Below are 115,343 nucleotides of genomic sequence, written 5' to 3'. Positions count from 1 at the left end.
CGGCTGATGGACAGGATGTCACGCTGGGAGAAGGGCGCCCCCTGCCCGGGAGCTTCATCAAATCCTGGGCGGTGGGCGGCGTAGGCACGGTGAAAGGGAACGGCGGGCTCGGCACCTACTCCGCTCCCGCCACGGTGGCCAAACCCGAAATAGCAAACGTGACGGCTACACTGAAAGACAGCAAGCGCCAGCTCATGGTAGTGAGCACCGTAACGGTGATTCCCGACGGCATTTCGTTCAGGGTTGACGGCGGTGCGTGGATAAACTTCCCCGCTCATTCGGGGTTTGACGATACGAATTTCGAAATATCGGGGATGGGCGAAGAAGGTTATTTCGGAATCTCCTGGAGTGGTGGCGCCGGCGGCTTTGCCTGGCAGCGTACAGGCAAGACAGTATTGGTTTTCGCAGATATGCGCACCGCGAGAAACTGCACCAGCATATGGTACGACAAAGTCCTCAAGCGATATACCCCTGCTGGCGGAGCTCTGAACGTGAGCGAATTTGGCGGGAAAGGTGAAATGGTGAGCGGCAGTTTTACCATGTCGGGGGGCGGCGTGTTCATCGACAACGATCAGGACCCTATCGGGAAGAGCTCCATCGAAGGTTATTTTTCGGTAAGGCATGATCTTTGATTTTATGTCCGCAACATTTCATCCACGACCCGCTCATCCATTATTCCCCAAAACTTATTCATCCAGCCCCGCACATCCTGTTGTTCCCCAAAATTATTTAGTCCATTGCGCCCCGGCATCCATTTGAGATCCTCAAAAAGATCATTCAGCCCCAATATTCAACGGTTCGTCCTGCTTAAACGTGCAGGGCGGCCGTTTTCAACCGAACCCCAGTAACATATCAGGGCCGGTGCCCGTTTAACGGTAGATTCATCCTGGCCCCATCCATATGGTAACCTCAAAAGCTATTCTTCATCCAGCTGACCCCGGAAATCCATGTAGCCCCAAACATCCATTAGGCCTAAGTTGGCCTGTCGCCCCAAGCTTCTGCGGTTCCGCCCTGCCTTCCGGCAGGGCGGCCGTTTTTACCGTTAATCCATTTGAAAGTGCCGTCCGGCGGGGCTTCGGCTTTTTTTCCTTATTTTAGCCACTAGCCAACTAGTTACAACATGAGCATATCTAAACGTACCCGAAACCTGATAATTGCAGTGAGTATGACGACAGGAACCGCCACCATGGCCCAGGCTCCCGCAGAACAGAATCCGTTCATGCAGGCCTACAACACCACCTTCAAAGTGCCGCCGTTCGCGGAAATCAAGCCCGCGCACTTCATGCCGGCCTTCGAAGCGGGCATGAAGGAACAGCAGCAGCGCATTGGTGCGATCACGATGCAGCGCAGCGTACCCACTTTCGAAAACACCATCGCCGCGCTGGAAAAAAGCGGTGAGTTGCTGCGCAACGTAGGCACCGTTTTCTTCAACCTGACATCGGCCAACACCAATCCGGAACTGGAGAATATCTCGCGCCAGATCGCGCCGAAAATGGCGCAGAACACGGACGACATCTATCTGAACCCCGCCCTTTTCTCCCGTGTGAAAACGGTATACGAAAAGCGCGCTTCCGCCAAACTGACGCCGGAACAGGACCGCCTGCTCGAAAAAACCTATAAAGCCTTCGTGCGCAGCGGCGCCAATCTCGATGCCGCCAAACAGGCACGTATGCGCGAAATCAATAAAGAATTATCGCTGCTGACCGTGAAATTCGGCCAGCACCTCCTCGCCGAAACCAACCAGTTCGAACTGATCGTGGACAACGAAGCCGATCTGGCCGGGTTGCCCGCTTCCCTCAAAACGGCGGCTGCCATCAGCGCCAAAGAAGCCGGGAAAGAAGGGAAATGGCGCTTCACCCTGCACAACGCCAGCGTGATGCCTTTCCTGCAGTATTCCGCCAACCGCCCGCTCCGCGAAAAAATGTACAAAGCGTATATCAACCGCTGCAACAATAACGACGAGCGCGACAACAAGGTTATCGTCGGTCAGCTGGCCAGCCTCCGTGCCGAAAAAGCCGGTATGCTCGGCTACACGTCGCACGCTGACTTCGTACTGGAAGAAAACATGGCCAAAACGCCCGCCCAGGCCAACGATCTGCTGAACCGCCTCTGGGAAGCCGCCCTGCCGGTGGCTAAAAACGAAGCCGTGGAAATGCAGAAAGTAATGGACCGCGAAGGCAAAGGCGAGCAGCTCGAAGCGTGGGATTGGTTCTATTATGCCGACAAGGTGCGGAAAGAAAAATACAACTACGACGCCGAAGAACTGCGCCCCTACTTCCAGCTGGAGAACGTGCGCGAAGGGATTTTCGCCGTGTCGAAAAAGCTGTATGGCATTACGTTCTCGCCGCTGAAAGATATCCCCGTTTACCAGGAAGATGTGGTGGCGTATGAAGTGAAGGAAGCCAACGGCGATCATATCGGCGTGATTTATATGGACTTCTTCCCGCGGACGTCCAAGCGCGGCGGCGCCTGGATGACATCTTATCGCAAACAGGCGATCGAAAAAGGGAAGCGTGTAGCCCCGGTGGTGTCTATCGTCTGCAACTTCACCAAACCCACTGGCGACGAGCCCGCGCTGCTCACGCCCGACGAGGTGGAAACATTCTTCCATGAATTCGGCCACGCCTTGCATGGCTTGCTGTCGAACGTGCGGTATGAAACGCTGAGCGGCACTTCCGTGCCCCGCGACTTCGTGGAGCTGCCCTCGCAAATCATGGAGCACTGGGCGTTTGAGCCCGAAGTGCTGCAGATGTACGCCAAACATTACAAAACCGGCGAACAACTGCCCGCATCCCTCGTGAAGAAAATGGACGATGCTTCTAAATTCAACCAGGGCTTCGTAACGGTGGAATACCTCGCCGCTTCCATCCTCGACATGCAGTACCACAACCTCGCGCCTGGCGCGAAAATCGATCCGCTGCAGTTTGAAAAACAACAGATGGACAAGCTCGGCCTCATCCCGCAGATCGCGCCGCGCTACCGCAGCACGTACTTCCAGCATATTTTCGCCGGTGGTTATTCCGCGGGATATTACAGCTACATCTGGTCCGAAGTGCTCGACAGCGATGCTTTCGCGGCGTTTAAGGAAACAGGTAACATCTTCGACCCCGCCACCGCACAATCGTTCCGCAAGAACGTACTGGAAAAAGGTGGCACCGCCGAACCGATGGACCTCTACAAAGCTTTCCGCACCCGCGCCCCGGAAGTGAAGTTCCTCCTGAAAAACAGGGGCCTCGAAAACTAATTGATAAATTAACGAAAGGCCGGAGATGATCTCCGGCCTTTTTTTACCTTATTACATGTTGCAACATCTAAGATAACCATATCCTGAAATGCTTGTTTTAGCCGGGTTTTTAGTACATTTGCAAACACTAAAAGACAAAAACCCGTCCTGACGATGAAGCAAAAATTAAGCTGCCTTTTGATTGATGATGACAGGGACGATCAGGAAATATTTAAACTCGCGTTACAGGATGTAAACGAAGAAGTGCATTTCCTTTCTGCCGACGATGGCGTGGAAGGATTGCAATTACTGAAGTCCGGCGAGCATGAAACACCCAACTTCATTTTCCTTGACCTGAATATGCCGCGTATGACCGGCAAGGATTGCCTCGCCGCGATCCGCAGCCAGCCGCACCTTTCGGGTATTCCGGTTGTAATTTATTCTACTTCTTCCGACCCGAAAGACATCCAGGATACCAAGGCCCTGGGCGCCACGGATTATGTGGTGAAGCAATACAGCATTACATCGCTGAAGGAAATTCTCCGCCGCTTTTTCAACTGATTTTCTTCCAGATCCGCAACCGCTGCGGCAATTGCCTGTACTTCGCCGCTATGGTGGAGTAGCGCAGGCTTTCTTTTGTGCCGAGAGCGAGGAAGCCCCCCGTTTCAAGGCTGTCGTCGAACAGCTGGAGCGCTTTGTTTTGCAGGTCTTTATCAAAATAGATGAGCACATTCCGGCACAAGATCAGCTGGAATTCGTTGAACGACCGGTCGGTAGCCAGGTTGTGGGGGGAAATAACCATCCTCCGGATAAGATCCTCGCCGAATTTCGCCAGGTCGTACTTCGCCGTATAATATTGGCTGAAATCCTGGGAACCGCCTGACTGGATATAGTTTTCCGAGTACTGCTTCATGAACCGCAAGGGAAAAATTCCTTTTCGTACTTTTTCCAGCACCGCCGGGTTGATATCTGTTGCGTATAGTAGTGACCGTTGGAGTAACCCGGCTTCTTTCAGCAGGATGGCCATGCTGAAAACTTCTTCGCCAGTGGAACATCCGGCGTGCCAGATGCGGATCAGCGGCGCGTGTGCGATGGCGGGCAGCACTTCCTTGCGCAGGAGTTGGTAAAAACCGGGATCGCGGAACATCTCCGTCACGTTTACCGTTACCTCTTCCACGAAATGCCGAAAATAGTTTTCGTCGCCCAGCACTTTGTCTTTGAACGCATCGAGGCTGCTGAAGCGGTCGAGCGCCACGAGCCTGTTGAGGCGCCGTTTCAGGGAGGGGCGCGCGTAATTGACGAAATTATACCCATGTGTTTCCAACACATCGCGGAGGAACCCATCCAGCCAATCGTCCTTCATTTCTACTTGCTGCATACTGCTACTTTACTTCCCCGCGTCGTACAACCATACGCGCAGCAGGGACAACAACTGATCGATATCCACCGGTTTGCTGATATAATCCGACGCGCCCGCGGCAATGCACTTCTCACGGTCGCCTTTCATCGCCTTGGCTGTTACAGCGATCACGGGAAGATGTTTGGTGGCGGGATTGGCTTTGATGCGGCGGGTGGATTCGTATCCATCCATCTCCGGCATCATCATATCCATTAGCACGATATCTACTTCTTTATGTTTCTCCAGCAATTGTAGCGCTTCGCTGCCGTCGGTCGCTGAAATCACTTTCATGCCGAAGCTTTCCAGCGCACGGGTGAGGGAGAAGATATTGCGCACATCGTCATCCGCCAGCAGGATATTTTTGCCGCGGAGCACTTCCGCCAGCCTGCCGAGCCCGTTGCCGGGGCGCTCCGTTTCTTTCTTCTCGCCTTCCACCAGGTGGAGAAAAAGCGAAACCTCGTCCATAATCCGCTGGTACGAATTGGCGACTTTCACCACCACCGAATCGGCGTAGCTACGGATTTTCGACTCCTCTTCCCGGCTGAGGTTTTTGCCGGTGAACACGATGATGGGGATGTTCTCCAGCCCGGGTTCCTGCTTCACCTGCTCCAGCGTGTCGTAGGATCGTGCGTGGGAAACGCCCATGTCGAGGATCACGCAGTTGACTTCCTGCTTGTGCAGCGATTCGAGGCTGCCGTTGATAGTGTCGCGGATTTCGGTATTGACTTTATAATTCTCGAGGAAGTACGCCAACGCTTTCGCGTGTTGCAGGTTTTCCTCCACGATGAGCACTTTACGGGGGTTCTGGTTGAGCATGAACTCAATCTTACTGAAGATGTCGTCCATTTTTTCGATGGTGAGGGGCTTGTCGATGAAGTCCACCGCGCCTTTCGACAGGCTTTTGAACCGCGCCTGGAAGGCGGACATGATGTGGACGGGGATATGCCGGGTGAGGGAATTTCCCTTGAGGTCTTCCATCACTTCCCACCCGTCTTTCACCGGCAGCTGGATATCGAGAAGGATACCGGCGGGAATGTATTGTTCGGCGAGGGATTGCGCCTCGTCGCCGCGGACCGTCACGATGCCCTTGTACCCCTTGCTGCGGGTGAATTCGAGCAGCGAACGGGCGAAGTTGAGATCGTCTTCCACGATAAGGATGCATTTATCTCCCGGCTGGATGGCGGCGCGATCGTCTTCCACCGTGCCCACGGGGATGGCGTCGCTCACGAAACGCTGGCGGTAAACGCTTTTTTCCTTCGCGGGCATCAGTTCGGAGGCGGACAATTTCTCAACCTTCCCAACGCCCGACGATACCGGCAGCAGCACGGTAAATTCGCTGCCTTTGTCCGGCTCGCTCACCAACCGGATCTCACCGCCCATTAGGCGCGCCAGTTCCCGGCTGATGGAAAGGCCCAGGCCCGTTCCGCCGAACCTCCGGCGCGTGGAGCCATCTTCCTGCTGGAAAGCCTCAAACACCACGTCCAGCTTATCCGGCGCGATGCCGATACCTGTATCCTTCACACTGAAAGCAATGGTGTTGGTATATTCCGACGGACGGTAAGCCCGCAGCGTCACCGTGCCTTCGTTCGTGAATTTGATGGCGTTGCTGAGCAGGTTGCGCAGCACCTGGTCGAGGCGCTGGCGGTCCGTCTCGAAAACGCCCTGTACATCGTCTGCGATTTCATATTCGAAGGCCACGCCCTTCTCCCGCGCTAGCGGTTCAAACAACGCACGCATATCTTTCACCACTTCTTCCACGCCTGCTTCGGTATATACGAGGTCCATCTTGCCCGCTTCGATCTTGGAAAGGTCCAGGATTTCGTCGATGAGCATGAGCAGCCCCTTGCCCGAATTCTGGATCACGCGGGCGTATTCGATCTGCTCCTGCGAAAGGTTGCGCTCGTTGTTCTCCACCATCAACCGGGATAGCAGCAGGATCGAGTTGAGCGGTGTCCGCAGCTCATGCGACATATTCGCCAGAAACTCCGATTTATACTTGGTGCTTTGCGCCAGTTCTTCGGCTTTGCGCTGAATTTCCTTGTTGGAATCCTTGACGAGGCGGTTGGTTTCTTCCAGCAGCCGCGCCCTTTCCTCCAGTTGGGAATTGGCGTCTACCAGTTCTTCCTGTTGGGTGCGCAGCTCTTCTTCGGATGCCTGCAGTTTTTCCGTTTGCGCTTCCAGTTCGCTGTTGGCGTTTTCGAGTTCGCCATGCTGGGCTTGCAGTTCCTCAGCCTGGCTCTGCGTTTCCTCCAACAGCTCCTGGAGGCGTTTCCGGTTTTCAAGGATATGGATGACCGTGCCGATATTCTGCACGGCGGATTCTAAGAATGCTTTTTCTTTATCGGTGAAACTCCGTAACGAAGCGAGTTCCAGCACGCCCATCACCTTACGCTCATGGTACAGCGGTACGGCGATAACGGACTTCGGCTGTATGGCGCCGCAGCTCACCTGCATGCGCATCAAACCTTCCGGCACTTCTTCCAATAAGATGGTCCTGCGGCTGAGGGCGCTTTGCCCCGCGAGCCCTTCGCCGAAGGCCAGCACTTCTTCCAGCCCCTCTTTTTCCGCCGCGTGCCTTCCGCAGAGGCGCAGGCGCATGCCTTCTTCCGCAATGTAAATGGCGCCGGTGCTGCCGTTGATATAGGGCACCACGTAATTCAGGACGCGGCGCGCCAGTTCCGTCAGCTCGTATTCACCGATCATGTCATCATTCAACGCGGCCACGCCCGATTGCAGCCATTCGCGGTCGGAGAGCTCGGTGAAAGATTTTTCGAGGGAAACAGCCATCCGGTTCAGCGATACCGTAAGCTGGCCAAGCCCGTCGTCTACTTCGTCGGTAATGCGGGCGGTATAATCGCCGCTGGATATTTTGGCCGCCACCTCTTGCGTCATGTGGATGCGGCGGGTGATGTCTTCGTCTTTCTTCTCCAAAATTCCCTGCAATGCCACGCGCTCCTTATAATCGCTGTTGACTTTCAGGAAAGAAATTATTGTGATGATGATGGCCACGAGTGATGCGATCAGCACAAAAACCGGCGTGGTGCTGGCGAAGGCGTTCATCCGGCTGGTCCGTTGCTGCAGCAGCCGTTGCTCCGACGTCTTCATTTCAGCCACGATCATCCTGGCCCGGTCCATATGTTCCTTTCCGCGCTCCATGTCTTCCGGGGTTATTTCGTGCCCGCGTTTCCTTTTATCGACGTTGTTGTTCAGCACGGCGAGCCGCTGGCGGATGGTCTGCGTCAGCTCTTCCGCGGATTTCTGCTGGCGGTCGTTATCCGCCGTCATCTCCTTGGTCATGCGGATATGCCGCATGATGCTGTCTTCCGCGCCGCGGTAAGGTAGCAGGAAATCGGTATCGCCAGTGATGAGAAAACCGCGCTGGCTCGTTTCGGCATCTTTAAGGTTGGATAATACGTCGTCGAGATGACGGATCACCTGGTTGGTGTGATCTACCCAACCGGCCGTGGAAATGAGGTTGCGGATACTGATGATGGAAGCCGCCGAACCGACGATCAATAATAAAAGCGAGAAACCGAAACCGATGATGAGGTTCCGCTGGAAGTTGGATTTCATGTATCGCTGTCTTGTATATGGTTTTCGAGTTGATGTTGATGTACGGGCAACACGATGGTAAAGGACGACCCTTCTCCTTCCCTGCTGGATGCAGTTACCAGTCCGCCGTGCGTATCTATGATTTTTTTGACGATCGCCAGGCCGATGCCGGTGCCTTCGAATTCGTTCCGCCCGTGCAGTCGCTGGAAGATGACAAATATTTTATCGAGGTATCGCTCGTCGAACCCTATGCCGTTATCCCTGACGGTAATGCGGCAATACGGCCCCTCGGGATGCAGTTCCCCGCTGGCGCAAACTTCGCCGGTCCGCTCGGCGGACACGGAGATTTCAGGAGAAATCCCTTTGCGCGAGAACTTCAGCGCGTTGCTGAGGATATTCTGGAACACCTGCCTTATCTGCGAAGGGATGGCGTGGAGCAACGGCATGTCTTCGATCCGGATCACCGCGCCTTTCTCCCTGACGAGCAATTCCATATCGTCGAGGATATCGCGGAGGATGGTATTGACGTCGGTGGGGCGGAACTGCCCGCCGATGGATATTTTGGAATATTCCAGCACGTCGGTGATGAGGCTGTTCATGCGCGCGGCGGAGGAAACGATCTTATTGAGGTAATGTTCGGCTTCGGGCACTTCCGGCCCGAATTTGCTGCTGATGAGGTTGCTGAACACCTGAATTTTGCGCAATGGCTCTTTCAGGTCGTGGGAGGCGACGTAAGCGAACTGCTGCAGTTCGTGGTTGCTGTATTCGAGGTCGCGGTTGGCCTGGCGGAGTTCCATGGTACGTTCTTCCACGCGGTTTTCGAGCAGCTGGTTGATCATTTTTTGCTCGTGGATGTCAGTGAAGATGCAGACCCACTTGCCGATGGCGCCTTCTTTCCATACGGGGGTAAGGCTGAGCAGGTGATAGCGGAAGTCGCCTTCGCCGAGGGGCTTGATGCGCACTTCGAACACTTCCTGTTGCGCGGCGCCGATCGCTTTGCGGATGCATTCCGCGACCGAGGGCTCCCCTTCCGGCGTGTCGGGCAACGCATCGGGCGACGCCGCGTAACGGTGCCAGTAACGGTTCACGAATTCGATATTCCCTTCCGGCCCCAGCGTGAAAGCGATCTGCTGGATGGATTCCAGGATGGAACGCAGCTCATCGAGGCTGTGCGACAGCGCTTCCTGCGCCAGTTTTCTTTCCATGACCTCCTGCCGCAGCGCTTCCTGCGCTTCGTGCAGCTCGCGCGTTTGCTGGTGCAGCCGGTAAAAGGTACTCACCTTCAGCAGCAGGATCTCCGGATCTACGGGCTTGGTGATATAATCGAGCCCGCCCGAGGAATATCCCCGGGTAATGAACCGCTTTTCCACGCTAACGGCGGAAAGAAAAATTATAGGTATGTCCTTCGACTTGCTGTAGCCTGTTATCGCTTCTGCCACTTCGAACCCGTCCATGTCCGGCATCTGCACATCGAGGATGATCAGGAAATAGGTATTGCGCAAAATCTTCCGCAATGCTTCCTCTCCCGATGCGGCCGTGTCCACTTTGAAATGATTCAGTTCCAGAAGTTGTTGCAGGGAATAAAGATTCTCAGGCCTGTCATCAACTATTAAAATCATAATTTTCTCATAATCGGCTGAAAATTATTCATTTTTAAAACAAAACGACTGTAGATTCTTCTCTACACTCAACAATATGATTATCAGTGTGATAAACAAAAAATTATGTGGCATGATTTTTAACGGCGCGCAATAAAAAAGGGAACAGCGCCTATCACCGCGCTGTTCCCGTCAACCTGGCCACTCTATGATTCGTACTTACTTTTTGATCGATACGGCTGATCCGTTCCTGATTTCGTCGTTCGCCTTTTCCACAAGCATATCTCCTTCGCGGAGGTTTCCGAATATTTCTGTTTTACCGTCCGCCTCCCGGCCTTTCTTCACGTCTACCCATTCCGATTTTTGTCCATTGATGCGGATCACGAACACTTTTTCGGTGGAGTTGACGACAGCGGAGGAAGGCACGACGAACACGCTGTCGGCGGTTTGCATCGGGATGTGCACTTCGGTGACCATGCCGGGGAGGAGGAGTTTATCGTTGTTGATGACGTCCATTTCCACGCGTTGCGCGCGGAGGCGGGAGTCGAGCGCGCCGGCGAGGCGGTTGATGACGGCGCTGAATTCGCGGTTGCCGAGCGACTTCACAACGAATTTCACTTCGCGTTTTTCTTTCAGGTAGGGCGTATATGCTTCGGGCACGGCGACCACGAGGCGCAGTTTTTTCTGTTCCTGCAGCGTGAAGAGCGGCATTTCGGAACCTTTTCCCGAGGGGCCAACGTAAGCGCCGGCACTCACGTTACGCGCGCTGATCACACCGGCGAAGGGCGCCCTGATCTCCAGGTAGTTGCGCTGGTCGGCGAATTCTCGGTACGCGGCTTTGGCGGCTTCTTTCTGCGCGAAATCGCTCTGCTGCTTGGCGAAAGCCAGGTCGAGATCGTTCTGTGAAACGGTACCCGGCGTGAGGCTGGTCTGGTATAAACGGTCGTAATTGGCTTTGCTGGCGAGATACACGGCTTCCTGCGAGCGGAGCCGCGATTCAGCGCCGGCCAGGGCGCTCCCCAGCTCGGGGGCCTCCATCGTGGCCAGCACCTGCCCGGCCTGTACGGTAGAACCCACGTCCACATTCAGGCGGCGGACGAAGCTGTTCACCTTCGCGTAGAGGTCTACCTGCTGGAAAGCCTGCAGCTCTCCCGGCGTTCTCAGGGATGCGGAGAAAATGTCTTTCCCGAGCGGAAATGCGGTGACTACCGTCGCCGATTCTGCTTTTGCATTGTCCGGTTTGCTCTGCGAAACACCGCAACCGGCGAGCCATACGGCCGCAACAAGGGCCAGGCCCGGTGTTTTATTGATGATGTTCATACAGGTTGGGTATATAGTGTTTACTTTCTTTGTTTTCAGGATCGAGCGATACACTTTGCGTGGATACTTTCTTCATCACCCAGGCGAATACCAGCGGCAGGATCACCAGCGCGGCCACGGTGGAAGCCACCAGCCCGCCGATCACCGCGCGGCCCAACGGGCTCACCTGGTCGCCGCCTTCGCCGTGCCCGATAGCCATGGGGATCATCCCCACCACCATCGCGAGGCTCGTCATCAGGATCGGGCGGAGCCGCAGCGCGGCGGCTTCCCTGGCGGATGCCAGCGCGTCGCCGTTGTGGCGCCGCAAATGCTCCGCATTCGTGATCAACAGCACTGCGTTGGAAATCGATACGCCGACAGACATAATAATGCCCATATACGATTGCAGGTTGAGCGTGCTGCCCGTAATGCGCAGCAGCAACAGCGCACCCAGGATTACAGCGGGGACGGTCGTTAGCACCACGAAAGACACGCGGAACGACTGGAAGTTGGCGGTCAGCATGAGGAAGATCACGATGATCGCCACCAGCAGGCCGCTTTGCAGGCTGCTCAGGGTTTCCGTCAGGGTGTTACTGAGGCCCACGGGCTCCATCGTGAGGCCGCGGGGCAGTTCGCCAAGCGAAGCGATCGCGGCTTCCACGTCTTTGCTGGCGGTGCCGAGATCGGTGTCGAAGAGGTTTGCCGTCACGGAGATCATGGGCATGGCGCCGAGGTTATCGTTTTCACCGTAAGTGGTGCCAGGCGTGATGGTAGCCACATCGCCGAGCACGGGGCGCGAAGCGTTTTTGAGCAGCGGGATCTCGGCGATCTCGTCGATGCTGTTCATTTTGTTCTCCGGGACCTGCACTTGCACGCTGTAACTGAGGCCTGCTTTCTCATCCACCCAAACATTCTTTTCCGTTAAACGGCTGGAAGAGGTGGAAGCGATGAGCGACCGGGTCACGTCCGTCATATCTCCCCCCAACTGCGCCAGCCGCGTGCGATCCACTTCAATGTTGATCGCCGGGTACTTTGTGGATTGTTGCAACTGGACGTCGCGCATGTAATGGATGGCTTTCAGCTTTTCAATGATTTTATTGGCGTATTCCTCGTTCTGCTTTTTATTTCTTCCAGAGATGCGCACTTCCACCGGCGTGGGCGAGCCCTGGCTCAGGATTTTATCGGTCAGCTCGATGGGCTCGAACGAAAACGTCATATCCGGCACTTTCTCTTTCAATCCCGCACGCAGCCTTTCCTTCAGCTCTTCCAGCTCGAAGTGTTTGTCTTTGTTCAGGCTCACCTGGATCACCGCTTCGTGCGGCCCCGCCATGAACAGGTAGATCGGGCTCACCGAAAACAACGCCGGGTGCTGGCCTACATATGACGATGTGATGCTAATATTTTCCTTACCAACGATTTCTTCGATAGTGCGAATGGCGCGCAGCGTTTTTTCTTCCGTTCTTTCCATTCTCGTCCCTTCTTCCGCACGCATCCGCAGTTGGAATTGGCCGCCATTGGTACGCGGCAATACATCTCTCCCGATCCCTGCCAGCAACCAGAAGGCGAGGCCGCTAATGACTACCAGGTATACGATCACTACGGGTTTGCGCGCCGGCATCAGCCTGTCGATCATCGCCATAAAGCGGTTACGGAATTTCTCGAAACGGCTGATCTTCCCATCGTTATTGAAATCCGCGCGTTCCACAAGTACTTTCTTCTGGTCCCAGGTATCGTTTTCATCAACGGGCACATGTCCTTTCTTATGTCCTTTCATGATCCAGTTGGCCATCACCGGCACAAAGGTCTGGGACAGGAAATAAGAAGTGATCATGGAGAAGCCGATCGCCAATGCCAGCGGGAGGAACAGTGACCCGGGGATGCCTTTCATCGTGAAAGCGGGTGCGAATACGGCGAGGATACAGAACAGGATCAGGAGCTTTGGGAAGGCGATTTCTTTACAGGCGTCCCATATGGCGAGGGCTTTTGGCTTGCCCATATCGAAGTGCTGGTGGATATTTTCGATCGTCACCGTGCTTTCATCGACGAGGATGCCGATCGCAAGCGCGAGGCCGCTCAGCGTCATGATATTGATCGTTTGGCCGAAGAGGCTCAGGAACAATACGCCTGAAATGATGGAAACCGGAATGGTGAGAATTACGATAAGCGCGCCGCGAAGGTCTCCCAAAAAGAGGACCACCATCAGCCCCGTGAGGATCGCGCCGATGATGCCTTCGGTGACGAGGCTCTTCACGGCGTTCATCACGTAGGTGCTCTGGTCGAATTCGTAACTGAGTGTTACATCTTCCGGCAACTGCGCCTGCAGGCGCGGGATGGCTTTCTTCAGGTTCTGCACCACTTCCCAGGTGGATGCGTCGGCCGATTTGGCCACGTTGAGGTAAACGGAGCGGCGGCCATTTACGAGGGCGTACCCCGCGGCGATATCCGCTCCGTCTTCCACCGTTGCCACATCGCGGAGGAAGAGCGTTTGCACACCGCCTTTAAACAGCGGCAGATTCTCGAAATCCTTGATGTTTTTAACGGTCGTATTCGTAGGTGTGATGTAGTTTTTGTCGCCGATGCGCACGTTGCCCGAAGGCGCCACCTGGTTGCCGAAGCGCAAAGCTTCCACCAGCTGGTCGGGCGTGAGCTGATGGATACGCAACAGCTCGGGGTCAGCCTTGATCACCACCGTGCGGATGTTGCCCCCGAACGGCGGCGGCGCCACGAGGCCGGGGATGGAAGTGAACGAAGCGCGGACGTACACGTTGGCCAGGTCCATCAGCTCATTGTTGGTACGCTTTTCGGAACTGAGCACCAGCTCGCCTACCGGCAACGTCGACGCGTCGAAGCGGATGATGAACGGCGGCTGCGACCCCGGCGGGAAGATCGCCTGCGCACGGTTCGAGAATGCGGACACTTCCGCCGCGGCCTGGCTCATGTTGGTGCCTTCGTAAAAGTTGAGCTTCATGAGTGTGAGGCCCTGGATATTCTTGGTTTCGATCGATTTCACACCGTTCACGAAAAGCAGGATGTTCACATATTGCTTGGCGAAGAAGGCTTCCATCTGGTTGGGCGTGTACCCGCCGAAAGGGTGGGCGATGTACAGCACCGGCATGTCAAGCTTCGGGAAGATATCTACTTTCACTTCCCGCACCGCTTTCACACCGAAGAAAAACAGTCCCGCCACCAGTACCATGATGGTGATCGGTTTGTTTAGTGCGCCTTTAATAAGTCCCATTATCCGGTAAGATTAAAATTCGTTGATAAATAATCCAAAATCCCCTGCCGCCGCGGCTTTCAGCAGCAGCGCCTGCCACACGTTGCTATACGCCACATCGCGGTCGGTTTCCGCGCGGTTGAGGGTATACAGCGCCTGGGTAACGTCTACCAGCGTGCTCAACCCGTTCTTGTACATCACGGTTTTCTGGAGATAGGCATCTGAAGCGGATTTGATCTGCACCAATGCTTCGCGGTAGGTGTCGATCGCATTTTTCATCTTCGTATCGGCGAGCGAAAGTTGTGCTTTCAGTTGCTGGTCGACGACTTCCATCTCATTTTGCAAAGCTTTGGAAGTGTATTCCTGCGCGCTCATCTGCTTGTTGACGCGCGTGATGCTCGTCAGGTTCCAGGTAACGCCCACGCCGAACAGGTAGTTGGTGCGGCTGGGTTTCACGCCGGTCCAGTAGTCGCGGGTGAACGCCGTGTGGTCGGTGATGTATTCCGCCTGGAAGCCGGAGCCCCTTGTCTGCAGCACGCTGAACAGGCTGAACGCGGGATATTGCAGGGTACGGATGTATTTCTCCTGTTCCTGGCTCAGCCGGATGCGGCTTTGGTAGAATTGCAGGACGGGGTGGACGTCAGTCCGCATCGCTACGGTATCCGTTACCACCAGGGGCAGGCGCGTGAGGATGAAAGAGTCGAGGATATAAGATTGCGGCACCGTTCCCATGAGCTGCGCCAGCTGGTTGCCCTGCTCCTGCTCCACGTCGCGCGAGCGCACGAGCGAGATCTTCGCATTGGCGACTTCCGCATTGGCCAGCGAGGAATCCACACCGGCGATGAGGCCGTTCAGCGCGCGGCGCGTCACCACCGACCGGAAGGTATCGGCTCTTTCCAGGTTGCGCTCCCAGGCTTTGGTGAGCCGCTGCGCCGCCAGCAGGTTCAGGTAAGTGGCCGCCACCTTTACTTCGTGACGGAACTGCTCCTGCTGCCAGTCGCGCTCATCGCGGCGGGCGAGCGTTTCGGCGGCTTTGATCTTCTCCTTCATCCTGCCGAAGGCAAAAAATTCCCAGTTAATGTTTGCGAGATAAAGCGCCCCGAACGCGGCATTCCAGTTTTGTTCCGGCATGGCCATCCCGGAGGAGGCTACGCCCAGGCCCCCGAATCCGTAAAGCGGACCGTTCTGGCCGTTGATGGTACCATAATCCTGTTGCGCAGACACGCTGAAGTTGGGCAGGTAATCCCGCCGAGCCTGTTCCGCAGCCGCTTTGGAAGCATTGACGTAATTGGCTTTCGCCTTGATGGAACCGTAATTGTTCAGTGCCGTTTGTACAGCATCTTTCAGGGTCAGCACCTGCGCGCGGGCGCCGATGGAACCGGTAAGAAGGATAACAGACAACAGCAGATGAACGGAATAGCGTGATGTCATCTGAATGAAAATGTGCGGTTTTTAAAGCATGGCAGCCTTACAGCTGAGTTTTCTCATGCAAATAGCGCGTATCATTCTGAAGCAATTTTGAAGAAGTGAAAGTGGAAGGAAAATCGATCGTAATTATGTGATGACCGGCTTGAAAGCGGTACTCAATGGTAAAGCCGTTCATATCACAGATCTGCTTCACGATAGACAGGCCGATGCCAACGGAGCTCTGGCACGCCGTACCCTTCCGGAAACGCAGGAACATCTCTTCCGGGGGCGCCTGCGGCTCGGGGCCGGTATTCGAAATCATAAGGTGCCGGCTGTTCAGCTCGATCGAAATATGCCCGCCCGCGTAGTTGTGACGGATGGCGTTGCCGATGAGGTTGTTGAGCAGGATATCCACCAAAGCCGTGTGCAGCTTCACTTCCACCCGCTCCTCGATGCGATAGTCCATCGTGAGGCCTTTGATGGTAATGAGGTCGCAGAAAGTGTTGACCGTTTCCCGGGCGTACCGCGATATATCCAGCAATTCCTCGCATTCGAACTCATTGTTTTCAAGGCGCGACAGCAGCACGAGGCTGCGGTTGATCCGCATGAGCCGGTCCACCGCGTTCTGCATATCGGAAATCAGCACCGCCTGTTCGCCTTCAATATTATATTCCGACATCAATTCCAGTTTGCTCCGGATGATGGCCAGCGGCGTCTGCAGCTCGTGGGAAGCATTTTCGGAGAATTCTTTCAGATGGATGTAATCGTCTACCGCCTTGTCCGTCATCTTCTCCACGAAACAATTCAATTCGTTGAATTCCTTCGTCCGCGAACGCTTGAATTTCAGTTTCGTGCGCGAGCGCAGGTTGAAGCGCTGCAGTTTCTTGAGCGTGCTGTAAAAAGGCGCCAGCACCAGCCGCGAAGCCAGGCGCGCCGTGAGTACGATCAAACCGATCAATATGACCAGCTTCCACATGATCGATTCCCGCAAACCCGCCAATATCTGCTCCGAACGCGTCACATAGTCGCCGGAAATAATTTTGTAGCTCACGCCGTTGATCATATGCCAAGACGCCACGGTGATCTTCCGGTCGTAATCCTCCATATCCGGATCGTGTTTAACGTCGCGGTCGGTGATGAGGAAGAAGTCCGCTGGCATGGTGGAATCCGAAGGCGCCGCTTTAATCCGGCACCCCTGCATGAATTCCCCGACAGCCTCGCCCCTCGCCAGCTGCTGCGCGGCCCGCTCGTTCACATGCTTCAGCCGGGTAATGGCCGCCTTGTCGATCTGCCCCTTGATGCTCTGGTAAGTAATCACGCTGTTGATCGGGATGATCAGCAGCGTAACGCCCAGGAACCACAACGTAAATCTGTCTACAATCTTCATGGCGTTGTTATTGACGGGATGTATTGAATTTATACCCCAGCCCGTACACCGTGCCGATGTAATCGGTGCCGTTGGCGGCGCTGATTTTCTTGCGGATGTTCTTCACATGCTGGTATACGAAGTCGAAATTGGAAAGGTTATCGGTGTAATCGCCCCAGAGATGCGCGGCGATCGACTGGCGCGACAGCACCCTGTTCTTGTTGACCATGAAATACATCAGCAGGTCGAATTCCTTGCGCGTCATGTCCAGCATCGTGCCGTTGACCCAGGCTTCGAAAGTGTCGATGTTGAGGGTGATTTCGTTGAAAGCGATAATATTGCTGCCATTGAGCTTCTTCCGCCGGTAAATGGCCCGGAGGCGGGCATTGAGTTCCGGCATGTGGAAGGGCTTCGTCAGGTAGTCGTCGGCCCCTTCTTCCAGCCCGATGATCTTGTCGTCCAGCGAATTTTTGGCGGAAAGGATGAGGACCGGGCTATGCACCTGGTCTTTGCGCATAAACCGGAGGATCTCCAGCCCGTTGCCATCTGGCAGCATGATGTCGAGCAGCACGCAGTCGTACTGGAAGGAAATCAGCTTGTCCAGCGCATCGCGCATATTGTAGCTTACTTCGCAGATATACCCCTCGCGGGCCAGAAACGCCGAGATGCTGCTGGCCAGCTCCACATTGTCTTCAATCAGCAAGACTTTCATAATCAGGCAAAATTACGCACAAATTTGAAGCAATTTTGAAGCGAACCCTTTGCCCTGGCCCGCTGTTATCCATAAAAAAGCTAACTTACTGAGCGCCAACAGCCATTTGAAACTGGCACGGCTTTCGCGTACTTTGGCCGTTTTTAAAACATTCCTTATGAAACCATATGTTTTATTATTCCCTGTCATGGCTTTGCTGACCGCCTGCGCGGGCGGCGGGGAAAAGAAAGCCGAAGCCGAGGCTGCGGAAGCTTCCCGGATTTCGGCGATCAGTACCTATGTATCCAGTATCGACGAAAAAACCGTCACCAACAAGATGATGGCTGCCCACAACTTCGTCAACGGCGATAATTCCGCCGGGCTTATTGGTTTATATTCCGGAAAAGACACGCCCATCCGTTTCTACATCTTCCCTGAAGGCCCTCCGGGCGATTCCAGCATCGAAACCTGGTTTTACCTTGATACGGTGACCGTACAGGTGAAAATGCTCCGCGAATTGATCACTACCCCGAAAGGCGTTACCGAAAACACGTTCTATTTCGACCAGGATACATTGCTGGGCGCCGAAAGCCGCTCCGCGGCCGACCTCCCCGCCCTGGAAGCCGCCGCCATCACGCCTTATAAGTCACCTTTCGGAAAAAACGACTATCGCTTCAGCGCCGCCGAAGTCAACCAGTTGGTCCAGCGGGCCGACGCCGCTTTGCGTATCGACCGGAAAGACCTCAGCCCCAAAGCCAATGAGATGCGCCGGCAAGGCGCCTCGCACTGGGCCGTAGGCAGTGAGCCCGGTTGGTGGCTGGCCGTGATCCCGCATAAAAAGATCATCTATACCGGCAATTATGGTGAAAATGTGATTGAATTCCCGGCGGCCGATGCGCAAAAGGGCGATAACGACGCTACCATTTTTACGACGAGATCCGGCTCTCACACCCTTACGGCGAAGTTCGACAATGTGGTTTGTACCGACGACGCGGACAAGAAACACCCCTTCACCGTAACCCTCACGGTCGACGGTAAAACCTTCCGCGGTTGCGGCGAACCGCTTTACTGACAACAGTTCGAAAATGTGACCATAAAAAAAGGACGCCCCCTTGCGGAGGCGTCCTTTTACATATTCCGGAGAACGGATTATTTGGTGGCGGTGGCGTTCACCTTCTTCCAGCCTTCCAGACCGGCTTTCAGCCAATCCGCATATTTCTGGATATCGGGTTCGTAAGCCACGGGCCAGGTCAGCAGCTGCTCGTCGGGCGTAATGAGCACGTACAGGGGCTGCGACTGGTTAATGAAGTTCACGCGCTGGAAAGTAGCCCAGTGGTCGCCAACGGTCACGATCTTTTTGGACCAGCCTTCGGCATGCGTGTATTTGAATTGTTCTTCCTCGGGGAGCTTCTTGCGGTCGTCAGTGTAGAGCGATACGAGCACGAAGTTATCCTGTATGAGGGAGTGCACCTCAGGATCGGTCCATACGTTTTCTTCCATATTGCGGCAGTTCACGCAGGCCCAACCGGTGAAGTCGATCATGACGGGCTTGTTTTTCTCTTTGGCGAGAGCCAGGGCCTTGAAATAATCGTTCATCACATCGGGTTCCACAGCGCCGTTTTCGTGGGCGTTGTTGCCGTACCAGCTGTAAGACATGGGCGGCGCGAAACCGCTCATCAGTTTGATACGGGAATACTTGGTATTGGTGATGCCCGGGATAAGGTACAAGGTAAACGCGGCGAACAGGATACCGAAGAAGATGCGGACTTTGCCGAGCTTCTTGATCGGGCTGTCGTGCGGGAATTTGATGACCCCGAAGAGATACAGCGTGGTGAGCAGGCCGATGATGATCCAGATGAGGAAGAATGTTTCGCGGTGTAGGATGCCCCAGTGCATCACGAGGTCTGCATTGGAGAGGAACTTCACGGCGAGGGCCAGTTCGATGAAACCGAGCACCACTTTAACGGAGGTGAGCCAACCGCCGGACTTGGGCAGCGAGTTGAGCCAGTTCGGGAACAGGGCGAACAGGGCGAAAGGCAGGCCGAGGGACACGCCGAAACCGGCGAGGCCGGCGGTCAGCATCCATGCGCCGTTGGTGCTTCCGGCGGAGCCGGCGCTGGCCAGCAGGGTGCCAAGGATCGGGCCGGTGCAGCTGAACGATACCACTACCAGGGTGAGCGCCATGAAGAAAATACCGATGATGCTGCTCTTGTCAGCTTTGGAATCGGTTTTGCTGGCGAGGCTGCTGGGCAGGGTGATTTCGAAGAGACCGAAGAACGACAATGCGAACACGACGAACACGGCGAAGAAGATCACGTTCAGCCACACGTTGGTGCTGATGTTATTGAAAATGGCGGGATCCGCGGAGCTGAGCAGGTGGAAGGGCAGGCTCACGGCGAGGTAAATGAGGAAAATGAAGAAACCGTAAGTTACTGCGCTGGTGATCCCTTTTTTCTTGTCCTGCGCCGATTTGGTGAAAAACGAAACCGTCAGCGGGATCATGGGGAACACGCAGGGGGTAACCAGTGCGAGCAAACCGCCGATGACGCCGAAAATGAAGATGAGCCAGGGGTTGGAATTGCCTTCCTTACCGATGTCTCCTACTTTCATGACGGGATTTTTGAGGTCCACGGCTTTGCGGTCGATCCTTTCTGCGATGGCGGCGTCGGCTTTGAGGCCGCCTTCTTCACCGGTGAGGTTGCCGGCGGCGTCCGCCACGAAAGTGAAGGGCGCTTCTTCCGGGAGGATTTCCTCGCCTTTGAGCACGAAGTAAGTAACGTTACCACGGAGATTCTTGATGGAATCGGAGTTGTATTTGATGGTGGCGGTTACTTCGGCTTCGTTTTCGAAGTATTTGATTTCCATGTTATCGAGCAGGGGCTCCTGGGCGCTGAGGGGCGCTTTCACGTCCGCGAGGGCCTGGATGGCGGCGCGGGAATCGCTGAGGCTGTCGAAAACGATGCGGGTATTGGGATCATCGTCGCCCATGGAGGCGGCCATGAGTTTCCAACCCTGGTCTATTTTAGCTTTGAATTTCAAGATAAATTCTCCCGGCGCCTTTTTCTCCGCGGAGAATTCCCATTTGGCGTGAACTGGAGTGGCTTCCGGCTCCTGGGCTACGGCGGCGGTGCCGAAAAGCAGCAGGAATGCGGACATCAACGATACGATATACTTCATATGTACGATAGACTTAACAGAATGTATTAATGCATAATGCAAAAACGAGTTCTTTCGGGTTGAAAGAACTCGTTCCTATGAAAATGTGTTGAAATCCGGATTATTTACCACCCACGTTCACGGCGAATTCCACTTCAGTCGGCGGAAGGCACTGATGGTCGTCGCAAACCATGAATTCCACGGAGCCTTTCACTTTGGTCACCGCTTTACCTTTTACGGTTACTTTCTGGATAAAGGAAACGGTGTTTTCGTAGTATTTCAGTTCGGAGTTGAAGTTCTTGTCGAAAGCTTTGTGCAGTTTACCGGATTCGGTCACTTTGCCTTTGGGCGTAACGAGGGGGTTCTTCGCGAACTTGAAGGAGGTGGGAACCGGACCTTCGCCGGCTTCCTGGGCATAGAGGTGCCAGCCGCCGTCGATCGTGGCTTTGGCGATCACTTCGTATTCGGTAGCGCTCACTTTTTTGGAAGTGAATTCCCATTTAACGGGGTCTTGCGCAAAGGCCAGGGCCGGCAGCGCGAAGAGCATGATGGCAACGAGCAATTTTTTCATAATTCTTTCTTTAATTGGTTGGTTTGATGGTTATTCGACCAGGCCTTGCGCCTAGTTATTGTTTATAAGGCTTTGGAAGATCAGCTGGCCGTCGCGGTTGCCCAGCACTTCGCTGGTAGCCCGCTCGGGGTGCGGCATCATTCCGAAAACATTTCTTTCTTTATTACAAATCCCCGCGATGTTGCGGATGGCGCCGTTCGGATTAGCAGAATCAACAATGTTGCCAAACTCATCGCAATAACGGAAAATCACCTGGTTATTTGCAAACAGCTCGTCCAGCGTAGCCTCATCCGCATAATAACGCCCCTCGCCATGCGCAACCGGGATCATCAGCGCGCGGCCGGTTACTTCCTTCGTGAGGGAAGCAGCGGTATTCTCGCTCTTGATAAACACGTTCTTGCAAACGAACTGCTGGTTCTCATTCTTCAGCAGGGCGCCCGGAAGCAAACCCGCCTCGCACAGAATCTGGAAGCCGTTACATACGCCGATCACACGGCCGCCTTTGTTCGCAAACTCCACCACGCTCTGCATCATGGGGCTGAACTTGGCAATCGCTCCGCAACGCAGATAGTCGCCATAGGAAAAACCACCAGGGATCAAAATGCAGTCTTCCGTAGTAAACATGCTCAAATCCCTGTCTTTGTGCCAAAGGCTGATCACTTCCTGGTTCAGATCCGTACGCAGCGCGTCGATCATATCTTGGTCGCAATTAGAACCGGGAAACGTAACAACTCCGAATTTCATTTATTTATTTGTTTGAATATTTCTCAAGGAAAGAACAAAATTACTGACCATTGGGGAATTTACAATCACCACTCATCAGATTTATGATTCCACTAACAACCTCCCCTTCTCCCCCTTAATGGCTAAAGTATTGCATAATAATAACATATGCGATCACCAGCATGTGTATTGCATTGGCAATCGTATTGTTGGTTACCGACCAGAAGACGTTCGCCGCGAATAACGACACCGGCATCACCGCCAACACCCAATACGTCGCCGAAAAGTGCCCGCTGAACAACGGCAGCAACATCGCCACCAATGCATAAATCACCACCGTAGCCCATATCTTCCGCCCCTGGATCAGCATCTTCTTGAACGTACGCTGCAACAACAACCATCCCACCACAAAAAACAACATCCCCCCGATCAGCGCCCCCCAGACCTTATAATCCGTGATAACCGGCAAATTCGCCCGGATATTGACCAGCTCCGATATCATATCCCACCGGTTCGTCAAAAACAACCAGGTCCCCAACAGGTAAAACGGACAAATAATCCCCAACAACCCAATGATCCACTCCGCCAGCCTGAACGCCCGCATAATCAGCAGGCTCAGGAACAACAAAGCCACAAACAAGACTGCGGGAAAGTAAAACAGCCCGCAAATACCCAGCGCAAACCCGATGTTGAACGACACGTCCCGCGCCGAATTACGCATATACAGGTCCGTTATGCTCGAAAATATCCACAGCATCACGGTATTCACGATCAAAGCCGGTGAAAACACGTTCCAGCTCTGCAAAAGCGACGTCAGTAACAGGAAACACATCGCCGGCAGGTAGTTGTCTTTCGCAAACAACCGGTGATTGTTCACAATGCGCGTCAGCAGCAGCGCCTGGAGAAAAAGCAGCATCAGCGCCAGGAACGTGAAAAAGAACGGGCTCGGCCCCACCATCCCTTCCAGCCAGTCCACCAATAGCTTATACATCAACCCTTCCGACCCGTCTGCCAGGTACGGCGACGGATGAAGCAGGTAGAAAAACTTGATGAACAACATGTACAGGAACAGCAGCAATACCGTCAGCGGGTTGCCCGATCTGAAAAACTTTATCACGATGCAAAGGTGGGGTTAAAAGTCAATTTTTGCAAAGCAAATATAATTCCTGTAAATACAGGGGATGAGCACCGTCCGGCCACTTATTTGTTTGCCATAACGGGGCATCCAGGTAAACCCCTTGTCGAGATTCCGCAGCGTGGGCTTGCGGCTCACCTTCCCATCCGGGCCAAGGGTATTCTCCGTCAGCACATACTGCCGGCGCTCCAGTTCGTTGAACAGGAACCGCAGCTCGCTGCCCACATTCACAAGCATATAACTCAGGTACAGATCCGCGCCGTCGTCGAACTGGCTTTTGTGCACGAAGTTGCTGAACGTCAGTTCCCCCTGCTCGTCGAACGCCAGCACCGCGATGTTATCGTAGTGGTACCGCGTTCCCTGACCGTCGTTCCAGCCGTAGGGATTGTAATAATACGGGCTGTAGGGCGAGTAGTAATAAGGATAATATCCACCATAACCGCCATACATGTAATTCCAGCGGTTCCAGGGCTGGCTGCGGGAAGTTGTATAATAAGATTCCGCCGTCAGCATAAAACCGCCGTTGGACGTATTCACGATCTTGCGGATGAAATAATCATTGAAAGCCGCATTGGTGGAAGCATCGCCTTTCGCCTTCTGCTTCAGCTCGGGCGTAAACACCACCTCCTTCTCGAACACTTTCCGGTTGCCCGCATAATCCAGCCGCATGAGGTACATCCCTTCCACGTTCCCGCGCTTCTGCTTGTAGAAGAAGGCGGTCACCAGGGCCTGTTTGTCCTGGTTATCGAGTTTGAGCTTCACTTCGTCCAGCAACAATTCCTTCTTTTCGAATGGATACGTCTCGAAAGCGTCTGTGGTCGCCCGTTTAATGATCACGCTGCCATTCACGATGTAATCCTCCCCGAGCCTCTTTCCAGTTTGGTGAAAAACAGGTCGCCGTCGTTGTTGAGATTGAAATTATTGAGAAACTGCTTCTTGCCCGCCATGGGTAGGCTGACGCGGCTGTTGTTGATGAGGTTGAAGGAACTGTCGTACAGGAAAGTATAGAAAACGTTGTTGTCTTCCTTATCCTGGTTGATTTTATAAATGAGGATGCGGTTTTTGTCTTCCGAAGTTTCTACGGAGTAGATTTTATTTTCTTTCGAATAGAAGCCGATGCGGGTGGAATCGATCATGAGCGGGGCTTCCATGAACTGCCCTTTCCCGTTGACGCGCCCCACGAAGCTGTACACCGCATCTTTCCGCTGGAACTGGTAGATCATGTACGAGAATTCGGGGTAAGACACGAAGTCGACACTGATCAGTTTTTTGGGAAGGAAGTCGAGCTTCACGCGGTCGAGCAGCTGCATCCCGTTGTCGTAAACCGAAATATTGTATTCGCCGCGGTCGGCTTTATACACGAGGATGTTTCCGGAAACCCTGCCTACGATTTCGAATTCGGTGGTTTTATAATCATCCCTTTCCGGCTCGGAGTAGGTGATTTTCTGGGCCATGGCGAGGGAAGCGCAGAGCATCAGCGCGATAAACGGGAGGATATGACGGAAGCGCATGGGCATAAGTTTAAGGTAATCTACAGGATAAACGCCTGATACGGCGGTTTTAGCATAGATCCGGTTCAAACCTACATGAAAAATATCTTATTGCCAAGTAGCAGGAACATGCCGGAATTTATTGTGTAAATTTACGGAGGAACAACTGGCTTTTCATCATGATGGACACGGTTTTGATAACAGGCGGCACCGGCCTGGTAGGCAGGGCGCTGACGGACTTCCTCCTCGAACGGGGTTATCGCGTTATCGTCTACACGCGGAAGATGCGATCTCCCCACCACCCTAACCTCCGATACGCCCTCTGGGACCCCTCCGCCCAAACGCTGGATGCAGCCGCGCTGCAGGAAGCCGACCAGATCATCCATCTGGCAGGGGCCAATGTGGCCGACAAGCGGTGGACCGCATCCCGCAAGCAGGAAATCCTCGACAGCCGCGTGCAATCTTCCCAACTCCTGTTCGACCAGCTTTCCCGCACCGAAAACAAGGTCAGGACTTTCGTAAGCGCCTCCGCAACGGGGTTCTACGGCGAATTCCAGGGCAGAAACTTCACCGAAACCGACCCTCCGGCCAACGATTACCTCGGAAACACCTGCGTGGCCTGGGAAAACAGCGTCCGCCAGATGGAATCCCTCGGCAAAAAAGTCATCATCTTCCGCACTGGTATCGTATTATCCAATAAAGGCGGCGCCCTGAAGGAATTTATCAAGCCCGTCCGCCTCGGCTTCGCCACCGTCATGGGCGGCGGCCAGCAATTCATTTCCTGGATCCACCTCCACGACCTCGTCCGCCTCTACCATAACGCTCTGGCCAACGACCAGCTGAGCGGTATCTACAACGCTGTGGCGCCCTTCCCTGTCACCAACCAGGAGCTCGTGACCCAGCTGGCGCGCACCGTTAAGGGGAAAAGCTTCGTCACGGTACACGTTCCCGCTTTCGCCCTCAAGCTGGCGATGGGCGAAATGAGCGTGGAAGTCCTCAAAAGCGTGAAAGCCTCGTCCGCGAAGATCCAGTCTACCGGTTTCCAGTTCTCCTACCCGCGCATCTCCGATGCGCTGGCGCAACTGGTCACTTCGGGCGAATAACCCGCTCAGATACCAAGGGCCTGGCGCAACGCACGGGCTTTCAGGAGACATTCTTCCCACTCTTTTTCCGGGTTGCTGTAAAAGGTAATGGCGGAGCCTGTCTGGAAGGATACGTAATGATTTTCAGCACTATACAGAATACTGCGGATCACCACATTGAAGTCGAAATCGCCTTCGGGCGTGATGTACCCCACTGCGCCGGAGAACAGTCCTCTCCGCGTTTTTTCGTATTGTTCGATCAGCTGCATGACTTTCACCTTGGGCGCGCCGGTCATGGAGCCCATGGGGAAGGCGTTGCGGATGGCGTCGGTGAAATGGAAGGCGGGGTCGAGTGTGGCCGAAACGGTGCTGATCATGTGATGCACCTGCGGGAAGCTGTAGATTCCGAAAAGCTCCGAAACTTCCACGCTGCCGCGCACGGCGGTGCGGGAGAGGTCGTTGCGGACGAGGTCTACCACCATAACGTTTTCCGATTGTTCTTTGGGGGAGTTGCGCAGCGCCTGCAGCAGGGCTGCGTCTTCCGCGGGGTCTGCGGCGCGGCGGATGGTGCCTTTGATGGGCTGGGATATGATCCGGTCCCCTTCTTTACGGAGGAAGCGCTCCGGGCTGGAACAGGCCAGGTAGCGGAGCCCACGGCGGTAATATGCCGCGAAGGGCGCGGGGCTCAGGCCGTTGAGGCGGAGGAACACGGAAGCGGGGTCCTGGAGGCGGGCGTGGGCGTATTGCTCGCGGCAAAAGTTAACCTCGTAGCAATCGCCTTTGCGGATATGCTCCTGTAGGGCATGGACGGCTTCCAGGTAGCCGGCGCGCTGGAGGCGCGACTGGGAAACGAGCGGCAGCGGCGGTGCGGTGGATATCGCCGGCTGGGACAGCAATTCGGCATGGATGGCCCTGGCTTCCTGCTCGCTGAGGCTTTCGCCTGAGATTTCGAGCGTGGAGGCGGAGAGGCGGAGGACGTAGCGGGGACGGAAGAATGACAGGTCGGGGAACCCGATACCGTCAGGGTGTTGGCTCCCAAGCTTTTCCGTTTCGTTTTTAAGATCGTAGGACAGATGGCCGAAGAGCCATCCGGGCTTGTCGTCGTGGAAGCGGCGCAGTTTATTGAAGGCGCTACCGGCGGGGGATTCCAGGATTTCGACAGCATCTGCGGCGAGGATGGCTTCAGCGCGGGAACCAGCCAGGCTATAATTGTTATTGTCCAAAAAACAACAAATGTTGAACCGGTTGCCCCAGCTCAACATTTGCAGTTTCGTTGCGCTTATATCTTTAACAGGAAAACTGTATGATAGCACGTTTACAAATTAGAAATCATCATCGTCGTCGTCGAAGCGATCGTTAAACAGATCCATGTCTTTGAATTCCTCATCCAGTCCAAGATCGTCGTCATCGTCGGAGCTTTTCTTGGAAGGACGGCCGCGCTTGTTTTTCGGCTTCGGCATATCGAATTCTTCGAAATCCGGATCATAATCCTCGTCTTCACCTTTTTCCCATGCATCGTCATCGGCATCGTCGTCGTCGGCATCATCGTCGTCATCATCATCGCTTTTCTTACGGGTGCCGGCTTTGGCGGGGCGACCTCTTTTCGGGGCATCGTCCTCGTCATCGTCGTCATCATCGTCATCGTCGTCGTCTTTCTTCGATTTTGCCGCAAGCTTATCTGATTTTTTAGATGCAGCAGACTTACGGGGAGATTCCTCCTCATCCTCATCTTCATCCTCGTCTACTTCCTTCTTAGGCCTGGCGCTGGCTTTCTTTTCAGAGGCTTTGTCAGTCTTAGGCGAAGTAGTCTTTTTAGTCTCTTTCTCTTTATCAGATTTTGATTTCATAATGGTACGTTACAATTAGATTCTAAGGGTAAAGTTTTAACAGTTTTTTTGTTTCGCCAAATTTTTTTTGACTGTTTTTTTCGTAGCTTTTTGCCTTTATTTTTCGAGAATCTGATCTCTACCCGGCCCGTTGGAAACGTACTGTACAGGCACTTTCAGGTAGTCTTCCACAAAAGATAAGAAATTTTTCATTTCCAAAGGTAATGCGTCGTATCGTTCACTTTTTGCAGTGGGTTCCGACCATCCGGGGAAGCTTTCCAGCACGGGCTCGATTTTGGCCCCGCATATATTGAATGGCATTTCGCGGGTGGTCTGACCGTCAATGTTATACGCGATGCAGGCGTGAACGGTATCGAAACCGTCGAGCACGTCCGATTTGGTCATTACCAGCTGGGTAACGCCGCTGAGCATGCAGGTATAGTCCAGGGCTACGAGGTCGATCCAGCCGCAACGGCGGGGGCGGCCCGTAGTGGCGCCAAATTCATGGCCTGCCTGGCGCAGCTGTTCGCCGGTCTCGTTTTCCAGCTCGGTCGGGAAGGGACCGCCGCCCACGCGGGTGCAGTACGCCTTGGTCACCCCGATCACCTCGGTGATCCATTTGGGAGCGATGCCCAGGCCGGTGCATACGCCGGCGGAGATGGTGTTGGAAGAGGTTACGAAGGGATAGGTACCGAAATCCACGTCGAGCATGCTGCCCTGTGCGCCTTCGGCCAATACTTTCTTGCCGGCTTTCAGATAGCCGTTCAGCCAGTATTCCCCATTCACGATATTCATTTTCGAGAGGAATTCCACCGCTTCCCAGAACTCATTTTCCCATTCGGCGATGTCTTCATCGAAATTATAATTGGCTAGTAACTGGAGATGTTTGGCCTTCAGTTTTTCATACTGCTGGCGGAAGTCGCTCCGGAGCACATCACCCACGCGGAGGCCGTTACGCCCCGTTTTATCCATGTAAGCCGGCCCGATCCCTTTCAGGGTAGAACCGATCTTTTCCTGGCCTTTCGACAACTCGGAAGCTTTGTCGAGCGCCCGGTGGGTTGGCACGATGATATGCGTTTTTTCCGCAATAAAAAGGTTTTTGGACAGATCGATGCCCAAATCCGCCACTTTCTGGCATTCTTTACGGAAAGTCACCGGGTCGAGCACCACCCCATTACCGATCAGGTTGAGGGTATTGCCGTGAAAAACGCCGGAGGGGATCGTATGCAGCACCACTTTCTGGCCGTTTACATACAAAGTATGGCCCGCGTTCGGGCCGCCCTGGAAGCGTGCGATGATATCATATTTACCGGCAAAGTAATCTACGATCTTGCCTTTGCCTTCATCGCCCCATTGCAGCCCCAGCAGAACATCTACCATTGTTGAAAAGTTAATTATGGTTTAAAGAAGTGGCAAAAATAAGGCGATTGTATGAAAATCGGGAGAAATAAAATTAATCTTCCAGCCGGTTGATGCTCTGGATACCATCCAGCCCCTTCAGGCGGTTCACCAGTTCCTCCAGTTCGTCCTTATCATGTACGAAAACCTTGATCAGCCCTTCAAACAACCCTTCCTTCGACTCGATCGTAAGCCCGGCGATATTGATCTTCAGCTCACCGGAGATGATATTGGTGATCTTGTGGATCACGCCCACATCGTCCATCCCCACGATCTTCAGCCCCGTCAGGAACGAGATCTCACGGTTTTTCACCCATTTCGTCTTCACCACCCGGTGGCCGTAGTTGGCCAGCAGCTGGGCGGCGTTGGGGCAGTTCGTCCGGTGGATCTTCAGCCCTTCGCTGGCCGTCACGAAGCCGAACACGTCGTCGCCCGGGATGGGGCGGCAGCAGTTGGCCAGTTTATACGCAATCTTGTCGGAGCTTTCCCCGAAAATGATCAGCTCGGCGTCTTTCTTGTTGGACTCCTTCACCTTATGGTGTTCCTCCACCGGGGCCGGTTCCGCAGGCTTCACGGGTTTGGGAGGCTCCAGTTTGTCGCCCAGCACGTTGAACTGCTTCAGTTCCCGCAGGTCAATGTTCTTCACCGCGATCTGGTAGTAGAGGTCCAGCGGCGAAGGTTGTTTATAGAACTGCACCAGTTCGTTGATATTATACTGGCTGGGGCTGGCCTTCATGTGATCCAGCTTGCGGTACAGCACTTCCTTCCCGTCCATGGCCACTTTCCGCTTTTCTTCCTTCAGCGCGTCCTTGATCTTGCTTTTGGCTTTGGCCGTGAGCACGATATTGAGCCAATCTTCCGAAGGCTTCTGCTTGTTGGACGTGATGATTTCCACCTGGTCGCCGCTGCGGAGCTTATGGCTGAGGGGCACCAGTTTATAGTTCACCTTCGCGCCGATGCACTTGTTGCCCACGGCGGAGTGGATGGAATACGCGAAATCGAGGGCCGTGGAACTGGCCGGTAGTATTTTGAGGTCCCCCTTGGGGGTGTAGACGTAAATTTCCTCCGTGAAGAGGTTGCTTTTAAAATCGGCCAGGAAGTCGAGGGTATTGGTATCCGGACTGTTCAGGATTTCCCGGATCTGGCTGAACCATTGTTCGAACTTGGATTCCTGGACGTTGGAGTTGCCTTCCTTATACCGCCAGTGGGCGGCCACGCCTTTTTCGGCGTAGTCGTTCATGCGCTTGGAGCGGATCTGCACTTCCACCCACTTCCCGTTGGGGCCCATTACCGTAACGTGCAGGGCTTCGTAGCCGTTGCCTTTCGGGTTGGAGAGCCAGTCGCGTGTGCGTTCGGGGCTGGGGTGGTAGAAGTCGGTGATGATGGAATAGACCTTCCAGCAGTCGGCTTTTTCCTTATCGGCAGCCGAATCCAGGATGATGCGGATGGCGAAGAGGTCGTATACTTCCTCGAACTGGACGCCTTTGGTTTTGATCTTGTTCCAGATGGAGTGAATCGATTTGGGGCGGCCGTAGATTTCGAAGTTGAAGCCTTCTTCCTGGAGTACTTCCTTGATGGGCTTGATGAATTCGTTGATATAGCGGGTGCGCTCGCGCTTGGTTTCTTTCAGGCGGCGGGCGATCTCGCGGTAGTTGTCCTGCTCGGTGTACTTCATGGCGAGGTCTTCGAGTTCGGACTTGATATTATACAAACCGAGGCGGTGGGCCAGGGGGGCGTAGATGAACACTGTTTCGGAGGCGATCTTGAGTTGTTTCTCGCGGGCCATGGAGTCGAGGGTGCGCATATTGTGCAGCCTGTCGGCCAGTTTGATGAGGATGACCCGCGGATCGTCGGCCAGGGTGAGGAGAATTTTTTTGAAATTCTCCGCCTGCATGGTGCTGGTGTTGGAATCGATGACGGTCGATATTTTGGTAAGGCCGTCCACGATATGGGCGATTTCGCTGCCGAATTCGCGTTCCACGTCTTCGAGGGTTACTTCGGTATCTTCCACGGTATCGTGCAGGAGGGCGCAGATGGCGGATCGTACGCCGAGGCCGATTTCTTCCACGGTGATTTGCGCAACGGCAAGGGGGTGGAGGATGTAGGGTTCACCGGATTTACGGCGCATATCCCGGTGCGCGTCGGCCGCCATTTCGAAGGCGGTGCGCACCAGTTCCCGGTCTCCTTTTTTGAGACGGGGCTTCAGGGCACGTAAAAGAGCGCGGTAATGGCGGACGATCTCCTTTTTCTCCTGTTCTTCGTCGAGATTGTATTTTTGAACGGTCACTGTATCCATGCTAAGTTCAAAAATACAAAAAGAGGACCATACAGGGGAATTCTGCCATTGCGGCAGGCTGCTACCCATTAGCGATACTTATCCACACAACAAACTGATTATCAATACAATAAATTCTCCTACCCAGTCCCCGATATCCATAATTTTTATAATTCCTAAAAAAGAATACCTTTGCATCCTTCGAAAAAGCGGATGTGGTGAAATTGGTAGACACGCCAGACTTAGGATCTGGTGCCGCGAGGCATGGGGGTTCGAGTCCCTTCATCCGCACTGGAAAAAAGGAATACCGCAAGGTGTTCCTTTTTGTTTTTATATCGTTGATGCGGCAGCAATTAGATTTGACACGCCAGACTTAGGATCTGGTGCCGCGAGGCATGGGGGTTCGAGTCCCTTCATCCGCACTGGAAAAAAGGAATACCGCAAGGTGTTCCTTTTTGTTTTTATATCGTTGATGCGGCAGCAATTAGATTTGACACGCCAGACTTAGGATCTGGTGCCGCGAGGCATGGGGGTTCGAGTCCCTTCATCCGCACTGGAAAAAAGGAATACCGCAAGGTGTTCCTTTTTGTTTTTATATCGTTGATGCGGCAGCAATTAGATTTGACACGCCAGACTTACGATCTGGTGCCGCGAGGCATGGGGGTTCGAGTCCCTTCATCCGCACTGGAAAAAAGGAATACCGCAAGGCGTTCCTTTTTGTTTTTATATCGTTGATGCGGCAGCAATTAGATTTGACACGCCAGACTTAGGATCTGGCGCCGCGAGGCATGGGGGTTCGAGTCCCTTCATCCGCACTGGAAAAAAGGAATACCGCAAGGTGTTCCTTTTTGTTTTTATATCGTTGATGCGGCAGCAATTAGATTTGACACGCCAGACTTAGGATCTGGTGCCGCGAGGCATGGGGGTTCGAGTCCCTTCATCCGCACTGGAAAAAAGGAATACCGCAAGGTGTTCCTTTTTGTTTTTATATCATTGATGCGGCAGCAATTAGATTTGACACGCCAGACTTAGGATCTGGTGCCGCGAGGCATGGGGGTTCGAGTCCCTTCATCCGCACTGGAAAAAAGGAATACCGCAAGGTGTTCCTTTTTGTTTTTATATCGTTGATGCGGCAGCAATTAGATTTGATACGCCAGACTTAGGATCTGGTGCCGCGAGGCATGGGGGTTCGAGTCCCTTCATCCGCACTGGAAAAAAGGAATACCGCAAGGTGTTCCTTTTTGTTTTTATATCGTTGATGCGGCAGCAATTAGATTTGACACGCCAGACTTAGGATCTGGTGCCGCGAGGCATGGGGGTTCGAGTCCCTTCATCCGCACTGATAAAAGGAATACCGCAAGCAAGGCAACATCGTATCCACCGACGCGCCGCGCCCTTCCTCCCCGGAACTGAAATCGATGCTGCAAAACGAACTCAAGAAATAATGTCGTGATAGCAAAAATCGGTAAAGCCGCCTTTTTACAGGCGGCTTTACAGTTAAAAACGAGCTTGACAAAGGGTTACAGGTAGGATGAGATACCCTTGAGATACCTTTGAGCCACGGTTGAGCCATCGTTGAGCCACCCTATATAAGGGGTATCTCAACCGTATCTCAAGTATGGTTCAGGGATGGCTCAAGTAAGTCACACGACACAAACATGTATGTGTATAATAAGAAGAAAGCCGCCTGTTACGGGCGGCTTTCAGCGCTTGAGGCGCGGAGGCGGGTGCCCTCCGGGGTTTATTTTACATGCTCGAATAGTGTCCAGTCGATGCAGAAAAGCTGGCCCTGTTGGCCGGGATTGCGGAAAACGAACCAGAGATCCAGGCGGGCTTTGCTTTCCTTGACGGGAGCCGTCAGTTCCACCCATTCGCCTTTGCCTGCGGGTACTTCCAGTTCGCAGACCCAGGGGCCGTCTTTCGAGCCCACCCGCAGCTCAAGGGTGCCACCCGCGCCCTGCAGCATCACGCGGAAACGGGCGCGATTTATTCCTTTGAGGTCGATGTTCCTGAACATGAAATAACTGCCGTCACGCGCTACGCCGTAGCTGAGCAGCTCGTTGATGTAATTGAGGAAACGGATATTCCCGTCTACATCCCGTTCTTCCGCTTCCAGTTTCGGATGGCGAAGCATAACGAATTGCTGGCCCGTGAGTGACTCGATGCCATTGGCGCCGCCATCAGTATAACGGGCATGGAGCAGATAGACGCCGGAGGCGGGTTTGCCGATGTGGTCCTTCAGCACCATCGTCCCTTGCGGTTGCAGGCTGGCTCCCGTATTCCTGAGCGACAAAATATAATCCACGATCATCTTCGCTTCTTCCACCGCCATCCCCGGATGCGCGCTCATCGGGCGGTTGCCCCACACGCCGCTTCCCCCGCGGATCACTTTATCAGCCAGCAAGGCCGTGTTCTTATCGTCATGCGCATACTTTCCGGCGATATCCATCAGGCTCGGCCCTACGGACGCGCTGTTTTCGGTATGGCAAGCCTTGCAATCCTGCGAATAGAACAGTTCCTTCCCTTTCGGCGCGGGCATCGCCCCACCCTGCGTCAGCACACCGGCCATATCGCGGCCGTACGGGATAAAGCTGAAACCCACCGTCACCTTTTCCGGCGCAACAGGACCATCTTCCGGATCGGTTACCGTCACTTTATACGGGAAAGTTGCGTTATCCCAATAAAACGAAGTATTCGCGTCGGACGTAATCTCCACCACGGGCGGCGTGTTGCCGGCTTTGATATAGAGTGAAGCGGTGTCGAAGGCTTTATGATCGTCCGTCACCGTCAGCATCACTTTATGCACGCCAGGGTTGTTGAAAGTGTGGGAGATCGCCGAATCGGAATAATCCTTTCCTTCGATGCTCCAGGTGTAATGCAGCGCGTCGTTCCGGTCGGGATCGGAAGAACCACCGGCAGATAGCCGCACCGTCATGGGCGCCGGCCCCGCCAGCTTGTCGGCCGCAATTGCGGCTACCGGCCGGCGGTTGCCAGCGGCGTAGGTGATGCGGACCAGGCGCGCGTCCATGTTCCGGGAAAACCAGTTGGTACCATATTCCAGCATGTAAATGGATCCGTCGTCCGCAAAACGCAGATCGATGGGGGCGGCAGGCTCCAGGTGGTCGAGGAAGGGCTCCATGCGGAGATAACGGTGGTCTTTGTCGAAGGTAACCGCCATGATCCAGCGGCGCACCCAGTCGTAAATGAGCAGCTTGCCGTCGTAGTAATCGGAGAGTTTGTATTCTGCATTGGCGAACTGGTCGGCGTAATACACCGGCCCCGCCATCACGCTCTGCCCGCCTTTGCCCACCAGGGGGAATTTGGCGGAAGGCCCGTCGCCAAACCAGATCATCGCGGGTTGCGCGGGCGGCAGCTCGCGGATGCCTTTGTTATTGGGAGAAGCGTTTACCGGTTTCGCCGGGTCCAGCTTCGGGCCTTCGGTTTTAGTGGCGAAATTCCATTTGGGCAGCCCTTCGTTCTCGCCCAGGAAGTACGGCCACCCGAAGAATCCGGGCTGGCGCGCCTGGTTGATTTCGTCGTAACTGATGGTGCCTTCGCTCCCGGGCACTTTGGTATCTGGCCCCACGTCGCCCCAGTACACATATTGGTTTTTACGGTCGACGCTGAAGCGGAAAGGATTGCGGCAACCCATCACGTAGATCTCCGGGCGGCCGGCGGAACCGTCCTTCGGGAACAGGTTGCCGTCGGGGATGGTATACGTGCCGTCGGGCATAATGCGGATGCGGAGGATCTTGCCGCGGAGGTCCGCTGAGGAGGCGGATGTGGCCTGGTCGTCGGCCAGTTCGTGGCCGGGGCGCTCGTCTACCGGGGTATATCCTTCCGTTTCTTCGGCATTGGTATTGTCGCCGGTGGAAAGATACAGCAGCCCGTCGGGCCCGAATTCCATGTAACCCGCCGAGTGGCAGCAGTATTTGCGTTGCGTGGGGATTTCGAGAATGGTCTTTTCCGTTTCCGGCAACAGCTTGCGGTCGCGCATTTCCATGCGGGTGAGGCGGCTGACGTGCAGGTCGCCGGCTACGCCGTAATAGAAATACACGAAATGGTTTTTGTCGAATGCGGGATCGAGGGCCACGCCGAGGAGGCCGTCTTCCAGCCCGCTATAAACGTTGAACTGCGCGAGGGTGACCACATCTTTTTCGCGGCTGCGGAAGAGGCGTACGGCTCCTTTGCGTTCTGCGAAGATGACGTCGTTTCCGGGGAGGACGGCCAGCTGGAGGGGTTCATCCAACCCTTGTGCGAGCATCGTGTAGGTGTAACGGTTATTCTCCGGAATGGCCAGGGTGATGCAGGCGGAATAGTCGAGCCCCCGGGCTTCGTCTCCGGCTTGCTGCAACACTTTTTCCAGTTCGGTGGGCGAAGCCATGAAGACGCGATTGTTATCTCCCAGCGAATCGAGCCAGGGCCATCCTTTCAGCGTAAACACGGAATCTTTCACCACGGCCCAGGTGCCGCCGGCTTCGAGGTAGCGCTGGAGGGCGTTGAGCTGTCGGTGGTCGAGTGAATCGGGGTACGACCATGCGGACACAACGGTGCGGTAATGCTGGAGGGAATCCGGGTGCAGGAAGGTTTTATTTCCTTCCACCAGTTCCCATCCGTTGGCTTCGGCCGTGGCTTTAACGACGGCGGCAATGGTTTCCGCGCTGCCCGTGGATGGCAGCAGCAATACTTTGTTTCCGGGCGATTTGCGCGAGCAGGCGGCCAAAATCAGCAGGCACGCGAACATCCAAAATTTTCTCATGAAGTGCATCTATAATGTACCGGGACGTGGTCCGGCTTCCTTTTACTTGTTCCAACATCGCTTCCAGGCTGCAACCTTTCTGACCATACATCTCCCTGCCGGTATTTCAACCGGTCATGGCTGGACGCCGGAACACAACCTTCGTTGCGGCCTGTTATTAAGTGAATGAAACCTCTGCACACAATGGTTGCAGACAAGTGCGGTGTTTGACGGATGATCGCAACTTCTCCTGCAGACGGCAGCCAGTAATAAACGTGGTATGCTGCCGTACCCGCTAAAAATAGAAAATAATTTCAAATCCCCCTAAACCCCGGGAATAATACTATGAAATACAGTAAAAATGAACATCGGAGATTGTTGCATTATCGGGATTTTGCGTCCGCTTTCTTTTGCCGTTCAGCTACAATATCCGCTAGCCGATTAAACAAACTTTTAACATTCCTGTCGGATTGCATACTCATTTCATACCATGCCCCTCCTCCTTCATAGTAAGCAACGGGAGCGTTACTGAGCATTCCGTTTTTCTCAAACTCATCGAGGTAATCGGTAAATTTCTTGCGAAACCCGTCGTCAGTGATAACCCTTTTATCAAATTCCATTTCGAGTGCCATGTTGTTAGTCTTGGCAAAACTAATGGCTCCCGTCAGGGCAGTGTGAGGAGTACTAAGTTTAAAAAAGTAATTAGGCTGTTGATATGCAATGTCAAATCCGAGATCTTTCCAACTCCCCGCTCCTTTGGCACCATAATAAGGAATCCAGAAAAATCGCTTCCCTTGCTTTTTTATTTTGGCGGAAACTGCAGGCAAAACTGTTTTGGCATCAATATCCCGTTCCGCCACCCAATAAAATCCCGCCAGCTCCAAATGCTTGAACCCGGCCTTATTCCACAAAGCCGTCGCTTTGTCAATATACCACTTGCAGGCTGCTATGCGATCTGCATTCGATGCGAAATTAATCTTCCGGCCGTTGATACGTCCCCAATTCTTGTTAGTCTTGATCGGCTCGGGTATTGTAAGTACAACTTTCCGCTTCCGTACTGGCTTTCTCCCAGCCAGTGAAAGGCTGTCGAGCAAGCTATTCAATGCATGAATAGCTTTCCCTTTTTCAAAATTTCGATTGAGCAGCCATAGCCATTCTTGTTGTCCAGCTGGTCGATGTCCATAACCCTCCGCATATTCAAAACCACGATTATCTTTAAATTCGATAAACAAAAAACCGTCAAATAGCCATTCGAAACCGGCGCCACTCTGACGAAATACATAGGGACTGAATTGATCTCGGGTCCAGTCCATACGATGGGTACCACCCTGATATATAAGTGCCAGATCAGAAACGTAATTAGCGGGTAGCTTTTTACTGGTAACTGTCGGGGATTGTTGTCCGAAAATCGGGGCATTCAAACTAACTAGCAGGAAAATCCCTATGCATGATGACATTCTCCTAAATGCACTTGCCATAATACAATGTATTTAACCTGAAGTTAAACAATGTATTGGAATTGCAGTTGAGTGATAAAAAAAGACAATGCATATAGTATTCTCTTCGTGAAATCAATTGGAGCGGCAAATGAAGATTTGCGCCCTGTATGCTATTTCACTTAACACGTATCTAATCAGCAATTGTTATGAACGGTCGTTGCCGATCTCGTGCATCGTGAAGTCTATCATCCAAGAATTTCGGTGCAGGGATCAGGATATGGGGCCAGTTCGATCAGGCGTTCCGGCAGCGGCCCCTGCTGCCAGGTGCTGTGCAGCGCCAGCGCGGCACCCAGTGCGGTAGCCTGTGGCACTTGCGCGGCAAACACTTCTATACCACGGAACTGCATGGCGAGCATTTGCATGAATACATCATTCTTCCCAAACCCTCCGTCCACGAATATCTTTCCAACCGGCGCGCCTGCCAGCACCAGCGAAGTGGAGCGGTGTTGCGCCGATACGAGATCGAAAATCAATTGATGGTAAGCCTCCGCATCCGACCGGAATTGCGAGAGGTCGCGCGTAGCGAAATCTCCGGCGGGGAACATCTTTCCCATCAGTGCTGCATCGAAAGGCACAGATTGGCAATGCGCCGACTGGCGGTTGAAATGCTCCGCAATCCTGGCTACCTCCCGCTCATGCACAAATCCCGAAAAGAGGCGCGAGGCTTTCACGGGGCGCCCGTCGAAGGAAAGGTAGCACAGGCAATCCTGCTCCAGCTCCTCCGCCGTGAGCGGTGTGGCGTTGAACGGATTGAGGGTGATACACCATGTGCCAGTCGAAATCAAGGCAAAAGGCTCGCGGAACTGCATCAGGTAAGGGATCAACGCGGCGGAAGAATCATGCAGTCCCGGCCCCACCGGAACTTCCTTCCCGCTTACCTTTCCCGCTACCACCGTTCCCGCATCGCGCAACGGCGCCATAACGCTTTCCAGCCCTTCGTCGCGCACCCAGGCGTGATAGGTATTTTTATCAAAATCCCATAGCGCTGTATGGCAGCCGATGCTGGTAATGTCGGCGCAGGCCTCGCCGGTGAGCAGAAAACTGATGTATTGCGGCAGGTGCAACGCATGTTTCACTTTGGCAAACAACTCCGGACGCCCGGCCTGCAGGCGGAAAAGCTGCAGGCCTGAGTTAAGGCTGTCCAAAGCGGGAGAAGCGGTTTGCCGGGAGAATCCTGATTTTCCGCCATATCGTGCGTACAGCCCATCCCGCAAATGGCCGGGGTACGATTTAAGATAATTGTAAAGCGGCGTCAGCGGTTTGCCGTCGGCATCGATATACACGAGGCTGGCGCCGTAGGCGGATACGTTCACGGCGCGCACGTCCACTCCAGGCATCGCCAAAGCTTCCTCCAGCGACGACTGCACGAAATCGCGCAGGCTGTGGATGCATTCGCAGGGGTCCCCGTCTTCGTCGGCGGTTTCCGGGAGGCGGGCATTCTTCTCATGCACCACGCGGTAACTTTCGTCGAAAAGGAACAACTTCTTATTGGTTTTGCCGATGTCGAGCACGGCGATAACGGGAATCTTCGTCATGGTTTATAAACCTGTAGCGATGGTAACAAGCCCCCTCCTGCGGATAAGCCCCGCCCGCACCTGCTCGCCGCGGTACACGGAAAGCGGCTCCAGGGCGCCGCCTGCGCGGAGGCGCGCTTCGGCTACCATCGGACGAACGTCCGTCCGGTACGCCTGTTGCAATATTTCCTGGGCCGCCACCACGTCATTGCGCTCCTGCGCGGCGGTGAGGGCTTTGCGATCCACCAGCAGCGCCTGGGCATAAGCAATCTGGATTGCTTCCACGGATTGCAGCAGGTCTTCCAGCGGATCTTTCACATTATGCGACGCGTCGATCATCCAGCCCAAATCGGTGGCATGTTTCATGCCGCGCGCATTCATACCGTCTACCAGTTCGCAGAAAATCAGGAACAGCTGGTACGGCTTGATGCTGCCTACGGTGAGGTCGTCGTCGCCGTATTTGGAATCGTTGAAATGGAATCCGCCCAGCTTGCCTTCCATCAGCAGCAGCGCCACGATCTGTTCGATGTTGGCATTAGGGAGATGATGGCCCAGATCCACCAGTGTATAAGCCTTAGGGCCGAGCTTGGAGGCGTAGAGCAGGGATTGCCCCCAGTCGCCCACCGTGGTGGAATAGAAGTTCGGTTCGAAGGCTTTGTATTCGACGAACATTTTCCAGTTGTCGGGCAGTTCGGCGTAGATCTCGCTTAAACCTTCCAGCGTATTTTCAAACGCTTTGCGGAAGCTGAGCTGGCCGGGGAAGCAGGAGCCGTCGGACAGCCAGACCGTAAGCGATTCCGATCCCAGGGCAATGCCGTGGCGGATCACTTCGATATTATGTTCGATGGCTTGCTGGCGGATATCGCGGCTCACGTTCTGAAGGGAACCGAATTTGTAGCTGTGCGCCTGGCCCGGCTGGTCCTGGAAGGTGTTGGAGTTCATGGCGTCGAACTTCAGCCCGTGCGCGGCGGCGACTGCGCGGATGTGCGCGGGATCTTCCGGGATATCCCAGGGGATGTGGAGCGAAATGGCGCCGCTGGCGCGGTTGAGGCGATGCAGCAGCCCGATGTCTTCGATTTTTTCTTCGAGGTTGCGGGGCTCGCCGCCTGCGGGGAACCTGCCGAACCGGGTGCCCCCGGTGCCGAGGGCCCAGCTGGGAATCGCGATCTGGAATTCGCCGAGCTGGGAAATGATTTCCGCCGCATGGGGGATCTCGCCCTGAAGAAATGCCAGCGCCCGCTCATGTTTGCGGAGCGACTGGCTATTGTAACCGTCTATTTTATTCTGGTCGATTTGCATGGTGTTCTATTTTTATCTGACGAAAGCCATGGCTACTCCGCCATCTACATTCAGCACGTTACCGGTGGCTTTCTGCAATAATCCTCCTACAAAAGCGAAGCAGGCATCCGCGATATCTTCCGGCAGGATCACCTGGTTGAGCAGCGTGCGTTTGGCATAGTAAGCCGGCAGCTCTTCCACTTTCACGCCGTAGGCTTTAGCCCTTCCTTCCGCCCAGGCGCCGGCCCATATGGTGCTGTCGGCGATCACTGCGTCGGGGTTCACCACGTTCACCCGGATGCGGTCTTTCCCCAGCTCCGCCGCATTGAGGCGGCTCAGGTGCAGCTGCGCGGCCTTGGCGGAACCGTACGCGGCGTTGTTGGGGCCGGATACGAGGGCGTTCTTGCTCACGATGTTCAGCACGTCGCCGCCGAGGTTTTGCTTACGCATCACGTCTACCCCCGACTGGGTAACGAGGAACTGGCCTTTCACGAGTACATCGTACAACAGATCCCAGTCTTTTTCGGTATGCTCTTCCAGCGGTTTGGAGATGGAGAGCCCGGCGCAGTTCACCACGATGTCCATTCCTCCGAATGCCAGCGCAGCGGTGCGGTAGGCGTTGGATACGTTGCCGGCGTCTTTCACGTCGAGCAATGCGGCGGCGCAGGTATCTTTTCCGAATTCCTTTTCGAAGGATGCTTTGGCTTCGGCGAGGCGGTCGGCGTTGTTATCGCTGAGCACCACCACAGCGCCTTCCTGGGCAAACTTCCGCGCAATTGCCTTCCCGATGCCGCCGGCGCTGCCCGTTACCAGGGCGATGCGGCCGGTGAGCGCCTTGGGTTTCGGCATGCGTTGCAGCTTCGCTTCCTCCAGCAGCCAGTATTCGATGTCGAAAGCTTCCTGGCGGGGCAGCGAAGTGTAAGATGATACCGCTTCAGCGCCGCGCATCACGTTGATGGCGTTGATATAGAATTCAGCGGCCACGCGCGCCGTTTGCTTGTCTTTTGCAAATGTGAACATACCAATTCCCGGGCACAATATCACTACCGGGTTCGGGTCGCGCATGGCGGGACTATTCGGATGTTTGCAGGCCTCGTAATATTCCGCGTACATTTTCCGGTATGCTTCAAACGCGGCTTCCAACCGGGTGCGGTCTGCCGCTGTTTCGGGATGCAGTACCAGCGGGCTGATTTTGGTGCGGAGGAAGTGGTCGGGGCAGGAGGTGCCGAGGGGCGCGAGGCGCTCCAGGTCGTTGGAATGCATAAACTGCAACACGCGCTCGTCGTCGGTGAAATGGCCGATCATCCGCTGGTGGGACGACGCGAGCCCTCTCAGTTCGGGCGCCATCTCTGCTGCTTTGGCGAGCCTTTCTTCTTTGGGGAGCGCCTGCATGCGGGGGCCGCCGAAAACGGGGCGCGCCTTGCCGAGGTGCTTCTCCAGGTATTCCGCGCACTGCTCGATCACTTCGAGCGTGTTGATGTAGGATTCGTAAGCCGTATCGCCCCAGGTGAAGAGCCCGTGCGAGCCGAGCATGATGCCGCGGATCCCGGGGTTTTCGTCGAGGCAGGCTTTCAGCTGCAGGCCGAGGTCGAAGCCCGGGCGCTGCCAGGCCACCCAGCCGATCTTGCCGCCGAACAGCTCCTTGGTGATCTGCTCCCCGTCTTTCGCCGCGGCGATGGCGATGGCCGCGTCCGGGTGCAGGTGGTCGATATGTTTGAACGGCAGGAAACCGTGCAGGGGCGTATCGATGGAAGGCGCTTTGGATTTGAGGTCGTAGATGCAATGATCGAAGAGCGTTACCATTTCATCTTCCATCTGCATGCCTTTGTAAATATTTTTCAGGCTGCGGAGGCGGTCCACATACAGCGCGGCGAGGCCGCTGCGCTGGAGCGTGCCGAGGTCGCCGCCGGAACCTTTCACCCACATTACTTCCACGGGTTTGCCGGTGAGGGGGTCCGGAGCGGTGGCCTTGCAGCTGGTGTTGCCGCCGCCGTAGTTGGTGAGCCGCAGATCGGCGCCCAGGAGGTTGGACCGGTAGATCAACAGGGCCACCTCATCGCCGGCCATCGCGGCGGCTTTGGCCTCATCCCATAAATAACTTACATGTTTGAATTGCTTCGTCATCGATCAATTAATTTTCAAGTGAAGTGCCGTATCCTACCAGCATGACAGACAAAATAATCGTGGCGATTCCCGCGAGTACTGTCCGGTAGGTTTTGGGGGACACGCCTTTCCATTCTTTCAGCGCAAACCCCCATAACGTGGAAATCAGAATGATAAAGGCCATATGGAGAATCCATGAGCCGGCGCCGTTGCCAAGCTTGCTTTCTCCCATACCGTAGAAGAAGAATTGCATGAACCAGGTGGTGCCGGCCAGGGCGGAAAAAAGTAATTCGCGGCCAGCGGCGTTTTCCTGTTCGTATAATCTTTAAAAGAACGGTTGCGTGCGTTGAGAATCATGCACCAGATAAAGTTGGTCGTTAACCCGCCGAGCATGATCACTACAAAAGTTACGTTGTTGGCGAACAGCGGATTGGCGCCGTTTGCGACTGCTTCCTTTCCCATGGATCCTCCCGCGGAAATCGCGAAACTCATGCAGGCGCTGAGAATACCGGAAATACTGGCTACCGTCAAACCTTTCTTCAGGTCGAACTCGCGGATATTCTCCTGCTTCTGGTCGTTTGTCAGTTCTTTCTCTTTCCGCATCCCCGCTTTGCCGCTGATCATGATCCCCAGCAGGCAAACCGCCACGCCGAGGAGTACGAACACGCCGCCGTGCGTACTGATCATCGCGCCGAAAGTATGTTCGCTTTCCGCCATAATGCTGCGGTAGATGGGTGGAATGAGCGCGCCGAAGGCGGAACAGAAGCCCAGTGCCACGGCCATTCCGAGGCTCATGCCGAGGTAGCGCATCGATAAGCCGAAGGTGAGGCCGCCGATGCCCCAGAGCACACCCAGGATATACGTCCAGAACAGGGTGGCGCCATCGGTGTTGCGGATGATGTCCATGAACCCCGGCACGGTGATCCACGCTGCGATAAACGGAACAAAAAGCCAGGAGAAAATCCCGCCGGTGATCCAGTAACTTTCCCAGCTCCAGCCCCTGACTTTTTTGTATGGCAGATAAAAACTTCCGGAGGCGAACCCGCCCAGCAAATGGAAGAACAATCCCAGGATAGCATTCATAAAACGTGGATTTTTGTAAGTGACTCACAAAATATGCAAAGCGTCCGGAATCACTGTCATGCCCCGTCCTGCCTGTGTTTTTTCAATTATTTCACTACTTTGGGAGACGTTATGAAAACACCAGACATCCTCCGGCACATCGCCATCGACGACTTCTCCGCCACGCCGAAATACCAGCAGCTGGCCGACGCGCTTTTGCAGGCGATTGGCGAGGGAAAGATCAAGCAGAACGACATCCTTCCTTCCATCAACGAGCTTTCCTACAAGCTGGACATCTCGCGCGACACGGCCGAAAAATCGCTCAAGTTGCTGAAAGCCCGCGGGATCCTGGGCTCCGTGCCGGGCAAAGGATATTTCGTGCAGCAAACGGGGCTGCGCCAGCAGTTCAAGATCCTGTTACTTTTCAACAAGCTCAGCGAACATAAAAAAATCATTTACGACGCCTTCGCCGGCAAACTGGGCGACGCGGCCAGCATCGACTTCTATATTTACAACAGCGATTTCGGGTTGTTCAAGAAACTGTTGCAGAGGAATCTGTCCGAATACACGCACGTGGTGATCCTCCCGCATTTCCGGGAGCGCGTGGAGGTGGAGGAATTGCTCAACGACATTCCCCGTGAGAAGCTCATCCTGCTCGACAAAAAGCTGAAGGGCGTGACGGGCGGTTACGGCGCCGTGTACGAGAATTTCCGGGAGAACATTTACGAGGCGCTGGAAGCCTTGCGGGAGCGGCTGGAGCATTACCAGGCGTTGACGCTCATCTTCCCGGAGAACACGTATTACCCCGACGAGATCCGCGACGGGTTCCTGCAGTTCTGCCAGGATTATGCCTTCCCGGCGCGGGTGGTGCATGACTTAACCGCCGGTGGCGTGCGGCCGGGGGAGGTATATATCAACCTGCGGGAAAGCGACCTGGTGGAGCTGATCGGGAAGACGCGGGCGCAGGGGCTCACACCGGGGAAGGATGCGGGGATCGTCTCGTATAATGAAACCCCGCTGAAACCCTTTATCCTGAATGGTTTGACGACTATTTCGACCGACTTCCAGCTGATGGGCGAGCTGGCGGCGGGAATGATCCTCGACGGGGCGCTGTCGCAGGTGGAGGTTCCCTTCCGTGTGACGCCACGGGCTTCGCTCTGAAGCTTCCCATGCCGATGTTTTCTTATATGAGTTGCTATAGGGCATAAATTCACGAAAACGCGCTATCTTCGCGCTTCGCCGGTAGTGGCATTTTTTACAAACCGTTGAAATCTATCGCTTTATCTGGCGCCGGGCATGTTCCGGGGACCGGGGTTTGTGATATTCTGTCGGTCAAACGGCCCTCCCGCCCTGCTAAAAAGGCAGGTTTCCCGTACTGCGGGGCCGTGGCACAATCTTGGTTGACAGGATTGGGCACGGGAAACAACAAACAATATTTATTTTCTGTGTTTTAATATTAACAAAAAGCAAAAATGGCAACCGTAACCAGAGAGAACATTGGTTTATTAAATGATAAGATCACTGTGAAAGTGAGCCAGGAAGATTACCTTCCGAATTTCGAGAAAGCTGTAAAGCATTTTTCCAAAACAGCCAACATCCCTGGATTCCGGAAAGGCCAGGTTCCCGCCGGCATGATCAAAAAAATGAGCGGCCAGGCGCTGTTTGCAGACGAAATTCTGAAAACGGTGGAAAAGGAACTGATGACTTACATCCAGAACGAGAAACTGGAGATCTTCGCCCAGCCCCTCTCCCTCGAGAATGAAGCAAAGAACTTCGATTACAATAAACCCGAAGCATTCGACTTCGCGTTTGAAGTAGGCCTGAAGCCCGCATTCGACGTGGATCCCCTGCTCGCGAAAACTTCCCTCACCCGCTACAATGTAAAGGTGACCGACGAGATCGTTGACCAGGAACTGGACCGCCTGCAGCTGAAAGGCGGCAAATCCAGCGAACCCGAAACCGTAACCGGTGAAAACAACGTGCTGAACCTCGAGTTCATTGAAACCGACAGCAAAGGCAACATCGCGGAAGGCGCCGAGAAGAAGGAAAACTCCCTCCTCGTGAAAACCTTCTCCGCCGCCGCACAGGAGAAACTGATGGGCAAAAAAGTGGGCGACACTGTGGTGCTCCAGCTGTCAAAAGCTTTCGATAAAGACCGTATCGAATACATCACCAAAGACCTCGGCCTGGCCAATGACAAAGACGCTGCGAAAAAATACTTCCAGCTCACCATCACCAAACTCACCCTGATCGAAAAACGCGAGCTGAACGAGGAATTCTTCAACGAAGTATACCCCGGCCAGAACATCGCTACCGCTGAAGCTTTCCGCGAAAAACTCCGCGAAGAGATCGGCAAGTACTGGAAACAGGAAGCTACGAACCACCTGCACAACGACCTGTTCGAGACGCTGGTGCACGAAACGCCTATCGAGCTTCCGAAAGACTTCCTCAAACGCTGGCTGCAGAAAGGCGGCGAAAATCCGAAAACGGAAGCCGAAGCAGAACAGGAATACCCGAACTTCGACCATCAGCTGCGCTGGACCCTCATCAGCGACAAACTGATCCGCGATAACAAACTCGACGTTTCTTTCGACGAACTGAAAGACAACGCGCGTACCAAACTCATGTCTTATTACGGCCTCGGCGGCGAGCAGGCAGAGTGGATGGACAGCTACCTGGAGCGCCTGCTGCAGGACGAGAAGTATGTTGACCAGACTTATCGCGAACTGATCACCCAGAAGCTGTTTGATTGGGCTGAAGCCAAGGTGAACGTAAAAGAGGAGGAAATTACTGCAGAAGAATTTGTTAAATTACCTCATAAACATCACCATCATGAACATTAATAACGAATTCCGGAAATATGCGATCCACCACAGAGGAATCAGCAGCCTGGTTGTAGATAGTTACGCCCGTAGCTCGCAGTTCAACGCGCTTACCCCCTATATCCTGGAGGAGCGTCAGCTGAACATGCAGCAGATGGACGTGTTTTCCCGACTGATGGCCGACCGTATCATCTTTTTGGGTGACCCGGTGAACGACTATGTGGCGAATGTGATCACCGCACAGTTGTTGTTCCTGGAGTCCGCCGACCGCAACCGCGACATCCAGATGTACATCAACAGCCCCGGTGGCTCCGTATATGCCGGTCTGGGTATCTATGATACCATGCAGATCGTTTCGCCCGACATCGCCACTATCTGCACTGGTATGGCCGCCTCTTTCGGCGCCGTACTGCTGGTAGCCGGCACGAAAGGCAAGCGTACCGCCCTGAAACACGCCCGTGTGATGATCCACCAGCCGCATGGCGGCGCGGAAGGCCAAACCTCCGACATTGAGATCACCGCACGCGAATTCGTGAAGCTGAAGAAAGAGCTGAACGAAATCATCGCCTCCCACTGCGGCCAACCCGTGAAAAAAGTGGAGAAAGACGGTGACCGTGACTTCTGGATGACAGCCGACGAAGCCAAGGAATATGGCATCATCGACGACGTACTGGATAAGAATCCCCGTAAGAAAGCTGCGGAAGGCAATGGCACTGCCCAGTAACTGACGGACAAACGCATAAAAAAGGCGCTTCTGAACGGAAGCGCCTTTTTTCTTGCCATACCCGGTTCGGCCGCCGTGCATGGCATTCCGGCCTATTTCCCCTTCCGAAAGCCGCAAAAAAAGCGTAATTTTGTAACCTTGTAAATCAGGCAAAAACAGCCTTACATTCAAAAAATCTGATAAATGAAAGAATCCAAGATACGCTGTTCGTTCTGCAACCGGAACAAAGACGAGGTGAGGATACTGATCGCCGGGGCGGAAGGCCATATCTGTGAAAACTGCGTGGCCAATGCACAGGAGATCATCGAGCAGGAACTGAACCCGGGCGGGGAGGCTCCCCGCAAAGCCGGCCCTTCGCACTTTGTCCCCAAAGTCGCCAAGCCGGTAGAGATCAAGCAATTCCTGGATGAATACGTGATCGGTCAGGACGATGCGAAGAAAATCCTCGCCGTGGCCGTTTACAACCACTACAAACGCCTGAACCAGCAGGTGACGGAAGATGACGTGGAGATCGAGAAAAGCAACCTCATCATGGTAGGTGAAACCGGTACGGGCAAAACCCTGCTGGCCAAATCCATCGCCCGCCTCCTCAACGTACCCTTCACCATCGTAGACGCGACCGTGTTTACTGAAGCCGGTTATGTAGGGGAAGACGTGGAAAGCATCCTGACCCGCCTCCTCCAGGTTTGCAATTACGACGTGGAAGCCGCTGAAAGAGGTATTGTATACATCGATGAGATCGATAAAATCGCCCGCAAAAGCGATAACCCTTCCATCACCCGCGACGTGAGCGGCGAAGGCGTGCAACAGGGCCTCCTCAAGCTCCTGGAAGGCACCGAGGTGCTCGTTCCCCCGCAAGGCGGCCGCAAGCACCCCGAGCAAAAACTGATCAAGGTAAACACCCAGAATATCCTCTTCATCTGCGGCGGCGCTTTCGACGGCGTTGACCGTATCATTTCCCGCCGTATCCAGACCCATTCTATCGGGTTTACGGTGAACAAGGAACAGGAAGAGCAGAACCGGAAGCACATCCTGCGCTACATCAATTCGCAGGACCTCAAGCAATTCGGCCTCATCCCCGAGCTGCTGGGCCGCCTGCCGGTGGTAACCTATCTCAATACCCTGGACAAGGACGCGCTCAAAGCCATCCTCACCCAGCCCCGCAACGCCCTGGTAAAACAATACAAGAAACTGTTCAAGGTGGAAGGGATCGATTTCGAGATAGAAGCCGATGCGGTGGATTACATCGTGGAAAAAGCCCTGGAATACAAGCTGGGCGCCCGCGGCCTTCGCTCCATCTGCGAAGTGGTACTGGCCGACGCGATGTTCAACCTGCCCAGCACCAATGAGAAAACTTTTGTGCTCACCCGCGCCTATGCCGCGGAGAAGCTTGAGAAAAGTACGCTCGTAGCCCTCAAGGTAGCCTGATCACCCGTTTCATCAACGATAAAAAGTAACCCGATGCAAGAGCTCATCCAGCAAGTAAAAGATAAAGCCGGCATAAACGACGAACAGGCCGCAAAAGCCATCGAAGCCGTGAAAGATTTCGTGAAAAGCAAACTGCCCCAGATGATCGCGGGCAATGTGGACGTGTGGTTTGCCGGAATGGCAGGCGGCGCCCAACCACAAAAGCCGGACGCCGCTGAAGATTTTCTGGATTAACATCAGGCAGCGCGACGGATGCTGCGGCAGGCGTCTGAAACCAGACAATAAATGAAATCACGCGAATTCTGCGCAGCAGACACAAGCAACAAAAGCATATCCATCTTTTTTATACAGAGGCGCCTCCCGGCGTCTCTGTTTGTTTATAATAAAGTCCCTGTCCTTTGGGGTTGCGTACATATAACGCCGCTTCTTCCCTGCTACCCCTATCCCGTTCAAAAATTATTTTGATCTCCAGTTTGTATATCGTTCCCGGACGGGCGATAGTTACAGGGTTTTCAAATATCTATACAGGGCGGTCAGCTCCTCGTCCGAATACTTGTTGGTCATTTGCCAGGGCATGTCTTCGTTTTTGATGGCGCGGCCATCGGGGGTGTTGCCGGTACGCAGCACGGCGATAAACTCCTGCTCCGACCATTTGCCGATGTTGCCGGCGGTGGTGATGTCTCTGACGTAAACGCCGCCGGGAATGGGGCTTTCTCCGCCTTTCAGATTAGGTTGGTGGCATCCGGTGCAGGACATGGAGAGGTATTGGCCGTATTCGGCTGTGGGGCCTTTCGGAATGGGTCTACCGGGCCGCCAGGCATGGTCGATTTTTTCGGCGGGGATAAGGGGGATTTTATCGAGGGCGGAGAGCACCGTGCCGAGGGGGCCCAGTCGCGGCGGGGCTGTTTCATGATCTGCCGGGGGCGCCGCCTTGAGATAAGCAATCAGCGAACCCAGATCCTTGTCCGTCATCCGGTAATATTCGTAGGAAGGCATGACCAGTAAGGATTTCCCGTCTTTACGGATACCGTGCCGGAGCGCCAGGATCCAGTCGCGGTCGGTATATTCCGCCACTTTGCTGCCTTTGCCGCGGGTAAGGTTGGTGCCGGAAAGGGTACCGATCGGTCCTTCATCCATAAAAATTTTTCCGGTCATATCGGCGCCGTGGCAATCTGCGCAGCCACGCGTTGCGTAGATATGCGCACCAGCCGCTACAGTGGCGGAATCCGAGGGAATCTCGAACATCCGTACTTCTACGTCGTAGATTTTGTCCCGTTTATTTTTCACCTTGATATGCATGGTGAAATAAAATATAAGAAGGCCCGCCACCAGTAAACCGATGATTCCGCCTGTCCATTTCAGTACTTTCCGCAACATAAGATTGATTATTTTTGTGGCATCAAAAGTACGCCACCCTGTACCCCCTGGTGGTACGCAAAACGGATAATACAGTACGACAAACGGATTTCGTTATGACCCCAAAAACTTCAATCGACGCGCAAAGCGTTGTAGCCACGCATGCATTTTTCATGGACCACGCGACGGTACCGGATACCGATTACGCGGGTGACTGGGATCCCATCCAGGCATTGCTTCACTTCCAGGTGAAAGCGGAACCCGGGCGCATTATTCCCCCCGCCGATGTAACACGGCTCCAGTCTGTCAAGGATTTCCTTCGCGAAAACTTCCTCGAACAGCACCTCAGCCTCGGCTTCCTCTGCCGCCGCTTCGGGCTCAATGAGTTCAAACTGAAAAAAGGATTCAAGCAATTGTTCGGCAACACCGTGTTCGGCTATGTGCAGGAAATGCGGATGAAAACCGCGCGCAGGCTCATTATCGAAGAGAAAAGAAATGTAAATGAAGTGGCTGACTTCCTCGGCTACAGCTCACCGAATCATTTTTCCGCGGCTTTTAAACGGCTGTACGGCTTCCCGCCGGCAAAGCTAAAGGCCTGGCAAATGTAATGTTGAAAGGATAAAAGGCCGCATTACTCCTTCAGCGGGTGCAAATAAAAACCGCCCCGAGGGGGGCGGCTTCTTTTTGGAGTAAAATTTTCTCGATCTTTCTTAATGTTTAGGTTGATAAATTGGTAAGGAAAGTAATTAACTCAAATTTAACTTTCTGTTATCAATTTTCCATCACACTAAGGTGTAAATATTGAAAAAAAGAAAAAAGCATGATCATTATCAGGAAGTTGAATGATATATGATGCTTTACAGTTTATTAAAAAATATACTTTGTGGATAAAAAGTTCGAAGATTGAGCGCTTACGATCTCATTTATGAGCGCTTTATTCTCTTCTGTCTGTTTTGTAGCCACTAAAGACCGGATTGAAAAGGCGCGTAAAGCATCGAAAACAGAGAGCGTAGCTTCCGCGGAATCCTTTCTTCCGGTGAACGGGAAGATGTCGGGACCGCGTTGACATTGGCAATTGATGTTCACGCGGCTCACCTGGTTCACCAACGGATCGATGAGCGAAGCAAGTTCCGCCGCGTCGTTGGAAAACACGGCCACCTGCTGGCCATGATCCGCTTCGATCAGGTATTGGATCGGCGTTTCGATGTCATCAAAAGGCACCACGGGGATCACCGGCCCGAATTGTTCTTCGCGGTACAGTTTCATTTTTTCATTGACGGGATACACGATAGCCGGGTATACAAACGATGCGTTGGCGGCGCCACCGAAAGGGTTCACCACTTTCGCGCCGTGCGCCACGGCATCCGCCACGCAGCTCTGGAGGTAACCCGGCTTCTGAGGCTCGGGCAGCGGAGTGAGGAACACATCTTTTTCCCAGGGCATCCCGAACTTCAGCTTGCCCACGGCAGCGGAAAGCTTCTCCAGGAATTCGTCGGCCACATTGCTGTGCACATACACGATCTTGATGGCGGTGCAACGTTGACCGTTAAACGATAGCGAGCCCAGCACACATTCTTTCACCGCTAGGTCGATATCGGCCTTTTCCGTGATGATGGCGGCGTTCTTGGCATCGAGGCCGAGGATGGCGCGGAGGCGGTTAACTTTCGGGTGCATCTTCTTCAGCTGGTTGGCCACCTTGCTGGAACCAATGAGCGTGAGCACGTTGATCTTCCCCGATTCCATGAGCGGCGCGATGATCTGGTTGCCGCGGCCGTAAATCGTATTTACCACACCTTTCGGGAAGCACTCGCGGAAAGCTTCGAGCAGCGGGTAGTGCAACAGCGTGCCGTGCTTCGGCGGTTTAAAGAGCAGCGTGTTGCCCATGATCAACGCGGGAATCAGCGTGGTGAAGGTTTCGTTGAGGGGATAGTTGAAAGGCCCCATGCATAGGACCACACCGAGCGGACTGCGACGTATCTGCCCGATGATGCCCTGCTCCACGGCGAAGGACGACGATTTGCGGTCGAGGTTCTTGAGCGCGTCGATAGTGGCGTGAATGTACTCTACCGTTCGGTCGAATTCCTTCACGGAGTCGGCGTAGGATTTACCGATTTCCCACATGATGAGTTTTACCACTTCCTGTTTTTGGGCGATCATTTTGCCGGTGAATTTCTCCACGCAGGCGATGCGCTCGGGCACCGACATGGTGGGCCATTCTCCCCTCCCGTCAGCATACGCGGCCACGGCGGCGTCGAGGGAAGCCCTGGCCTCGTCCGGGCCGCAAAGAGGGTACGAACCGATCACCCGACGCTCCAGGCCGTTGGGGGTTTTAATACAAATGGGCGATACTACCGTGTGGACGTCGCCCAGCCAGTTTTTCATAACGCCGTCTGACAGATAGCTCCGCTGGTGTATCTCGCCGGGCAGATCGTACGCCGCCGGAATAGCGGCTGCATCGGGGAATAACTGACGCAATTGGTCTTCAAAGGTTGTCATATGTTAGATTCTTGGGACCACAATTTATAAAAGTTATCGTTAAAAAATAATGAAATCATTATCAATCAATTACAGTCATGCAATCGATTGATTAAATTTACACTTATGTATTAGCGAATAGTATAAAGCGGGGTAAAATAGTATTTGACGGCGTTAAAATGGAATGTATTCACCCGATGGAGGGTGAAAATTAATTCCACTGCCGGCGTTGGAAAGCCACGATAATTTCCATCCCGTGATCCGTTGTGAAGTAGCGCGTTTTACCGTTGCGCAAACGTACTTGTATCAACTGTTTTCCGCTGTAAAACCGCAGCGGCTGGCCCTTCTGGAACCAGCCGCTGAACTATTTGGATTGACCTTTTCTATGTTTATGCTTTCAACACTTCCCGCGCGATCACGATTTTTTGGATCTCGCTGGTGCCCTCGCCAATGGTGCACAGCTTCGCATCGCGGTAAAACTTCTCCACCGGGAAATCTTTCGTGTAGCCATATCCTCCAAAAACCTGAACCGCTTCATTCGCAATGGACACCGCGATCTCCGATGCATAGTATTTAGCCATGGCGGCCTGTTTGGTCATGGGAAGATGTTTGTTCTTCATGTCCGCGGCCTGCATGGTGAGCAATTCCGCCGCCGCGATCTGCGTGGCCATATCCGCCAGCTTGAACGATATCCCCTGGAAGCTGGCAATAGGTTTATCGAATTGCTGGCGTTCCTGCGCATATTTCAAAGCCGCGTCGTAAGCGCCTTTCGCGATACCCAGCGAGAGCGCTGCGATGGAAATACGGCCACCGTCGAGCACCTTCATCGATTGTATGAATCCGTCGCCTTCCTTACCGAGCATATTGGCGGCCGGGATGCGGCAATTATCGAAAATCATTTCAGCGGTTTCCGAAGCGCGCATGCCAAGTTTGTTTTCTTTCTTACCACCGCTGAAGCCCGGTGTACCGCGTTCCACCACGAAGGCGGTCATACCATGACTGTCGCGCACTTCACCTGTGCGGGCGATCACTACGGCCACGTCGCCGCTTTTGCCATGCGTGATCCAGCACTTGGTGCCGTTGATCACCCATTCGTCGCCTTCTTTGCGGGCCACGCATTTCATGTTCATAGCATCGGAACCGGTGTTGGGCTCCGTTAGTCCCCAGGCGCCGATCCACTGGCCGGCGGCGAGTTTGGGCAGCCAGCGCCGCTTCTGTTCCTCGCTACCGAACTGCAGGATATGCCCCGTGCACAGGCTGTTATGCGCCGCGAGGCTCAATCCCACCGCGCCGCAAATCCGCGCTACTTCGCTGATCACCGTCACATATTCCAGGTACCCGAGCCCTGAGCCGCCATAGGTTTCCGGCACGAGTACGCCCATCAGCCCCAGTTCACCCATCCGGTGAAAAAGGTCTGCGGGAAATGTCTGGGACTCGTCCCATTCCATAATGTGTGGCTGGATGTTGGTTTTTCCAAAATCTTTGATCACCTGCGCAATCTGTTGTTGCATGTCCGTTGGCTGAAAATTCATAACCTGAAATTACGTTTTAAGGGGCGGTTAAGTATTTTTCAATTTTACGATAAATGGAATCATTCACCAAAGGCAATGCGCGGAGGTCTTCCACCTGCCTGAAACGCCCGTTGGCACTGCGATAGCGTATGATGGCACGGGCTAATTTCGTGTTGATGTATGGATGATCGGCCAAAGATTTTTCATCTGTCTCATTGAGATCGATTTTTCTTAGTGATTCATCACCCAGCTGTAAGTACGGTTGAATTTTTTTAAATACGGAATCCGGCAAACCGTAGGCTTCACTCACTTGTATGCGGCTGTGGAAGCCGCCGAGGCGCTCCCTGAACCGCACGATCCTCCCCGCGTACCCCGCGCCGATGTACGGCAACCGCTCCCATTCCGCACTGTCCGCTGTATTAATATCAATAACCGGCGGCGTCTTCCGCTCCCACGCCGTTTTCCGGGAACTGTCGCGCGGCCAGGGCCTGCGGAATGTACTGTCCCTTCGGTAAGCGGGCCGTTTCCAGCTGGCGCGCATGCTGTCGTACCGCCGCGTTTTCTCCCGCGCCCCTTCGGCCAGGAGCGCCGTTACCGCCCGATCCGCTTCCGCGATGCCGGAAGTATCCGTCAACGGCGGCTCCGGGCGAACGCGCGTCCACACAAATGGTAAACCCTGAAAAACTAAGATGAGGATCAGCAGACAGGCAACGCCCAGTCTTTCCCGACGGGAAAAATCAAAAAAAGTATCCGGCACAAACAATGGTTTTAATCGATGCCGAATGTAAGGATTTTTGGATTACAAATGTATTTCCAGACCATCGTAGGCGAGGTGCGCGCCTTCCGGCAACGTGGGCTCCACTTCCGCATGCAAACCAAGCTGGTGGCTGATATGCGTAAACAGCACCTGCGGCACTTCCAGCTCCTGGCCCAGCGCGATCGCTTCATCCAGCGTGAAATGGGAGATGTGTTTTTCACGGCGCAATGCGTTCAGCACGAGTACCTGCGAACCACGGATCTTTTCCTTTTCCTCCGGCGCGATAAAATTGGCGTCGGTGATGTAAGTGAAGTCGCCGAAACGGAATCCGAGCACGGGCATCTTGTGGTGCAGAACGTTTATGGGCGTGAATTTCATCCCGTTCACGAAGAAGTGTTCATCGCCGATCGTGCGGAGGTTCAGCTCCGGGATGCCGGGATATTTGAAGTCGGCGAACGCGTAGGAGAATTCGCGGATGATAACGTCTTGTGAATATTCAGAAGCGTAAATATCGATGGGCTGTTGCTGGAAAAAGTTGAACGCGCGGATATCGTCCATCCCGGCGATGTGGTCTTTGTGGGAATGCGTGATCACCACGGCTTCGAGGCGCTTCACCTGCGCGCGGAGCATCTGGTAACGGAAATCGGGCGTGGTGTCGATCACGATGTTGCCGGCCTTTTCGTCGGAAATGAGGATGCTGGAACGGAGCCGCTTGTCGCGCGGGTCTGCGGAGGCGCAGACGTGGCATGGACAGGCGATGACCGGCACGCCCTGCGAGGTGCCTGTTCCGAGGAAAGTTACTTTCACGGCTTCGGGGTTTCCGGGTTTTCGTCTGCAGGAGCTTCGCCGGCGTCGTCTTTACCGGCTTCCCCATTTTCTTTTTCCTCTTTGGCGGCGGCTTCGGCCTTGCTTTCGATTACCTGGCGGTAAAGCTTCTGCGATTCAGGCGTGAGGAAGCCTTCCTCCAGGGTGATGGCGGGCAGGATATCGAGCAGGGTGTTGATACGGCCTTCCACGTTCAGGAATTTGTTCACTACCACGACTTTCTTATGCTCCAGGATGCAGTAGCCGGAGTTGAACGTTCCCTTTTCGTAACGGATGATGTATTTGGCCTCGTCGAAAATCTTCTCCAGCTTCGCCAGGTTGGCGGGGGTACTCTTCAGGTTCATATTGTCTCCCGTTGTTTATCTATTTGCTGACCATCTTCGCTACCGGAACGATCATCTCTTCGAGAGAAATGCCGCCGTGCTGGAAGGTGTTGCGGTAATAGTTCACAAAAAAATTATAATTGTTAGGATAGCAAAGGTATCCGTCTTCGCGGGCAAAGATATAAGAAGAATTGACATTCGGCCTCGGCAGCCCCGCATCTTTCGGGTCGCGGAATGCCAGCACCTCTTTGGGATCGTAGTTCAGGTTCCGCCCGTGCTTGTAGCGCAGGTTGGTGGTGGTTTGCTTGTCGCCGATCACCTTTACCGGTGTTTTCACGCGAACGGAGCCGTGGTCGGTGGCTACGATGATATTGATCTTCTTGTCCGAAATCTTCTTCAATGCCTGGTGCAGCGGCGAATGCTCGAACCAGCTGGCGGTGATGGAGCGGTAGCTGACTTCGTCGCCGGCCAGTTCCTTGAGCACTTCCATCTCGGTGCGGGCGTGGCTGAGCATGTCCACGAAGTTATAAACGATCACGTTGAGCGGATAGTTCAGCAGGTTGTGCATGTTGTTGACGAGATGTTGCCCGTCGGCATGGTGGACCACTTTGGTATACGAGAACCTGGGATCCATTTTGAGGCGGGCCAGCTGTGCGGCGATGAATTTTTCTTCATGCATGTTTTTGCCGCCTTCCTCGTCGTCGTTTTTCCATTCATCGGGGAACTTCGCTTCGATATCGATGGGCAGCATGCCGGCGAAGATCGCGTTGCGGGCGTATTGGGTGGACGTGGGCAGGATACTGTAAAAAGTATCTTCTTCCACAACCCGGAAAGACTCGGAGAAGATGGGCTGGATGGCCTTCCACTGGTCGTACCGGAGGTTATCGATGAGGATGAAGAAATTGGGTACGGAAGGGTCGAGCAGGGGCACTACTTTCTTCGCAAAGAGGCTGTGGCTCATGATGGGCGCGTCTTTGGCGCCAGGGGCCACCCAGTCGGCGTAATTCCGGCCGATGAATTTGGCGAACTCGTTGTTGGCTTCGGCTTTCTGGGACTGGAGCACTTCGAGCATCTCAGGGCTGTCGGACTTCGCCATTTCCATTTCCCAATACACGAGTTTTTTATAGATATCTGCCCATTCTTCGTGGTTCGGGTTATCGTTGAGGGCCATAAAGAGGGTCCGGAACTGTTGCTGGTAGGCGGTGGTGGTTTTTTCGGCCACGAGGCGCTTGTTGTCGATGATTTTTTTGAGAGACAGCAGCACCTGGTTGGGGTTTACGGGCTTGATGAGGTAATCGGTGATCTGGGAGCCGATGGCCTCGTCCATGACGTTTTCAGCTTCGTTTTTGGTGATCATCACCACGGGGATCTGCTGGTTGATCTCCTTGATTTTGCCGAGGGTTTCCAGGCCGGTGATGCCGGGCATGGATTCATCGAGCAGCACGACGTCCACGATATTATCGCGGAGGAACTCGAGGGCGTCGTAGCCGTTGGTGAGGGCGGAAACGTGATAGCCTTTACTTTCCAGGAAAATGATTTGGGATTTGAGGGAATCTATTTCATCATCGACCCAGAGTATGTTGATTTGATTCATGTATACGAATTACGAATTTATTTAGAATATATTGGCAAATATTTAGATAAGGTCAAAAATCGTACCCGTGCGGTGTTAAAACGGGTTTACGGGGCTCCTGGTTCAGTAAAAGTTAGCGCGGATGGCGTAGATTTGTACCGATCGATTTAAAACAAGCGAATGACTGACCGAAAACGCAAGATTGTGAACGACCCGGTGTATGGGTTTATAACAATCGATCATCCATTGATATTCAGCCTCCTGTCGCACCCGTATTACCAGCGGTTGCGGCGGATCCACCAGATGGCGCTGGCGCACCTGGTATATCCGGGGGCCATGCATACGCGGTTCCATCACAGCATGGGGGCGTACCATCTTATGAGTTGCGCGCTGGCGGAGCTGAAGGGCAAGGGTGTGGAGATCACGGAGGAAGAGGAAGTGGCGGCAAAAATGGCCATATTATTGCATGATGTGGGGCACGGGCCTTATTCCCATGCGCTGGAGCATACGCTGGTGGAGGGCGTCTCCCACGAGGAGATTTCCCAGCTGCTGATGCAGACCCTGAACCGGGAAATGGACGGCGCGCTGGATCTTACCCTGAAGATTTTTAATGACCGGTACCATAAAAAGTTCTTGCATCAACTGGTTTCCAGCCAGTTAGATGTCGACCGGATGGATTACCTGAGCCGAGACAGCTTTTACACGGGTGTTTCTGAAGGCGTGATTTCCTACGACCGGATCATTAAGATGCTGACGGTGGCTGGCGGGGAGCTGATGGTGGAGGAAAAAGGGATTTATTCGATCGAGAAGTTTATTGTGGCGCGGAGGCTCATGTACTGGCAGGTGTATTTGCATAAAACGGTGCTGAGCGCGGAAAGCATGCTGGTGAAGGTGTTGCAGCGGGCCAAGGCGCTCGCCCTCCGTGGCGAAGAGCTGTTTGCTTCCCCCGCGCTGAAGTACTTCCTGTACCGCCGCGTGGGCCGCGAGGCATTCGGGCACGACCCCGAGGTGCTACGGCAGTTCTGCCTGCTCGATGATTACGATATCATGGGCGCCATTAAGGTCTGGGCCGGGCATCCCGATAAGACCCTGGGTACCTTGTGCGGTTGGCTCGTGAACCGCCAACTTTTCAAGGTCACCCTTCGCAACGACCCATTTGGGCCGGAAGAAGTGGCCGCCTGGCGGGAAAAAGCGACGGAAGCGCTGGGGCTTACCCCCGAGGAAGCGGAATATTTCGTGTTCACCGATACCGCCAGCCTCAAGGCGTATGACGCTGAAGATGAAAAGATTAACATATTATATAAGGACGGCAACGTGCGGGATATTTCTTCGATCGACAATGCCCTTGTATCGCATACTTTGGCAAGACCGATAAAAAAATTCTACATTTGTCATCCAAAATTCTAGGCTAACAACGTTTTATACGAACTTAACATGTTAGTGAATACATTCATATCAGCCGGAGGCAGCCTGGAAGGTAACATTTTCAAATTATAACTATGCAATTCAGCGCATTACAGCTGGCTACCATATTGAACGGTAAGCTGGAGGGGGACCCGGAAGTGAAGGTGCACAATATCGCCAAGATTGAGGAGGCAGGAGACGGCATGTTAAGTTTCATCGCCAATCCCAAGTACGAAGAATTTATTTACACCACCCAGGCCTCTATCCTCATCGTAAACGATACACTGGAGATCGACAGGCCCGTGAAGCCCACGCTTATCCGCGTGAAGGACGCATACAGCTCCTTCGCCCTTTTGCTGGAAAAATACCAGCAGATGGTGGGTGCGGGCGCCAAAACCGGCATCCAGCAGCCTTCTCATGTTCCGGCGACCGTGAAGATGGGCACCGGCGTGTTTATCGGCGCTTTCGCCTACCTCGGTGAAAACGTGCAGCTGGGTGACAACGTAAAAATTTACCCCGGCGTTTACCTGGGCGATAATGTGAAGATCGGTTCCGGCTCGGTACTGTACCCCGGCGTGAAAGTTTACGACCATTGCGTGGTGGGCAACCGCGTGATCCTCCATGCCGGCTGCGTGATCGGCGGCGACGGGTTCGGATTTGCGCCCCAGGCCGATGGCTCCTATAAAAAAGTACCCCAGGTGGGCAATGTGGTGATCCACGACGATGTGGAGATCGGCGCCAACACGACGATCGACCGCGCTACTATGGGCTCCACCGTGATCCTTTCCGGCGTGAAGCTTGACAACCTCATCCAGATCGCCCACAACGTGGAGATCGGGCAAAATACCGTGATTGCGGCGCAAACGGGCATTTCCGGCAGCACCAAGATCGGGAAGAACTGCGTGATCGGCGGGCAGGTAGGCATCGTGGGGCATATCCAGATCGCCGACGGTACGCGCATCAATGCACAGAGCGGATTGTCCAAATCCATTACTACGCCCAACACCGCCCTTACCGGCTCCCCGGCGTACGATTATAAAAGTTCGCTAAAAAGTCAGGCAATTTTTAGAAATTTGCCGGAATTGGAAAAACGGGTCAAAGAGCTCGAAGACATGGTGAAACAGCTGCTGGCGGAAAAAGCCGGCGTGTAATTATTAAAACGAAACTGAATACGTAGCTATAATGATGGACACTCAGCAACAGAACCAACAGACCCTGAAAGGCCCCGTGACCATCTCAGGCGTTGGTTTGCACACAGGCGCGCATGTGAATATGACACTCAAGCCGGCGATGCCCGGCTTCGGCATCAAATTCCAGCGCATCGATCTCCCGGATCAGCCAATCGTTAAAGCAGATGTGGATTATGTGGTAGATACCGCCCGCGGCACCACGCTCGAGCACAACGGCGCCCGCGTAAGTACGGTAGAGCACATCCTCGCTGCCCTGGTGGGCATGGGCGTAGACAACGTCCTGATCGAGATCAACGGACCGGAGATCCCCATTATGGACGGCTCCTCCCTCCCCTTCATCGAACTGATCGAGGAAGTGGGCATCCAGGAGCAGGAAGCCAAAAAGATCTGGTACTCCATCGACACCAACATCAATTACTACGACGAAGTGAAGAAAGTGGAAATGGTGGCCCTGCCCGCAGTGGATTACCGCATCACCACGCTCATCGACTTCAATTCTCCCGTTCTCGGCACCCAGCACGCCAACCTGAAGAGCCTGGCCGATTTCAAGAAAGACATCGCGCCCTGCCGCACCTTCGTGTTCCTCCACGAGCTGGAATACCTGTTGGCTAATAACCTCATCAAAGGCGGCGACATCAACAACGCCATCGTGGTGGTAGACCGCGTGATGAGCCAGGAAGAGCTGAACCGACTTGCTAAAGCTTTCGACCGTGCGGAAATCGCCGTTCACCAGCGCGAAGGCATCCTCAACAACGCACAACTCCACTTCCCCAACGAACCGGCACGCCACAAGCTGCTCGATATCGTGGGAGACCTCGCCCTGATCGGCTATCCCATCAAGGCGCATATCATCGCCAACCGTCCGGGCCACGCTTCCAACGTGGAGTTTGCCCGCAAGATCAAGGCATATATCAAAAAGAACAAGCACAACCGCGACGTTCCCATCTACGATCCCAACCAACCCGCGATCTACGACATCAACCGTATCGTGAAAACCATGCCGCACCGCTACCCGATGCTGCTGGTCGACAAGATCATCGAGCTGAGCGACACGCAGGTGGTAGGCATCAAGAACGTCACTTTCAACGAGCAGATCTTCCAGGGGCACTTCCCCAATAACCCGGTAATGCCCGGCGTACTGATCTGCGAGGCCCTGGCCCAGGTGGGCGGCATCCTTGCCCTCAACCCCAAGCCGGACCCGGAAAACTACGACACCTATTTCCTTAAGATCGATAATTGCAAATTCAAGCAAAAAGTGATACCCGGAGATACCATGGTACTGAAAATGGAGCTGCTCAGCCCTATCCGCAGAGGCCTGGTGGAAATGCGCGGAACCGCTTTCGTCGGCAATAAAGTAGCGGCGGAAGCAGACATGGTTGCTCAAATTGTAAAACGCGAAGGCTAAAATAAAAGCATGATTCATCCGCTCACATACATCCACCCGGACGCCAAAGTAGCGCCCAATGTAAAAATCGATCCTTTTACCGTTATTCATAAAAACGTCGAGATCGGGGAAGGCACCTGGATCGGTTCCAATGTGACCGTCATGGAAGGCGCCCGCATCGGCAAAAACTGCCGCATCTTCCCCGGAGCGGTGATCGCCGGCATCCCGCAGGACCTCAAATTCGAAGGCGAGGAAACCATCGTGGAAATCGGCAACAACACCACCATTCGCGAGTATGTGACCGTTAACAGGGGCACCAAAGACCGCTGGAAAACTTCCATCGGCAACAACTGCCTCATCATGGCCTATAGCCACATCGCACACGATTGCATCATCGGCAACAACTGCGTGTTCTCCAACAACACCACCCTCGCCGGGCACATCACCATCGGCGACCACGTGGTGCTGGCGGGCATGGTAGCCGTTCAGCAGTTCTGCAAAGTGGGCAATCACGCCTTCGTGACCGGCGGCTCCCTCGTCCGTAAAGACGTGCCGCCCTACGTGAAGGCCGCCCGCGAACCGCTGTCGTACGTCGGCGTGAACTCCATCGGGCTCAAGCGCAGAGGCTTCTCCCTGGACAAGATCAACCACATCCTGGACATCTACCGGATCCTCTTCGTGAAAGGCAACAATATTTCCAAAGCCATCCGCATCATCGAAGCCGAATTCCCGGCCACGGACGAAAGGGACGAGATCCTCTCCTTCATCCGCGACTCCGGGCGCGGCATCATGAGGGGATACAGCACCCGGGCGAATGACGATCTCGCTTAACCAGGTCGGCAAAAGGTATAACCACGACTGGATTTTCCGTCGTTTCACCCACACATTATCCGGTACGGGCGGTTTTGCCATTCTCGGGCCCAATGGCTCCGGTAAAAGCACCCTGCTGCAGATCATTAGCGGCCATCACCATCATAGTGAGGGCCAGATCGAATATTTCTTCAACGATCAACTGCTTCCGCAGGATCAGTTCTTCCGCAACTGCGCCATAGTGGCCCCCTACCTGGAGGTGGTGGAAGAACTGACCCTGGAGGAATGCTTCGGATTCCATCTTCAGTTCAAGTCGTTCCTCCCCGGGTTCAAACCCCGGGAAATCGCCGGCATCGTGGGCCTCGACGGCGCCTGGCAAAAACAGGTACGGCATTTCTCTTCCGGCATGAAACAGCGCGCCCGGCTGGCGCTCGCCATCTTCTCCGACGTCCGCGCCCTGCTGCTCGACGAGCCCTGCACCAACCTCGATGCCGCGGGCATCGCGTTGTACCAGCAGCTCATAGCGGAGTACGGCGGCAACCGGCTCATCATCGTGTCTTCCAACGACCCCGCGGAATACAGCTTCTGCAAGGAGCAAATACGCATCAGCGACTACAAGTAATAATTTGTACTTTCAGGCTTCATTGTGAATGATTAAATACTCCCTATGAGCATTCCAAATAAAAAAGTCGTGAACGGATGGGCCATGTACGACTGGGCCAATTCCGTCTACAACCTCGTGATCACGACCACCTTTTTTCCCCTGTACTTCATCTCCATTACCAATGCCAAATTCGGCGGCGACGTGGTGGATTTCTTCGGTTGGCAGCTGAAGAACTCCGTGCTGTACGATTATGCACTGGCGTTTGCCTACCTCCTCATCGCTTTTACCATGCCCATCCTCGGTTCCATCGCGGATACGCGGGGCAATAAAAAGAACTTCCTGCGCTTCTTCACTTACCTCGGCGGGCTGTCGTGCATGGCGTTTTTCCTGTTCACAAAGGATTCGTCGCTGGAGCTGGCGGTATTGTATTTTGTATTGGCAACGGTTGGATATTGCGGCGGGCTGGTGTTTTACAATTCCTACCTCCCGGAAATCGCGCCCGTGGCGCTGCGCGACCGCGTGTCGGCACGCGGTTATTCCTTCGGATACATCGGCAGCGTACTGCTGCAAATCATAGGCTTCGCGCTGGTATTGACGTTCGAAGCGAACGGATGGCCCGGCGACCTCGCGCCCCGAATCACTTTCCTCCTCGTAGGCGTCTGGTGGATAGGGTTTGCGCAGATCCCTTTTGTGCGCCTGCCTAAATCGCAGCCATCCGTTGAGGTACATAAAGGAGGCGTGTTTTCTGAAGGATTCACGGAATTGAAGAAAGTATACGCCCAGGTGCGCCGGATGCCCGTGCTGAAACACTTCCTGCGCGGGTTCTTCTTTTACTCGATGGGCGTGCAAACCGTGATGATGGTAGCCACGATTTTTGGTTTGAAGGAATTGAAAATGGCGCAGACCAACCTCATCGGTTGTGTGGTGATCATCCAGCTGGTGGCGATCCTCGGCGCATGGGGCATGGCCCGCCTGTCCGAACGCTACGGCAACTTCCGGATCCTGATGCTCACTGTCGTGTTGTGGATCGGGATCTGCCTTTGCGCGTATTTCATCTCTTCGGAAATGCAGTTTTACCTGCTGTCTGTAGCCGTGGGGCTCGTGATGGGCGGCATACAGTCGCTGAGCCGCTCTACCTACGCCAAGCTGATCCCCGAAACGAGGGACACCGCTTCTTTCTTCAGCTACTACGACGTGACGGAGAAATTCTCCATCGTGCTGGGGCTCTTCAGCTTCGGGTATATCGAGCATCTGACGGGCGATATGCGGACGTCCGTGCTGGTTTTGATGGGATTCTTCGTCATCGGGCTCCTTTGGCTGTTCTCCGCTTTGCGGAAACAACGTAGATTAGCAGTGGCGGAAAAACCCGCCCTCACCGAAACAATGTAACGCATGAAATTACACACGATCAATACCGGCCTCTTCAAGCTCGACGGCGGCGCCATGTTCGGCGTAGTGCCCAAAAGCATCTGGAACAAACTCAACCCGGCCGACGATAATAACATGTGCTCCTGGGCCATGCGCTGCATGCTCGTGGAAGACGGCAACCGGCTCGTCCTCATCGACAACGGCATCGGCAATAAGCAGGACGCCAAATTCTTCAGCCATTACTATCTCCATGGCGACGATACGCTCGACAAATCGCTCGCCGCCCTGGGATACCACCGCAACGATATCACCGACGTCTTCCTCACCCACCTGCATTTCGACCATTGCGGCGGCAGCATCGAAAGGGAAGGCGACAAACTGGTGCCCGCCTTCAAAAACGCGCATTACTGGAGCAACGAAGCGCACTGGAAATGGGCCACCGAGCCCAACGACCGGGAGAAAGCATCGTTCCTCCGCGACAATATCCTCCCCATCCAGCAAAGCGGTCAACTCAAATTTATCGACCAGCAGGACGGCATTTCCTTTACCGACCACATCCGGGTGCGCTTTGCCTACGGGCATACCGACGCCATGATGCTGCCCGAGATCCGGTACAACGGCCATACCATTGTGTACATGGCAGACCTGTTGCCTTCCACCGGCCACATTCCGTTGCCGTACGTAATGGCATACGACATGTTTCCGCTGACAACGCTGGAGGAGAAGAAGCGCTTTCTCATGGAAGCCAACGAGCGCGATTACGTGCTCTATTTCGAGCATGACCCGAATGTGGAATGCTGCACGCTGCAAAGCACCGAGAAAGGTATCCGCGTGCATGAAACCTTCCCGCTCGCCAATCTGTAACGTTTAAACCGAAACATATGCAAAACATCTTACGCACACTGCCCGTAGCCGCAGCTATCTTTATCACCGCCTGCAACAGCGGCGGAACCGGCGCCACGCAAAACACCGCCGCCATACAGGATTCCCTCGCCATCGATTCACTCAGCACCGAAGTGATGGCCATTCACGACGAAGGTATGGCCAAGATGATGGTCATCCGCCGCCTCCGCACCCGCGTTGCGGAAATCACCGATTCGCTGGGCAAGAAAAAGGCCGACACCACCGCTTACCACACCGCCGGCTCCATGCTCGACAGCGCCAACAACGCCATGAACACATGGATGCACGGGTACGACATGGAAATGACAGGTAAAGACAACGCGCAGAAAAAAGCGTACCTCGAATCCGAAAAGCAAAAGATCAGCACCGTGAAAGACCTCATGCTCAAAAGCATCGACGAGGCTAAGATCCTGCTGAAAGAACAATAATCAAATCCGCAAACCGCTATATCTATCTTCACGAAAACCGATCGCATGTCTCGACAGGAAACTTTCAAGCAATACATCAACAACGGATACACGTTCAAAGGCGAACATTTTAAACTGGGATGCGCCATGCTGGATGGCGAAGTCGTAACAGGGGCCGACGTGTTCCTGCCACTGAAAACCCTCAACCGCCACGGCCTGATCGCCGGCGCCACGGGAACGGGTAAAACCAAGACCCTCCAGGTGATCGCCGAGGGCCTCAGCGACGCCAGCGTGCCCGTGCTGATGATGGACATAAAAGGCGACCTCAGCGGCATCGCGGCGGCAGGAGCTTCCAATGCGAAGATAGAAGAGCGGTATGCCAAAATCGGCGGCTCGTGGACGCCCGCCGGATATCCCGTGGAACTGCTCACGCTAAGCCACGAGAAAGGCACGCGCCTGCGGGCCACCGTCAGCGAATTCGGGCCGGTGCTCCTTTCCAAAATATTGGAGCTTAACGATACGCAAGCGGGGCTCGTGGCCATGATCTTCAAATATTGTGACGACAATAAATTGCCACTGCTCGACCTGAAGGATTTTAAGAAAGTTTTGCAGTACGTGAGCGACGAAGGCAAGAAAGAACTGGAGAAAGATTACGGCAAGATTTCCACCACTTCCACCGGCACCATCCTGCGGAAAGTGATAGAGCTGGAGCAACAGGGCGCCGCGCTCTTCTTCGGCGAAAGGTCTTTTGAAGTCGACGACCTCATGCACATCGGCGACGACGGCCGCGGCGTGATCTCCATCGTTCGGGTGGCCGACATCCAGGATCGCCCGAAGCTCTTTTCCACCTTCATGCTCAGCCTGCTCGCGGAATTGTACGCCACCCTTCCGGAAGAAGGCGATATGGACAAACCGAAGCTGGTCATGTTCATCGACGAGGCGCACCTCATCTTTCAGGAAGCCAGCGATGCGTTGCTGCAGCAGATCGAAACCATCGTGAAGCTCATCCGCTCGAAGGGCGTGGGCATTTTCTTCTGCACCCAAAACCCGATGGACGTGCCGCCTTCCGTGCTGGGCCAGCTCGGCCTCAAGGTGCAGCACGCCCTGCGCGCATTCACGGCCAACGACCGCAAAACGATCAAGCAAACGGCGGAGAACTATCCGTTGTCCGATTTTTATAAGACCGCCGAGCTGCTCACGCAGATCGGCATCGGGGAAGCGCTGGTGACCTGCCTTAGCGAAAAAGGCACACCCACTCCCCTGGCCGCCACCATGCTCACTTCTCCCCGCTCCCGGATGGATATCCTCAGTGATGCGGAGCTGGATGCGCTGGTGGGCAAATCCAAACTGGTCCGCAAATACAACCCCGAGATCGACAGCGAAAGCGCTTACGAAATACTAACGGCCAAACTGGAAGAAGCCGCCGAGAAATCGAAAGCGGAGGAAGAAGCGAAGCCCGCGTCAAAAGGCCGTCAAAAAGAAGAAAAAGGCCTGCTGGAATCGGTACTGACCAGTTCAGCCGCCAAACAGGCCGGCCGTACCGCCGCCAACATCATCACGCGCAGCCTGCTGGGCGCGCTGGGTTTGGGAGGCAGAAGCAGCAAGAAAGGTTCCAGCTGGTTTTAGGAATCGCTGCCGGTTGTAAAGCATCAATTCAAAAGCAAAATTTATGGTGCTGATCATTCTTTTGATAGGACTGATTTTTACGATCATGGGATACATCTTCGGGAAGTTCCCGCCGAAAAAGATCAATCCCATTTACGGTTACCGCAGCCGCCGCTCGATGCGGTCACAGGCAGCGTGGGATGCGGCGCAGGTGTATTCCTCCCGCCAGATGCGCAACGCGGGAATGGTGGTGCTGGCGCTGTGTATTCCCGTATGGCTCACCAGCGATGTGGAACTGACCTATGTGCCCGAAGTATGGGTGATCGTGCTGCCGCTGCTGTTCAGCATCGTTCCGGCGGCCGTTGTCATTGTCAATACCGAGAACTATCTTAAAAAGCATTTCGACGATACGAAAAAAAACAACTGAAGATATGTCAACACCCATCAAGACCGGACTTTGCTCCTACGGACACAGCGGATACGCGTTCCACGCGCCCTTCCTGCATGTGCACCCCGGCTTCGAACTGACGGCCGTTACTGAACGCAGCAAACACCTCGCGCAGCAACGCTATCCCTACGTGAAGATCTACCCGGACGTGATGTCCATGATCAACGATCCCGCGCTCGAACTGATCATCGTTAACACCCCCAACTACTCCCACTACGAATACACCAAAGCCGCGCTCCTCGCGGGGAAGCACGTAGTCGTGGAAAAGCCGTTCACCGTGAATTCCGCCGAAGGAGAAGAACTGATCGAACTGGCGAAAAAACAGAAAAAACGCATCATCGTATACCAAAACCGCCGTTACGACAGCGATTACAAGATCGTCCGGAAAGTGGTGGAAGAAGGGCTCATCGGCGATGTGCTGGAAGTGGAATTCCACTACGACCGCTTCAAGGAAGAACTGAGCTATAAAAAACATAAAGAAGCCGCTTCGCCCGGCACTGGCGTGCTCTACGACCTCGGCTCCCACCTGATCGACCAGGCGCTGACCATCTTCGGCATGCCCGAAGCGGTGTTCGGCGATATTCGCATCATCCGGAAAGACTCCGTGGTAGACGATTACTTCGAACTGCTGCTCTATTATCCCAACTTACGGGTACGCCTCAAATCCAGCTATCTCGTGAAGGAAGCGCTCCCGGCCTACATCCTGCACGGCCGCAAAGGTTCTTTCATCAAAAGCAAATCCGACATCCAGGAAGCGCTGCTCATGAAAGGCGTGCTGCCCGATACACCGGATTGGGGCGCGGAAGCACCGGCAGAATGGGGCCTGCTCCACACCGAAGCCGACGGGATCATCAGAAAAGAATTCCTGCCTGGCGGCAACGGCAATTACCTTGATTTCTACAAAGGGGTGTACGCCGCCATCCGCGAAGGAAAAGCCAATCCCGTTACACCGGAAGAAGGATTGAATGTGGTGAAGGTAATTGAAGCGGGCGCTCTCAGCAGTAAGGAACGCCGCGTGGTAACATTATAATATTTCAGGGCTTTGCCGCGATGAGGAACCCGTCTCCGTCGCGCAGCACAAGCCCTTCGGCGATGAGGAATTGCAGGGTTTCCAGGATCCTGCTTTCCTCTGCGTCGAGTTTTTGCATGAGGGCGGGCACGCTCGTTCTTTCTCCCAGCGCCGCGAGGATCGCTTTGGCAACTTTGCCGAACTCCCCAGGCTTCAGTTTCCCTTTGCTTTCTTTCACGCACACATCGCAAACACCACACTTTTCGGCGTCTTTTTCCCCGAAATAACGTACCAACTGGCGCGTGCGGCATTCGTCGGCGTTCTGCGTATAGCGCGTGATGGCGTTGATCTTCGCTTCCATGACTTTCTTACGTTGCGCGAGGCGCTCCATATCGATCCGGAGCTGCTGGGCGCGGGGGCGCTCCTGCAGGAAAGATAACTGGGGACTGTCTTTCCGCGGATAATACCGGATAACAGCCTGCCGGTGGAGCTGCTGGAGGTTATCGATGATCTCATCTTCGGTACAGCGCAGGATGCGGGCCATTTGCTTTTCGAAAACGGGGACCGCGAAATCCAGAATGCCCTGGTAGGTGCGCAGCATGGACTTGATGAGCTGGTCGAGCCGGGGATTGATGGTTTCGTATTCGAAGAGCGTTTCGCGGTTGGTGATGAATTCGACTTTGGAAGGCATGTATACGCTTTCGCTGAGTTGCCAGACGCCCTCCTGCTCGATGATGCGGATCGCGCTGTGCGCCACGGCCACATTGAGTTTGAAGCGTTGTACGAATTCATTGAAATCGAAATCGAAATACACGCCTTCCACTCCGCCGGCGGGTGCCTGGAGGTAATTCACCACGCACTGGAAGACTTCCCGGATGGTGTCTAGATCGGGAAACTGCTGTTCCAGCCGCACTTTCATTTGTTCGAGATCGTTGGCTGTGTAAAGCAATACGGCGAAGGCTTTCTGTTCATCGCGGCCGGCGCGGCCCGCTTCCTGGTAGTAGGCCTCGATGCTGTCGGGCACGTCGGCATGGATAACGAGGCGTACGTCGGGCTTGTCGATGCCCATGCCAAAGGCGTTGGTACATACCATCACGCGCGTTTCGTTGCCGATCCAGGCGGCCTGGCGGTTGTTGCGTTCTTCGTTGGAAAGCCCGGCGTGGTAATAATTCGCTGAAATTCCCTGTGCAGTGAGGAGCGCTGCCAGTTCCTGCGTTTGCCGGCGGTTGCGGCAATACACCACGGCAGTGCCGGGCACCCTGTCGAGGATGTTTTTGATGCGCAGGGATTTGCTTTCTTCTTCCAGCACGCTATACGAAAGATTCGCGCGGGCGAAGCTTTTGATGTAGATATGCGGTGCGCGGAGTTGTAACTGGATGCAGATATCCTTTTGTACGGCGGGCGTTGCGGAAGCGGTGAGCGCCAGGATGGGCGCGTTGGGGAACTGGTCGCGGATATTGGCGATCTGCAGATAGGCGGGCCTGAAGTCGTAGCCCCATTGCGAGATGCAATGCGCCTCGTCGACGGCGATCAGCGTGACGGGCAGCACTTCGCAATACCACAGGAAGCGGCGGCTCTGCAATCTTTCCGGCGACACGTACAAGAATTTGATTTCTCCTTCCCGCGCCAGCGCCAGCACTTTTTCCACATCTTTCGCCATCATCCCCGCATAAATCGCAAAAGCCGGAATGCCGCGGCGGTTCAGGTTTTCGACCTGGTCTTTCATCAAAGCGATGAGCGGCGTCACCACGAGGCAAAGCCCTTCCTTCATCATCGCGGGCACCTGGAAGCAGATGGACTTCCCACCGCCGGTAGGCAACAGTGCCAAAGTATCGTTCCCCGACGCCACGGACTCCACGATTTCCTGCTGCATGGGCCGGAAAGCGTGATAGCCCCAGTATTTATGTAATATCGATTGTGCCGTAGACATGTATTATTGCTTCTCCAGGTACGGCAACGACCAGCCTTTCCGCAAAGCTGTGAGCCTGATTGTGATTACAAGAATGATACTGGCCACCATGTTCCAGTCCTGGTCCACGCCCAGATGCCGGAGCCCGATGTACAGCGCCGCGCCGGCGAGGCAGGCGGTGGCATAGATCTGGCGGCTGAAGATGAGCGGGATTTCGTTCACCATCATATCGCGGATCACCCCGCCGAATATGGCCGAGATCATCCCGAGTATGACCGCGGCCCAGGGATGCACCCCGAACGCCAGCGCCTTCTGCAGGCCGATTACGGTATAAAATCCGATGCCCAGCGTGTCGAACAGGAAAATGGAACGGCGGTACCGCAGGAACCGCGCGCGGAAAAGGATCGTAACCCCTACGCCGAGCACGATGGCGATCACGTATCGCGAGTCGTTCACCCAAACCGGCCGTGTTCCCAGGATGAGGTCGCGCATGGTGCCGCCGCCAATGGAAGTCACGAAGGCGGTGAAGCTCACCCCGAAAATATCGTGGTACATCTTCTTGTCCCAGGCTGCCAGCGCACCGGAAATGGCGAACACAAAAGTGCCAATGAGGTCTAACCAGTATATCATTCACGAACGGATTTCGATATACGAATTAACGACAATTTTTAATGGCTTACACGCTTGAAACGAAGGCGCACGGAATTGATGGCCAATACAACGTCGGACAGGCCCATTACCAGCGCGCCCACGATCGGGTTCAGGAAACCGAGCGCGGCCACGGGAATGGCTACTACGTTGTAAATGAAGGCCCAGAAAAGGTTTTGCTTGATGGTAAGATAGGTATGTTTGCCCAGCCCCATGGCGAGCGGGAGCGCGCCGAGATGGTTGTTCAGCAGGATCACGTTCGCGCTCTGCATGGCCACCTGCGTGGAATCGGAGAGTGAGATCCCGATAGTCGCCTTTGCCAGCGCCGGCGCGTCGTTGATGCCGTCGCCGACCATCGCGGTGGGATCTTCCTGCATGAGCGCGTCGATTTTCTCCAGCTTTTGTTTAGGCGACTGCTCGGCGAACCATGCGTCGATCCCCAGTTCAGCCGCCATTTCGCGGCATTTGCGCGTGGTGTCGCCGCTGAGGAGGATGGTGCGGATGCCGGCGTTTTTAAGGCTTCCGATAACGGTTTTCGCTTCGGGTCGCAGCTCGTCGGTGAAATCAAGCCAGCCGGCCAGGGCGCCGTTTTTGAGGAGGTAGATGTTATGGGAATCGTCGTTGGTCAGGTCTTGGGCCATGAGATACGATCCCAGCTTCCATTCATTGCCTTCTTTATCGCTGGCCTGCATGCCGAGGCCTTTCACTTCGCGCACCTGGCGGATCGTGGTTTCCGGCGTACCTTTCCATGCCGCGGTAATGGAGCGTGCGATGGGGTGGGAAGAATATTTTTCGAGGCTAAAAACCAGCGAACGGAAGGTATCGTCATCGATACCGATGGCTTTCCACTGGCCGATGCTGAGTTTGCCGGTAGTGAGGGTGCCGGTTTTGTCGAACACGATCTGGCGGATGTTGCGGAACTGTTCGAGCGTGTTGGCGCCTTTGATGAGGATGCCGTTGCGGGCGGCCCTTCCCAGCCCTACCATCACTGCTGCAGGCGTGGCGAGCCCCATGGCGCAGGGGCATGCGATCACCAGCACGGCGATCGCCCGCATCATGGCTACCTGCAGCTCAGTGCCGCCGATGAAATACCAGCCGAGGAACGTCAGCACCGCGATTCCCAGCACCAGCGGCACGAAGATGGCGCTGATCCGGTCGGCCAGCTTTTGCATAGGCGGTTTGTTGCCCTGGGCCTGTTTTACGAGGTCGATGATATAGGAAAGCACCGTGTCTTTCCCGGTGGCGGTAATGTAAACTTTCATGGAGCCGTCTTCCAGGATGGTGCCGCCGATGACTTTATCTTTCTCCTGCTTGCCTACCGGCGCGCTTTCGCCGGTGATCATGGATTCGTTGACGTGACCGGAGCCCCAGTAAATGGTGCCGTCCATGGGAATTTTATCGCCGGTGTTAACGAGCACGCGGTCGCCGGGCCGGAGGGCGCTGTTGTCGACTTCATCGATATGTTCTTCGCCGTTTTCGTGCACATGCAGGCGGCGGGCGGTGGTATGTTGCAGGCGCGCCAGCTCCGCGATGGCCGTGGTGGTGGATTTGACGGAACGTTCTTCCAGGAGGTTCCCCAGGAAAACGAGCGTCAGGATGGCGGCGGTGGTTTCGAAGAAGAGGTAATCTTCCCCGAGGCCCTGGAGGGCGCCGATGAGGCTGTAGGCGAAGGCAGCGGTGGCGCCGAGGGTCACGAGCACGTCCATATTGGCGACGCCGTTGCGCAGCGAGCGGAAGGCGCTTTGCCCGAACCAAGTCATGCCCACGACGTATACCGGTAAAGTGAGGGAAAATTGTACCCAGGGGTTATGGAGCCAGTGCCAGCTGACTATCATATGCAGCAGCAGCGGGGTGGTGAAGATGGCGCAGAAAATAAACCGGAAGGTAAGGGTGGCATAGAAAGGCTGCCGGCGGGCCTCCGCACCGGGGAGCACCACTTCATACCCAAGATGATTGATGCCGTTGATCACTTCCTCCGCGTCAGCCCCCTGTGGGAGGTTGAAGCGCAATTCTTCCGTGGCCACGCTGATCGCCACATCTTCCATGCCTTTATTCTCGAGGTATTTGGAGATGGTTAGCGCGCAGCTGGAGCAATTCATGCCCTTAACTTTGCAACTGATCGTTTCCATACCGTAAAATTACCACCGAATGCCCGCAAACCCAGCAGTTTTTAATGCAACAGCGGTGCTATTTCCGCACCTACAGCGCGCTTCCGGGCTTTCGGCGCAGCATTTCGCCAAACACTGCCGATTATTGCAACATCCTTGCTTTTCCCATATCGACCCCGCCGTCAAACCCTTGAAAAACACTATAAAACGGCCTTAAGTGGCCGGGAATCGCTAAATTTATGCTCCGATAAGGGAAACACGTATGAAATTGACTTTTTCTCTGGAAGATTTACCGGAAGCAGCCCGCCAGTTTTGGGCCAACTTCCCCAAAGCGCGCGTTTTCGCGCTCAACGGCGACATGGGGGCGGGCAAAACCACCTTCATCAAAGCCCTCTGCGCAGCCAAAGGCGTAAACGGCGCCACTGCCAGCCCCACTTTTTCCATCATCAACGAGTACAGGTATAAAGACGGCCGCGAACAGGACCGGATCATCTACCACCTGGACCTCTACCGTCTCAAAAATCTCGAAGAAGCCGTGGAAGCCGGCGTGGAAGACTGCCTGTACCACCCCTCCGCCATCTCTTTCGTGGAATGGCCCGACGTGGTGAACGACATCCTGCCCGCAGATACCGTACATATTTACCTTTCCGTTACGCCGGGCCAGCAACGTAATCTGGTGGCAGGTTCTGCCCATCCGGGGGAATTCCATCCTTCCCTGCAATAATAAACGTAACTTTGAAAGCGACCCTAACATACAACTGTCATTAATTATGGAGCATAGGCCAAAACCTGTTGTGAGTGCCGGTTTTACGTATTCACCGCTCGAAGAAACGCTGGACATCCCGCAAAAGAATTCCCGCCTTTTTATCGGGATACCGAAGGAGACGTCTTTCCAGGAAAACCGTATCGCGCTGACGCCCGACGCGGTCAGCATCCTGTCAAACCACGGGCATCACATCGTTGTGGAACACAAAGCGGGCGACGGTTCGCATTTTTACGACACCGACTATTCGGAAGCCGGCGCGGAAATCGTGTATGACAAGAAGGAAGTCTTCAAAGCCGACATTATCGTTAAATCCGCTCCGTTGAACGACGAAGAGATCGAGCTGCTGCACCCGCACCAGATCGTTATTTCCCCGATACATTTATCCATGTTACGGGCGGAGCAATTGCAGAAGATGATGGATAAACGCATCACGCTGCTGTCTTTCGAAAACCTGAAAGACGATTCCGGCACTTATCCCATCGTGCGCGCCATGAGCGAAATCGCGGGATCCGCGGTGATGCTGATCGCCGGGCAATACCTGAGTACGAGCAGCCGCGGCAAGGGAATCCTGCTGGGTGGCATCACGGGGATCCCGCCAACGAAAGTGGTGATCATCGGCGCGGGGATCGTGGGCGAATTTGCCGCGAGAACTGCGCTGGCGCTCGGTTCCTCCGTGAAAGTGTTCGACAATAACATTTACAAACTGAAAAGGCTCCAGAATAACATCGGCGTCCGCGTTTTCACTTCCGTGATCCAGCCGCGGGTGCTCGCCGATCAGCTGCGGACGGCCGACGTGGCCGTTGGCGCCCTCTCCTCCCAAAGCGGCAGGACGCCCATCGTAGTCAGCGAATCGATGGTAAGCAATATGAAAACCGGCTCCGTAATCGTGGACGTGAGCATCGACCGCGGCGGTTGTTTCGAAACATCTGAAGTCACCACGCACGAAAATCCCGTCTTCAAAAAATACGACGTCATCCATTATTGCGTGCCCAATATCCCGTCGGGGTTTGCCGGTACGGCGTCGCAGGCCATCAGCAACGTGCTCATGCCGCTGCTCATCGAAGCGGCAGACGACGGCGGGTTCGAAAACCTCGTCTGGATCAAGCGTGGCGTCAGGAACGGGATTTACCTGTACAAAGGCGCACTCACCAATTATCACCTCAGCGAAAAATTCAAGCTCAAATACACGGACCTTGAACTCCTCCTCGCCGTGAAAGGATAAAAAAAGGCTGACCATTCCGGTCAGCCTTTTTCCAATATCATCACGCCCTGTTACTGGCGGAGAATATACCGCACGAGGACCTGCATGGTATTGGTCCTGGCATTCAACAAAATGTAATCTTCGATCGCATAAGACGGTTTGATTCGCAGTTCCGCGTTCAATCTTTGATATCGCACGCCCAGACCGGCAACAATCGGCATGGTGAGTTGCCTGCCTCCGCCCAAAGCATCCGTGGTAGTGTAGTTGCCCTCGCGTCCATAAATATCGGTTCCTTTCCCCACCTTCGCCATCAGCCCCATGCCGCCATTGATATAAGGGCGCAGCTGGCCGAGCGGATAAGTGTACCGGAGCAGCACCTGGAGGCTCATGTAATTGAAGTTCACATCTACTTTATCGCGCTTGCCGTCGCTCTGGAATTTGATGTTATCATATACCAGCTCCGTATTGAGGGAAAATTGCTGGCGGCGGCGTGAAAGCGGCAGGTCCAGGAACATGCCGAACGTCGGGGAAACACTGCCCTTGATACTGTTCCTCGCCACCATATGCTCTCCGGTTAATTTAAAACTATTGAATGATCCACCGGCCATTACGCCAAACATCGCACGCATGTGCTTATCTTTTTTAGGCGCTTCCACAACCGTTCCGGGAAGTTTGCAGGCGGTGTATCGCAGGATGGCTCTGGTGAGTTGATCTGTCCGGTAATCCAGCGCATCATAGTTGGTTTTGGTTTTGCAGTCGCCCATGTAAAGCGTCAGTTGCTGACGGAAATAGTTGAGCACCTGGAGCTTTCCGTTAAATACGGATTCCGGGTTGCTGATATACCGCGATTCGCGGATGAGGTGCAGCACGGTATCCTGGTCGCGGATAGCGAAATGCTGGCGCATCCTTTTATCGGTATACAGCAGCAATTGAATGGGGCCTTGCAGCATGATGCGGTAGAAAAAATGGCCTTCGGCGAATTCCCGCGGGCGATCGGATGAGAGATACTCAACGGTTTCGTTGGTGATATCGAGTTTGGTATGGATGGATGTATACGTTTCGTTGTTTTCGTGGATGCGGAAACCGGACAGCTTATCCGCGGAATAATTGGTAACGGCGCCGCTGTGGCGGAAATTGACGGACAGAGGCTCCGCGTCCCATTTGCGGTAATCCATTTCGCCTGCGAGGCTGTCGCCCGAAGGGAAAATAATAGTGGCGGGCACGTATTGCTGTTGGGCGAACGCGGGGCTGATGAACAGCAACAATGCCATGACGAGGTAAAGGGATGATTTCATGACAAGGGATTTGTTGTTGATATATTAACGATGTAAATAAATGGTCGCGATAATGATGATGCCTACCACGATGCGATAATAGCCCCACATTTTAAAACCGAACTTCTGCAATGTCCCGATAAAGAATTTGATGGCGAGCATCGCCACGATGAATGCCACTACGTTGCCGATGAGCAGCAGGCGGATATTATCGGGTGAGCTGGTGAGGATTTCGTGGTGTTTCAGGAGTTTGTACCCTGTGGCTGCGGCCATGGTGGGCACGGCGAGGAAGAAGGAGAACTCAGCTGCGGCGTGGCGGGTCAGTTTTTGCTGCATGCCCCCGATGATGGTGGCGGCGCTGCGGCTTACGCCGGGGATGAGCGCGATGCACTGGAAAAGGCCGATGCGGATGGCGCGGAAATAATCCATTTGTTCGTCGGACGTGATGGTGGGGTTGCGGAACCATTTATCCACGAACAGCAGCACGAAGCCGCCCAGCAGCAGGGAGATGCCTACAATGAGGGGGCTTTCGAGCCAGAGATCGATCTGGTCGGAGAAGAGGTAACCCATGATGAGCGCCGGCATCACACCGAAAATGAGTTTCAGGTAGAATTGCCATTTGCCGAAATCGAAGAATTTTTCCAGTACAGCACCACCACCGCGAGAATCGCTCCCAACTGGATGGCGACTTCGAAGAGCTTGGTGAACTCGTCTTCGTTGATGCCCATGATACTGCTGGCGATGACCATATGGCCGGTGGAGGAAATGGGGATGAATTCGGTCAATCCTTCGATGATGGCTATAATAACGGCTTCTAAGGTGCTCATATTCAAATAAAGAAAGCGATGAGGGTTTCATCGCTATGATTAAAAATTCGGGTTACGGTGTTTAAAATCAGGCTTTCGGCTTTCTCATGATGGCCCAGGCTTCCACGGCGAGGCCGAGGAGGATCACGATGGGCGCCAGGGTGATACGGCGGAAGCTGTACACTTCTTCCGGAGAAAAGCGGGTGGGATCGTCGGAGCTGCCGCCCATCATCAGGAGGAACCCGATCACGATCAGGACCACGCCTGCCAGCATGAGCTGGTAATTGCCTTTCCCGAAGAGGGATTTGGAGGTAGACGGTTTGCTGACTTCTTTAGACATATCGGTAGATTAAGTTTGAATCAATATAAATCGTCGAGTTTCAGTTTGAGGTATTTCATCACGGAGCGGTGGGTGCTCAGGAGGGAAATACCGATGCCAAGCACGATGAGCCCCAGGAACAGGAGCCCCGTCAGCCAATAATCGCGCATCCCCCGGAGGCCCGGCAGGGCGGATTCCGAAAAATAAATCAGGGCGATCAGGCAGGCGATAGCCAAAATTGCGCTGATACCGCCGTTGATGATGCTCCGCCTGTCGAACGGCTTGGCAATGAACCATCGCGTAGCCCCCACCATCTGCATCGTTTTGATGAGGAAGCGGTTGCTGTACATGGCCAGGCGGATGGTATTATCAATCAGGAAAAGTACCACGATGGCCATTAGCGCACTGATCACCAGCAATACGATCCCGATTTTCTTGGCGATTTCCAGTACTTCGGAAACGAGCGACTTCTGGTAATACAGCTCCCGCACCGTGGAACGCGCCTGGATCTGCTGCTCGATGGCCTTCAGGCTGTCGGGCTGCACGTAGCGGGCGTACAGGCTGATGTCAATACTGGCATACAAGGGGTTGAAGCCCAGCACGGCGAAATTCTCCTCCGGGTTCTCCCGTTTGAACTTCTCCGCCGCCATTTCCTTCGACACATACTGGATTTTCTTCACATAAGGCATCACTGCCAGGGAATCGCGGAGGGAAAGCGCCTGGTCTTCCTTTACATTATCGCGCAGGATCACCTGCAGCTCTATATTTTCCTTGTAATACTCGCTGAGATTCTTGGCATTGATCATGAAAAGACCCAGCACACCCAGCAGGATGAGCACGAGGGTCACCCCGATGATCGAATATATATAAGAAGGCTTCGATTTCTTTGCTGACAGTTTCCCTGGTTGAGCCATTCGTCTATAGTTTAGGAGCGAAAATAATAAAAATTGGGAGTTATGTTTACTTTTGCCATCCCAAACGGCATTTTAACATTTTTTATTATATGCATAAGTGCCGGTTGGAAAATCTTTTGTGAATAAGTAATTTACAATAAACCGCCCGGCCATCCCGGGCTTTTGATGATTATGGAGTACAATTTCAGGCAACTCGAGCGGAAATGGCAGGACCACTGGGTGAAATCCGGCGCTTACAAAGTCAGCAACGACAGCAGCAAACCCAAATGCTACGTGCTGGACATGTTCCCCTACCCCTCCGGGGCGGGCTTGCACGTCGGGCACCCCCTCGGTTTCATCGCATCGGATATCTATTCCCGTTACAAACGGCTGAAAGGCTATAACGTATTGCACCCCATGGGGTACGACGCGTTCGGTCTGCCGGCGGAGCAATACGCCATCGAAACCGGCCAGCATCCCGCCGTTACCACCGAAGCCAATATCAAAACCTTCCGCAAGCAGCTCGACAACATCGGGTTCAGCTACGACTGGTCCCGCGAGATCAATACCAGCGAGCCCGCTTATTACAAGTGGACGCAACATATCTTCCTGCAACTTTTCGGCAGCTGGTACAATCGCCATGCCGCAAAAGCGGAAAGCATCGAAACGCTCGTGCGCATTTTCGAAACCGAAGGCAACCTCCACCAGGATTGCCCCGGCGATCGCGGGCTCCGGTTCAGCGCCGACACCTGGAACGGCTGGACCTATGAGGAACAACAACAAACCCTCATGGAATACCGCCTCGCATACCTCGCCTACGCCGAAGTGAACTGGTGCCCCGCCCTGGGAACCGTGCTCGCCAACGACGAGGTCATCAACGGCGTGAGCGAACGCGGCGGCCACCCGGTTATCAAAAAGAAAATGCGCCAGTGGTTTTTGCGCATCACCGAATATGCGGACCGCCTCCTCGAAGGACTGGAATCCGTCCAGTTCAGCGAAGCCATGAAAGACATGCAGCGCAACTGGATCGGGAAAAGCCAGGGCGCGGAAATCAAGTTCAACGTGGCCGGCAGCCTCGATAACATCGTGGTGTACACCACCCGCCCGGATACCATTTTCGGGGTGGACTTCATGGTGCTGGCGCCCGAACATGAGCTCGTGGAAAGCATCACCTCCGGAGAGCAGGCCAAGGCCGTGAGCGATTACCGCGAATACGTGCAAAGCCGCTCCGAGCGCGAGCGGATGGCCGAAGTGAAACAGATCACGGGGTGCTTTACCGGCGCTTACGCCGTGAATCCGTTCGACGGCCGCAAAATTCCCATCTGGATTTCCGAGTACGTACTGGCCGGCTACGGTACCGGCGCCATCATGGCAGTGCCCTGCGGCGATGCGCGCGATTTCGGGTTTGCGAAACATTTCAACATTCCCATCACCAATATCATCGGCGACGCCTTTAACGGCGAAGAAGCCAATGCCACGAAAGACGCCGTGCTCCAGAACAGCGACTTCCTCAACGGCAAGCCCATGCGCGAAGCGATGGACCTGGTAACCGAAAAGATCGAGCAGTTGGGCATCGGCCGCCGCCAGATCAACTTCAGGATGCGCGATGCGGGCTTTAGCCGGCAGCGTTATTGGGGCGAGCCTTTCCCGATCGTGTTCCGCAACGGCGTTCCCGAAGCAATGGATCCCGCCGATCTGCCGCTGGAATTGCCGCATGTGGAGAATTACCGTCCGGGTGAAGAAGGCGAAGGCCCGCTGGCCAACGTGACCGAGTGGGTGAACCTGCCTTCGGAGCCGGGCACGTCGTTGCGCCGCGAAACCAATACCATGCCCGGTTACGCCGGATCCAGCTGGTATTTCCTCCGGTATATGGATCCGCAGAATACGGAAACGTTCTGCGACCGGAAGGTGTCGGATTACTGGGGACAGGTGGATCTGTACATCGGGGGCACGGAACATGCCGTGGGCCATTTGCTGTACAGCCGTTTGTGGACAAAGGTATTGTTTGACCTGGGGCACATCGGCTTCGACGAGCCTTACCGGAAACTGGTGAACCAGGGGATGATCACGGGCAGTTCCCGTCTCGTGTACCGCGTTCGGGGAACGAACCAGTTTGTTTCGGCGGGACTGAAAGACAAGTATGAAACCGACGAATTGCATGTGGATGTGAATATTGTTGACGGGGTGGAACTGGATACCGAAGCGTTTAAAAAATGGCGCCCGGATTATTCCAATGCACAGTTCATCCTGGAAGACGGCAAATATCTCTGCGGTACGATCTCCGAGAAGATGAGCAAGAGCAAATTCAACACCGTGAACCCGGATATGCTGGTAGATAAGTTCGGCGCCGATACGTTCCGGATGTATGAGATGTTCCTGGGGCCGGTGGAACAAAGCAAGCCCTGGGAAACGAAGGGGATTGAAGGGGTGCACCGTTTCCTGAAGAAAACCTGGCGTTTGTTCTTCGACGAGAATAAGGGTTTGATCGTGAAAGACGAAGCGCCTACGGCGGAAGAACTGAAAACACTTCACCGTACGATCCGTAAGATCGATGAAGACTGCGAGCGCCTTTCGTTCAACACGGCGGTAAGCGCGTTTATGGTGTGCGTCAACGAACTGACGGATCAGAAATGCAGCAAAAAAGCAGTGCTGGAGCAGTTACTCATCTTGCTCACGCCGTACGCGCCGCATATGTGCGAAGAACTCTGGCAAGCCATCGGCAACAGCGGTTCCGTACTGGACGCGGCGTTCCCGGTGTTTGAAGAAAAATACGTGGTGGAATCCGTGAAGGAGTACCCTGTATCCGTAAACGGCAAGCTCCGTACAACGATCAATATCGCCCTCGATGCGGAAGCCGCGGAAGTGGAGAAGATCGCGCTGGCGAATGAAGTAGTGCAGAAATGGCTGGAAGGGAAACAACCCAAGAAAATCATCTTCGTGAAAGGAAAAATGATCAATGTGGTGATATAAACATCACTTGGCGATACTTGAAAAGCCGGTCTTCCCGACCGGCTTTTTTTATGCAAACGATGGGCAGGACAAGCGAAATTCGGGTAAAATTGACAGCTTGAAGATGATAGTATTTTGACGTGACAAAAGATGGAAGGCAACAGATGCGGGATTATAAACTGAAAAGCGCGTTCAAACCCGGTACGGTAGGGCCGACATGAGTATAAGATGAGCGAAGGCAAGGCGGAGAGGAGGCGGACTTGAGGTGGACTTGAGGTGGACTTGATGCGGACATAAAGCAGGTGAATATATCATCATAAGATACCCTTCACCCCAAAACCAAAAATGTTCTGAACCCGCATGGCGGCGTGATAAATGGTTTCCGGTTACCCGGATTCCTCACTATCTTACTGCCCATAAACCACCTCGCTATTATGAGACCACTTTACCTGGGCGTTTTGGCCGCGGCTTTATCCCTGCCTGCCGCTGCCCAACAATCCGACACGTATTTCACCTCCTCTCCCACGCTCACCCCTGATGGCCAAACCGTTATATTCAGCTTCGAGGGCGATCTCTGGAAAGCAGATATTCAAAACCCGCAGGCCACCCGCCTCACCGCCATGCAAGGCAACGAATCCCTCCCCAGCGTTTCGCCGGACGGGAAATGGATTGCCTTTACCGGCACCCAATTCGGCCGGGCAGATGTTTTCATCATGCCCATCAACGGCGGCGAAATCCGCCAGCTCACCATGCACGAGGCCAACGACCTCATGGACTCCTGGAGCTGGGATTCCAAATCCATTTACTTCACCTCCAACCGCTCCGGCAACGCCACGAGCTATAAAGTGGGTATCGACGGCGGCACTCCCGTCCGCGTATTCCCCCATTACTTCAACCTGATCCACAACCTCTCCGAACACCCCTCCACCGGGGAGCTGTTCTTCAACGATACCTGGGAAAGCTCATTCGCCGCCAACCGCAAACGGTATAAAGGCGACTTCAACCCCGATATCCAGTCGTACAACCCCGCTACCAAAAAGTACAAGCAGTACACGGATTACCGCGGCAAAGACCTCTGGACCACCATCGACCGTAAAGGCAATATCTATTTCGTTTCCGACGAAGCCAACGGGGAATACAACCTCTATACTTTCGCCGGCGGACAGAAAAAAGGCCTCACCAAATTCAACACTTCGATCAAACGCCCGGCTGTCAGCGCTTCCGGCAACAGGATCGTGTTTGAAAAAGACTACCAGATCTGGTCGTACGACGTAGCTTCCGGCAAAACGGAGAAAATCGCGCTGCAAATCTTCCGCAACCCGGTGCTCGCCAAAGAACAAGCGTTCGACGTCCGCGACAAAATCTCCAACTTCGACGTATCGCCCGATGGCAAGAAGCTCGCGTTCATCTCGCGCGGCGAAATCTTCGTGTCCGACATCGAAGGGAAGTTCGTGCGCCAGCTGCCCCTCAGTGGCGAAAGAGCCCTGGAAGTACTCTGGCTCGCCGACAACAAGACGCTTCTCTTCAACCAGACGCTCAACGGCTACCTCAACCTCTATACCATCCCCGCCGATGGCAGCGGCACCGCCAAACAACACACCAGCGACAAGAGCAATAACCGCGACATCGCCATGAACCACGACCGCACACAGGCCGTGTACCTCAGCGGGCGCGACCAGGTGAAGATCATCGACTGCAAATCCCTTCAATCGCGCACCATCGCCAGGGACGAAATCTGGGCTTTCCAGAGCGTGCAGCCGAGGTTTTCTCCCAACGGTGAGTATGTCGTATACACCGTGCGCCGCAATTTCGAGCACGACATCATGGTGCATAACCTGAAAAAGAATACCACCACCAACCTCACCAACACGGGTGTTTCCGAAGTGGATCCCTTTTGGTCGCCCGACGGAAAGTACATTTACTTCGCCTCCGCCCGCACCAAGCCTTCCTATCCTTTCGGCATGATCAACCCCAAGATCTACCGCCTGCCGCTCGACAAATTCGACGAACCATTCCGCTCAGAGAAGTTTGACGAACTGTTCAAAAAGAAGGAAGAGGATAAAAAGAAAGACGACAAAACCGCTTCCAATAAATCCGACAAAAAATCCGACAGCGCCGACGCGCCGAAGACGCTCGCCCTCAACACCAACCGCCTGATGCAGCGCATCCAGCAGGTATCTCCCGACTTCGGTTCTCAATACGGCCCGTACTGGATCACCAGCAAAGGTGATAAAACCACTGTATTCTTCGGTTCCAACCATGAAGGCAGGGGCACGCTCTACAAGATGGTGACCGAGCCGTTTGAAGAAACCAAAACCGAAAAAATCAACGGCAGCGAACGCTTTGATGGCAACGTGGTGGAAGTGGACGGCAAACTCTTCGCCCTAGCCGGCGGCAACATCGTTAAACTGAACGCCGACGCCAACAAGATCGATCCCATCAATATCAGCCAGACATTCTACCGCAACCTCCGCGACGAGTTCCGGCAGATTTATTACGAAACCTGGGCCAATGTGGAAGAAAACTTCTACAACGCCGACTTCCACGGCACCGACTGGAGCCGTCTGCGCGATGCGTACAGCCGCTACCTCCCGTATGTGAACAACCGCTCGGATCTGCGCGTCCTGATCAACGACCTGCTCGGCGAACTGAACTCCTCCCACCTTGGTTTCAATTCTTCCGGCAATGAAGAGCGCATCAACCTCGCGTACCAGACGATGGAAACGGGGATCCTCTTCGAAGAACAACAACCTTACACCGTTCGCAGGATCGTGGAAAACAGCAATGCCGACAGGGCAGGCATCGATATCCGTCCGGGTGATGTGCTGACGCAGGTAAACGGCAAGAAGGTAGATCCGAAACAATGCCGCGACCAGTATTTCACCCGCCCCACCATGGAGCGTGAAGTGCTGCTCACTTTCGAGCGCGCCGGCAAAACGTTCGACGTGCGCTTGCATCCGCAAAGCCCCGGGGACCTCAATGGCCAGCTGTACGACGAATGGATCTACGGCAATGAACTGAAAGTCGACAAGCTCAGCAACAACCGTATCGCCTACACGTACATGAAAAACATGGGCGGTGGCGAATTGGATAAATTTCTCATCGACATGACCGCCAAAATCGGCGACAAAGACGCACTCATCCTCGACCTCCGTTACAACACCGGCGGCAACGTGCACGACGAAGTGCTGAAATTCCTGTCGCAACGCCCTTACCTGCAATGGCAGTACCGCGAAGGCAAACCCTCCCCGCAGCCGAACTTCGCGCCGGCGGGCAAACCCATCGTACTGCTGATCAACGAGCAATCGCTCAGCGACGCCGAGATGACCGCCGCGGGCTTCAAAGCGCTGAAGCTCGGCACCATCATCGGCACCGAATCCTATCGCTGGATCATCTTCACCTCCGGCAAAGGACTGGTGGACGGTTCCTTCTATCGCCTCCCCTCCTGGGGCTGCTACACACTCGACGGCAAGAACCTCGAGAAAGAAGGCGTGGCACCCGATATCTACGTAAAGACCACCTTTACCGACCGGCTGGAAGACAAAGACCCCCAGCTCGAGCGCGCCGTACAGGAATTGCTGAAAAGCCTCCGTTAATACGTACACTGCATTTTTCATATCAGGACCGGCAGGAATGCCGGTCCTTTTTTATAGCTGCTTATGTCCGCTGCAACATCCGCGCCCGCGAAGCACCCTTGCCCGGGGAAACCCGAGACAACAAGCGCTCCGGCATGGAATGAAACGGCAACATCTTACGTGATTTCCGTCAAACAGATGCATCCATGGTTTTCTATGCATGGTTTCTTTCACGCTAATTTCTTGATCGCATCTTTCAATCATCAATTCCGTCAGCATCCTGCATCAACTATGCGTTGATTTTCCTGCCGGAGCAACGGCATGCTCATAAAGTTCCTGCAACTTACTTCGGCGGGTTTCGCGGCTACTCGCGCTGTAGCGTTCCAAATATCATCCAGCTCACGTCAACGGACATGGCTACTTATTAAAGCCTATCCATTTAACCAGCAATGCAATGCATACATCGTCGATACGCAAAACGAATGATGTAGCTGTACTATTCCTTTACCGGCTGAATACATTGCTATTTCGCCATAGCCACGCCATTGAACGGGTATAGCGTACAAACTACAGGACCGCTACGTCTCCCCCGCCAGGTAAGCCTCCAGCTCCTCCCTCGCCACGCCCATCAACCGCAGTGCATGCCGAATGGCAAACGGCGGAACCGGATCCACCAGTCGCGCCAGCACCACCGGCCTGCTCCCGCGCCCCCCTCCCATTGCTCATGCCCACCCGGCAATAGCCGGAAACGATAACCCTTCAGGCAAAGGAAATCCCGGAACGTATCCAGCGATACGTCCACATTGCAAACTCCTTTCCGCATATATTTGATTTTATGTAACCGCCTTCCCCTCCCGCGCGATCCCCGTTTCCACCATCAACCCAAACGCCCGCATCACCGCGCCCTTTTTCATATATCCCAACACTTCCCGCAATTGCCCATACGACATCACCGGCGCATGCCACATGTCTTCCCCTTCCACCCATCCGCCTTCCCGCACTTCCACTTCCAACTTCCCACCCATCCACACCGTCCTCATATACACCCCGCACACCGCCTCCAGGCAACGATAAGCCGCCTGCCGCGATTTTCCATACCCCAACAAACCCAACGCAGGCACATACACATGCCAATATCCTCCCCTATCCTGAAACAATAACCCGGCAGCCCGTACACGGCTCCCCACCGGCCCCTTCTGTACTATGCGCATCGTCTTCATAAAAATGTGCTGATACCAAAACTAGGGGGAAAGATGGTCATGGCGAGGAAAAAAGGGTGAGGATATCTCAGAGTTAACGACAATATCTCCGAAAAACGAAGAATGTGTAGTATTTTTCTTGCATGAAAAGATTTATGACGCTATTCCTCGCCGCTTTCACCTGGTTACAGACGCATGCGCAGGACCGCAGCATCCAGGTCATGACGTTCAACATCCGCATGAACACACCGAAAGACAGCATCAACGCCTGGCCCAACCGCAAGGACCGCCTCGCCTCCCAGGTCCTCTACCACCGCCCCGCGCTCCTCGGCGTGCAGGAAGCCCTCTGGGAACAAATGCTCGACCTCAACAACGCACTTCCGCAATACAAATACCTCGGCGTAGGCCGCACCGACGGCGACAAAAAAGGGGAATTCTCCGCCATCTTCTACGATACCACCCGCGTCAAACTACTCGAATCCCACACCTTCTGGCTCTCCGAAACACCCGATAAAATCGGCGCCAAAGGATGGGACGCCGCCATCGAACGCATCGTTTCCTACGGGAAATTCCGCGACAGAACGACCGGCAAAATCTTCTACCACTTCAATACCCACTTCGATCATATGGGCAAAATCGCCCGCCGCGAAAGCGCCAGGCTCCTCATCGAAAAAGTTGCCGCCATCTCCGGCAAACTCCCCGCCGTTGTAACCGGCGACTTCAACGCCACGCCTGGCGACGAGCCCATCCGCGTGATCGTGGATGCGCAAAACCCGCTTCACCTGACCGACGCCAAAGCCATTAGCCAAACGCCGCATTATGGCCCCACCGGCACTTTCAACGGATGGCGCGCACATGAAACCAGCAGCGAGCCTATCGATTATATCTTCCTCAAAGGGCCATGGAAAGTGCTGCAACACGCTACTATTTCCCAAACCTGGAAAGGCCTTTTCGCTTCGGACCATTTCGCCGTGATCGCGAAACTCCAACTTTAATACAATACGCTCAAATACTATAGGGCGGGCCTTTCATGGCTCGCCCTTTTTTTGCATAAAAAAACGAGCCGGTTCGCGGCTCGTTTTCCTTGATATAACTGATTTTTACTACTCTTTCGTTACACGGGTAGGCGTGTCCTTACCGCTCACGATCGTGCCGGAACTTACCGCGATCGCGCTGATGATGTCGGCGATATTCTGCATGTCGAGTGATTCGATCTCGTCGTCTACACTGTGATACAGTTTATCCTTGTCGATCTGCGTGGTGGAAATGGTATGCGCGGGCACACCGAGCTTGGCCAGCATCGCATTATCCGAACGGTAGAACAGCTGCTGTTCGGGATACGGATCGGGATGAAACTGAAACGCCGAGCCTTCGAGGTTGCGCTGCAGGATGGGACCGAAATCCGAACGCTCGAAACCCGTGATGAACGCGCTGTTGCGGCCGAACTTGGATTCTTTCCCGATCATTTCGATGTTGAACATGGCCACCACCTGGTCGGGGTTGACTTCTCTTGAAAAATACCGCGAGCCGAAACCGCCGATCTCTTCCGCCGTAAAGCAGGCGAAGATCACCGTGCGCTCGGGCGGATGCTGTTTGAAGTGGCGCGCCAGCAGGATCACCGCCGTGATGCCGGAAGCATCGTCGTCGGCGCCATTGGCGATACTGTCGCCCGCAACGGGTTTGAGGATGCCGATATGGTCGTAGTGACCGGAGAAGATCACGTATTCGTCGGGCTTGCTGCTGCCGCGGATCAGGCCCACCACATTATGCAGCGCTTTGGCGCCGGGCACGAGGCTGAGCGAATCTGCAGGATAAATCGACCGGCTTTTCATAGCGAAAGGCTGGCGGTAACTGGCGGCGCCGGGCAGTTTTTCCAGGCCGGTTTTCTCAAATTCTGATTCGATGAAAAGCGACGCCTTCTCGATGCCGGGCGTGAAAGTTCCGCGGCCCATCATGCTGTCGGCGGCGAGCGTGGAGATGATGCGGCGGACTTCATTCACGTCGGTCTGCTGCGCGGAAGCACCCAGGCTGGCGGTAAGCAACAGCATGGCTAACATTATTTTTCTGGACATAGGCAGATGAAAGATTTGCCTAAAAATAAACGATATTCATATCCTCGCCAATTTCTCGTTATTTTTGACGCTGAAAGGCAACAAACACACATGTCCAATCCAAACCTAAGACCAGATGAACAAAGGATGAGCGCTGCCGAGAAGGAATTCGAGAACAGCATCCGGCCGCGGGAGATCATGGATTTTTCCGGGCAGGACCAGATCATCGAGAATCTGAAAGTGTTCATCAAAGCGGCGAAGATGCGCGACGAAGCGCTCGATCACATTCTTTTCCATGGCCCTCCCGGCCTGGGGAAAACGACGCTTTCCCGCATCGTGGCCAACGAGCTTGGCGTGAACATCCGGGAAACGTCGGGCCCGGTGATCGAAAAACCCGGCGACCTCGCCGGCCTCCTCACCAACCTCGAGGAGCGCGATGTACTGTTTGTGGACGAAATCCACCGCCTCAGCACCGTTGTGGAAGAATATCTCTATTCCGCCATGGAGGATTACCGCATCGATATCATGATCGACTCGGGCCCCAATGCGCGGTCGGTCCAGATCAACCTGCACCCTTTCACGCTGGTGGGCGCCACCACGCGCTCGGGCCTCCTTACCGCCCCGCTCCTCAGCCGCTTCGGCATCAAAAGCCGCCTCGAATATTATACCGCTGAAGTGCTCCAGCGCATCCTCTGGCGCGCCGCCGGCCTCCTTGGCACCAAAATCACTTCCGACGCCGCGATGGAGATCGCGCGCCGCAGCCGCGGCACCCCGCGTATCGCAAACGGATTGCTCCGCCGGGTGCGGGATTTCGCGCAGGTAATGGGCAACGGCACCATCGATCTCGGCATCGCCCAGTTCAGCCTCAAAGCCCTCAGCGTCGACGAATATGGCCTCGACGAAATGGATAACCGCATCCTTTCCACTATCATCGACAATTTCAAAGGCGGCCCGGTAGGCATTACCACAATTGCTACGGCGGTTGGCGAAGAGCCGGGAACCCTTGAAGAAGTATATGAGCCTTTCCTCATCCAGGAAGGTTTTATCAAACGCACGCCCCGCGGCCGCGAAGTCACCGAGAAAGCGTATACCCATCTCGGGCGGAACCCCAACAGCAGGGGATCCAACCTTCTCTTTACATAAACAAGTGATTATCAAATACAAAAGGCCGGTTGAAACTCAACCGGCCTTCTTCATTATTTATACTGGCATTAATCTTTCACCACGAGGCGGAAGCCATTGCCATGGATGTTCACGATTTCGATGTTAGAATCGTCTTTCAGGTACTTGCGCAGCTTGGCGATGTACACGTCCATGCTGCGGCCGTTGAAATAGGTGTCGCTGCCCCAGATCTTCTTCAGGGCCACTTCGCGGGGAAGCAGGTCGTTTTTGTGCTCGCAAAGCATGTGCAGCAGCTCGTTTTCCTTGGGCGACAGCGTATGCGAATCGGCGCCTTTGGTGAGGGTGCGCAGGCGGGAGTTGAACTGGTATTGCCCGATTTTGAACTCGAACTGTTCTTCTTCCTTATTATTCAATTCCTGGTTGCGTTTCAGGATCGCCTTGATTTTCAGCAGCAGCAGTTCGGAATCGAAAGGCTTGGAGATGTAATCATCGGCGCCCAGCTTATATCCCTGGATGATATCTTCCTTCATGGTTTTGGCGGAAAGGAAAAACAGGGGAATATCCGGATCCACATCCCGGATTTCCTCCGCGAGCTTGAACCCGTCCATATTGGGCATCATGATGTCGAGCAGGCAGATGTCGAACTTGTCCCGACGGAAGGCTGCGAGCGCGAGGATACCGTCCCGGCAAAGCTCCACGTCGTAATCGTTGAGTTCCAGGTAGTTTTTTAATACCATCCCGAGGTTGGTATCGTCTTCGGCCAGCAGGATCTTGGGTTTGCGTTCTTCCATATGTAAAATTGATTGTGTCTGAAACAAATATAACAGATAAAGCGGATTCCGGTTCGGCTTTAACGTTTCTTTACCAGGGAGGAGAGCGCCCAGCGGAGGTTGGAGAAGCTGATCATGTCTACTTTGATACTGCCAACAGAAATGGGGCTATCGACCCGCAGGGGGATTTTATTCGCGTCGTCGCTGACCCACACGGTCATTTTTTCCCCGCCTTCGAAGATGGTGCCTTTGATGAGGAGGGGTTTGAATTTGATGGCGCGGAAGGTGCCGTAGCGGGTTTCCACCTGTTCTTTGCCGATATACCGGATATAGATGTCGAATACTTCGTCGTCGAGGAACATGGAGAACGGGATCTTGTCGCCCGGTTTGTATTTATTGAAGTCGATATTGCGGGCGTAATAGATGGAGGAGATCACGTCCTGGATGCAGGCGGGCACTTTGAAAGTGCCGTTGGTGCTGGTGGCGGTGCTGTTGTCGCGATTGAAGCCGACGTTGTTGTATTTCTTGTATCCGCCTTCGTTGATATTGCGGATGAATCGGATGGGGAGCAGTGTGGCGGTGTCGATATAGCTTTCGTAGCGGTCTCGGACTTTGAAGAACCAGTCGTAGGAGCGGTAGGTTTTGCCGTCGCCCACTACGTGGTAGGCATCTTTACCGTTATATTTAACGAGGGTGGTATTGAAGGTGGCTTCACCGGCGCCGACGTACATGCTGCCGAGGTTGTAGAATACTTTCAGGGTGAGGGATTCGCCAGCTTTGAAGCTGGTATTGACGATACCACAGAACTTATCCTGCGCCTTGGGGGAGGCGGGGTACAACAACAGGCCGCAAAGCAACAGTAAAACATACTTCATCGAACGATCGCTATTTATCTCTGAAAATCTTCACACCGAGGAGCAGCACGGAGCCGATGGCGGCGGGCAGCACCAGGTTGATCAGCCATATGGCCACGGTGGCGGCCAGGATGCCTGCGGCGTTGGCGCTGAGGAGGCCCAGGAAGTGGAGGCTGACGCTTCCCCGGAGGCCGACTTCTGCGATGGCTACGGTGGGGATTACTGCCATGACCAGGTAAATTACACTAATCATGAAAAACCCTTCCCACCACACAAATGCAACACCCAACGCATATAATAAAATCAAATACTGTGCCGTAAACACCATATACCGGATGGCGCTCAGGTACAGCAGGGTCCGCAATTCCGCCGGCGAATACCGGACGATCACCATGATGAAAACCTTCACTTTGCGCAGCCACTTCACCCGGTCGACCAGCGAAATAATGATCCTTAGCCGAAAATAAAGGAATAAAACGGTGGCGCAAACCAGAATGAGTAAACCGAGCGTTAATTTTTCCCTAAATCCGGGCGCGGCCGAAAGCTGGCCGGTGACGTCGTAGCGGCTTACATAAAAAAGGCCGCCGACGAGGCCGAAGAGCAGGGTGGCGATGATCTGGGAGTAGCTGCCCACGATGGTGGCGGCGATGGATTTGAGTTTGCTGGCGTTGCTGAGGTACAGCATCCGTCCGCCGTATTCGCCGATACGGTTGGGGGTGCTGACCGAAACCGACACCCCGGTGAGGATGGCCCCGAAAGCCCGCCGGAAGGGCACTGGCTCGAGGGGGCGCACCAGGATCTGCCATTTCCGCGCCTCGATCCCCCAGTTCACCAGCATCATCAGCATTACCATCAACAAAAGCACCCATCCCCTGTCCGCTATCATCTCCCGGATATGCGCCCACGCCGCCGGAAGGTTTTCCTGATGCCGGATCTGCCGGACGATCGCGAAGGTTAACCATGTGAACAGGGCGCCGCCGAGGACGTAATTGAGGATTATTTTGGTACTTTTGTTCAGACTTCTTCGAATTTTGGCAAAAATAGGCTCCGCTTGGCAAACAATACAAAAATAATTCTCGGGATCGACCCAGGAACCATTATCATGGGCTACGGCCTCATCGCCGTGAAAGGCCAGCAAGTGGAGATCATCAAAATGGATGTGCTCAAGCTCAACCCGAAAAAAGACCACTACGAAAGACTGCAGGCCATCCACGACCGGATGAACAAAATCATCCAGGAACACAAACCTGTTTGTTGTGCCATCGAGGCGCCCTTCTTCGGCAAAAATGTGCAGTCGATGCTCAAATTGGGGCGCGCCCAGGGCGTGGCGATCGCCACAGCCATGCAGGCGGGGCTTGCGGTAGCGGAATATTCGCCCAAGAAAGTGAAACAATCCATCACCGGCAACGGCAACGCCAATAAAGAACAGGTATGGCAGATGCTCCAGCGCATCCTCCGGTTCACCGAAGTACCCGAATACCTCGATGCCACCGACGCACTGGCAGTAGCCGTCTGCCATCATTTCCAGGACAGCAGCCCCCTGCTAACCACCGGTAAATCAAAAGGCTGGGACAAATTCCTGCAGCAACATCCCGAACGGCTCTCCCGTCCTTAACCTGGTTTTGAACATAATCCGGCCGGCCGATGTTTGTTAATTAAGAAATTGTCCTTATTTTGAACTGGAATAAGGCTAAAGTGCCCTGAAATAGTACCGCGGGGCACACATAAGTGTTACTAATGAAATTTAATACCTCACCCCTAATTTTTTTCGTAGATGGATACGAAGGCTAGAATTTTACTAGTGGAGGATGATTATAACCTGGGTGCTATAACCAAAAAACGTTTGGAAGAATCGGGATACGAAGTGACGCACTGCTCCGATGGAGAAATAGCCTGGAAAACGTTTCAAAAAAGCCTGTACGATATATGTCTGCTCGACGTGGTAATGCCTAAAAAAAACGGTTTCGAACTGGCCCGGCAGATCCGTCAGAAAAACGACCTGATCCCTATTCTGTTCCTCACCTCCAAATCGCAGGACGAAGACAAGATCAGCGGGTTCAAGCACGGAGCGGACGATTACGTTACCAAGCCCTTTTCCATGCAGGAGCTCCTGCTGCGCATCGAAGTATTCCTGAAACGCACACGCCCGCTGAACGCGGATAAACGCACGACCTATACCGTAGGCAAAATCACCTTCGATTACGGCGAACTGAAACTGATGGACAGCGCCGGCAAACTGAAAGCGACCCTTACCCAGAAAGAGGCCGACTTACTGAAATTTTTCTGCGAGAATGCCAACAAGACGCTCAAGCGGGAAGAGATCCTGTATCATGTGTGGGGGAAAGACGACTATTTCCTGGGCCGCAGCATGGATGTTTTCATTACCAAAATCCGCAAGCATTTCGTCGACGACAAAGATGTGAAGCTGGAAACGCTTCACGGCATCGGTTTCAAGTTTTACGTACCTACGCTCTAGGCGTTACGCTCCATTTCCGCCATTATTTTCTCCTGGATCGCTTTGAATTCCTCCGGCTGTAATTTCAGTTTGGGGCGGGTGAAATTAAGATCGTCTGCCGAGTTGATCGGTACCAGGTGCATATGCGCATGCGGCACCTCGAGCCCCATGACGCTGATTCCTACGCGGTTGCAGGGCACTACGGCTTCTATCGCCCTGGCGATCGGGCGCGCGAAAAGCAGCCATTCCGCCAGGTATGCATCGTCTACATCAAAGAATTTATCGGTTTCCGTTTTGGGAATGATGAGGGTGTGGCCCTCCATCATGGGAAAAATATCGAGGAAGGCGAAGAACTGGTCGTTTTCCGCAATTTTATAACTCGGGATTTCTCCTTTGATGATTTTCGAGAAAATGGTCATGGACGGTAGGCTTTAGCGCGGGTATAAAACTACAATATTTGGCATAAAAAAAGGCCCCCTTGCGCGGGGGCCTCCATATTCATTGCCGCCGCTTTTTACACGGTGATGTGATCGATTTTAAAACGAAGCTTACCGTTCGGCGCCACCACATCGGCTTCATCGCCCACCTTCTTGCCAAGCAATCCCTTGCCGATGGGAGAAGTCACGGAGATTTTGCCCTGCTTCAGATCGGCTTCCTTCTCGGACACCAACTGATAGGTGATGGTTTTCTTATTGGCCAGATTGGTGATGGTCACTTTGCAAAGAATGGATACTTTGGATGTATCGATATCATCCGTTTCCACCACACGTGCCGTGGCGATGGCGTTTTCCAGCACGGCGATTTTGGCTTCATGAAGGCCCTGCGCTTCCTTAGCCGCATCATATTCGGCGTTCTCTTTCAAATCTCCTTTCTCACGCGCTTCGGAAATCGCCCGCGCAATCTCAGCCCTTCCTTTGGTCTTGAGTTGCGTAAGCTCATCCCGCATTTGTTCAAGGGTCTCCTTGGTAACGTAATTTACGCCAGACATACCTGAATGTTTTTATGGGACAGAAAAAAATTAACGTCCTCGCTTGCGCAAAGACGTCAATCCAGTATCAGTATTGCAAATATAACTTTTTTTCGTTCCGATCCTCCCCCGCATTCAAATATTAAAATGCATAATATGGAGGCTTTCTCCTATGCTATAAACCGAGTTTTTCCAGCGTCACTTTCGCCATTTTGATGCTCGCCTCGTGGCTATATCCCGCGATGTGCGGGGTGATCACGGCGCGGGGATGCGCCAGGAGATATTGAAACTCCGCTTTCTCCGTTTCGCTGAATGTTTCCAGCTTTTCATTTTCCAGCACGTCGAGCGCGGCGCCCGCAAGCGCCCCGTTTTCCAGCGCCGCCACCACATCCGCCGTTTTCACCACCTTCCCGCGGGAAGTATTCAGCAGGTACACGGGTTTGTGGAAAGACCTGAAGAACGCCATGTTCGCCAGGTGCCGCGTTTCATCCGTCAGCGGCAGGTGCAGGCTCACGATGTCGGCCTCGCGGTAAAGGTCTTCCAGCGAAGCTTCCTGTACGAATTCGTCGCTGAAGCCGGTCTTATATTTGTCGTAAGCGAGGATTTTCACGCCGAACCCGCGGAGCCGCTGTGCAAAAGCACCACCGGTATGACCATATCCAATGATCCCGACGGTACGCCCTCCCAGCTCCCAGGCCCGGTTGCCATCGCGCTCCCAAATGCCCTGGCGCAGCTCCAGCGAACTTTTCAAAAGGTTGTGCATCAGCATCACCAGCATCCCCACCGCCTGCTCGCCGACCGTATCGCGGTTGCCTTCGGGGCTGCTCGCCAGCCGGATGCCTTTCTGCGTGGCATACGCCGTATCGATCAGCTCCATCCCGGAACCGAGGCGGCCGATCCATTCCAGCTGCGAAGCCCGGTCCAGCATCGCTTTATCCACTTTGATACGCGTGGTCACGATAAGGCCGGAAGCGCCGTGAATGGAGGCCATCAGCTCATCGTAGGTAATGGAAGGACGGTAATCCACCACAAACCCTTTCGCCTGTAATTCGTTGATCAGATATTCGTGTACTTTGGCCGTGATGATGACTTGCTTGCTCATAACATTTGTTCGGTGAGGGCTACGAAATCAGCTACCGTGAGCTCTTCCGCGCGTTTCGTAAATATGGGTTCCTGTAAGAATTCTTTTTTGAACAGTCCTTTCAGCGGGTTGCGCAACTGCTTGCGGCGCTGCCCGAAAGCGGTTTTCACCAGCAGGGTGAACTTCTTCCAGTCTTTCACTTCATACGGTTTTTCGAGCCGTGTGCAGCGGATGACGCCGGATTTCACCTTGGGCGGCGGGTTGAAGCAGTTTTCATGCACATCGAAAAGATATTCGATCCGGTATTCGGCCTGGAGGAGCACGCTGAGGATACCGTAATCCTTGTTGCCATGCCCCGCCGCGATGCGTTGCGCCACTTCCTTCTGGAACATGCCCACCACGAGAGGCACCTGTTCTTTCCATTCCAGCACGCGAAACATGATCTGCGTGGAAATATTGTAGGGAAAATTGCCGATGATGGCGAATGGCCCGGCAAAAGGCGCCTGCATTTCCAGGAAACTTTCGTTGATCAGTTTGCCCTGGATGGCGGGGAAGGTTTTCTCGAGGTACTGCACCTTCTCCGTATCGAGCTCCACGGCTTTGAAGGTCACGTCCGGGATTTCCAGCAGGTATTTGGTGATGGCCCCGGCTCCGGGGCCCACTTCCAGCAGCTGCATGCCGGGGGTAACGGGCAATGCCTCCACAATCTGGCGGCACATGTTTTCATCCTTGAGGAAATGTTGGCCTAATGACTTCTTTAGCGTATACATGGAACAGAATAAGCCGCAAAATTAAGGAATCCCCGGCAGTTTGCCCCCGGCGGCCCATCTCTCAACTATAACACGTATATTTGTTGCCTATTTCGGAATACTCATGAGCTCAGTTAACGCACATACGCATCGCCCCGTGATCGGGATCTCCGCGGGAGACCTGAACAGCATCGGCCTGGAGATCATCATCAAAACTTTCGCCGACAGCCGGATGCTGGAATTGTGCACCCCCGTGGTGTTTGCTTCCAACAAAGCGATCAATTTCTACCGGAAACTGCTCAATGAGAACAATTTCAACTACCAGAGCATCAAGGACTTCAGCAAGCTGAACCCCAAACAGGTGAGCGTTTTCAACTGCTGGGAGGAAGAAGTGCAGATCACGCCTGGCGTACTGAACGAAATCGGCGGTAAATACGCCGCCCGCTCCCTAGCCGTAGCCGTGGAAAGCCTCAAGGCCCGCGAGATCGAAGGCCTTGTCACCGCTCCCATACACAAAAAGAACATCCAGTCGAAGGATTTCGACTTCACCGGCCATACCCCCTATCTCCGCAACGCCTTTAACAGCAAAGACGTGCTCATGTTCATGACGGCGGACAATATGCGCATCGGCCTGCTCACCGAGCATGTGCCCGTGTCGGAAGTGGCTAAATATGTTACGAAAGAAAATATTCTCTCCAAGATCGCCATGATGAAAGACAGCCTCGTGCGCGATTTCGGGATCGACAATCCGCGCATCGCCGTGCTGGGCCTCAACCCGCACGCCGGCGACGAAGGACTGATCGGCAACGAGGAAATACAGCAGATTGCTCCCGCGATCCGCGAATCCAAACAACGCGGCACGCTTACTTTCGGCCCCTACAGCGCCGACGCTTTCTTTGCCCGCGAAATGTACGCGAAATTCGACGGCGTGCTGGCTATGTACCACGACCAGGGCCTCATCCCCTTCAAATCCCTCGCCAGCGGCGAAGGCATCAATTACACCGCCGGCCTCCCCATCGTGCGCACTTCGCCCGACCATGGCACCGCCTTCGATATCGCAGGTAAAAACGTGGCCGACGAAGCCTCTTTCCGGCAAGCCGTGTTCTCCTGCCTCGATATCATCGCGCAGCGGAGAGAATACGCGGAAAACACCCGCAATCCCCTGAAGAAAACGGAAATCGCATCCGAAAGAGGCGCCGTATAATACTCAGAGGTAAAAGGCTATCATCTCCATAAATCCTTCCCCGTCTTCATAGAACAGCTCGTTACGGCCGTTCAATTTGAATTCTATATCCTGCAGCGAGTCCACGCCGGCCACATCGCCGTGCAACAGCTCCACCATGCGGAAAATCTGCTGGCGCTCGTACTGGTAAGTAATTTCCCCGATAAATTTTTCGATGCGCGCCTTCAGTTCCAGCAACACCGGCCTGCAGGCGGCGGGTACTTTGTGCGGCGGCAGCATATAGTCCATGAGCACCAAATTGGTTTTGTTCGGCGTGCGAAAAAGCTGCATGGTATTGAGGAACAGCTCGTCCGCGATATAGTGGACAACGCCCTCGAAGATGACGATGGCCGGATGTTCGGTGGAATACCCCGCATCCCGGAGCTTTTCCAGCAGATGCAGGGTATCCGTTATATCCGCCTGAATAAAATGCAGGGCCGGTTCCCCCGGCAGCAGCCGGGCGTACAGCGAGGACTTGTCGGGCATATGCACCGCATCCACCTCAAAAATCCCAGTGATGGCCGTGCGATGGTGTTCCATCAAATACAGCGATATCGGGTCGAGCCCGGCGCCAAGTACAACTACCTGCACGGGCCTGCCGTCTTGCAGATGCGTCTCCAGCAAATGGCGAATAAATCGCTTTCGGTACAACACCACCGTGGTGAAATGCGGCCAGGCGCCCTGAATTCCGGAAGAAAGCTCCTGTATATCGCCGAAATCGATCCCGTCGTAAAACCTGCCTGCAAGGCCGGAGTCGTACAATGACCGGGATTGCAGCAATACGAGTGCAGCAGTGGGCGCCACTTTCAGTTTGTGATCCAGCAGTTCCATCGCGTGTCTTTTAAGGTTATCAAAACCGCCCCGGGCGGACGTTAAAGATAACGCGCGGCGCTGCACCGGCCCTTCAGTTGCAAAGTGAATACCGGTCAGGATTTGCGGCCGGTGTGGAAGTAAGTTTGAATGGATTTGACGTAGTCCTGGAATGCCGCTGCGCCTTTATCCGTGATGCGGCAAATGGTTTGGGGGTAATTGTCTTTAAACTGCTTCGTGACCTCGATGTATTCCGCTTCCTTCAGCTTGTTGATCTGTACGCTGAGGTTGCCCGCCGTGGCGTTGGTCATCTCCTTCAATAAGGTAAATTCCGCTTCTTTCTCACGCATCAGTACCGACATCACTGCCAGCCGCAATTGCGAATGTAAAACCGGGTCCAGCTCTTTAAACACGATCACGATTGTTTGGATTACAGAAAAATATAACGGGCGGAATATGGTTCCGCCCGTAAAATATAAAAATCACGGCATTTTCAGGAGTTCTTTCGTATAGGCTTCTCCCCAGCGCGGCGAAATGCCGCTTTCCGGCTTGAAGGTGGAGAACTTCTGCAAAGCCAGGTTCAACAGTTCCTTTCCCTTGGTTTTGCTGCCGCCGAACGCTTCAGGCGTGAACAGGAGGTTCTGACCGGCCAGCAGGTACACGCGGGGATTTTCGGGATTCTGCTGTTTCGCTTTGTCCAGCAGCTCTGCGGATTCGGTGCCGTATTTGGCGCCCCGGGTCATGGGGTCCACCGCGATGCGCGAAACGGCGATGAGCGATAGCAGGCACGATAATTCGGAATCCTCACCTTTCAACGCTACAGCTTTTTCCGCCATAAGCGCGGCTTTGTCGGCGATGGGGTCCACTTTAGTTTTGTCTTCCGTCATGAACGCCTCGTTCACCAGGCAATAGGAGGCATAGTAATACGGGAGCCATTGCGTTTTCTCCGCGTCGGCTATGCGCTCGAATGTGTTGCCGAGGGCTTTCAGGGACGCGGGGTTGAAGGTGCTGGCGCTATCCAGTAGCCCCACCTGTTGCTTCATGGCAGCTTCGTAACGATCCTGCCCGTTGGCCGTTACCACGGCTAATAACAGAAAATAAGCGATAATGGATTTCATATTGTCAGATTAAAAGGTTGACGATGAAAAATTATTGACGGTCGATCATTTCCTGGCGTCGGTCCATACCGAAACTCATGAACATGCCGATATACACGAACCGCGGCGCCATCGGTTCCACCACGCGGCGGCGGAGCTTGTCCGCCGAATACCGGAATCCGTATTGCTGCTCGTTGCCAACTGCGTTGGTAAGCGTAAGCACGAATACGGTAAACGCTTTGCCCACGGTGGTCAGGTAGTTGATGTTGAGGCTGAGCGTATTGAGGTTGCGCGTCCGGTCGGCCATGAACTCGTTGGGCGGACGGTTCGGATTGAAGTACGGCCTGCCGGTGGCGAACGAATACGTGGCGCCCAGGTTCAGCTGCCATTCAGGGATGAAGTGCTTGTACACGAGCGTGGCAGTATGTTCTGCGGCAAAATCGGGGCGCACTTCGTAAGGGAAATTGAGGTGGTCCCGCTTCGTATCCAGCCAGGAATACGAAATCCAGTAGTCGGCGTTTTTAATCAGCTTTTTGTCGCGCCAGAAAAGTTCCGCGCCTTTCGCATAGCCTTTTCCGTTATTGTTATAACCCGGAACGGTTTTGATGAGATTGTGGTATTGCTTGTAAAATACTTCCGTCCTGAAGACACGGAATTGTGAAATATGCTGATAACTGGCGATGTAATGCGTAGCGCGCATGTAGCCGAGGTTATGATCGAACCGCAGATACTGCTGTTCCGGTTTTTGGTAGAACTCCCCATAAGCGAGGGCCACCTGGCTTTTGGCGTCCACTTTATACGCGATAGAAGCGCGTGGCGCGATGTTGGGGGACCGCAGCAACGACGAATATTCATACCGCGCACCCAGCCGCCCAACGAAGCGCGGCGTGAAGTACACATCCGCTTCCGCGAAAGACGCGGTGTAGCTATCCACGAATTCACCGCCGAACTGGTTGAAGCGCGAGGCTTCCGTGGCATATTGATACTCGCTGCCGAGGCGGAGCACGGAAAACTTGCCCATGTTTTTCGACAGCACGGCCCGGAACTGCGACAAATCCTGCCGCGTCCGGATGCGGGTGGGCTCGGGTTGTTTACCGATGGTGTCCATGGTGATGCGGTCGCGGTTGGTGCTGTAAGACGTGCCTAGCTGGAGTTTCCAGCCATTGCCCAGACTTTCGCGCCACGAAACGTTGGTGTAGAGGTAATGGTTGGTGAGGCGGAATTCTTCGTCGTATCCTGGATAGTCTAGGCTTTCGCCGCGGAAGCCGAAGCGGCCGCGACTGCCCATCACGAAAAATTTCAGCATGCCCGTGCGGGACGTTTTGATCCGGTAATTAGCTGATCCGTTGAGGAATTCCGGCGCAACTACGGGATCCTGTTTTTGTTTGACGATTTTAAAATACGGCCAGAGGTTGACGTAATCCAATTCGATGCCGTAGCCTTTCTTTTTGTCTTTCGACAATTTATCGACGCCCACGGCCGGCCCGACGGAGCCCACGCCCAGGGTGTAAGACGAGCGTTCGGGGAGGTCTACCGATTCGAGGACGAGCGCGGAGCTGAGGCCCTGACCATATTGAGCGGAGTATCCGCCGCTGCTGAATGTGGTACCTTTAAACAGGAACGGCGAGAAGCGGCCGCGCGCGGCGAAGTCGGGCATTCCGGATGAGAAGGGATTGCGTACGAGCATCCCGTCGATGAAGGTTTGCGTTTCGGCGCCGGTGCCCCCGCGCACGAAGAGCCCTTCCTTCTCCCCCACCTGCTGCGCGCCGGGCAGGGTTTTGAGCGCGCTCACGATATCGGCGTTGGCGCCGGCGGTGGTCACGATGTCGAGGGGCTTGAGTACGGTGTTCTTCTTCTCGTCGCTGGCTTCGAAGCTGCCGGCGGAGATGGTCACCATTTTCAGCTCATTCACGGTTTCTTTCAGGATGAGGATGAGGGGGGCGTTGGAGGCGAGGTCCGTTTTTACCTCGATGGAGCCAAAGCCGGTCAGAGAAGCTGTGATAAGTCGCTCGCCTTTTTCCACTGTGGTAAAGGTGAAGGTGCCGTCTTTGGCGGAGGTAGCGCCGTCGTAAGACCCCACCAGCGAGATGTTCACGCCGGCCAGGGGCTTTTTGCGGGCGTCGGTCACTTTGCCGGAAACCACCGTTTGCGCCTGCAGCGCCATGGGGAATCCAAAAATAATCAGGGGTAGGAATAGCTTGTACATATACGGTTAGGTCAGAATGATAAACCAAAACTAATTCAGTTTATTTTATAAACCAAATTATATCGCAAATATAATTGCATGTTAAAACATACATCTGGCCGGGATTTGCCATGACGCTGAAGGGAGTGACACAACGGTGGCCGGGACGAGATTTGCCGCCGGTCGCACAAAAATAACGCGGCCGGAGAACCAGCCGCGTTAATCCCACAATCTAGATTTATAAGTAACTAATTATCTGAGCAATTCAATCCAGCCTTTGAGTTCACGCAGCCCCTGCGGCGTTTTGAGCTGGAGAATATAGAACTATGTGCCCTCGCTCAGCCCGTTGCCATTCCATTGGTTCTGGTAGTCATTCGACTGGTACACGAGATTTCATCGCCGGTGATGGGCGTTTCCTCCGTGCGGGAGGTATTGTTCGCCAGGTTCGGATCGCGCTCGTTTCCTTTAGCGTCGCCGGAGCTGCCGCCTTCGAAAAAGTAAAAGCCGGTATAATTTGATTGTTGATACAATTGAGGGTCCCGAAATTCTGGGCGAATTCAGGTGCGGATATGACCGTACTCCCGCAAATCCGCTGCGGCGCGGAGCATTGCACCTGCGCGGTGGCCGGCGTAATGAAGGCGAGGAATATAGAGACGATGGCAGTTAAATACAAGTAGCAATGTTTCATGCATAGGGCCTTTAATAGGTTATGGCTCCGAGCTGGCGCAGGTCATGAAAAACAGCCGTAGGCGGCCTGGGGATAATAATTGCTGTTATCTACTGCAACCTACCCTGCAAAGTGTTGTGTATCAATAAAAAAAGCCCTCCGCAAGCGGAGGGCTCTCAAAAACTATATGCGAAAAGGCTTAGGCGAAGCGGGGCTTCAGCTCGTCGGCCAGTGCAACCATTTTCTTGATGCCGTCTTCGGGCAGGTTACCTTTCTTGAATTCGCCGAGCACTTCGGGCAGGCGAACTTCCATTTCGTGCAGGAAGGCATCCTGGAAAGCGGACACGTTCTTCACGGGCACTTCACGGAGCAGGCCGTTGGTACCGAGGTAAATGATGGCCACTTGCTTCTCAACAGAGAACGGGCTGTATTGCGGTTGTTTCAGGATTTCCACGTTACGGGCACCTTTGTCCAGTACGGATTTGGTAGCCGCATCGAGGTCACCGCCGAATTTGGAGAACGCTTCCATCTCACGGTACATCGCCTGGTCGAGCTTCAGCGTACCGGATACTTTCTTCATGGATTTGATCTGCGCATTACCACCTACACGGGATACGGAGATACCCACGTTGATAGCGGGACGGATACCGGCGTTGAACAGGTTGTTCTCGAGGAAGATCTGTCCGTCGGTGATCGAGATCACGTTCGTCGGGATATACGCGGATACGTCACCAGCCTGGGTTTCGATGATGGGCAGTGCGGTCAGGGAGCCACCGCCTTTCACCAGGTGCTTGATGGAATCCGGGAGGTCGTTCATTTGTTTGGCGATGTCGTCTTTACCGATCACTTTCGCTGCACGTTCGAGCAGGCGGCTGTGGAGGTAGAATACGTCACCGGGGTACGCCTCGCGTCCGGGAGGACGGCGGAGCAGCAGGGACACTTCACGGTATGCTACGGCTTGTTTGGACAGGTCATCATAGATGATCAGTGCGGGACGGCCGGTATCGCGGAAGAATTCGCCGATGGCCGCTCCTGCGAACGGAGCGTAGAACTGGAGGGGAGCCGGATCGGAAGCGGAGGCCGCAACGATCGTGGTGTAGGCCATGGCACCGCTTTCCTGCAGAGTTTTCATCACACCTGCAACGGTGGAGGCTTTCTGGCCGATAGCTACGTATATGCAATAAACGGGTTTGCCCGCTTCGTAGAATTCTTTCTGATTGATGATGGCGTCGATGCAGATCGCGGTTTTACCGGTCTGGCGGTCACCGATTACCAGCTCACGCTGGCCGCGGCCGATGGGGATCATGGCGTCAACGGCCTTGATACCGGTTTGCAGCGGTTCTTTTACGGGTTCGCGGTAGATAACACCGGGAGCTTTACGTTCCAGGGGCATTTCGTACAGTTCGCCGGAGATGGGGCCTTTACCGTCGATCGGTTCGCCGAGGGTATTTACCACGCGGCCTACCAGGCCTTCGCCCACCTTGATGGAAGCGATCTGACCGGTACGGCGCACGGTGTCGCCTTCTTTAATGGTTTTATATTCACCCATCATTACCACACCCACGTTGTCTTCTTCCAGGTTGAGGGCGATTGCTTTCACGCCGCTCTCGAACTCTACGAGCTCACCGGAACGAACGTTATTCAGTCCATATACACGGGCGATACCGTCACCCACCTGCAGTACCGTGCCTACTTCTTCCAGTTCCGCGGAAGCGTTGAAGTTGCTCAGTTGCTGGCGTAATATCGCCGAAATTTCGTCTGGTTTAATGTCAACCATTGTTATACTTTTTAAAGAGTCGTTAAGGTATTTTGTTATAACGACAACAGCTTTGCGGTAACGCAGCGGCTGCTGTTAATTTGCTTTGGTTAGCGGATGTTGGAAACGTAAATGTTCTGGAGGAACTGTTTCTTGATATCCTTGAGGTCGCGCAGTACGGAAGCGTCGAACAGCGAGTTGCCGGTTTCCAGTACGAAACCACCGATCAGCTCGGGGTTTACATGCGTTTCCAGTTCTATTTTGCGGCCGGCGGAAGTTTCTACCTTTTCGCGGATCAGGTTCAGCAGGGATGCTTCGAGCGGAGCAGCGGAAGTCAGTTTCACGCGAACGATGTTCTTCAGCGTGTTGTACTGCTTCTGGAACTCCCCGGCGATCTCGGCGAGCACGCTTTCGCGGCCTTTCTGCGTCACCAGGCGGATAAATGCGGAAGTGATGCCGCTGATCTTGCCGTCGAGGATGGCGCCCAGGATCTTGATCTTTTTGTCGGCCTTGATGATGGGGCTTCTCAGCAGCGCTACCACATCGGCATTGCTGCGGGTGATGGACTGCAGCAGGAGCATGTCGCCATGCACGGCTTCCAGTTCATTGTTGGCCACCGCCAGGTCGATCAGCGATTTCGCATACCTGTTTGCTAAACGGGGATTCTGCATATTCTTTTATTCAGCCGTTTTAATTAGTTCAGTTTGATTTCGCCTGCCAGTTGCTTGATGTAAGCTTCCTGGTTGGCTTTGTCGGAAAGTTCTTTGCGGAGTACTTTCTCGGCGACCTCGATCACGAGCGTGCCCACCTGGTTTTTCACGTCGGTGAGGGCGGCCATTTTCTGGTTTTCGATCGCTACGGAAGCCTCGGCGATGATCTTCTTGGCTTCTGCCTGCGCCTGCTCTTTCGCTTCACGGATGATCTGGTCCTTCGCGTCTTTCGCTTCTTTCAGGATAGCGCTGCGCTCGGCTTTCGCCTCTGCCAGCACATGCTCGTGCTCGGCTTTCATCTGCGCCATTTCTTCCTTCACGCGCTCTGCAGTGGCGATGGAATCGGTAATGGAATCTTCCCTTTCTTTCAGGGTAGAGAGGATGGGCTTCCAGGCAAATTTCTTCAGAATCAGGAATACGATAATGAAGATGATAAGAGAGATCGTGAATAAGCCTAAGCCAGGCATCAACAAATCCATATAATCAGTTATTTATGAGTTGTGATTGTTCGGAAGATTGAATTACTGCATCCCTTGCCCTTTGCGCCGGATGCAGTAAAAAGTTTCTGCGATTACAGTACTACCGCCAGCAGACCCGCGATAACGCCGAACAGGGCAACACCCTCTACCAGCGCCGCAGCCAGGATCATGTTAGCACGGATGTCGTTAGCAGCTTCGGGCTGACGAGCGATGGATTCCAGCGCGCTCTTACCGATGTTACCTACACCGATACCAGCTGCGATAGCAGCAATACCAGCACCAACAGCACCACCAGCTTTAGCCAGGCCAGAAGCGGATTCAGCAGCCTGCATCATTACAGTTAAAAGTTCCATGATGAATTGTGTATTTGAATTTTAGATTAAACAGATTAATGGTGATGATCGCCCTGGTGCTCCATTGCCTGGCCGATAAACACAGCGGTCAGGTTCGCGAAAATGAACGCCTGGATGAAAGCTACCAGCAACTCCAGCATCATCATCACGATATTGAACACGATCGTAATGGGAAGGAAGCCGTAACCAGCCACTTTATTCAGGGAACCAAATATAAACACCAGCGAGATAATGCTCAGGATGATGATGTGGCCCGCCAGGATGTTCGCGAAAAGACGAATCATCAGCGAAACCGGCTTCGTAAACACACCGATCAGCTCCACCGGCGCCAAAATCACCTTTACACCGCCCGGTACGGGAGGATTGAAAATGTGGCCCCAGAAATGACGGTTCGTTGCCGCCATCATAGCGATAAACGATATCAGCGCCAAAGCCGCCGTAACAGCGATATTACCTGTCACGTTCGCCGAACCGGGAACCAGCCCCAGCAGGTTGTTGATCAGGATAAAGAAGAAGATGGTCAGAATGAAAGGCACATACTTCTCACCCTTCGCTCCCGGAATATTCGGACGCACCACCTCGTCGCGCATAAAGATGATCACCGGCTCCACCAGGCTCTGGAAACCTTTCGGGGCCTGACGGTGACCGCGGATGCGGTACGCCTTGGCCACCTGCAGCATCAGGAACACCAGCAAAACAGATCCAAACAACAGGAACGCAATGTTCTTGGTGATGGACCAGTCGTAGATCTTTTGCCCGGTCGGGTTATCATTCGTATCCACTTCGATAATGCTGCCCTCGGGATACTGCGCGGCAGTCAAACCTTTGGACGCCAGGTAATGCCCGTCCACCAAACGGTAACCTTCGTAGGAATCGTGACCGTGGTGAAACTTTGAGGAAGAAAACATGGACATGCCACGCTCAGGATGGTAAATGATGACCGGCAAAGGCACCGTTACATGGGTCTCGCCCAGGTCAACAATGTGCCAGTCATGCGCGTCCTTAACGTGACCAAGGATTACTTCCTTCGCATTAAAACCTTTCTTTTCTTCATGGCCGTCAGATGCCAGGGCCGTGGTAAATGTGCCGGATACGGTGATGAAAAACACCGTTATCAAGGCTACCAGCTTATATTTGAACCGATTCAAGGAAAACACAGTTTTCTGAAATTTTGTGCAAAGGTAACCGATTTTATATTAAATAGTATGAGCCGGTAAAAAAACTGACGAGGATCATGTCGCTACGCCCCTCCCCTCTCAACCCATTCATTATCAATCTTTAAAAAGAAGAAGCCCCCCATCCCGGAGAGCCCTCACACTTCTTTGCGCACCACTTGATGGTATTTTACCACCCCGCAGCCCAACGCCCTAATTTATCCGTCAATCATCTTATTAAAGATAACGATAATGCATTCAACCTCAGGCCGTATTCGCCGATGCCTGGAACTGCATCATGTACAATTTGTGATAGTACCCCTCCAGCTTCAACAACTCCTCATGCGTTCCCGCTTCCCGGACCTCCCCTTTATCCAGCACAATAATCAGATCCGCCTTGCTGATCGTACTCAGCCGGTGCGCGATCACAATCGCCGTACGCCCCGCAATCAGCTTGTCGATCGCATGCTGGATCAGCTGCTCCGATTCCGTATCCACCGACGACGTCGCCTCGTCCAGGATCAGCACCGCCGGATCGTACAACAACGCCCGGATAAATGAAATCAACTGCCGTTGCCCAAGCGACAAGGTGCTTCCCCGCTCCATCACCGGGTAATCGTACCCGCCCGGCAGCCGCAGGATAAACTCATGCATCCCGATCAGCTTCGCCGCGCCTTCCACCTGCTCCCGCGTAATATTGGGGTTCCGCAACGTAATATTCTCATAAATCGACCCCGAAAACAGGAACACATCCTGCAATACCACCCCGATCCGGCTCCGCAACTCCGACAGCTTGTAATCTTCCAGCTTCACCCCGTCGATCGAAATCGTGCCTTTCTGGATTTCATACAGCCGGTTCAGGATACTGATGATGGTCGTTTTCCCGCTCCCGGTATGCCCCACCAGCGCGATCGTCTGCCCCGGCTTCGCATGGAAACTGATATCTTTCAATACATAACGATCATCTTTGTAGGCAAACCACACCCGGTCGAACCGGATATCGCCTTTCATGTCTTTGGTGGAATGCGTTCCATTATCGGGCATGAATTCCTCGCTGTCCAGCACATTGAACACCCTTTCGCTCGCCACCATCCCCATTTGCAGGGTATTGAACTTATCCGCCAGGATGCGCAGCGGGCGGAAGAGCATGTTCAGATACATGATGAATGCGATCATCACGCCCTGCGTTACTTCGTAATTCAACACCATGTTGGCGCCCCACCACACCATGAGCCCCAGCGATATCGCCAGGATGATTTCCACCACGGGGAAAAACACCGAATAGGCGAAAATGGCGTCGATATTGGCCTTGCGGTGATCCTTGTTGATCGTGCGGAACTTCCCGAACTCCCGGTTCTCCGCCGAAAACGCCTGTACTACCGTCATCCCCGTAATATGCTCCTGCACAAAGGCATTCAGCGCCGCCACGGCATTCCGCACCCGGTGGAACGATTTGTTCACGGCTTCTTTGAACCAGTAAGTGGCCAGGATGAGTACCGGGAAAGGGCTCAGGCTCACCAGCGTCAACCGCCAGTCTTCCGCGAACATCACCCCCAAAATCGCCAGGATCATCAGCACGTCCGCCACAATGGAAATAATGCCTTCGGAAAAAATATCGTTGATCGCTTCAATATCATTGATGGTACGTGTGGTCAGCGTTCCGATGGGCGTCCGGTCGAAAAATCCCAGGTTCAGCTTCACCACTTTTTTGTACACCGCCACCCGCAGGTCTTTGATCACCGACTGCCCCAGCCAGTTCGTGATGTAGGAAAAGAAAAAACGGACGGCCGTCTCCACCAGGAGGATACCGATTTGCACCATCGTGATGATCATCAGCATCTGCGCCCACTGGTTCGTGATGTATTTGTCCACCGTCTGCTGTATCAGCCAGGGCCTCACCGGGGAGATGAGCGCCAGGGCCACCGTCAGGAACATGGACAGGTAAAAATAGCGCCGGTAGGGCGCTGCAAAGGAGAAAACCCGCTTCAGCAAACTGAAGTCAAACACCTTCTTAGCCTTGTCTTTATTCATTCCTGTAAAAGTAAACGGTAATTCCCAAAACGCAAAAAAGGGAGCGGCGCTCCCTTTTTCACAATTAGTTTTCGTCTTTCATCACCTGCCGGTAAGCCTTGATGAAGATGGCCCCGAGGTTCTTATGGGGCGGCACGTAGTCGTCGAACAGCGCCTTGTTGGCCCCGTCTCCCGCGAACTTCCGGCTGAGCCCCGCCCACATCTGCACCCAGTCCACATTCTTGCCGGCGCGCACGAGGTCTTCCAGGCTGCGGATGATAGGTTCGTTCACCCAGCGGGTGCCCACCTGCTTGGAGGAAATAATATGCGCTTCGGGCGCTTTTTCGAGCACGGTAGCGAGGTTGTGGTAACCGCCGCAGGAACCCAGCACCACGATGCGGGCCGTGCTCTGCAGGTTGTCGAGCGTGGTATTCACATGGTAACTATGCCCGCGGTGGATGAAGATGGTGGGGTGGATATCTTTTTCATCGAGGTACTCCCCCAGCTTTTCGATCGCCGTTTTGTCTTCCGGCTCTTTCAGCGGATTGTTGGCGAAGATGGTCGTAGGCTTCCCTTTGGCCGACGTGATCGTAGTCCAGTAAGTATTCTTCGTCACGTTCCACTCCCCTTTCGGGAAGTTACCCATGAAGCTGGCGTACGAGCTGATCCCGTCTTCATCACCATAGAAAAACACCTGCTGATATATCCGGCCGCTGTCGCTGCCGCTGGGCAAAGTGTTGAATTCCACGTAGTTGATGGGAGGCAACTGCAGCTTGGAGCTCATATCAGACGCCCAGGAGCTGTCGCTGCCATGGCCATTTTCCATGAAGATGCTGTTGAGCAGCGAATAGATCGTGATCCCGCGCTTGTCGTTTTTCGACTGCACGAAATGCAGGTTTTTGCGCACCTCCTCGCGGAGGAACTCCAGCAGCTTCTCGTCGCGGATCGAGCCGAAGGAGTTGGCCACGTCCACCGCGTCTTCCAGGTCTTCCGTCTTCTCCAGGCTGCGGACGAATTTCACCATGAGGTAGTTCGCATTTTCTCCGTCCATGGAGCGAAGGAAGTTATCCAGGGTATTGAAACCCGCCGCCATGGCGATGAATTTCTTGAAACGGTCGAAGCTCACGAGCATGAGCAGGCTGTCGCCGCGGGGCGGCTTCATGCGCAGCATCATCTGGTCGTACAGCCCCTGCTTGGCGGCGTTGGTGTAGCTGGAGGTATATAATTCTTCCTGGCCGTTGATGATCAGGTAATACAGTTCTTCGGGCGTAAAGTCCTTCACGATGCGGAAGCGGATGGCGTGGCTTTCGTCGTGCAGGTCGTTGATCTCGCGGATATACCGGAGCGATTTGGCTTTCATGTTCTCCTGCATGGCCTTGAGCCCCATGATGTTGGCGCCTTCGGCTTTCTTTTTCTGCAGTACGATGGAAGTGCTGACCATCAGCCGGAAATAGCTGTCGTCGTTATCCACGGCCCTTTCCAGTTCGGGGATGGTGGCGGATCCGTCCATCAGCTGATCGATGAAGGGCATGAGTTTGGTGGACATGCTGCTTCGGCCGACGGCGACGATCTGCTGCACCAGCGGGTCGGGGTTGCGGCGGATGGCGGACGCGGTGGGGGTGTACGATGTGGCGTAGGTGAGCACCTGGTTGGGGTACTTCCTGGCCACGGCGGCCACCACGGAGTCGGTCACGGAGTATTCGAGGTAGGGCCCGAGTTTGGGCATGATGTCTTCCAGGTTTTTAAAAGCGAACTTGGCGAACATTTCGCCGCGGGAATCCTTGTAACCCGGGTTGTCCTGGAAGGCCTCGATGGTGCGCTCCCCGGCCTCGAAGCTGAGCTTGCGGGCTGCGGGGTAAATGCTTTTGCCCTGGATATCGGCGCGCATCATCTGGTGGTAGGCCGAGATCATGGCGGGCGCTTCTTCGGCGTCGATACGATTGTATGCGCGTTTGAGATTATAGTCGCGGAGCGTTTGGTGGAGACCGGAAAGGTATTTCACTTTCAGGCGGTGGTCCAGCGCGGTGTCGCGCTCTATTTCCACCTGTATGTCGTCCACCATTTTGGAGAGGGCGCTGGTGACCTGGAGGTTCATGTTCTCGTCGTCGCCGACTTTCACGAAATTATCCTGTTTGCCGTCCAGCTTGTCGGCGTTGAGCTGTTCCTTGTCGATATTGTCATGGAAGCCTTGCCGGGTGATGGGGATCTGTACCTTCTGACCATAGCTCCAACCACTGAACACAATGCCTAAAGATATGATTAGTAATGTTTTTTTCATATTGTTAAGTTACGCCTATGCTACACTGCAAATTTACTACCAATTATAGCAGATAAGCAATCCCGCAGCAGGCATATAAAACAAATCATATGCGTTATTGACTGCATATTTTCACACAAAGTCAGTCCCATGGCTGCTCCGCCATTTTTTCACCATTTACAGAATATGATTAATGGCAAAACGGCCTGCCGGATTGGCGGGGGAACCGGGCAAGAAAAGGGGCAAAAAGCGTACATTGCAGGCTGATACACGATTGGAGACGGCGGGAATTAACAATTCCATAATGTTATCTTTTCATGAAACGGGAAAGGGGTGATTAATTTTGTGCCGTCTTAAACACCCAAATTATGTTGATGGAACCAGCAGTAGCAGTAGGAAAAATTCTGGTCGTGGACGATGAGGCCGATATCCTCGAAATCATCAGTTACAACCTCAAGAGCGCGGGGTACGAAACGGTAACGGCCAAAGACGGGCTCGAAGCGATCCAGAAAGCCAAGATCTTCCGGCCGGACCTGATCATGCTGGACATCATGATGCCCAACAAGAACGGGATCGACACCTGCCGCGAGCTTCGCCGCCTCCCCGAATTCAAGGAAACCATGGTATTGTTCCTCACCGCGCTGAACGACGAAAAGAGCGAGATCGAAGGGCTCAACATGGGGGCCGACGACTACATCGCCAAGCCCATCAAACCCAGGCTCCTCGTTTCCCGCATCAACGCACTCTTCCGCCGGCTGAACAAAACGGAAGAACAGCAGATCCACCTGGGCGACCTCATCATCGACCGTGAAAAATTCACCGTTACCTATAAAGGGGACGAAATCATCCTCGCCAAAAAGGAATTCGAGCTCCTCCAGCTCCTGGCCTCCAAGCCCGGCCGCGTTTTCCTCCGCAACGAGATCCTCAACCAGGTTTGGGGCACCGAAGTGATCGTGGGCGACCGCACCATCGACGTGCACATCCGCAAAATCCGCCAGAAACTCGGCGTTGATCTCATCACCACCGTCAAAGGCGTAGGCTACAAATTCGAACTCTGAAACGCATCTCTCCCGAACCTTTCTACCGTATCCGCACCCGTGTGGCCTCCGGCTTTGTGAATTATGGCATCTTCAAGTAAAAAATTTAGTTTAATTTCCAGCAATCTCAACTTACACGCTCTTTGGAGTATGCTGAAAGCCAAAAACCTGTCGCCACAGAAACTCGCCGCATTTACCGCGTTCATCCTGTCCGTCGTTATGGCCCTGGGATGCCTCGTAATCGGCGCCACCCTCAAGGAAACCCTCATCGCCTTCGGGCTCACTTTCCTCGTTGCCTATTTCCTCTACCTCTACACCCTCCAGAATTTCATCTACCGGAAGATCAAACTGATATACAAGTTTATCTACCAGACGAAAGCCTCCAAGCGCGAGGAATTCTTCAATAAAAACATCCTCCCTCTCAAAACGATCGAGGAAGTCAGTGAAGACGTGGAAAAATGGGCCTTCCAGAAAAGGGAAGAACTGGAAAACCTCCGCCGCAATGAAGCTTTCCGGAAAGAATTCCTCCTTAACCTCTCCCACGAACTCAAAACCCCCATCTTCGCCGTTCAGGGATACATCCATACGCTGCTCGACGGCGCCATCGACGATCCCCAGGTGAACAAAACCTTCCTCAAAAACGCCACCAAAAATATCGACCGCCTCTGCCGGCTGATCGACGATCTCGACGAAATTTCCAAGCTCGAAAGCGGGGAAATGACCATCAACAAGGAACAGTTCGTGATCCAGGACCTTATCCGCGATGTGTTCGACACCCTGTCCATCAAAGCCAAACAGAAGGATATCAAATTCAGCATCAAGAAAGGTTGCGAAGCCCCCATCATGGTAAACGCCGACAAAGAAAAGATCCGCCAGGTGCTCATCAACCTGATCGAAAACTCCGTAAAATACGGCAAACAGGAAGGCCAGACCATCGCCAGCGTCTATAACATGGACGGCAAGCGCGCACTCGTGGAGATCTCGGATACCGGTATCGGCATGGCTGAAGAACACCTCCCCCGGGTATTCGAACGTTTCTACCGTACCGACCGCGCCCGCAGCCGCGACATCGGCGGAACCGGCCTCGGCCTGGCTATCGTGAAACACATTGTTGAAGCACATGACCAAACGATCAACGTGCGCAGCAAAGTGGAAGTAGGCTCCACCTTCGGCTTTACCCTCGAACTGGGCCGTGAGATTTACCTGTAACTTTCCATCAGAACATACCCAATAAACGGGGAGTCAGGCAATTCCGCGTAACCATGCGTCGATTGTTAAAGTAACGGCTCTGACTTTAACATCCTCCGCCTTTGAACAATCCAAACGTTCTTTTACATTTGGTTACAGGAAATATCAACCCAATCAAGACAAGATGAAAAACACCCTGATTACCTGTACCCTGGTAGCCGCAACATTCCTCGGCGCGTGTAAAAAAAGTAAAGACGATCCTTCCATCCAGTTCAATGGCGAAGCCACCGTCGTTTCCGGTGAATGGATGATGAACGGCGTGGTCCCCAATCCCGAAGAGCCCCGCTCCGCCATCGTTCCCAAATACCAGTTCGGCACCAATTTGCGGTACACGCACACCAGCGGCCTGTACATATCGCCTAAAACGGAACGAGGGGAATATTTCGTAGTGGAAAGGCCGCCGATCGGCCTGTACGTGCTCGTAATGAAGCCCGACAATGCCGCGGAATACAACATCGAGCTGCGGATCATGCCCGACAACGCCGCGATGTTCGGCGCGCAGATGTACTTCCGCAAAAAGTAAGGAGGAAAATCAGAAACGGTACTGGATACGCGCCGTAAACACGTTGTCGGCGATATCCTCCTCGAACCCTTCCAGCAAGGTGCTCTCATTCCACACCCGGTCGTACCAGAGAACGAGCTTCATGTTTTCATTGTAGTAAAACACGTACCCGAACCCGAATGTATCGAAACGGACATCGCCGCCGGTGAGGTTTTTCGCCGCCGCATTACCGATCTGACGGCCTTTTACGGCACGGTTGGGATCGTACCAGTCATATTTAAGCACCAGCTGGTGCTGCGGATGCCCGAGGTGTTGCAGGAAGGAAAAATAAGCGCCGTCGAAAGGGCGGATGTAAAGCGGTGCAAAAGCCCCTGCTCTGTCTACCGGGATAATGCCCGGCGTTTCTGTATCGAGGCGTGTAGAGGTTTGGGTACCGCGGATATATTCGGCCCGGAACTGCGTAGCGCCGCGCTCCTTGCCGTTAGGGATCACCAGCTGCGCGTCGGCACCGTAATACTGCCTCGGCGCGATCACGCCCACGTTGGTGGCGCTGGAGTCCACGTTGAAGTCCGTTTTCCCGCTTTCCATCGTATAAATTTTATTCGTAAACTGCTCCATCCCGCCGTAGAGGATACTGCCGCCGACCGACAGCAGCCAGCCTTGCGCGTTGATGGGCTTTGGTTTCATGGCTACCCGGGCGATGATATCTTTGTGGCTGTCGAAGTCCGAGGGGCCGGAGAGGCCCTGCCCGTTGAACAGGCCGACGTCTACTTTCAAATAATGCAGGGGATGGGTTTTGGAACGGGGCTCGAAGGTCAGCATACCGCCCATGTCCCGTTCACTTTTCATCAGAATCTGGCTCATACGCCCCCGCTCGGGAGCTTCACGGTCGCCGGAAGACAAGTTGACCTCGTACCCGAATGGCCGCGCGAACATCCCCATCGTCAATGCCATCACATCCCACTTGCCGTCAAACAACCGGCCCCAGAAGTCGCGGATATTCACGCCGCGCTCGGTACCGTCGAACTGGAACACGAACTGCACCGTCGGCAGATCACGCTTGTTGTAGTGGGCGTAATCGAACCGGACGCGGCCCCGGCGGAGCATAAAGCGGTTATCCACCTGCTTGTTGAAATCCCCGCCCGCATAGCTTTCCGGCCCTTTACCCGACGCGTACTGAAACTGTGGCTGCATGTAGCCGCTGATGCGCAAATGGTCGTAACGCTTGTAGATAGAGATCATCCCCTTCCCGAGATCGGTGGTAGTATCGATCATATCCATCAGAAACTGAGCCTTTACGGAGATCGCCACCAAACTGAGAAATAATGCCAGGAAACCTGTCCGAACCGAGAAACGCAATGCCTTCATCCGGCAAAAATACGGAACGATACCGGGGAAACAAAACGCCCGGGCAGGTGCCCGGGCGTTGTAGATTATAACGATTCGACAGATGCGGTATTAATAAGCCTGCTGACCAGGGTTGAAGTTGGTCCAGCCTGCCAGCCAGTTTTCTGTACCGAATGCGCCACGGAAAGTTTCCGTTTTAACACCGGTTGCAGCCTGGAAAGTACCCCCGAGGGCTTCGGAGCCGGTTTTGGGCAGGAAGTTGGGCGTATTCAGGTTGAAAGGATC

General features: G+C 54.2%; 98 protein-coding genes and 2 tRNA genes (2 of these 100 only partly in view). 36 read left to right on the top strand and 64 right to left on the bottom strand.

Going from position 1 to position 115,343, the window contains the following annotated elements; genetic code table 11:
* From WJU16_RS16245 to WJU16_RS16235, 3 genes are all read left to right on the top strand, one after another.
* Window positions 1–632, top strand: partial view of a hypothetical protein gene (locus WJU16_RS16245; RefSeq protein ID WP_341834533.1) — the 3' portion only. 634 nt of this gene lie to the left of the window's left edge; only the last 632 of its 1,266 coding nucleotides appear in the window; its start codon lies off the left edge, out of view; its stop codon occupies window positions 630–632.
* Between the two features lie 533 nt (window positions 633–1,165).
* A complete protein-coding gene (locus tag WJU16_RS16240; protein ID WP_341834532.1) occupies window positions 1,166–3,244 on the top strand; it encodes a M3 family metallopeptidase in 2,079 nt (692 codons plus the stop codon).
* 153 nt (window positions 3,245–3,397) lie between these two features.
* Window positions 3,398–3,784 carry a response regulator gene (locus tag WJU16_RS16235; RefSeq protein ID WP_341834531.1) on the top strand — a complete coding sequence of 129 codons (387 nt, stop codon included), beginning with the start codon at window positions 3,398–3,400 and terminating at the stop codon, window positions 3,782–3,784.
* On the opposite strand, the gene WJU16_RS16230 is transcribed toward WJU16_RS16235, so the two are convergent.
* From WJU16_RS16230 to WJU16_RS16195, 8 genes are all read right to left on the bottom strand, one after another.
* Window positions 3,777–4,601 carry a protein-glutamate O-methyltransferase CheR gene (locus WJU16_RS16230; RefSeq protein ID WP_341834530.1) on the bottom strand — a complete coding sequence of 275 codons (825 nt, stop codon included), beginning with the start codon at window positions 4,599–4,601 and terminating at the stop codon, window positions 3,777–3,779. The two genes, WJU16_RS16235 and WJU16_RS16230, sit on opposite strands and share 8 nt — an antisense overlap.
* Window positions 4,602–4,610: 9 nt before the next feature.
* Complete coding sequence (locus tag WJU16_RS16225; RefSeq protein WP_341834529.1) at window positions 4,611–8,195, bottom strand: response regulator; 3,585 nt, start codon at window positions 8,193–8,195, stop codon at window positions 4,611–4,613.
* A complete protein-coding gene (locus tag WJU16_RS16220) occupies window positions 8,192–9,793 on the bottom strand; it encodes a response regulator (protein WP_341834528.1) in 1,602 nt (533 codons plus the stop codon). Before WJU16_RS16220 ends, WJU16_RS16225 begins: the two co-directional genes overlap by 4 nt.
* Window positions 9,794–9,991: 198 nt before the next feature.
* Window positions 9,992–11,092 (bottom strand): efflux RND transporter periplasmic adaptor subunit, encoded by a 1,101-nt coding sequence (locus tag WJU16_RS16215; RefSeq protein WP_341834527.1) that lies wholly within the window; start codon window positions 11,090–11,092, stop codon window positions 9,992–9,994.
* Window positions 11,076–14,309: an efflux RND transporter permease subunit gene (locus WJU16_RS16210; RefSeq protein ID WP_341834526.1), complete on the bottom strand. Its 3,234-nt coding sequence runs from the start codon at window positions 14,307–14,309 to the stop codon at window positions 11,076–11,078. Before WJU16_RS16210 ends, WJU16_RS16215 begins: the two co-directional genes overlap by 17 nt.
* A gap of 12 nt (window positions 14,310–14,321) precedes the next feature.
* On the bottom strand, window positions 14,322–15,719 hold the full coding sequence (locus WJU16_RS16205; protein ID WP_341834525.1) for a TolC family protein: 1,398 nt from the start codon (window positions 15,717–15,719) through the stop codon (window positions 14,322–14,324).
* A 37-nt stretch (window positions 15,720–15,756) separates the two neighbouring features.
* Entirely contained in the window at window positions 15,757–17,082 is a 1,326-nt protein-coding gene (locus tag WJU16_RS16200; protein WP_341834524.1) for a HAMP domain-containing sensor histidine kinase, read from the bottom strand.
* Window positions 17,083–17,089: 7 nt separating this feature from the next.
* Window positions 17,090–17,773, bottom strand: a complete 684-nt coding sequence (locus WJU16_RS16195) for a response regulator transcription factor (RefSeq protein ID WP_341834523.1) — start codon at window positions 17,771–17,773, stop codon at window positions 17,090–17,092.
* Between the two features lie 157 nt (window positions 17,774–17,930).
* On the opposite strand from WJU16_RS16195, the gene WJU16_RS16190 reads away from it, so the two are divergent.
* Window positions 17,931–18,824 carry a hypothetical protein gene (locus tag WJU16_RS16190; protein WP_341834522.1) on the top strand — a complete coding sequence of 298 codons (894 nt, stop codon included), beginning with the start codon at window positions 17,931–17,933 and terminating at the stop codon, window positions 18,822–18,824.
* 77 nt (window positions 18,825–18,901) lie between these two features.
* Here WJU16_RS16190 and WJU16_RS16185 read toward each other — a convergent pair whose 3' ends face one another.
* The 6 genes from WJU16_RS16185 to WJU16_RS16160 form a co-directional block, all read right to left on the bottom strand.
* Window positions 18,902–20,929: a cytochrome c biogenesis protein CcdA gene (locus WJU16_RS16185; protein ID WP_341834521.1), complete on the bottom strand. Its 2,028-nt coding sequence runs from the start codon at window positions 20,927–20,929 to the stop codon at window positions 18,902–18,904.
* A gap of 100 nt (window positions 20,930–21,029) precedes the next feature.
* Window positions 21,030–21,479, bottom strand: a complete 450-nt coding sequence (locus WJU16_RS16180; RefSeq protein ID WP_341834520.1) for a protein-disulfide reductase DsbD domain-containing protein — start codon at window positions 21,477–21,479, stop codon at window positions 21,030–21,032.
* Between the two features lie 51 nt (window positions 21,480–21,530).
* Window positions 21,531–22,223 (bottom strand): phosphoribosylformylglycinamidine synthase subunit PurQ, encoded by a 693-nt coding sequence (gene purQ / locus WJU16_RS16175; RefSeq protein WP_341834519.1) that lies wholly within the window; start codon window positions 22,221–22,223, stop codon window positions 21,531–21,533.
* Window positions 22,224–22,338: 115 nt separating this feature from the next.
* Window positions 22,339–23,319 (bottom strand): hypothetical protein, encoded by a 981-nt coding sequence (locus WJU16_RS16170; RefSeq protein WP_341834518.1) that lies wholly within the window; start codon window positions 23,317–23,319, stop codon window positions 22,339–22,341.
* 15 nt (window positions 23,320–23,334) lie between these two features.
* Window positions 23,335–24,174 carry a hypothetical protein gene (locus tag WJU16_RS16165; protein ID WP_341834517.1) on the bottom strand — a complete coding sequence of 280 codons (840 nt, stop codon included), beginning with the start codon at window positions 24,172–24,174 and terminating at the stop codon, window positions 23,335–23,337.
* 8 nt (window positions 24,175–24,182) lie between these two features.
* A complete protein-coding gene (locus tag WJU16_RS16160; protein WP_341834516.1) occupies window positions 24,183–24,848 on the bottom strand; it encodes a hypothetical protein in 666 nt (221 codons plus the stop codon).
* Window positions 24,849–25,006: 158 nt separating this feature from the next.
* Here WJU16_RS16160 and WJU16_RS16155 point away from each other — a divergent pair, with 158 nt between their 5' ends.
* A complete protein-coding gene (locus tag WJU16_RS16155) occupies window positions 25,007–25,930 on the top strand; it encodes a TIGR01777 family oxidoreductase (RefSeq protein ID WP_341834515.1) in 924 nt (307 codons plus the stop codon).
* A 5-nt stretch (window positions 25,931–25,935) separates the two neighbouring features.
* On the opposite strand, the gene WJU16_RS16150 is transcribed toward WJU16_RS16155, so the two are convergent.
* The 4 genes from WJU16_RS16150 to WJU16_RS16135 form a co-directional block, all read right to left on the bottom strand.
* Complete coding sequence (locus tag WJU16_RS16150; protein WP_341834514.1) at window positions 25,936–27,132, bottom strand: anthranilate synthase component I family protein; 1,197 nt, start codon at window positions 27,130–27,132, stop codon at window positions 25,936–25,938.
* Window positions 27,133–27,231: 99 nt separating this feature from the next.
* The gene (locus tag WJU16_RS16145; protein ID WP_341834513.1) at window positions 27,232–27,756 is read right to left on the bottom strand and encodes a hypothetical protein; all 525 of its coding nucleotides are present in this window, start codon (window positions 27,754–27,756) and stop codon (window positions 27,232–27,234) included.
* A gap of 96 nt (window positions 27,757–27,852) precedes the next feature.
* Window positions 27,853–29,115: an adenylosuccinate synthase gene (locus tag WJU16_RS16140; protein WP_341834512.1), complete on the bottom strand. Its 1,263-nt coding sequence runs from the start codon at window positions 29,113–29,115 to the stop codon at window positions 27,853–27,855.
* Between the two features lie 73 nt (window positions 29,116–29,188).
* The gene (locus WJU16_RS16135; protein ID WP_341834511.1) at window positions 29,189–31,429 is read right to left on the bottom strand and encodes a RelA/SpoT family protein; all 2,241 of its coding nucleotides are present in this window, start codon (window positions 31,427–31,429) and stop codon (window positions 29,189–29,191) included.
* A gap of 188 nt (window positions 31,430–31,617) precedes the next feature.
* Between WJU16_RS16135 and WJU16_RS16130 the strand changes: the two genes are divergently transcribed.
* Window positions 31,618–31,699, top strand: a tRNA-Leu gene (locus WJU16_RS16130).
* An 838-nt stretch (window positions 31,700–32,537) separates the two neighbouring features.
* A tRNA-Leu gene (locus WJU16_RS16125) sits at window positions 32,538–32,616 on the top strand.
* A gap of 533 nt (window positions 32,617–33,149) precedes the next feature.
* Here the strand turns inward: WJU16_RS16125 and WJU16_RS16120 are convergent.
* The 7 genes from WJU16_RS16120 to WJU16_RS16090 all read right to left on the bottom strand — a co-directional run bounded on the left by WJU16_RS16120 (window position 33,150) and on the right by WJU16_RS16090 (window position 43,623).
* Window positions 33,150–36,167 (bottom strand): PQQ-dependent sugar dehydrogenase, encoded by a 3,018-nt coding sequence (locus tag WJU16_RS16120; RefSeq protein ID WP_341834510.1) that lies wholly within the window; start codon window positions 36,165–36,167, stop codon window positions 33,150–33,152.
* 362 nt (window positions 36,168–36,529) lie between these two features.
* Window positions 36,530–37,624 carry a DUF4855 domain-containing protein gene (locus WJU16_RS16115; protein ID WP_341834509.1) on the bottom strand — a complete coding sequence of 365 codons (1,095 nt, stop codon included), beginning with the start codon at window positions 37,622–37,624 and terminating at the stop codon, window positions 36,530–36,532.
* 206 nt (window positions 37,625–37,830) lie between these two features.
* Window positions 37,831–39,180: an FGGY family carbohydrate kinase gene (locus WJU16_RS16110; protein ID WP_341834508.1), complete on the bottom strand. Its 1,350-nt coding sequence runs from the start codon at window positions 39,178–39,180 to the stop codon at window positions 37,831–37,833.
* Between the two features lie 3 nt (window positions 39,181–39,183).
* On the bottom strand, window positions 39,184–40,458 hold the full coding sequence (locus WJU16_RS16105; RefSeq protein ID WP_341834507.1) for a sugar isomerase: 1,275 nt from the start codon (window positions 40,456–40,458) through the stop codon (window positions 39,184–39,186).
* Window positions 40,459–40,470: 12 nt separating this feature from the next.
* Window positions 40,471–42,561 carry a bifunctional aldolase/short-chain dehydrogenase gene (locus tag WJU16_RS16100; RefSeq protein ID WP_341834506.1) on the bottom strand — a complete coding sequence of 697 codons (2,091 nt, stop codon included), beginning with the start codon at window positions 42,559–42,561 and terminating at the stop codon, window positions 40,471–40,473.
* Window positions 42,562–42,568: 7 nt separating this feature from the next.
* Window positions 42,569–42,772 (bottom strand): L-rhamnose/proton symporter RhaT, encoded by a 204-nt coding sequence (locus WJU16_RS16095; protein ID WP_341834505.1) that lies wholly within the window; start codon window positions 42,770–42,772, stop codon window positions 42,569–42,571.
* Window positions 42,706–43,623 carry an L-rhamnose/proton symporter RhaT gene (locus WJU16_RS16090; protein WP_341834504.1) on the bottom strand — a complete coding sequence of 306 codons (918 nt, stop codon included), beginning with the start codon at window positions 43,621–43,623 and terminating at the stop codon, window positions 42,706–42,708. The genes WJU16_RS16095 and WJU16_RS16090 overlap by 67 nt, the downstream gene beginning before the upstream one ends.
* A 111-nt stretch (window positions 43,624–43,734) precedes the next feature.
* Here WJU16_RS16090 and WJU16_RS16085 point away from each other — a divergent pair, with 111 nt between their 5' ends.
* From WJU16_RS16085 to WJU16_RS16065, 5 genes are all read left to right on the top strand, one after another.
* Window positions 43,735–44,763: a GntR family transcriptional regulator gene (locus tag WJU16_RS16085; protein WP_341834503.1), complete on the top strand. Its 1,029-nt coding sequence runs from the start codon at window positions 43,735–43,737 to the stop codon at window positions 44,761–44,763.
* Between the two features lie 311 nt (window positions 44,764–45,074).
* Window positions 45,075–46,445, top strand: coding sequence for a trigger factor (gene tig, locus WJU16_RS16080; RefSeq protein WP_341834502.1), 1,371 nt, complete (start codon window positions 45,075–45,077; stop codon window positions 46,443–46,445).
* Complete coding sequence (gene clpP, locus WJU16_RS16075) at window positions 46,435–47,148, top strand: ATP-dependent Clp endopeptidase proteolytic subunit ClpP (protein ID WP_341834501.1); 714 nt, start codon at window positions 46,435–46,437, stop codon at window positions 47,146–47,148. The genes tig and clpP overlap by 11 nt, the downstream gene beginning before the upstream one ends.
* A gap of 183 nt (window positions 47,149–47,331) precedes the next feature.
* Window positions 47,332–48,576 carry an ATP-dependent Clp protease ATP-binding subunit ClpX gene (gene clpX / locus WJU16_RS16070; RefSeq protein WP_341834500.1) on the top strand — a complete coding sequence of 415 codons (1,245 nt, stop codon included), beginning with the start codon at window positions 47,332–47,334 and terminating at the stop codon, window positions 48,574–48,576.
* A gap of 33 nt (window positions 48,577–48,609) precedes the next feature.
* Entirely contained in the window at window positions 48,610–48,810 is a 201-nt protein-coding gene (locus WJU16_RS16065; protein WP_341834499.1) for a hypothetical protein, read from the top strand.
* Between the two features lie 267 nt (window positions 48,811–49,077).
* Here WJU16_RS16065 and WJU16_RS16060 read toward each other — a convergent pair whose 3' ends face one another.
* The gene (locus WJU16_RS16060) at window positions 49,078–49,953 is read right to left on the bottom strand and encodes a c-type cytochrome (protein ID WP_341834498.1); all 876 of its coding nucleotides are present in this window, start codon (window positions 49,951–49,953) and stop codon (window positions 49,078–49,080) included.
* 95 nt (window positions 49,954–50,048) lie between these two features.
* On the opposite strand from WJU16_RS16060, the gene WJU16_RS16055 reads away from it, so the two are divergent.
* Window positions 50,049–50,540, top strand: a complete 492-nt coding sequence (locus WJU16_RS16055; RefSeq protein WP_341834497.1) for an AraC family transcriptional regulator — start codon at window positions 50,049–50,051, stop codon at window positions 50,538–50,540.
* A gap of 259 nt (window positions 50,541–50,799) precedes the next feature.
* Here WJU16_RS16055 and WJU16_RS16050 read toward each other — a convergent pair whose 3' ends face one another.
* The 6 genes from WJU16_RS16050 to WJU16_RS16025 form a co-directional block, all read right to left on the bottom strand.
* Entirely contained in the window at window positions 50,800–52,428 is a 1,629-nt protein-coding gene (locus WJU16_RS16050) for an NADP-dependent glyceraldehyde-3-phosphate dehydrogenase (RefSeq protein WP_341834496.1), read from the bottom strand.
* Between the two features lie 368 nt (window positions 52,429–52,796).
* Window positions 52,797–53,939 (bottom strand): acyl-CoA dehydrogenase family protein, encoded by a 1,143-nt coding sequence (locus tag WJU16_RS16045; protein ID WP_341834495.1) that lies wholly within the window; start codon window positions 53,937–53,939, stop codon window positions 52,797–52,799.
* A 16-nt stretch (window positions 53,940–53,955) separates the two neighbouring features.
* Window positions 53,956–54,675 (bottom strand): helix-hairpin-helix domain-containing protein, encoded by a 720-nt coding sequence (locus tag WJU16_RS16040; RefSeq protein WP_341834494.1) that lies wholly within the window; start codon window positions 54,673–54,675, stop codon window positions 53,956–53,958.
* Between the two features lie 42 nt (window positions 54,676–54,717).
* Window positions 54,718–55,482, bottom strand: coding sequence for an MBL fold metallo-hydrolase (locus WJU16_RS16035; protein WP_341834493.1), 765 nt, complete (start codon window positions 55,480–55,482; stop codon window positions 54,718–54,720).
* On the bottom strand, window positions 55,479–55,844 hold the full coding sequence (locus WJU16_RS16030) for a hypothetical protein (protein WP_341834492.1): 366 nt from the start codon (window positions 55,842–55,844) through the stop codon (window positions 55,479–55,481). Before WJU16_RS16030 ends, WJU16_RS16035 begins: the two co-directional genes overlap by 4 nt.
* 19 nt (window positions 55,845–55,863) lie before the next feature.
* A complete protein-coding gene (locus tag WJU16_RS16025; protein ID WP_341834491.1) occupies window positions 55,864–57,417 on the bottom strand; it encodes a response regulator in 1,554 nt (517 codons plus the stop codon).
* A 159-nt stretch (window positions 57,418–57,576) separates the two neighbouring features.
* Here WJU16_RS16025 and WJU16_RS16020 point away from each other — a divergent pair, with 159 nt between their 5' ends.
* The 11 genes from WJU16_RS16020 to WJU16_RS15970 all read left to right on the top strand — a co-directional run bounded on the left by WJU16_RS16020 (window position 57,577) and on the right by WJU16_RS15970 (window position 68,549).
* A complete protein-coding gene (locus tag WJU16_RS16020; protein ID WP_341834490.1) occupies window positions 57,577–58,803 on the top strand; it encodes an HD domain-containing protein in 1,227 nt (408 codons plus the stop codon).
* A 92-nt stretch (window positions 58,804–58,895) separates the two neighbouring features.
* Window positions 58,896–59,951: a UDP-3-O-(3-hydroxymyristoyl)glucosamine N-acyltransferase gene (gene lpxD, locus WJU16_RS16015; RefSeq protein WP_298707705.1), complete on the top strand. Its 1,056-nt coding sequence runs from the start codon at window positions 58,896–58,898 to the stop codon at window positions 59,949–59,951.
* Between the two features lie 31 nt (window positions 59,952–59,982).
* Window positions 59,983–61,395, top strand: a complete 1,413-nt coding sequence (locus WJU16_RS16010) for a bifunctional UDP-3-O-[3-hydroxymyristoyl] N-acetylglucosamine deacetylase/3-hydroxyacyl-ACP dehydratase (RefSeq protein WP_298707708.1) — start codon at window positions 59,983–59,985, stop codon at window positions 61,393–61,395.
* Between the two features lie 9 nt (window positions 61,396–61,404).
* Window positions 61,405–62,205, top strand: coding sequence for an acyl-ACP--UDP-N-acetylglucosamine O-acyltransferase (gene lpxA / locus WJU16_RS16005; protein ID WP_298707709.1), 801 nt, complete (start codon window positions 61,405–61,407; stop codon window positions 62,203–62,205).
* A complete protein-coding gene (locus WJU16_RS16000; protein ID WP_341834489.1) occupies window positions 62,189–62,806 on the top strand; it encodes an ATP-binding cassette domain-containing protein in 618 nt (205 codons plus the stop codon). The genes lpxA and WJU16_RS16000 overlap by 17 nt, the downstream gene beginning before the upstream one ends.
* A 45-nt stretch (window positions 62,807–62,851) precedes the next feature.
* Window positions 62,852–64,177, top strand: coding sequence for an MFS transporter (locus tag WJU16_RS15995; RefSeq protein ID WP_341834488.1), 1,326 nt, complete (start codon window positions 62,852–62,854; stop codon window positions 64,175–64,177).
* A gap of 3 nt (window positions 64,178–64,180) precedes the next feature.
* A complete protein-coding gene (locus WJU16_RS15990; RefSeq protein ID WP_341834487.1) occupies window positions 64,181–65,020 on the top strand; it encodes an MBL fold metallo-hydrolase in 840 nt (279 codons plus the stop codon).
* A 17-nt stretch (window positions 65,021–65,037) separates the two neighbouring features.
* Window positions 65,038–65,487 (top strand): hypothetical protein, encoded by a 450-nt coding sequence (locus WJU16_RS15985; protein ID WP_341834486.1) that lies wholly within the window; start codon window positions 65,038–65,040, stop codon window positions 65,485–65,487.
* Between the two features lie 45 nt (window positions 65,488–65,532).
* Window positions 65,533–67,092, top strand: a complete 1,560-nt coding sequence (locus tag WJU16_RS15980; RefSeq protein WP_341834485.1) for a helicase HerA-like domain-containing protein — start codon at window positions 65,533–65,535, stop codon at window positions 67,090–67,092.
* A 43-nt stretch (window positions 67,093–67,135) separates the two neighbouring features.
* A complete protein-coding gene (locus tag WJU16_RS15975) occupies window positions 67,136–67,498 on the top strand; it encodes an SdpI family protein (RefSeq protein ID WP_341834484.1) in 363 nt (120 codons plus the stop codon).
* A 4-nt stretch (window positions 67,499–67,502) separates the two neighbouring features.
* Window positions 67,503–68,549 (top strand): Gfo/Idh/MocA family oxidoreductase, encoded by a 1,047-nt coding sequence (locus WJU16_RS15970; protein ID WP_341834483.1) that lies wholly within the window; start codon window positions 67,503–67,505, stop codon window positions 68,547–68,549.
* A gap of 4 nt (window positions 68,550–68,553) precedes the next feature.
* Here the strand turns inward: WJU16_RS15970 and WJU16_RS15965 are convergent, their stop codons facing one another.
* The 3 genes from WJU16_RS15965 to WJU16_RS15955 are packed head-to-tail and all read right to left on the bottom strand — an operon-like array spanning window position 68,554 to window position 73,214.
* Window positions 68,554–70,458: an ATP-dependent DNA helicase RecQ gene (locus WJU16_RS15965; RefSeq protein WP_341834482.1), complete on the bottom strand. Its 1,905-nt coding sequence runs from the start codon at window positions 70,456–70,458 to the stop codon at window positions 68,554–68,556.
* A 3-nt stretch (window positions 70,459–70,461) separates the two neighbouring features.
* Window positions 70,462–71,067, bottom strand: a complete 606-nt coding sequence (locus tag WJU16_RS15960) for a trimeric intracellular cation channel family protein (RefSeq protein WP_341834481.1) — start codon at window positions 71,065–71,067, stop codon at window positions 70,462–70,464.
* A gap of 38 nt (window positions 71,068–71,105) precedes the next feature.
* Window positions 71,106–73,214: a cation-translocating P-type ATPase gene (locus WJU16_RS15955; RefSeq protein WP_341834480.1), complete on the bottom strand. Its 2,109-nt coding sequence runs from the start codon at window positions 73,212–73,214 to the stop codon at window positions 71,106–71,108.
* Between the two features lie 241 nt (window positions 73,215–73,455).
* On the opposite strand from WJU16_RS15955, the gene tsaE reads away from it, so the two are divergent.
* Both tsaE and WJU16_RS15945 read left to right on the top strand, forming a co-directional pair.
* Window positions 73,456–73,917, top strand: coding sequence for a tRNA (adenosine(37)-N6)-threonylcarbamoyltransferase complex ATPase subunit type 1 TsaE (gene tsaE, locus WJU16_RS15950; protein ID WP_341834479.1), 462 nt, complete (start codon window positions 73,456–73,458; stop codon window positions 73,915–73,917).
* Window positions 73,918–73,963: 46 nt separating this feature from the next.
* Complete coding sequence (locus WJU16_RS15945) at window positions 73,964–75,181, top strand: alanine dehydrogenase (RefSeq protein ID WP_341834478.1); 1,218 nt, start codon at window positions 73,964–73,966, stop codon at window positions 75,179–75,181.
* 50 nt (window positions 75,182–75,231) lie between these two features.
* Here the strand turns inward: WJU16_RS15945 and WJU16_RS15940 are convergent, their stop codons facing one another.
* From WJU16_RS15940 to WJU16_RS15920, 5 genes are all read right to left on the bottom strand, one after another.
* The gene (locus WJU16_RS15940) at window positions 75,232–76,455 is read right to left on the bottom strand and encodes a hypothetical protein (RefSeq protein WP_341834477.1); all 1,224 of its coding nucleotides are present in this window, start codon (window positions 76,453–76,455) and stop codon (window positions 75,232–75,234) included.
* 24 nt (window positions 76,456–76,479) lie between these two features.
* Window positions 76,480–77,019, bottom strand: coding sequence for an undecaprenyl-diphosphate phosphatase (locus WJU16_RS15935; RefSeq protein ID WP_341834476.1), 540 nt, complete (start codon window positions 77,017–77,019; stop codon window positions 76,480–76,482).
* Between the two features lie 17 nt (window positions 77,020–77,036).
* Window positions 77,037–77,261: an undecaprenyl-diphosphate phosphatase gene (locus tag WJU16_RS15930; RefSeq protein WP_341834475.1), complete on the bottom strand. Its 225-nt coding sequence runs from the start codon at window positions 77,259–77,261 to the stop codon at window positions 77,037–77,039.
* Window positions 77,262–77,328: 67 nt separating this feature from the next.
* The gene (locus tag WJU16_RS15925; RefSeq protein WP_341834474.1) at window positions 77,329–77,580 is read right to left on the bottom strand and encodes a DUF3098 domain-containing protein; all 252 of its coding nucleotides are present in this window, start codon (window positions 77,578–77,580) and stop codon (window positions 77,329–77,331) included.
* Between the two features lie 20 nt (window positions 77,581–77,600).
* On the bottom strand, window positions 77,601–78,473 hold the full coding sequence (locus tag WJU16_RS15920) for a permease-like cell division protein FtsX (protein ID WP_341834473.1): 873 nt from the start codon (window positions 78,471–78,473) through the stop codon (window positions 77,601–77,603).
* 171 nt (window positions 78,474–78,644) lie between these two features.
* Here WJU16_RS15920 and leuS point away from each other — a divergent pair, with 171 nt between their 5' ends.
* On the top strand, window positions 78,645–81,422 hold the full coding sequence (gene leuS / locus WJU16_RS15915; protein WP_341834472.1) for a leucine--tRNA ligase: 2,778 nt from the start codon (window positions 78,645–78,647) through the stop codon (window positions 81,420–81,422).
* A 413-nt stretch (window positions 81,423–81,835) separates the two neighbouring features.
* On the top strand, window positions 81,836–84,997 hold the full coding sequence (locus WJU16_RS15910; protein WP_341834471.1) for a S41 family peptidase: 3,162 nt from the start codon (window positions 81,836–81,838) through the stop codon (window positions 84,995–84,997).
* 607 nt (window positions 84,998–85,604) lie between these two features.
* Here WJU16_RS15910 and WJU16_RS15905 read toward each other — a convergent pair.
* On the bottom strand, window positions 85,605–85,799 hold the full coding sequence (locus tag WJU16_RS15905; RefSeq protein WP_341834470.1) for a hypothetical protein: 195 nt from the start codon (window positions 85,797–85,799) through the stop codon (window positions 85,605–85,607).
* A 10-nt stretch (window positions 85,800–85,809) separates the two neighbouring features.
* Window positions 85,810–86,097 carry a hypothetical protein gene (locus tag WJU16_RS15900; RefSeq protein ID WP_341834469.1) on the bottom strand — a complete coding sequence of 96 codons (288 nt, stop codon included), beginning with the start codon at window positions 86,095–86,097 and terminating at the stop codon, window positions 85,810–85,812.
* A 221-nt stretch (window positions 86,098–86,318) separates the two neighbouring features.
* Between WJU16_RS15900 and WJU16_RS15895 the strand changes: the two genes are divergently transcribed.
* Window positions 86,319–87,170, top strand: a complete 852-nt coding sequence (locus WJU16_RS15895) for an endonuclease/exonuclease/phosphatase family protein (RefSeq protein ID WP_341834468.1) — start codon at window positions 86,319–86,321, stop codon at window positions 87,168–87,170.
* A gap of 108 nt (window positions 87,171–87,278) precedes the next feature.
* Here WJU16_RS15895 and WJU16_RS15890 read toward each other — a convergent pair whose 3' ends face one another.
* Entirely contained in the window at window positions 87,279–88,247 is a 969-nt protein-coding gene (locus WJU16_RS15890) for a M20/M25/M40 family metallo-hydrolase (RefSeq protein ID WP_341834467.1), read from the bottom strand.
* A gap of 60 nt (window positions 88,248–88,307) precedes the next feature.
* Between WJU16_RS15890 and ruvB the strand changes: the two genes are divergently transcribed.
* A complete protein-coding gene (ruvB, locus tag WJU16_RS15885; protein WP_404980348.1) occupies window positions 88,308–89,369 on the top strand; it encodes a Holliday junction branch migration DNA helicase RuvB in 1,062 nt (353 codons plus the stop codon).
* 68 nt (window positions 89,370–89,437) lie between these two features.
* Here the strand turns inward: ruvB and WJU16_RS15880 are convergent, their stop codons facing one another.
* The 3 genes from WJU16_RS15880 to WJU16_RS15870 are packed head-to-tail and all read right to left on the bottom strand — an operon-like array spanning window position 89,438 to window position 92,110.
* Complete coding sequence (locus WJU16_RS15880; RefSeq protein WP_298709484.1) at window positions 89,438–90,139, bottom strand: response regulator transcription factor; 702 nt, start codon at window positions 90,137–90,139, stop codon at window positions 89,438–89,440.
* 59 nt (window positions 90,140–90,198) lie between these two features.
* The gene (locus WJU16_RS15875) at window positions 90,199–90,993 is read right to left on the bottom strand and encodes a DUF3108 domain-containing protein (protein ID WP_341834465.1); all 795 of its coding nucleotides are present in this window, start codon (window positions 90,991–90,993) and stop codon (window positions 90,199–90,201) included.
* Window positions 90,994–91,003: 10 nt separating this feature from the next.
* Window positions 91,004–92,110: a lysylphosphatidylglycerol synthase transmembrane domain-containing protein gene (locus WJU16_RS15870; protein ID WP_341834464.1), complete on the bottom strand. Its 1,107-nt coding sequence runs from the start codon at window positions 92,108–92,110 to the stop codon at window positions 91,004–91,006.
* On the opposite strand from WJU16_RS15870, the gene ruvC reads away from it, so the two are divergent.
* Both ruvC and WJU16_RS15860 read left to right on the top strand, forming a co-directional pair.
* Window positions 92,024–92,587 carry a crossover junction endodeoxyribonuclease RuvC gene (gene ruvC / locus WJU16_RS15865; protein WP_341834463.1) on the top strand — a complete coding sequence of 188 codons (564 nt, stop codon included), beginning with the start codon at window positions 92,024–92,026 and terminating at the stop codon, window positions 92,585–92,587. The genes WJU16_RS15870 and ruvC overlap by 87 nt on opposite strands.
* Before the next feature lie 159 nt (window positions 92,588–92,746).
* Entirely contained in the window at window positions 92,747–93,448 is a 702-nt protein-coding gene (locus WJU16_RS15860; RefSeq protein ID WP_298709492.1) for a response regulator transcription factor, read from the top strand.
* Here WJU16_RS15860 and WJU16_RS15855 read toward each other — a convergent pair.
* The 4 genes from WJU16_RS15855 to rsmA form a co-directional block, all read right to left on the bottom strand.
* On the bottom strand, window positions 93,445–93,846 hold the full coding sequence (locus tag WJU16_RS15855) for an HIT family protein (protein ID WP_341834462.1): 402 nt from the start codon (window positions 93,844–93,846) through the stop codon (window positions 93,445–93,447). The genes WJU16_RS15860 and WJU16_RS15855 overlap by 4 nt on opposite strands.
* Before the next feature lie 95 nt (window positions 93,847–93,941).
* On the bottom strand, window positions 93,942–94,415 hold the full coding sequence (greA, locus tag WJU16_RS15850) for a transcription elongation factor GreA (RefSeq protein ID WP_341834461.1): 474 nt from the start codon (window positions 94,413–94,415) through the stop codon (window positions 93,942–93,944).
* Between the two features lie 154 nt (window positions 94,416–94,569).
* Entirely contained in the window at window positions 94,570–95,496 is a 927-nt protein-coding gene (locus WJU16_RS15845; protein WP_341834460.1) for an NAD(P)-dependent oxidoreductase, read from the bottom strand.
* Complete coding sequence (gene rsmA, locus WJU16_RS15840) at window positions 95,493–96,245, bottom strand: 16S rRNA (adenine(1518)-N(6)/adenine(1519)-N(6))-dimethyltransferase RsmA (RefSeq protein ID WP_341834459.1); 753 nt, start codon at window positions 96,243–96,245, stop codon at window positions 95,493–95,495. The genes WJU16_RS15845 and rsmA overlap by 4 nt, the downstream gene beginning before the upstream one ends.
* A gap of 103 nt (window positions 96,246–96,348) precedes the next feature.
* Here rsmA and pdxA point away from each other — a divergent pair, with 103 nt between their 5' ends.
* Window positions 96,349–97,428 carry a 4-hydroxythreonine-4-phosphate dehydrogenase PdxA gene (gene pdxA, locus WJU16_RS15835; RefSeq protein WP_341834458.1) on the top strand — a complete coding sequence of 360 codons (1,080 nt, stop codon included), beginning with the start codon at window positions 96,349–96,351 and terminating at the stop codon, window positions 97,426–97,428.
* A gap of 3 nt (window positions 97,429–97,431) precedes the next feature.
* Here the strand turns inward: pdxA and WJU16_RS15830 are convergent, their stop codons facing one another.
* From WJU16_RS15830 to WJU16_RS15775, 12 genes are all read right to left on the bottom strand, one after another.
* Window positions 97,432–98,277 (bottom strand): class I SAM-dependent methyltransferase, encoded by an 846-nt coding sequence (locus tag WJU16_RS15830; RefSeq protein WP_341834457.1) that lies wholly within the window; start codon window positions 98,275–98,277, stop codon window positions 97,432–97,434.
* Window positions 98,278–98,372: 95 nt separating this feature from the next.
* A complete protein-coding gene (locus tag WJU16_RS15825) occupies window positions 98,373–98,675 on the bottom strand; it encodes a transcriptional regulator (protein WP_341834456.1) in 303 nt (100 codons plus the stop codon).
* Window positions 98,676–98,738: 63 nt separating this feature from the next.
* The gene (locus WJU16_RS15820) at window positions 98,739–99,374 is read right to left on the bottom strand and encodes a hypothetical protein (RefSeq protein ID WP_341834455.1); all 636 of its coding nucleotides are present in this window, start codon (window positions 99,372–99,374) and stop codon (window positions 98,739–98,741) included.
* Window positions 99,375–99,405: 31 nt separating this feature from the next.
* Window positions 99,406–101,559: a carboxypeptidase-like regulatory domain-containing protein gene (locus WJU16_RS15815; RefSeq protein WP_341834454.1), complete on the bottom strand. Its 2,154-nt coding sequence runs from the start codon at window positions 101,557–101,559 to the stop codon at window positions 99,406–99,408.
* A 317-nt stretch (window positions 101,560–101,876) separates the two neighbouring features.
* Window positions 101,877–102,068, bottom strand: coding sequence for a hypothetical protein (locus WJU16_RS15810; RefSeq protein WP_341834453.1), 192 nt, complete (start codon window positions 102,066–102,068; stop codon window positions 101,877–101,879).
* Between the two features lie 336 nt (window positions 102,069–102,404).
* Window positions 102,405–103,982 (bottom strand): F0F1 ATP synthase subunit alpha, encoded by a 1,578-nt coding sequence (gene atpA, locus WJU16_RS15805; protein ID WP_341834452.1) that lies wholly within the window; start codon window positions 103,980–103,982, stop codon window positions 102,405–102,407.
* An 89-nt stretch (window positions 103,983–104,071) separates the two neighbouring features.
* Entirely contained in the window at window positions 104,072–104,632 is a 561-nt protein-coding gene (gene atpH / locus WJU16_RS15800; RefSeq protein ID WP_341834451.1) for an ATP synthase F1 subunit delta, read from the bottom strand.
* 23 nt (window positions 104,633–104,655) lie between these two features.
* Entirely contained in the window at window positions 104,656–105,150 is a 495-nt protein-coding gene (gene atpF / locus WJU16_RS15795; RefSeq protein WP_341834450.1) for a F0F1 ATP synthase subunit B, read from the bottom strand.
* A 92-nt stretch (window positions 105,151–105,242) separates the two neighbouring features.
* Window positions 105,243–105,503: an ATP synthase F0 subunit C gene (atpE, locus tag WJU16_RS15790; RefSeq protein ID WP_126244254.1), complete on the bottom strand. Its 261-nt coding sequence runs from the start codon at window positions 105,501–105,503 to the stop codon at window positions 105,243–105,245.
* Between the two features lie 35 nt (window positions 105,504–105,538).
* Entirely contained in the window at window positions 105,539–106,660 is a 1,122-nt protein-coding gene (gene atpB / locus WJU16_RS15785; protein ID WP_404980204.1) for a F0F1 ATP synthase subunit A, read from the bottom strand.
* A gap of 261 nt (window positions 106,661–106,921) precedes the next feature.
* Complete coding sequence (locus WJU16_RS15780; protein WP_341834448.1) at window positions 106,922–108,688, bottom strand: ABC transporter ATP-binding protein; 1,767 nt, start codon at window positions 108,686–108,688, stop codon at window positions 106,922–106,924.
* Window positions 108,689–108,752: 64 nt separating this feature from the next.
* The gene (locus tag WJU16_RS15775; protein WP_341834447.1) at window positions 108,753–110,945 is read right to left on the bottom strand and encodes a hypothetical protein; all 2,193 of its coding nucleotides are present in this window, start codon (window positions 110,943–110,945) and stop codon (window positions 108,753–108,755) included.
* 347 nt (window positions 110,946–111,292) lie between these two features.
* On the opposite strand from WJU16_RS15775, the gene WJU16_RS15770 reads away from it, so the two are divergent.
* The 3 genes from WJU16_RS15770 (at window position 111,293) to WJU16_RS15760 (ending at window position 113,732) form a co-directional block, all read left to right on the top strand.
* Window positions 111,293–111,982, top strand: coding sequence for a response regulator transcription factor (locus WJU16_RS15770; RefSeq protein WP_341834446.1), 690 nt, complete (start codon window positions 111,293–111,295; stop codon window positions 111,980–111,982).
* 129 nt (window positions 111,983–112,111) lie between these two features.
* Complete coding sequence (locus WJU16_RS15765; RefSeq protein WP_341834445.1) at window positions 112,112–113,170, top strand: ATP-binding protein; 1,059 nt, start codon at window positions 112,112–112,114, stop codon at window positions 113,168–113,170.
* 163 nt (window positions 113,171–113,333) lie between these two features.
* A complete protein-coding gene (locus tag WJU16_RS15760) occupies window positions 113,334–113,732 on the top strand; it encodes a hypothetical protein (protein WP_341834444.1) in 399 nt (132 codons plus the stop codon).
* Window positions 113,733–113,741: 9 nt separating this feature from the next.
* Here the strand turns inward: WJU16_RS15760 and WJU16_RS15755 are convergent, their stop codons facing one another.
* Window positions 113,742–115,079 carry a porin gene (locus WJU16_RS15755; protein WP_341834443.1) on the bottom strand — a complete coding sequence of 446 codons (1,338 nt, stop codon included), beginning with the start codon at window positions 115,077–115,079 and terminating at the stop codon, window positions 113,742–113,744.
* Window positions 115,080–115,169: 90 nt separating this feature from the next.
* On the bottom strand, window positions 115,170–115,343 hold the 3' end of the coding sequence (locus WJU16_RS15750; protein ID WP_341834442.1) for a hypothetical protein. The gene runs 1,230 nt beyond the window's last position; only the last 174 of its 1,404 coding nucleotides appear in the window; the start codon falls outside the window, past its right edge; it ends in the stop codon at window positions 115,170–115,172.

This window comes from Chitinophaga pollutisoli, assembly GCF_038396755.1.
In the GTDB taxonomy this organism is placed as follows: domain Bacteria; phylum Bacteroidota; class Bacteroidia; order Chitinophagales; family Chitinophagaceae; genus Chitinophaga; species Chitinophaga pollutisoli.
This window is presented reverse-complemented; position numbering and strand designations above follow the sequence as displayed.

What these genes read in the sequence shown, in the direction of transcription:
- WJU16_RS16240 (WP_341834532.1), top strand. Translation starts at nt 1,166, where the DNA reads ATGACGACAGGAACCGCCACCATGGCCCAGGCTCCCGCAGAACAGAAT.
- WJU16_RS16235 (WP_341834531.1), top strand. Translation starts at nt 3,398, where the DNA reads ATGAAGCAAAAATTAAGCTGCCTTTTGATTGATGATGACAGGGACGAT.
- WJU16_RS16230 (WP_341834530.1), bottom strand. Translation starts at nt 4,601, where the DNA reads ATGCAGCAAGTAGAAATGAAGGACGATTGGCTGGATGGGTTCCTCCGC.
- WJU16_RS16225 (WP_341834529.1), bottom strand. Translation starts at nt 8,195, where the DNA reads ATGAAATCCAACTTCCAGCGGAACCTCATCATCGGTTTCGGTTTCTCG.
- WJU16_RS16220 (WP_341834528.1), bottom strand. Translation starts at nt 9,793, where the DNA reads ATGATTTTAATAGTTGATGACAGGCCTGAGAATCTTTATTCCCTGCAA.
- WJU16_RS16215 (WP_341834527.1), bottom strand. Translation starts at nt 11,092, where the DNA reads ATGAACATCATCAATAAAACACCGGGCCTGGCCCTTGTTGCGGCCGTA.
- WJU16_RS16210 (WP_341834526.1), bottom strand. Translation starts at nt 14,309, where the DNA reads ATGGGACTTATTAAAGGCGCACTAAACAAACCGATCACCATCATGGTA.
- WJU16_RS16205 (WP_341834525.1), bottom strand. Translation starts at nt 15,719, where the DNA reads ATGACATCACGCTATTCCGTTCATCTGCTGTTGTCTGTTATCCTTCTT.
- WJU16_RS16200 (WP_341834524.1), bottom strand. Translation starts at nt 17,082, where the DNA reads ATGAAGATTGTAGACAGATTTACGTTGTGGTTCCTGGGCGTTACGCTG.
- WJU16_RS16195 (WP_341834523.1), bottom strand. Translation starts at nt 17,773, where the DNA reads ATGAAAGTCTTGCTGATTGAAGACAATGTGGAGCTGGCCAGCAGCATC.
- WJU16_RS16190 (WP_341834522.1), top strand. Translation starts at nt 17,931, where the DNA reads ATGAAACCATATGTTTTATTATTCCCTGTCATGGCTTTGCTGACCGCC.
- WJU16_RS16185 (WP_341834521.1), bottom strand. Translation starts at nt 20,929, where the DNA reads ATGAAGTATATCGTATCGTTGATGTCCGCATTCCTGCTGCTTTTCGGC.
- WJU16_RS16180 (WP_341834520.1), bottom strand. Translation starts at nt 21,479, where the DNA reads ATGAAAAAATTGCTCGTTGCCATCATGCTCTTCGCGCTGCCGGCCCTG.
- purQ (WP_341834519.1), bottom strand. Translation starts at nt 22,223, where the DNA reads ATGAAATTCGGAGTTGTTACGTTTCCCGGTTCTAATTGCGACCAAGAT.
- WJU16_RS16160 (WP_341834516.1), bottom strand. Translation starts at nt 24,848, where the DNA reads ATGCGCTTCCGTCATATCCTCCCGTTTATCGCGCTGATGCTCTGCGCT.
- WJU16_RS16155 (WP_341834515.1), top strand. Translation starts at nt 25,007, where the DNA reads ATGATGGACACGGTTTTGATAACAGGCGGCACCGGCCTGGTAGGCAGG.
- WJU16_RS16145 (WP_341834513.1), bottom strand. Translation starts at nt 27,756, where the DNA reads ATGAAATCAAAATCTGATAAAGAGAAAGAGACTAAAAAGACTACTTCG.
- WJU16_RS16140 (WP_341834512.1), bottom strand. Translation starts at nt 29,115, where the DNA reads ATGGTAGATGTTCTGCTGGGGCTGCAATGGGGCGATGAAGGCAAAGGC.
- WJU16_RS16135 (WP_341834511.1), bottom strand. Translation starts at nt 31,429, where the DNA reads ATGGATACAGTGACCGTTCAAAAATACAATCTCGACGAAGAACAGGAG.
- WJU16_RS16120 (WP_341834510.1), bottom strand. Translation starts at nt 36,167, where the DNA reads ATGAGAAAATTTTGGATGTTCGCGTGCCTGCTGATTTTGGCCGCCTGC.
- WJU16_RS16115 (WP_341834509.1), bottom strand. Translation starts at nt 37,624, where the DNA reads ATGGCAAGTGCATTTAGGAGAATGTCATCATGCATAGGGATTTTCCTG.
- WJU16_RS16110 (WP_341834508.1), bottom strand. Translation starts at nt 39,180, where the DNA reads ATGACGAAGATTCCCGTTATCGCCGTGCTCGACATCGGCAAAACCAAT.
- WJU16_RS16105 (WP_341834507.1), bottom strand. Translation starts at nt 40,458, where the DNA reads ATGCAAATCGACCAGAATAAAATAGACGGTTACAATAGCCAGTCGCTC.
- WJU16_RS16100 (WP_341834506.1), bottom strand. Translation starts at nt 42,561, where the DNA reads ATGACGAAGCAATTCAAACATGTAAGTTATTTATGGGATGAGGCCAAA.
- WJU16_RS16095 (WP_341834505.1), bottom strand. Translation starts at nt 42,772, where the DNA reads ATGGGAGAAAGCAAGCTTGGCAACGGCGCCGGCTCATGGATTCTCCAT.
- WJU16_RS16090 (WP_341834504.1), bottom strand. Translation starts at nt 43,623, where the DNA reads ATGAATGCTATCCTGGGATTGTTCTTCCATTTGCTGGGCGGGTTCGCC.
- WJU16_RS16085 (WP_341834503.1), top strand. Translation starts at nt 43,735, where the DNA reads ATGAAAACACCAGACATCCTCCGGCACATCGCCATCGACGACTTCTCC.
- tig (WP_341834502.1), top strand. Translation starts at nt 45,075, where the DNA reads ATGGCAACCGTAACCAGAGAGAACATTGGTTTATTAAATGATAAGATC.
- clpP (WP_341834501.1), top strand. Translation starts at nt 46,435, where the DNA reads ATGAACATTAATAACGAATTCCGGAAATATGCGATCCACCACAGAGGA.
- clpX (WP_341834500.1), top strand. Translation starts at nt 47,332, where the DNA reads ATGAAAGAATCCAAGATACGCTGTTCGTTCTGCAACCGGAACAAAGAC.
- WJU16_RS16065 (WP_341834499.1), top strand. Translation starts at nt 48,610, where the DNA reads ATGCAAGAGCTCATCCAGCAAGTAAAAGATAAAGCCGGCATAAACGAC.
- WJU16_RS16060 (WP_341834498.1), bottom strand. Translation starts at nt 49,953, where the DNA reads ATGTTGCGGAAAGTACTGAAATGGACAGGCGGAATCATCGGTTTACTG.
- WJU16_RS16055 (WP_341834497.1), top strand. Translation starts at nt 50,049, where the DNA reads ATGACCCCAAAAACTTCAATCGACGCGCAAAGCGTTGTAGCCACGCAT.
- WJU16_RS16050 (WP_341834496.1), bottom strand. Translation starts at nt 52,428, where the DNA reads ATGACAACCTTTGAAGACCAATTGCGTCAGTTATTCCCCGATGCAGCC.
- WJU16_RS16045 (WP_341834495.1), bottom strand. Translation starts at nt 53,939, where the DNA reads ATGAATTTTCAGCCAACGGACATGCAACAACAGATTGCGCAGGTGATC.
- WJU16_RS16030 (WP_341834492.1), bottom strand. Translation starts at nt 55,844, where the DNA reads ATGAACCTGAAGAGTACCCCCGCCAACCTGGCGAAGCTGGAGAAGATT.
- WJU16_RS16025 (WP_341834491.1), bottom strand. Translation starts at nt 57,417, where the DNA reads ATGAATCAAATCAACATACTCTGGGTCGATGATGAAATAGATTCCCTC.
- WJU16_RS16020 (WP_341834490.1), top strand. Translation starts at nt 57,577, where the DNA reads ATGACTGACCGAAAACGCAAGATTGTGAACGACCCGGTGTATGGGTTT.
- lpxD (WP_298707705.1), top strand. Translation starts at nt 58,896, where the DNA reads ATGCAATTCAGCGCATTACAGCTGGCTACCATATTGAACGGTAAGCTG.
- WJU16_RS16010 (WP_298707708.1), top strand. Translation starts at nt 59,983, where the DNA reads ATGATGGACACTCAGCAACAGAACCAACAGACCCTGAAAGGCCCCGTG.
- lpxA (WP_298707709.1), top strand. Translation starts at nt 61,405, where the DNA reads ATGATTCATCCGCTCACATACATCCACCCGGACGCCAAAGTAGCGCCC.
- WJU16_RS16000 (WP_341834489.1), top strand. Translation starts at nt 62,189, where the DNA reads ATGACGATCTCGCTTAACCAGGTCGGCAAAAGGTATAACCACGACTGG.
- WJU16_RS15995 (WP_341834488.1), top strand. Translation starts at nt 62,852, where the DNA reads ATGAGCATTCCAAATAAAAAAGTCGTGAACGGATGGGCCATGTACGAC.
- WJU16_RS15990 (WP_341834487.1), top strand. Translation starts at nt 64,181, where the DNA reads ATGAAATTACACACGATCAATACCGGCCTCTTCAAGCTCGACGGCGGC.
- WJU16_RS15985 (WP_341834486.1), top strand. Translation starts at nt 65,038, where the DNA reads ATGCAAAACATCTTACGCACACTGCCCGTAGCCGCAGCTATCTTTATC.
- WJU16_RS15980 (WP_341834485.1), top strand. Translation starts at nt 65,533, where the DNA reads ATGTCTCGACAGGAAACTTTCAAGCAATACATCAACAACGGATACACG.
- WJU16_RS15975 (WP_341834484.1), top strand. Translation starts at nt 67,136, where the DNA reads ATGGTGCTGATCATTCTTTTGATAGGACTGATTTTTACGATCATGGGA.
- WJU16_RS15970 (WP_341834483.1), top strand. Translation starts at nt 67,503, where the DNA reads ATGTCAACACCCATCAAGACCGGACTTTGCTCCTACGGACACAGCGGA.
- WJU16_RS15965 (WP_341834482.1), bottom strand. Translation starts at nt 70,458, where the DNA reads ATGTCTACGGCACAATCGATATTACATAAATACTGGGGCTATCACGCT.
- WJU16_RS15960 (WP_341834481.1), bottom strand. Translation starts at nt 71,067, where the DNA reads ATGATATACTGGTTAGACCTCATTGGCACTTTTGTGTTCGCCATTTCC.
- WJU16_RS15955 (WP_341834480.1), bottom strand. Translation starts at nt 73,214, where the DNA reads ATGGAAACGATCAGTTGCAAAGTTAAGGGCATGAATTGCTCCAGCTGC.
- tsaE (WP_341834479.1), top strand. Translation starts at nt 73,456, where the DNA reads ATGAAATTGACTTTTTCTCTGGAAGATTTACCGGAAGCAGCCCGCCAG.
- WJU16_RS15945 (WP_341834478.1), top strand. Translation starts at nt 73,964, where the DNA reads ATGGAGCATAGGCCAAAACCTGTTGTGAGTGCCGGTTTTACGTATTCA.
- WJU16_RS15940 (WP_341834477.1), bottom strand. Translation starts at nt 76,455, where the DNA reads ATGAAATCATCCCTTTACCTCGTCATGGCATTGTTGCTGTTCATCAGC.
- WJU16_RS15935 (WP_341834476.1), bottom strand. Translation starts at nt 77,019, where the DNA reads ATGCCGGCGCTCATCATGGGTTACCTCTTCTCCGACCAGATCGATCTC.
- WJU16_RS15930 (WP_341834475.1), bottom strand. Translation starts at nt 77,261, where the DNA reads ATGAGCACCTTAGAAGCCGTTATTATAGCCATCATCGAAGGATTGACC.
- WJU16_RS15925 (WP_341834474.1), bottom strand. Translation starts at nt 77,580, where the DNA reads ATGTCTAAAGAAGTCAGCAAACCGTCTACCTCCAAATCCCTCTTCGGG.
- WJU16_RS15920 (WP_341834473.1), bottom strand. Translation starts at nt 78,473, where the DNA reads ATGGCTCAACCAGGGAAACTGTCAGCAAAGAAATCGAAGCCTTCTTAT.
- leuS (WP_341834472.1), top strand. Translation starts at nt 78,645, where the DNA reads ATGGAGTACAATTTCAGGCAACTCGAGCGGAAATGGCAGGACCACTGG.
- WJU16_RS15910 (WP_341834471.1), top strand. Translation starts at nt 81,836, where the DNA reads ATGAGACCACTTTACCTGGGCGTTTTGGCCGCGGCTTTATCCCTGCCT.
- WJU16_RS15905 (WP_341834470.1), bottom strand. Translation starts at nt 85,799, where the DNA reads ATGCGGAAAGGAGTTTGCAATGTGGACGTATCGCTGGATACGTTCCGG.
- WJU16_RS15895 (WP_341834468.1), top strand. Translation starts at nt 86,319, where the DNA reads ATGAAAAGATTTATGACGCTATTCCTCGCCGCTTTCACCTGGTTACAG.
- WJU16_RS15890 (WP_341834467.1), bottom strand. Translation starts at nt 88,247, where the DNA reads ATGTCCAGAAAAATAATGTTAGCCATGCTGTTGCTTACCGCCAGCCTG.
- WJU16_RS15880 (WP_298709484.1), bottom strand. Translation starts at nt 90,139, where the DNA reads ATGGAAGAACGCAAACCCAAGATCCTGCTGGCCGAAGACGATACCAAC.
- WJU16_RS15875 (WP_341834465.1), bottom strand. Translation starts at nt 90,993, where the DNA reads ATGAAGTATGTTTTACTGTTGCTTTGCGGCCTGTTGTTGTACCCCGCC.
- WJU16_RS15860 (WP_298709492.1), top strand. Translation starts at nt 92,747, where the DNA reads ATGGATACGAAGGCTAGAATTTTACTAGTGGAGGATGATTATAACCTG.
- WJU16_RS15855 (WP_341834462.1), bottom strand. Translation starts at nt 93,846, where the DNA reads ATGACCATTTTCTCGAAAATCATCAAAGGAGAAATCCCGAGTTATAAA.
- greA (WP_341834461.1), bottom strand. Translation starts at nt 94,415, where the DNA reads ATGTCTGGCGTAAATTACGTTACCAAGGAGACCCTTGAACAAATGCGG.
- WJU16_RS15845 (WP_341834460.1), bottom strand. Translation starts at nt 95,496, where the DNA reads ATGAGCAAGCAAGTCATCATCACGGCCAAAGTACACGAATATCTGATC.
- rsmA (WP_341834459.1), bottom strand. Translation starts at nt 96,245, where the DNA reads ATGTATACGCTAAAGAAGTCATTAGGCCAACATTTCCTCAAGGATGAA.
- pdxA (WP_341834458.1), top strand. Translation starts at nt 96,349, where the DNA reads ATGAGCTCAGTTAACGCACATACGCATCGCCCCGTGATCGGGATCTCC.
- WJU16_RS15830 (WP_341834457.1), bottom strand. Translation starts at nt 98,277, where the DNA reads ATGGAACTGCTGGATCACAAACTGAAAGTGGCGCCCACTGCTGCACTC.
- WJU16_RS15820 (WP_341834455.1), bottom strand. Translation starts at nt 99,374, where the DNA reads ATGAAATCCATTATCGCTTATTTTCTGTTATTAGCCGTGGTAACGGCC.
- WJU16_RS15815 (WP_341834454.1), bottom strand. Translation starts at nt 101,559, where the DNA reads ATGTACAAGCTATTCCTACCCCTGATTATTTTTGGATTCCCCATGGCG.
- atpA (WP_341834452.1), bottom strand. Translation starts at nt 103,982, where the DNA reads ATGGTTGACATTAAACCAGACGAAATTTCGGCGATATTACGCCAGCAA.
- atpH (WP_341834451.1), bottom strand. Translation starts at nt 104,632, where the DNA reads ATGCAGAATCCCCGTTTAGCAAACAGGTATGCGAAATCGCTGATCGAC.
- atpF (WP_341834450.1), bottom strand. Translation starts at nt 105,150, where the DNA reads ATGGATTTGTTGATGCCTGGCTTAGGCTTATTCACGATCTCTCTTATC.
- atpE (WP_126244254.1), bottom strand. Translation starts at nt 105,503, where the DNA reads ATGGAACTTTTAACTGTAATGATGCAGGCTGCTGAATCCGCTTCTGGC.
- WJU16_RS15780 (WP_341834448.1), bottom strand. Translation starts at nt 108,688, where the DNA reads ATGAATAAAGACAAGGCTAAGAAGGTGTTTGACTTCAGTTTGCTGAAG.
- WJU16_RS15775 (WP_341834447.1), bottom strand. Translation starts at nt 110,945, where the DNA reads ATGAAAAAAACATTACTAATCATATCTTTAGGCATTGTGTTCAGTGGT.
- WJU16_RS15770 (WP_341834446.1), top strand. Translation starts at nt 111,293, where the DNA reads ATGTTGATGGAACCAGCAGTAGCAGTAGGAAAAATTCTGGTCGTGGAC.
- WJU16_RS15765 (WP_341834445.1), top strand. Translation starts at nt 112,112, where the DNA reads ATGCTGAAAGCCAAAAACCTGTCGCCACAGAAACTCGCCGCATTTACC.
- WJU16_RS15760 (WP_341834444.1), top strand. Translation starts at nt 113,334, where the DNA reads ATGAAAAACACCCTGATTACCTGTACCCTGGTAGCCGCAACATTCCTC.
- WJU16_RS15755 (WP_341834443.1), bottom strand. Translation starts at nt 115,079, where the DNA reads ATGAAGGCATTGCGTTTCTCGGTTCGGACAGGTTTCCTGGCATTATTT.